The following is a 115,343-nucleotide window of genomic DNA, read 5'->3' on the forward strand; positions in this document are numbered from 1 at the left end:
CGGTGGCCGCTACCGCGTTGAGGTAAGGGCGCCGCATGTAGGGCCCAACGGATCGGTGACAGCAGCGACTGTGCACCTCACGGCCTTCGCCTATCGACGTTCTCCGGTCAGCCTTATCATTCTGGGCAAGTATCCGGACAACGTCGCCCTCGCGGCTCGGAACAGAATGATCCGCAAGGTCAAGGGTCATGCGCGCCGCGCGGCGAAGCAACGCACCCAGGGAAGGGGGTGAGGACATCTCGGTGAAGTCGTACCGCCGCGGCGCGGACGTCGAGCGCGGAAGTCACGCGGCTGCGCGTAGGCCGGCGTACTGTGCAGCGCAAGATCAGGACGGCCCACCATGGATGGGTAAACGATTTTCAATACACCGCTTTATCACTCCCTCATCACGAGGAGTTCACGTGCCCGACATCCCACCGCCCACCCACTCTGAGGTGCGGCGTGCTGAAGAGAATGCCAACGCCGGGCAGTATGCCGACGAGCAGGCAAAGCGTCGCAAAAAGGAGGAGGAGGAACGGCAGAAAGCATTGATCGTCGAATCGCGTCGCATCGCCTCCGAGACCAGACAGGGGCGCTAGCTGTTGCCCGTGCCGAAAGGGCAACTCGTCCGAGCGCTCCGGTGCCGCCTGAGTGCGACACCCGTGGCACCCATTCACTTCAACTCCTCAACACACCTGTTGGTCCGCGGCCGATGCCAGGGGTCTGCGGCACGAGTAGGTGACATCTGGCCTGGGTGCCGGAGATGTCGCTGAAGGGATGTTGACCACCCTCCGAAGGTCTGCTGCGCCGGGCCGCGACCCGTCTCGACCTGGCCCTGGACGACGGCTCCGACCCGGCGGTGACGGTGCGCTGGCTCGTCGAAAGTCACAGCCACCCCGTGCCGGCGGGCGGCCTCGGTAGTGGCCGCCAGCTCCTCGGTCATCACGTTGCGTGCCACCAGACCCTCCCGCAGCCGGTGGACCAGCAGCGTTGTGCCTCCCGTGACCGTGGTCTCCTCCAGAGGAGCAGCGTCCATGGTCATTGCCCGATGATGCCCGAGGTCCGGGCGGTCGTTGCGGCGGACCTGTCACCCGGCCGGGTGACATGCGGCACCGATGCCGTACGCACCGCGGCCGGTACCGACGACCACTAGCTGAGAAACTGTCACCCTCAGGGACGACAACCAGGTCGCTCACCCTCGTTGAACCACGACACCCGGAATGAGCAAGCGGACCGGACCTCGTCTGGCCAGTCGCCGTTCGGCCTGTCCACTGTTCAGGTAAACCGGATGCCCGCCCGTAGGACGTAGGAGCGGGACCTCATCGAGCCTAAGGACCCTCAACAGCACGGACTCGGTCGATCCCCGGGATTCGAGGCGGTCGTCACCGAGGGAGGGGTGACAGGCCACTGCTGACCCGTACCAGCAGCGACGTCGCCGTTGCTTCCCTGAAGACGCGGAACTGGCTACGGCGATCGGGTGCAGTGTCAGCCGTTCGTGGGACACTGCTCGGCATGGTTGGCACGACGAAGATCGCGCGCACGGGTCAGGACATCTCCGCGGCGTTACGTGAGCTGTCGCCCGAGGAAGCTCCGGAGTTCGAGCGGGAGTACCGCGAGGCCCTCGTCCGCGCCGCGGACACCCTGGACCTGACCGAGTCCGAGTCGGTGCTGACTCGCTGGTGGGGGATCGCCGCCCTCCGCGCGAACCCGCTCACCGAGGAAGAGGTCGACCTGGTCCGGAGGTTCCGCGCCGGTGAGGACGTCGGACGGCCCTTCACCACCGTTCGAGCGGCAGCCGAGTCGACCGCGCTCTAGGTGACCCGCTATGCCGTGGCTTGGGTCGACATCGCCGAGGACCAGTACCAGGCGCTGTCCGGCCAGCAGCAACGACTGATTGACGCCCGCGTCGCCCAGATGCTCGAGGACCCCGAAACCAACTCCTCCTATGATCGGCGTACGGATCAGTGGACCACGACCGACAGCGCCAGCGTCGGCCTGATCACCTTCGTCTTCCGCCCGGACCGGCCCCGCCTCGTCATCCTCCGACTCATCTACTGAGGCCTCACGTCACGGAAAACCTTGAAGCCGGCCCGTCGAGTCGGCGCGTGCAACATGAGCGCCCCCTCGTGGTCTCTAGAGATCGGCGGGAAGGTTGTCGAGGTGGATGGCGCCGATCCCTGCCTTGCGGGGCCGCTCGACAGCAAGCAGCAGCCAGTCGCAGGTCCTCATCGATTGCTCGGCTCAAGGCCTACGACGACTGTAAGCAGACCCTCAAGCTCAGCCGGCTGGCCTCCTGAGGCGCGTCCTCGGCCCCGCGCAGGAGTGTGGGGATCCTCCGCGAGGTTGACAAGATCATGCCGCCCGAGGGGCCTTCCCCGTGGCCCGGATCGACGAGCAGGCCATCGGCTGCTCGGGCTCGTCGCCACGCAGCGCCTCGTCGCGGAGCACGTCGCTCACCACGGCTAAGCCTTGAGCCGGGCGGCCAGCCGGTGCACCACGGCCATCCGTTCCTCCCGGGTGACCAGCAGCTCGGCAACGTCGGCGACCCAGCCGGGCAGCCGGATCTAGTCCGATCTAGTCACACCGAAGGTGAGATCCGCCTGAGATCAGTAGAGGTCGGGGCGCCGGTCGGTCATGGCGTCGTTGTACGGGCCGACCGACTTGTCCAGGGCCCGGTCGAGGTCGAGGTCGGCCAGCAGCAGCGCCTCGCCACCCGTGGCCGGTCCGGCTACGGCGTACCCCTCGACGTCGCAGATCACGCTGCCGCCGACCCACTCGACCCCACGCTCGGCGCCGCAGCGGTCGGTGACGAGCACGAAGACCCGGTTCACCGAAGCGGCCGCTTGGGCCTTGACCACCTCCGGCGGCCGCTCCCCCGGCGGCGGGGAGTTGCTGGGCCAGTTGGACGGAGCGACCACGAGCTGGGCGCCACGGAGCGCGACGTCGCGGACCATCTCCGGGAACTCCAGGTCGTAGCAGATCATCGCCGCCACCCGGCCGACGCTGGTCGTCAGCACCGGGGCGGGCGCGTCGCCGGCGGTGAAGACGTTCTTCTCGGTCCCCCACAGGTGGGTCTTGCGGTAGACGGCGAGCACCTCGCCGCGGTCGACGACCACCAGACTGTTGAACGGCCGCTCACCCTCCGAACGTTCGCAGAAGCCGCCGACCAGCACGATCTGGTGCCGGGCGGACAGGTCGGTGAGCAGCCGTACGGTCGGTCCGTCAACCGGCTCGGCCCGCTGCCACGCCTCGGCGAGATCGGCGAACACGTAGCCCGACGTCACCAGCTCGGGGACGACCACGAGCTGGGCCCCCGCGGCAACGGCAGCGTCCACGGCCGTCACCACCCGGGCCAGGTTGCCGTCCGGGTCGTCGATGTCGATCCGCAGCTGGCAAGCCGCGACGGTCACAGGGGTGGCGAGACTCATACCGGTCATCGTGCCCGCCTGCCCCGAGGCGCGCGCTCAGCCAGCTTTCTCGGCCCACCCAGTCCGAGCGTCGTCACCTCGGTGGAGGGGACAGTCACGTCGGTCATGAGCGGTCCCTTTCGGGCACGTCAGTAGATGTTGGTGCTGTCGTAGGGAGTGTCGCCGCGCTGGACAGCGATCTGGGTGCGGACGGCGATCTCGTCGTAGAGCCGCACCTCGCGGACGATCCGACCGCCCTGGACCAGGAACTGCGAGATGCCCAGGATCTCCACCGGCGTTCCGGTCAGCGGGCCGAAGTCGGCCACACCGTTGTAGCGGCCCTTGAAGACCCAGGTGACAGCGATCCGGAGGCCGGCGTAGCGGGGGTCGTCGTTCGTCGCCAGGTCCCGGACCTCGAACCGACCGGTGGGGAACGGCCGCAGCAGCTGCAGCAGGGCCCGTCGGTAGTTCTCCGGCCGGAGGAAGGTGCGATAGCCGATGGTGTGCAGCGTCAGGTCGCGAGCGAAGTAGCGCTCGACCGCGTTCAGGTCGCGGCCGTTCCACACCTGGTCGATCATCTCCAGCACCATCGCGGTCTCGGCGCGGAAGTCATCAGGTCTGGGCCCGGAGTCGCCGACGGCCAGCACGTCGGTCGGCGGCGCCTCGGTCATGCTGCCCGAGTAGCCGAGATAGCCCTTCTCGCGCGCCACGGCGTCGGGGTCCTCGCCCACCTGCAGGGCGATGGCGAGGGAGTCCCGCACCACCCACTCCTCCACCATCCGACCCCGCCGGTACAGGCAGTTGGCGATGGTGCGGTGGATGAACCCGACGGCTGGGTCGGCTGAGAGGACCAGGTGCGAGCTGAGGAACGCGTCGTCGCCGCGGGCTTCCCAGATCACGTCCTCGGCCTGGCCGACCCGATCCGGGGTCGTCGCGACGCGCATCAGGGTGCCAGCCACGACCTCGTCCACCCCGACCGAGGTGCCGTACGCGCCGTGGACGATCGAGTCCGGCTCGTAGTTCTCCCAGATGTGACCGATGGACCGGTTCACCCAGATCAGGTCGGTCACCTCACGGATGAAGTCGTCCGGGTCGGCGTACGGCTCGAACGCCACGGGGTCGAGCGGCATCGGGTCTCCTCCAGGTCGACGGTACCGATGAGGTCGAGTGTATGCGTATGCACTTATCTGGCTCAAGGGGGGTTGGGCAGGCTTCACACGGCGTGGCCGTCGAGGGTGCCCCGCCGCCCCATTCGGCTCGGGAACGACTCGTGCCGGTAGGACTCGCGCCGCCCCCTCGATCCGCTCCACCAGAAGCTGGCCGCCCGCCGCGCCATCGCGTCCAGGTCGAAAGCCACCGTGACCGACTCGGAGGTGCGGTTGACAGAGACGAACGGCACTCCCGGTCGCAGCCGGACTGGTCGTACCGACTCGACGGTCGTGGCGACGTCGTGGTTGGTCATCAGCAGTGGTCCCCCTCGCGTCGGTGTCTGCAGCCGATCGAGGCGTGCGCGGGCCCTGACCGTCCCGCCGCCGTCGGTCTTGAAGAAGTCATACGTATGTAGTCATCGGCCGCGACAGGTTGTCACGATGCCTACCTCGCTCGCGCCTGCCCGAGGACCCTGCCGCAGCAGCTGATAGACGGTGTCGACACGAAGATCGACTCGAGCGAGCACAGAGTCCAGCAACGGTTCAGCCCGCACACGTCTTCGGCTTCCAGCACGCGACGCCGGCGCCCCCTTGCTCAGGGCGGGTCGTGAGGATCAGGCCGCGGTCAGCCAGCGGCGGAGATGACCGCTGACCGCGGCGGGCTGCTCGAAGGGTGACAGGTGGGCGCACTCCTCGACCACCGCCAGCTCGGCGCCGGGCACCAGGCGGGCGATCTCCTGATGGCGTTCGAGCGGGCAGAGCCGGTCGTCCCGGGCGGCCAGCACCAGGGTCGGCACCCGCACCTGAGCCAATCCGGGACGTTCGTCCACCCGGGTGTCCTGCAACCGTAGCTGTGCGTCGTAGGTCGCCGAGCCGAGCTCTTCGGCCATGGCCAGCGTGCGCGTCACCAGGTCCGGGCGGTCTCCCAGCAGCACGGGCAGCAACGTCGCCTGCAGCTCCCATGCGGAACCGGACCCCAACCGCTCTCGCTGCTCAGCCCAGACCGCGCGCTGCGCCGGGGTCGGCGGGTACGGGTTGGTGGACAGCAGGGCCAGCCGGCTCACCCGTTCCGGCGCACGCCGGACGAGCGCCATCGCCACGATCGCACCGAGGGACAAACCCGCCAACGCAAACCTCTTCGGCAACAAGCCAAGGAGGCGGTCGACCTCGGCGTCCAGATCTGGCTCCTCGAGCACCGGCATCATCGACTCCACCTCGAGGTCCAGCAGCGACCAGAGATCGGGCGTGCACCCCATCCCCGGCAGCAGCACCAGCGGCTCGGCGACCGGCTCCGGAACGGGAGTCACCCCTGGACCGCGCCGGAGGCAAGCCCGGCCAACAGGTACTTCTGGGCGATGACGGCGACGCCGAGGGCGGGGAGGGTCCAGAGCCCCGTCGCCGACGACGCCTGTTGCCGCAGCGACAGGTTCTGACCGAGCGGGGTGAAGGTCGGGGTATCGGCGAAGGCGGGCGGGGGGGCGAGGCCGGGCGGGTTGGCCAAGGCTACGTCGGTCGGCTTGGTGCTCGACAGCGCCGCCCACAGGAACGGGAGCACCATCGGCACGCAGGTGATCCTCGGCAGGATCCCCCAGACCAGAGCCGCGCTCGGCCGGTGCACCCGTGGGCGAGGGCGGATGATGCGGTCGGCGACGCCCGGGGCAGTACGCGACGACCGACCGCTGGCCGCCGACAGCTCGCTCGTCACGCCCGGGCCCCCTTCACGGAGCTGGGTGTGGAGGGGCTGAGCAGGATCAGGATGAGGACGATCGTGAGCACGCTGACCGCGCTGCCCAGACCCAGGTACCGCGAGGACCCGTTGAAGGCGGCGCGATAGAGATGGACCTTCGACGGCTCGTTGCCGTTGGTCAGCAACGGTGGCGCCAGCGGTATCGGCGAGTCGAAGACGCGGACGACGGTCACCATCAGGACCGTGAGTCCCGGCACCCCGCGCCGGCTGCGGATGATGCTGAACAGGTGCCGTTGCCGGGGCGACGCGCCGTCGATCTGCGCGGCCTCGCGCATCTCCTCGAGCTCCGCCAGGTTCATCACCATGGCGGAGGGCAGCTGAACCCGACGACGTTCAGCGCGATGGACAGCCCGGAGCGAGCGGGAGATGCGCATCGAACCTCTCCTTCGACGTGTCGGACCCGGGGATGAACGGGCGGGCGGTCGTGCGGCTCGAGCGACTCCGCGCTGATCTGCTATACGTATGTCTCGGTGAGATGAGCCTCAGCCGGGACGGAGCTGCGGGATCTACTCGGAGGCGATCAGGTCGAGCCGCAGCTGGGCGCTGTCGCGGTGCCCCGGCATGCCCTCGAAGTCGGCGATGGTGACCACCGGACCGGCCTGGGCCGTGGTCGCCGCGCGGGTGGCTTTCTGGTACGTCAGCTGCTTGAGGTAGCCGGTGACCGACAACCCCGCGGTGTAGCGCGCGCCTCGGGCGGTCGGCAGCACGTGGTTGGTGCCGGACATGCCCTTGTCGGCGTAGGCGACCGTGCTCCACTCACCAAGGAAGAGCGAGCCGTAGTTGTGCAGGTTGTCGAGGTAGAAGTCGGGGTCGATCGCCAGGATCTCCAGGTGCTCGGGCGCCAGCAGGTCCATGATCTCGATGGCCGTCTTGGCCGAGTCGGCTACGTAGATGGAGCCCCAGTCGCGCCAGGCGGCACCGGCGATGTCGCGAGTGGCCAGGCCCTCGAGAAGACGGGCGATCTCGATCTCGACCGCCGCAGCCAGACTGGCCGAGGTGGTCACCAGGCAGGCCGGCGAGCTGGGCCCGTGCTCGGCCTGGGCGAGCAGGTCGGCGGCGACCATGGTGGCGGAAGCGGTCTCGTCGGCGATCACGGCGACCTCCGACGGTCCGGCGAGCACGTCGATGCCCACGAGCCCGTACAGCTGACGCTTGGCTTCGGCCACGTACGCGTTTCCGGCACCGACGATCATGTCGGCGGCCACACCGTCGAGCAGCCCGAACGCCATTGCGGCGAGCGCCTGGACCCCGCCGAGGGCGAAGATGCGTTCAGCACCAGAGGCCCGGGCGGCGTAGAGCACGGCTGGGTGCGCGGTGCCCTGGTGGGACGGCGGCGTGGCCGAGACGACGTTGGGCACGCCCGCCGCGCGGGCGACGCCGATCGTCATGAAGGCGCTGGCCAGCAGCGGGAAGCGACCCGCCGGCAAGTAGGCGCCGACGTTGCTGACCGGCACGTACTTCTGGCCGCAGACGACGCCGGGGATGACCTCGTCCTCGAAGTCGGTCAGGTGCGCACGCTGCAGGCTGGCGAAGCGGCGGGTGCGCTCAGCCCCGGCGTCGAGGGCGTCACGGAGGTCCTGGGGCAGTCCGGACGTGAGCGTCTCGACCTGGTCGGCGGGGATCTCGAAGTCGTCGCCACCGCTCCAGCCGTCGAGCTTCTCGGCGTAGCGGCGGACCGCAGGCAGACCCTGCTGCTCGATCTCGCTCAGCATCGTCGACACCTTCGCGATCACGGCCGGGTCCGACTGGGCGGCAACGTCTGGTCGGTCGGGCTCACGGACCACTGAGAAGGTGCCGGAAACCCGGTTCTTGTCGGCGAGCGTGAGATGCATACGTATAATGTAAGGAGTCCGGACCGGGTTGGCAAGCCTCACGTCCCTCCTCGGAGGGCGGTCATCTCCTGATGTTCGCGAGACGACAGCTAGCGCGACCTGCAGCTGACCCGACTTGTCAGACGTGAGTTGACCCAGAGGTCAACTCACGTCTGACAGCTCGGTATCCACAGGTATGGACGCGTCACGGCGCCATCCACAGATCTTCATTGGACCTCGCGGACGCCGACGACGACGCCCACAGTGGTGCCCATGCGTCGCACTCCCAAGCTCCCAGATGGGTTCCACCTCCTCGCATCGCGACAGGAGCGAGTGGTGACCAGGGCGCAGCTGCAGGCGCTCGGACTGAACCAGTTCGAGATCCGCGCTCAGCTCGCTGCCCGACGGTGGACCACGTGGGGTCGGCACGTGATCCTGCTGCACAACGCCGACCTGTCCCGCCGACAGCTGATGTGGGCGAGCACCCTCGACGTCGGAATGCCTGCGGCCCTCGTCAGCCACACTGCTCTTGAGTTGGCCGGCTTCCGCGACTTTGCGCGCGCTGCGGCGTTGGTGCACCTGATGGTGCCCAGGGGGGCCAAGGTGGTGCCCCATACCGGGCTCGTCGTGCACGAATCTCGCCGTGTCGATGCAGACTGGCACGTGGAACGCCAGGGCCTGCGGTGCACCAGCGTCGCGCGATCCACGCTCGACGCTGCGGCCTGGCAACCCTGGCCGCGCTTTGCTTGCGCCATCGCTGCAGCGGTCGTCCAACAACGCCTCTGTACTGCGCTGCAGTTGGAGGCAGAGATGCTGACTATCGGCCAGATCCGTCACAAGGCGTATCTGCGGGAGACCATCGTGGACATCGCCGGCGGCTCCGAGGCCATCAGCGAGCTGGACCTGATCCGAGTCTGCCGTCGTTACGGCTTGGCCGAGCCAGACCGGCAGGTGCGACGTAGGGACGCAACCGGAAGATGGCGCTACCTCGACGCCGAATGGGTGCTACCCAGCGGCGAAAAGGTCGTTCTCGAGATCGACGGGGCGCACCACTTCGAGGTCGAGCACTGGCAGGCCGACATGCGCAGGGAGCGGAGCCTTGTGGTTGACGGCTCCCGCGTGCTGAGGGCAACGTCGCTCGAGGTCCGACTCGAGCCCGCGTCCATGATGAGCGACCTCGCCCGCATCGGCGTACCCCGACTTGTCAGACGTCAGTTGACCCATGGGTCAACTGGTGTCTGACAACTCAGGTCCAGGCGGGCAGGATGACGTCGTTGATCAGGGCCTGGCGCTGGTCGAAGGGCAGGAAAGCGCTCTTGGCGGCGTTCAAGGTGATCCGGCGCAGGCCGGGGAGGTCGTAGCCGAAGTGCTCGACCAGGACGCCGTACTCGCCGGTCAGGGTGGTGCTGCTCATCAGCTGGTTGTCGCTGTTGACCGTCACCCGGAAGCCGAGCTCGTCCAGGACCCGGAACGGGTGCTCGGCCAGCGAGGCGACCGCGCCGGTCTGCACGTTCGAGGAGGGGCAGAGCTCGAGGGTGATCCGGGCGTCGCGGACGTACGCGGCCACCGGCCCGAGCACCACCTCGCCGTCGGCGTCGTGGCTGATGTCGCCGATGATCCGGACGCCGTGCCCGATCCGCCGGGTACCGCAGCCGAGCGCGCCCCGGATCGACTCGACCCCGGCGGCCTCGCCCGCGTGGATCGTGAACGGCAGCAGCTGCTCGCGCAACACGGCGAAGGCGTCGGCCCACTGCTCGGCGGGGAAGCCGTCCTCGGGGCCGGCGATGTCGAAGCCGGCGACGCCCTGATCGCGGTACGCCAGGGCCAGCTCGGCGATCCGGGTGCTCGGCGGCTCGTGCCGCATCGCGTCGAGCAGCTGGTGCACCACGATGGTCCGGCCCTGCTCGGCGGCAGCCGCGACGCCCTCGGCGATGCCGTCCCGGACGGCCTCCACCGCCTGCGCCTCGCTCAGCCCGCCCTCGGTAAGCCGCTCCGGCGCGTAGCGGGTCTCGCCGTAGACCACGCCGTCGGCGGCGAGGTCCTCGACGAACTCCCGCGCCACCCGGCGGATGTCCTGCGGGCGCTGCATGACCGCGACGGTGTGGTCGAACGTCTCCAGGTAGCGCACCAGCGAGCCGGAGTCGGCCGACTCGGCGAACCAGCGGCCGAGCGCGACCGGCGAGTCGGCGGGCAGCGGGTGCCCGATCTCGGCGGCGATCTCGAAGACGGTCGCCGGTCGGACCCCGCCGTCCAGGTGGTCGTGCAGCGAGACCTTCGGCAGCGAGCGCAGCAGGTCGAGGTCGAGCGTCATGGGAGTTCCTCTGGGTTCGGGGTGATCGGGGTTCAGCCGGGTGCGTGCGGGTGGCGCTCGACGGAGTCCAGCTCGGCGGCGCCGAAGGCCTGCGGCAGCACCTCGGTCATCGGCACCACCCCGCGGGGCGTGTCGACCAGCAGGTCGGGGCCGCCGTTCTCCCAGAGCAGCTGGCGGCAGCGGCCGCACGGCATCAGCGCGGCGCCAGTCTTGTCGACGCAGGCGAAGGCCACCAGCCGGCCGCCCCCGCTGGCGTGCAGGGCCGACACCAGCCCGCACTCGGCGCAGAGCGCTACCCCGTACGCGGCGTTCTCGACGTTGCAGCCGGTCACCACCCGCCCGTCGTCGACCAGCGCGGCGGCGCCGACCTGATAGTCGGAGTAGGGCGCGTACGCGAGGGCGGTCATCGCGCGGGCCTGCTCGCGGAGCCCCGCCCAGTCGACGTCCACCTACTTCTCGTACGGGATGCCGTCGGCGGCGGGCGGGCGGACCCGCCCGACCAGTCCAGCGACGGCGATGATGGTGGCCACGTACGGCAGGATCAGCAGGAACTGGCTGGGCATCGGCGTGCTGAGGGTCTGCAGCTGCGAGGCCATCTGGGTGACGAAGCCGAAGAACAGGCACATCAGGGTGGCCAGTACCGGACGCCAGCGGCCCATGATCACCGCGGCGAGGGCGATGAAGCCGTTGCCCACGGTGAACTCCTTCGAGAACGACCCGGTGGAGGCCAAGGTGAAGAACGACCCGCCGAGCCCGGCGAAGAGCCCGCCCGCCAGCACGGCCGACCACCGGATGGCCAGCACGTTGATGCCGATGGTGTCGACCGCTTCCGGGTGCTCACCGGTGGCGCGGACCCGGAGCCCCCAGGTGGTGCGGTAGAGCAACAGCCAGACCACCACCACCGAGATGGCCGCCAGGTAGGCCAGCACCGACTGCGAGAACAGCACGGCGCCGAAGAACGGGATCCGCTCCAGGCCGGGGATCGGTAACGCCTCCAGCACCGGGGCGGCGTTGTAGGTGTCGGAGGCGGGCTGCACCAGCTGGTCGAAGAGGAAGCCGGTGATGCCGACGGCGAGCAGGTTGAGCACGACGCCGAGCACGACCTGGTTGACCAGGTAGTTGATCGAGAACAGGGCCAGCAGTGCGGCCATGGCCAGCCCGGCGACCACGGCAGCGACCATGGCGGCCGGCACCGAGTGGGTCAGGCTGCCGACGACCGCGGCAGCGAAGGCCGCGGCCAGGAACTGGCCCTCGATCGAGACGTTGACCACCCCGGCCCGTTCGCAGAGCACGCCGCAGAGCGCCCCGAAGACCAGCGGCGTGGCCAGCGACAGCGTGCCGGCGAACTGGTTGCTGACCGGGAACGGCAGGTCGCGACCGGCGGCGGCCCAGGTGAGGAAGCCGACGATGACGGCGACCCCAGCCACGACCCCGGCCAGTGCCGGCAGCCGCCCCCGCATCCGGCCCGAGAGGAAGCCGGCTGCGGCCAGCAGGCAGACGACGGCGCAGACCGCGACGGTCCCCAGACCGGGCACCGACACGGTCGGCAGCTGCACCTCGTCGAACGCGTTGGACAGGGCGAACCGGGCCGCCCCGGACGTGGAGGCCAGGCTGACCAGCAGCAGGACGCCGACCACCCCGATCAGCGCACCGGTGGACAGCCGCTGCCGGCGCTTCTCGCGGGACTCGACCCGGCCCGACTCCTCCGGTGCGGGCTCACCGGTGCCGGCGGTCGGGCGGACAGCCGTGCTCACGCCAGACCTCCCTCAGCCGCCGGACCGACGGGACGCAGCTTGCGCCCCCGCAGGAACGGCAGCAGCTTGGCGATCAGCGCGGGCGCGGCCACGAAGAGCACGATCAGCGCCTGCAGGGCGGTGGTCAGGGTGAGCGGGGTCTGGGCGACGCTCTGCATCGCGAGGCCGCCCGCGTGCAGCGCCCCGAAGAGCAGTCCGGCCAGCACGATGCCGAGCGGCTTGGAGCGGCCGAGCAGGGCAACGGTGATGGCGTCGAAACCGACCGAGCCGACGATCCCGGCTGACAGCGGCACCGGCACCCCGGAGGCGCTCGGTCCGAGCGCGGCCTGCACGCCGGCCAGTCCAGCCAGCGCGCCGGCGACCGACATGGTGATGATCGTGGTCCGGGCGACGCTCATTCCCGCGGTCGCGGCGGCGTGCGGGTTGGCTCCGACGGCGCGGATGGCGAAGCCGGTGGTGGAGCGGTCGAGCAGCCACCAGACCCCGACCGCGGCCAGCAACGCGACGAGGAAGCCGAGGTGCAGCTGGCCACCCTCGAGCCGCGGGAAGGTGGCGTTCCAGTCGACGACGGGCGAGATCGGGTCGGTCCGGCCGGGCCGCCGGAACGCCGCCGTGGTGAGCAGGTAGCCCAGCACGCCGGCGGCGACGTAGTTCATCATGATGGTCACGATCACCTCGTGCGCGCCGGCCCGGGCCTTGAGCCAGCCCACCACACCACCCCAGACGCCACCGCCGAGCAGGCCGCCGAGCAGGGCGACGAGCAGGTGCAGACCAGGCGGGAGGTGCCAGCTGAAGCCGATGTACGCGGCCACGATCGCGCCCAGGATCGCCTGGCCCTGAGCCCCGATGTTGAACAGGCCGGCGCGGAACGCGAGACCGACTCCGAGGCCGGCGCAGATCAGGGGCGCGGCCTGGGCCGTGGTCAGGGTGAGCGGGCCGTAGCCGCCGATGGCGCCCTTGACCAGCGCGGCGTACGCACCGCCGACCTTGTCCGCCGACGCGTTCAGCGCGTCGGACGGGCGGGCGAAGAAGTAGGTGAACGTTCGCCGCACCTCGGTGTCGGAGACGATCATCAGCACGGCCCCGACGGCGAAGGCGAGCACGAACGCGGCGAGCGTCGTGACGACCTCGGTCCAGGGGATCCGACTGGAGGGGCGTTGCGTCCCGGTGCTGCTCACCGCTGCTCCCCATACGTGGAAGATGCCGTCGTGGGCCTGTCGCCCGCCGGCGAAGCGGCTCCGGCCAGCGCCTCCTCGGTCGGCACCCCGGCCATCATCAGCCCGAGCACCTCGCGTGAGGTGTCCGGCGGGACGATGCCGACGATACGGCCGCGGTACATCACGGCCACCCGGTCGGCGAGCGCCGCCACCTCGTCCAGCTCGGTGGAGACGATCAGCACGGCCGTGCCGCGGTCGCGCTCGGTGACCAGCCGGCGGTGCAGGAACTCGATGGCGCCGACGTCGACGCCACGGGTCGGCTGGCTGGCGACCAGCACGGACAGCGGCCGGGAGAGCTCGCGGGCCAGCACCACCTTCTGCTGGTTGCCACCGGACAGCGACCCGACGGGCGAGTCCACCGACTGGGTCCGGATGTCGAACTCCGCGACCCGCTCCTCGGCGTTCTGCCTGATCCGGGGCAGGTCCAGCGCGATGCCCTTGGCGAACGGGGCCTCGTCGGCGTGGTTGAGCACGAGGTTCTCGGCGACGCTGAAGCTGCCGACGAAGCCGTCGGTCTGCCGGTCCTCGGGCACGAAGCCGACGCCCGCGCGGATCGTGTCGTGCGGTGAGCCCAGCGGCATCGGACGGCCGTCGAGCAGCACCCGGCCGGCGGTGACCGGGGCGGTGCCGAGCAGGGCCTCGGCCAGCTCGGTCTGCCCGTTGCCCTGGACGCCGGCGACGCAGACGATCTCGCCGCCCGCGACGGACAGGTCGAGCTCGCGTACGGCCAGCGCGCCGTTCGGGCTGGCGACGGAGACCCTTTCGAGCACCAGCCGGGGCTCGGCGCTGCGCCGCGCCGGCTCCTTCGCCACGACCAGGTTGACCGCACGACCGACCATCAGCTCGGCCAACGAGGTCTCGGAGTCGGTCGGTCGGGCGGTGCCGACGACCTGGCCGCGTCGGAGAACGGTGATCCGGTCGGCGATCGCCCGTACCTCGCGCAGCTTGTGGGTGATGAACACGATGGCCTTGCCCTCGTCGCGCAGCGACCGCATCACCGCGATCAGCTCGTCGATCTCCTGCGGGGTGAGGACGGCGGTCGGCTCGTCGAAGATCAGGTACTTCGCGTCGTTGGCGAGCGCCTTGAGGATCTCGACCCGCTGCTGGACTCCCACCGGCAGGTCCTCGACCAGGGCGTCCGGGTCGACGTCGAGGCGGTAGCGGGCCGACAGCTCGCGGACGGTACGCCGGGCGGCGCGCATGTTGAGCAGCCCGCCGCCGTCCCGGCCCAGGGCAAGGTTCTCGGCGACGGTGAAGACGTCGACGAGCATGAAGTGCTGGTGCACCATCCCGATCCCGGCGGCGATCGCCTCCTTGGGACTGCGGTAGGTCTGCGGCCGGCCGTCGACGCTGATCTCGCCCTCGTCGGGCTGCAGCAGCCCGTAGAGGACGTTCATCAGCGTGGACTTGCCCGCGCCGTTCTCCCCCAGCAGGCAGTGGATCTCCCCCGGCACGACGTCGAGGTCGATGCTGTCGTTCGCCACCAGGGACCCGAAGCGCTTGGTGATGCCCCGCAGGCGCAGGCCCGAAACGGCGTCGGTCACCGGGGGTCCTTCCGAATCGTCGTGGGCGGGCGGAAGACCGGGTAGACCTGAGCCGCGACTACCCGGCTCAGGTCTACCCGATATCAGCTGAGGAGGGGTCAGCTGAGGATCTCAGCTCAGGAGCTCGGCTGGGACTTGGACTCGATGGTGATCTTGCCCGAGATGATGTCGGCCTTGATCGTGTCGATCTCGGTCTTCAGCTCAGCCGGGACCTTGGAGTCGAAGTCGTGGTACGGCGCCAGGCCCGTTCCGTCGTTGTCCAGGGTGCCCACGAACGGGTCGTTGGAGAAGCTGTCGTCCTTGGCCGCCTTGATCACGTCGGCCACGGCCACGTCCATGCCCTTGTAGACGCTGGAGATGAGCTGCGGGCAGTAGGTCTCGGCGCTGACGCAGCCGTCGGTGTCCACCCAGATCGAGTTGACCTTGCCGCTGCTGGCCTTCGCCGACTGCAGTGCGCCGATACCGGCAGGACCGGCCACCGGAAAGATGATGTCGGCGCCCTGGCTGATCAGGTTCTGAGCGGTGCGCTGGCCACCCTTCTGGTCCTCGAAGTCACCGACGAACTGACCGTCCTGCTTGGCGGTGTCCCAGCCGAGCACCTGGACGTCCGCCCCCTTCTGCTTGTTGTAGTACTGCACGCCCTGGGCAAAGCCGTCCATGAAGACCGTCACCGTGGGAATCTTCAGGCCGCCAAAGGTTCCGACCTTCTTGGTCTGGGTGGTGCCAGCGGCAAGGTAGCCCGCGAGAAAGCTCGACTGAGCCGTGTTGAAGACCAGCGGCTTGATGTTCTTGACCTTGGCGTACGCCGGGTCGTTGTTGTCCACGATCGCGAACTTGACGTTGGGGTTGGCCTTCGCAGCAGCAAGGGTGGTGTCGCCCAGCTTGAAGCCGACGGTCACGATGATGTTGCACTTCGCATCGAGCATCGACTTGACGTTGTTCGCGTAGTCGGCGTCGTCCTTGGACTCCACCTCACCGGTCTGGATGCCGAGCTCGGACGCCGCGTCGGTCATGCCCTTGTACGAGGTCTGGTTGAACGACTTGTCGTCGAAGCCACCCGAGTCCGAGACCATGCAGGCCTTGAAGTCGGAGGTGGCGGCGCTGGCGCTGCCGCTGGTGCTGCCGCTCGGGGCGGCCGAGGGGCTCTCGGTGCCGGGTGCCTGGGCACAGCTGGCCAGGGTCAGCAGCAGCGCAGCGCTGAGCGCTGGGCCGACGAACAACGACTTCTTCACCGATAGCCTCCAAAGTAGGTTGTTGCCTTACAGGCATGCTGAGGCCACCGACTCGTGCGGCCTGCCGGCGAACCTCGCTTGGCACACACTAGCCGCCAAGGATGGGGGACTGACCCACTCCGCCCCGCGCTCGGATCTTTGTGTCGCACCGCCGTTCTGCCTCACTGGCTGTCAGCAGCTGCGCCACACTTACGAGCCGCGCCGACCTAGCGCCGCCACAGCGGATGTGGTCCACTTGGCGTCCGACACCGGAGAGTCCGAAGTCACAGTAAGAAACGGAGCTTCATGAACCGTCTCCTCTTCGCTCTCGCCACACCGCTGGCCACAGGAGTGATCATGGCCGGAACGCTCGGAGCCACTCCGGCCGAGGCTGCCACCAAGTGCGAGGGCGGGACGGGCTCCGGCCGGTGTATCACGGTCACTAAGGTGAAAAAGCACACCAAGGTCGTGGAATCGGTGCCCCTGGAAAACCGCTCCAGCAAGAAAGCCACGCTGTACTGCTCTTTCACCAAGACAATCTCACAGTCGATCACGGCCTCGCAGAGCGTGAGCGGGTCAGTCAAGATTAGTGTCTTCAAGGTCGTCGACCTGTCGACGTCTATCGAAGTTTCGAGGTCGCTCACCCAGACGGCGACCCAGGCCACGTCAGCGGGCGGCTCGGTGGAGCTTGACCCGCACGAGAGTGTCACGTGCCAGCGCACCTACGGCTACGTCAGCGCCAACGTCAAGCAGGTTGACTACACGAGCAAGAAGAGCGAGACGAAGAAGTACACCGTCAAGGTCCCCGTCTCCTTGGGAGTGCGGATCGTCGACTGATCCTGCTTCGACCAACACCTAGATCCCGGGCCGCTCCGCCGAGGAAGCCACGTCGGCGAGGACCTTCAGCCCGACCGGGATGCACGCCTCGTCGGCCACGAACCCCGGCTGGTGGATGTCGGGGCACGACGCCGCCCCGACCGGCCGGACGCCGAGCCGCGCGAGCGCACCCGGCACCTGCTGCAGCATCCAGGAGAAGTCCTCACCACCGAGCGACTGCTCCGTGGCGGTCACCCCGTGCGGACCGAGCATCTCCTCGGCGGCGCGGGTCAGCCGGCGGACGCCACGGACGTGGTTGACCGCGGGCGGTACGCCGTCCTGGACCTCCACCTCGACCTCGACCCCGAACGGGCGGACCACCTGGGCGACGAGCTCGGGCACGAGCTGCTTGGCCGCGGTCCAGCCGGGCACGTCGAGGGCGCGCAGGGTGCCCTCGATCTCTCCCGAGCTGGGGATGGCGTTGGCGACCGAGCCGGCCGAGATCCGGCCCCACATCAGCGACACCCCGCTGCGCGGGTCGACCCGGCGCGACAGCAGCAGCTGCATCTCGGTGGCCAGCGCGCCGAGCGCGCCGACGACGTCCTGGGTGAGGTGCGGCCGGGAGGTGTGGCCGCCGGTACCGGTCAAGGTGACCTTCACCTGGTCGACTGCGGAGGTGATGGGGCCGGACTTGAGCGCGATCCGGCCCACGTCGGTCCGCGGGTCGCAGTGCAGCGCGTAGACCTCCGTCAGGTCGCTCAGCACCCCACCCTCGATCGCGTCGACCGCTCCGCCGGGGTTGGTCTCCTCGGCCGGCTGGAAGATCAGCCGGACGCCACGGGTCAACAGCTCGGCGTCCCGGAGCCGGCTGAGGGTGAGCCCGACCCCGAGCAGGATGGCGGTGTGCACGTCGTGGCCGCACGCGTGCGCGACGCCGGCGTTGACGGAGGCGAAGTCGAGGCTGGTGCGCTCGGCGATCGGCAGCGCGTCAATATCGGCGCGCAGCCCGACCAGGCCGTCGGCGTAGTCAAAGCCCTTGGGTAGCACGTCGCACCACGCTCCGGTGCCGACCGGCAGCACCTTGGCCACCAGGCCGGCGCGCTCCAGGGTGTCCACGATCAGGTCGGTCGTCCGGTGCTCGCGGTGGCCGATCTCGGGATGGGCGTGGATGTCGCGGCGGAGCACCACGAGCCGGTCGTGGAACTCGTCGGCGGCCCGGTCGATCAGGGCGCGTCGGAGACCGTCGCTCGGGGTGGAAGACATCCGAGACAGTCTCGCACGGCACTGTGGGCGAGCCGGTGCGTTCGCGCGTTCGTTAACGCAACCTTCACGGCTCCGAAGCGAGTCGCTCGGTCCGGCAGGATGGCCCGGTGAGCGGTTGCCCCGGCTCGCCCTGAAAATCGACCCCGAAAGCCCGCAATCGGCATCCGAGCCGCGATTTAGGCGTTCTCGGGGTTGATTTCCAGGGCGGAGCATCCTAGAAGAACTCGGTCGGGTGGTAGACGCCCCAGACCTCCCGCAGCGCGTCGCAGACCTCGCCGACCGTGGCCCGCGCGGCGAGGGCTTCCTTCATCGGCCAGAGCACGTTGTCGCTGCCCCGCGCGGCCGCCTGCAGCCGGGCCAGGGCGCGGGCGACCGCCTCACCGTCGCGTTCGGCCCGCAGCCGGACAAGCCGGGCCGACTGCTCGGCCTCGATCGCCGGGTCGACCCGCAGCGGCTCGTACGGCTCCTCGGTGGCGGACGCAAAACGGTTCAGTCCCACGATCACCCGGTCGCCGGCGTCGATGGAGCGGGTGACCTCGTACGCCGAGCGTTCGATCTCGGACTTCTGGAAGCCCTCCTCGATCGCGGTCACCGCGCCGCCGAGCTCGGCCACGGCGTCCATCAGCCGGACGATCTCGGCCTCCAGGTCGTCGGTCAGCGACTCGACCACGAACGAGCCGGCGAAGGGGTCGACGGTCGCGGTCACGTCCGTCTCGTACGCGAGCACCTGCTGGGTCCGCAGCGCGAGCCGGGCGGCCTTGGCGCTGGGCAGGGCGAGCGCCTCGTCGTAGGAGTTGGTGTGCAGCGACTGCGTGCCGCCCAAGATGGCGGCGAGCGCCTGGACGGTGACCCGGACCAGGTTGACCTCGGGCTGCTGGGCGGTCAGCTGCACGCCGGCGGTCTGGGTGTGAAAGCGCAGCATCGCCGACTTGGGGTCCTGGGCGCCGTACGTGTCGCGGACCAGCCGGGCCCAGATCCGGCGGGCGGCCCGGAACTTGGCCACCTCCTCCAGCAGGGTCGTCCTGGCCACGAAAAAGAAGGAGAGCCGCGGCGCGACCTGGTCGACGGTCAGCCCGGCGGCCAGCGCCGCGTCGAGGTAGGCGATCCCGTCGGTGAGGGTGAATGCGACCTCCTGCGCGGGCGTCGCCCCGGCCTCGGCCATGTGGTAGCCCGAGATCGAGATGGTGTTCCACCGGGGCAGCTCGGTGGCGCAATAGGCGAAGGTGTCGCTGACCAGGCGTAACGACGGCGCGGGCGGATAGATGTAGGTCCCGCGGGCGATGTACTCCTTGAGCACGTCGTTCTGGATCGTGCCGGTCAGCGCCGTCGGATCGGCCCCCTGCTCCTCGGCCACCAGCTGGTAGAGCAGCAGCAGCACCGCGGCGGGGGCGTTGATGGTCATCGACGTCGACACCTCGGCCAACGGGATGTCGGCGAACAGCAGCCGCATGTCCTCGATCGAGTCGATCGCCACCCCGACCTTGCCCACCTCGCCGGCGGCCAGCGGCGCGTCGGAGTCCATCCCCATCTGGGTCGGCAGGTCGAACGCGACGCTCAGTCCCGTGGTGCCGTGGCTGATCAGCTCAAGGTAGCGCGCGTTCGACTCCCGCGCCGTGCCGAAGCCGGCGTACTGGCGCATCGTCCACGGCCGGGTCGTGTACATCGAGGCATAGATGCCGCGCGTGTACGGGAACCGCCCGGGCTCACCGAGCGCCGCCGCTGGGTCGAAGCCGGCCAGCGCCTCGGGGCCGTAGACGGGCTCGAACGGCGTCCCGGACTCGGTTGACCTCGCCATGGCGACCATCCTCCCCTGCCGTCGGTGAACCGGCTCAGCGGCGGGTGGCGCCGAGGACGACAGCTGACATCTCGAGCCGCAGGTCCGCCGGGCCGATCGCCATGGTCGCGATCCTGCCCACGGACAGCGCCGGCGGTGAGCCCTGGGCGAACGAGGTCGTCACATCGGGGCGCAGGGTGGAAGGGTGACCGAGTGCACATCGCCCTGACCCTGCTCGCGATCGTCGCCTCGGTGCTCGTGATCACCGCGGTCGCGGAGCGGATCCGGTTCTCCGCGCCGCTGCTGCTGATGCTCGTGGGGATCGGGGCCGGCTTCGTCCCGTTCATCCACGAACCCCGGCTGACGCCCGAGCTGGTGCTGGTCGGCTTCCTGCCGCCGCTGCTCTACGCGGCCGCCATCCGCTCGTCGGTGATCGAGTTCCGGGCCAACCTGGCCTCGATCGGCTTCCTCTCGGTGCTGCTCGTGGTCATCACCGCGCTCGGCATCGGGCTGATCACCTGGTTGGTGCTGCCCGTCAGCTTTCCGGTCGCCTTCGCCCTCGGCGCGGTGGTGGCGCCGCCCGACGCGGTGGCGGCGACCTCCATCGCCCGCCGGATCGGGCTGCCGCGCCGGGTGGTGACGCTGCTGGAGGGCGAGTCGCTGCTCAACGACGCGACCGCCATCACCTGTCTCCGGGTGGCGATCGCCGCCATCGGCGGTGCGTTCAGCGTCGGTGACGTCGCCATCAGCTTTGCGGTGGCCGCGATCGGTGGGGCGGCGGTCGGCGTCGCGGTGGCGTTTGTCGGGGGCCGGATCCGGCGCCGGGTGACCAACCCGGTCTTCGACACGGCGATCTCGCTGCTGGTGCCCTTCGTGGCCTACCTGCCCGCCGAGCAGCTCGGTTTCGGCGACGCGCACGGGTCGGGCGTGATCGCCGTGGTGACCGCCGGGCTGCTGCTGGGGCACAAGTCACCGGTCATCCAGAGCGGCCAGTCGCGGCTGGCTGAGCGGGTCAACTGGGCGACGATCCAGTTCCTGCTCGAGAACACCGTCTTTCTGCTGATCGGGCTGCAGGCGCACGGGCTGATCGTCGCGCTCCGCAGCGACGACACCCTCTCGGGGCTGCGGATCGGCCTGTTCTGCGCGGCGGTGCTGGCCGGGGTGATCGTGCTGCGCCTCGTCTTCGTGGCGCTGGCGCGCGTCGTTCTCTTCCGCCGGACCGACGACGCCGACTCCCCGCCCTGGGGCGAGTCGCTGGCCCTGGGCTGGGCGGGGCTGCGCGGCGTGGTCACCCTGGCCGCCGCGTTCTTGATCCCCGAAGGCGTCGAGCACCGCGACGTGCTGGTCTTCTCCGCGCTGGTGGTCACTGCCGGCACACTGCTCATCCAGGGGCTGACGCTGCCCGCGCTGGTCCGGGTGCTGCAGCTGCGCGGACCGGACGCGCGGTCGGACGCACTGCAGGCCGCCACCGTGCTGCAGACCGCCAGCAACGCCGGACTTGCCTCGCTCGACCAGTTGACCGGCCCTGACGACGCCCCCGAGACGGTCAAGCTGGTCCGGGACCGGATCGCCGGCCGGCCCGACGCGCTGTGGGAACAGCTCGGCGCCGGACGGGGCAATGACGAGACTCCGGCCGAGCAGTACCGGCGGCTCCGACTGGCCACCATGCGGGCCGAACGCAACGAGGTGCTCAAGATCCGGTCCAGCGGCACCGTGGACCACGACGTGATCGAGCAGGTACTGGCGGCGTTCGACATCGAGGAGTCGATGCTGACCATCGCCACCGAACGGGCCGACCGGCTCAGCAGCGACCAGAGCGTCGCCACCCCGATCGACCCGAGCGGCAGCTGCCGCCACCTCGAGGCAGCCCCCACGGACGTCACACCGCTCTCCCCCAGCTGTGAGGACTGCGTCCGCGAAGGCACCCGGCCGGTGCACCTGCGGCGCTGCCTCAGCTGCGGCAACGTCGGCTGCTGCGACTCCTCGGTCGGCCGGCACGCCGAGCGGCACCATCACCAGACCCACCACCCGGTGATGCGCAGCCACGAGCCCGGTGAGTCCTGGCGCTGGTGCTACGTCGATGAACGCCTGGGCTGAGCTTTCGCCGACTTGTCAGCGTCAGTGGTCGCCAGAGCAGCCACTCACGCTGACAAGTCGGGTTCAGATCCGGGGCTGGACCAGGCCGATCTTGCGGTAGACCTCGGCCACCGTGGCGCTGGCGACCGCGCGGGCGCGGTCGGCGCCGTCAGCGAGGATGGCCTGCAGCTCGGTCCGCTCCCCCATCAGCTCCAGCGTCCGCTCCCGGTACGGGGTCGCGAACGCGGTGACCGCGTCGGCGACGGCCCCCTTGAGGTCGCCGTAGCCGCGTCCGGCCAGCTCCTTGACGAGCACCTCGACGCTCGTGCCGGTGAGGGCGGAGAGGATGGTCAGCAGGTTCGCCACGCCCGGCTTGCGCTCCTCGTCGAACTCGATCTCGCGCTCGGAGTCGGTGACGGCGGACCTGATCTTCTTGATGTTGACCTTCGGCTCGTCGAGCAGCTCGACGATGCCGCTCGGGGAGGACGAGGTCTTGCTCATCTTCGCGCTCGGGTCGGCCAGGTCGGCGATCCGACCGACCGAGGGCAGGATGTGCGGCTCGGGCACCACGAACGTCGTGCCGTGCCGGCCGTTGAAGCGAACGGCCAGGTCGCGGGTGAGCTCGAGGTGCTGGCGCTGGTCCTCCCCGACCGGGACCCGGTCGGCCTGGTAGAGCAGGATGTCGGCCGCCATCAGCACGGGATAGGTGAACAGGCCGACGTTGGTGGCGTCGGCGCCGAAGCGGGCCGACTTGTCCTTGAACTGGGTCATCCGGGACGCCTGGCCAAAGCCGGTCATCGTCGCCAGCACCCACATCAGCTGGGTGTGCTCGGGTACGTGGGACTGCAGGAAGACCGTCGAACGCTGCGGGTCGACGCCGGCGGCCAGCATCTGGGCGGCACTGCGCAGGCTGCGGTCGACCCGTACCGCCGGCTCGGCCTCGACGGTCAGCGCGTGCAGGTCGGCGACGCCGTAGAACGCGTCGTGGTCGTCCTGCAGCGGCACCCACTGGCGCAGCGCCCCGAGGAAGTTGCCGAGGTGCAACGAGTCGGCGGTGGGCTGGGCCAGGGAGAGGACCCGCGGCAGGCCGGCCCGGTCGGAGACAGACATGGCGACCATCCTGTCACGCGGCGGCGCCGGGTCCCCGCCGCTTGTGAACGGACACCACCCTCCTACACGGGCATCGGGTGCAGCTCGCCGCCGTCGACCCGGTGCACGACGAACGTGGCCGCCCGACGTCCGTCCAGCTCGGCGACCTTCATCTCGAGCGCCGTCATCTCGTCCTCGCCAGCGTCCACCCGCTGCACCTCGGCCTGGATCACCGCGCCGACCTGCGGCAGCTGGCCCAGCTGGGCCATGAAGTACCCGGCCACGGTGTCGTAGGGGCCCTCCGGCAGCTCAAAACCGGTCCGTTCGCCAAACTCGTCCAGGGTGAGCAAACCGTCGATGGTCAGGTCGCCGAGGACTCCCGGCGGCGGCTCCGTGGCCACCACGTCGTACTCGTCGGTGATGTCGCCGACCAGCTCCTCGACGAGGTCCTCCATGGTCACGATCCCGGCCGTGCCGCCGTACTCGTCGAGCACGATCGCGAGGTGGGAGGTCGTCCGCCGCATCTCGCTCAAGGCGCGCAGCACCCGGACCGTGTCCGGCATCGACAGCACCGGCCGGGTGACCTCCGAGATCGGGGTGGTGCGGGTGCTCACGTCGGGGTCGAGCAGGTCGCGGACGTGCACGAAGCCGAGGATGTCATCGGCCGACTCCCCCGTGACCGGATAACGCGAGTGGGGCGACTTGTGCAGCTCGCGGACGGCCCGGTGCGCCGGCATCGCGCCGGGCAGGAAGTCGACCTCGGTGCGGGGCACCATCACTTCACGCAGGCCCCGCTCGCCGGCGGCGAAGACGTCGTCCACGATCCGCCGTTCCTCATCGCCCAGGGTGCTCGAGCCCGAGACCATGGCCCGGATCTCCTCATCGCTCACCTCCTCGCGGCCGGCCTTCGGGTCACCGCCGAGAATGCGCACGACGACGTTGGTGGACGCGCCGAGGAACCAAATGACAGGCCGGGCACACCAGGCGATCCGGTCGACCAGGGGAGCCAGCAGCAGGGCCACGCTCTCGGCCCGCTGCAGCGCCAGCCGTTTGGCGGCGAGCTCGCCGAGCACGATCGAGGCGTAGGAGATCACGACGGTGATCAGCACCAGCGCGATCGTGTCTGCCGCCGTGGGCACCAGACCCAGCCGCTGCAGCACCGGTGAGAGGTCGTCGGCCAGCGTTGCGGCCCCGAAGGCCGCCGAGAGGAAGCCCGACAGGGTCACCCCGACCTGGACGGCACTGAGAAACCGGTTGGGGTTGGCCGTGAGCCGGGCGATGGTCTGACCACGCTTGCCGCGGTGGGAGAGCTGACGGATCTGGCTGTCGCGCAGCGAGACCAACGACATCTCAGCGGCCGCGAAGACGCCGCCGACCATGATGAAGACGAGGATCAGGACGACGTTGAGGATGACGCCGTTCACGCCAGCCCTCCGTCCGCTCCGGGGTTCGCGGGCGACGGGTCGGCGTACGTGGGGGAAGGGACACCGAGGGAGCCCCGGCGTCTATGCACGGCGCAATCCTAAGTGGCGGCGGGGACGGGTGCCACTTGGTGGCCGAACTCGGTTGCCGGACGGCGGGAGCCCGCATTGGATGAGGCCATGGCTGCCGACCCGGACCCCGCTCGCGATGCCCCTGAGGCCGTCGGCGCCGTCGGCCGGTTCCCCGAGGACGTACCTGTGCTGGTGGACGCGGCGGCCGGGGTGATCCTGCGGGCGCTGAGCCGCAGCGACCTGCCGCGGGTCGTCGAACAGTGCCGCGACCCGGAGATGATCCGCCGGACGACCGTCCCGACCCCGGAAGGCGGGTACGCGATGGCTGACGCCGAGCGGTTCCTCGCGGCGGTGGCCGACGGCTGGCGTAGTGGCGAACGGCTCAGCTGGGCCGTCGAGGACCAGACCAGCCCGGGCACGTTCTGCGGCTCCATCGCCCTGATCGACCGCGGTAGCGGGCTGGGCGAGGTGGGCTTCGGCCTGCACCCCGACGCTCGCGGGCGGCACCTGATGAGCCCGGCCGTCCGGCTGGTCCGCGACCACGCGTTCGACGTCCTCGGACTGACGGCGCTGCGCTGGCGGGCGGTGGTCGGCAACTGGGGTTCTCGTCGGGTCGCCGCGGCGGCGGGCTTCCGGTACGAGGGGACGGTCCGGCGGCTGCTGGACCACCGGGGCGAGTGGCACGACGGCTGGATCGCCACCTTGACCGCCGACGACCCGCGGACGGCGGTGCCGTGGCTCGACGTCCCCCGGCTGACCAGCGCCCGGCTGCGGCTGCGGCCGTTCGTCGAGACCGACGCGCCGCGGGTCGCCGAGGCGTGCGCCGACCCGCGGACCCAGCACTGGCTGGTCTCGCTGCCCCGCACCTACGGACTTCCCGAGGCCCTCGCGTACGTCGAGGCGACGCGGGAGGCGGCCGCTCGCGGCACGGGGATCCTCTGGTGCGTCGCGGACGCGACGGACGACCGGTGCGTCGGCTCGCTCGGGCTGGAAGGGTTGGGCGGCTACCACCGGCGGGCCGAGCTCGGCTACTGGAGCCACCCGGACGCGCGCGGCCGCGGTCTGACCACCGAAGCGGTCCGGATGGTGACGGAGTGGGCCGAGGGGGCCGGAGTGGTCGACTCGCTGATGATCCGCGCGGCTGCGGACAACCTGGCGTCTCGCCAGGTCGCGGAGGCGAACGGCTATCACGAGGCCGGCGTCCTGAGGCGGTCCGAGCCGTTGGCCGACGGCACGCTCGTCGACCTCGTCTCGTACGCGCGTCCCTGACGTCACCGGTGGTGGGCCCGGCAGTGCGATGATGCTCGGATGAGGCTGAGGGGATGACGCAGCGGGGCACGACGATGACGACGGGGGTCGGCCAGTGACGCTGCGGATCAGCGTCATCGGCACCAACTACCTGGGCGCCACCCACGCGGCCGGGATGGCGGAGTTCGGCCACCACGTGATCGGCGTCGACATCGACGACGACCGGGTCAAGATTCTCAACGCCGGCCAGTCCCACATCTACGAGGTGGGTCTGGAGCCGCTGCTCGAGCAGCACACGGCGTCCGGCCGGCTGCGCTTCACCACCGACTACACCGCGGTCGCCGACTGGGCCGACGTGCACTTCCTCGCCTTGGGCACGCCCTCCGGGCCGGACGGGGCCGCCGACCTCAGCCAGCTGCACGCCGCCGTGGACGCGCTCGGGCCGCTGCTCACCCGGCCGACGCTGGTGGTCGGCAAGTCGACCGTGCCGGTCGGGACGGCGGTCGCGCTGGAACAGCGGCTGCGCCGGCTCGCCCCGGCCGGCGACGGCGTCGAGATCGCCTGGAACCCGGAGTTCCTGCGCGAGGCGTCCGCGGTGGAGGACACGCTGCGTCCCGACCGGCTCGTCTTCGGCACCCACTCCGCGCCCGCGCTGCACCTCCTGGAGGAGGTGTACGCGATCCCGCTGACCGACCGCACCCCGGTGGTTCGCTGCGACCTGGCGACCGCGGAGCTGATCAAGGTCGCCGCGAACGCCTTCCTGGCCACCAAGATCAGCTTCATCAACGCCATGGCCCAGATGTGCCAGGCCGCCGGCGGTGACGTGACCCTGCTGGCGGACGCGATCGGTTACGACAAACGGATCGGCCGGGACTTTCTCAACGCCGGCCTCGGCTTCGGCGGCGGCTGCCTGCCCAAGGACATCGCCGCGCTGGCCGTCCGCGCCGACGAGCTGGGGGTCCACGTCCTCGGCAACCTGATCCACGCGGTCGAGGCGATCAACGACGGCCAGCGCGCCGAGGTCGCCGAGCTGGCGATCGCCCAGGCCGGCGGCGACGTGCACGGGCTCACCGTCGCCGTGCTGGGCGCGTCCTACAAGCCGGGGACCGACGACACCCGAAACTCCCCCGCGCTGACCGTCGCCGAGCTGTTGCACGCGCGCGGCGCTCAGGTCCGGGTCTTCGACCCCCAGGCCCGGCTGCCCACCCGCGACGGCTTCACCCAGGTCGCCAGCGTCGAGGAGGCCCTCCGCGACGCCGACATCACCCTGCACCTGACCGAGTGGCCGGAGTTCCGCCAGCTCGACCCGGTCGAGCTCGGCACCCTGGTCCGGCACAAGGTGATCATCGACGGCCGGCTCAAGCTGCACGTCCCCTCCTGGACCGACGCCGGCTGGAAGCTCGTCCAGATCGGCCGCGCCGCCACCCTCTAGCTCCGACTTGTCAGCGTCAGTGGCTGCCATAGCGACCACCTACGCTGACAAGTCGGATCTGTTGGACGCCGAGAGCCAGCAGGTCGGACGCAATCGGCCCCGGATCAAGCCTCAGCTCCAGGTTGGTGGCACGGAGGACCTTGCGACCGGACACCACGACGGACCGTTCGCGTCGCATGTCGGCCTGCCACTGGCTCACGTCGAGGTGGTGACGCCCATCCACCTCGAGCACCACGATGCCGCCGTCGGGCAGGTCCCACTCGCAGTCCAGGTACCGGGGACGGCCAGTGGAGTCGTAGCGCAGGACCTGCCGTCGAGGCGGTACCAGCCCGAATCGTCGACACATCCGGGCCACGTCGAGCTCGCCCGAAGCTCCCGCACCCGCCGCGATGTCCTCGAGAGCCAGCCGTAGGTAAGCCTTGTGCCTGATCCGGCCTACGCGGGCCATCTCCTCCTGCAGCTGGGTGACCGTGCACAGTCGTTGCTGGACGACCGAGGCGGCAAGGGCGCAGGCGAAACGCGGGAAAGGCTGCCAAGCGGCCGCATCGAGGGTTGACTGCGCGGTCGGCGTCCTGGGGAGTCCTTCGCGCCACGTCCACCCTGCGGGATCGACTCGCCGCGACTCGTGAACCTGGACTCCCGGCAGCGGCGCCGACCGAGCGCCGCGGGGGATCACCACATGGATCTGCGGCCTCCCGGGCAAAGCCGGCGTGCCCCGCAAGCTCCAGGGCGGTATGGCTCGCGAGTGCCGCCAGTGGCCCAGCGTCCAGCACCGCCAACCACATCAGCTGTTGCCGCGTCGGCAGCCCGTTGCTCATCAACACCGCGTGGTCGCCCCAGGTCGTCCACCGACCGGCCTCGACTTGGCTGCGCACGAAGCTCCGAGTCATCCGGTGGTGTTCCGACCAGTCACGCCGCAGCACCCGGTGACCCAGTGCAGCCCGCGCGAGCGCGGCAGAATCGTTCCCAAGATCGGTGGTCATGTCCAGATCCTGGGCATCCGGACCCCGAATTTGCGCCAAACGGAAGACCTGTGGACGGCCACTCCGACGCCCCAGACCTGTGGATACCGACCTGTCAGCCCTGGTGGTCGCTCTAGCGGCCACTGACGCTGACAAGTCGGTGAAACCTTGGGCGCGATAACGTTCGCGTCGTGACCGACCACGAGAACAGCACTGCTTCCGGCACCATCATCTACACCCGGACCGACGAGGCCCCGGCGCTGGCGACCTATTCGCTGCTGCCCATCATCGCGGCGTTCGCCTCGACCGCGGGGGTACGGGTCGAGACCCGCGACATCTCCCTCGCCGGCCGGATCCTGGCCCTGTTCCCCGAGCGGCTGACCCCCGAGCAGCGGGTCAGCGACGCGCTGGCCGAGCTGGGCGCGCTGGCCAAGACGCCCGAGGCGAACATCATCAAGCTGCCGAACGTCTCCGCCTCGGTCCCCCAGCTCAAGGCGGCCGTGAGCGAGCTGCAGTCCCAGGGCTACGACCTGCCGGACTATCCCGAGAACCCGACCAGCGACGCCGACCGCGACATCCGCGCCCGCTACGACAAGGTCAAGGGCAGCGCGGTCAACCCGGTCCTGCGCGAGGGCAACTCCGACCGTCGCGCCCCCGCCTCGGTCAAGTCCTACGCCCGCAGCCACCCGCACTCGATGGGCGCCTGGTCGCCGGACTCGAAGACCAACGTGGCCCACATGAGCGCCGGTGACTTTCGTTCCAACGAGACCTCCACGGTGACCGACCACGACGGCACGCTGCGGATCGAGCTGGTGGCCGCCGACGGTACGACCACGATCCTGCGGCCCGAGGTCAAGGTCCTGGCCGGCGAGGTCGTCGACGCCACCGCGCTCGACGTCGCGGCGCTGCACGAGTTCCTGGCCGCCCAGATCGCCCGCGCCGAGGCCGAGGGTGTGCTCTTCTCGGTCCACCTCAAGGCCACCATGATGAAGGTCTCGGACCCGATCATCTTCGGCCACGTGGTGCGCGCGTTCCTGCCCGAGGTGTTCGCCCAGTACGGCGACGCGCTCGCGAGCGCCGGCCTCAGCCCGAACGACGGGCTGGGCGCGATCCTCGCCGGCCTCGACAAGCTCGACCAGGGGCCCGAGATCAAGGCCGCCATCGAGCAGGGGCTGACGGCCGGACCCGAGCTGGCCATGGTCGACTCCAACCGCGGCATCACCAACCTGCACGTACCCAGCGACGTGATCGTGGACGCTTCGATGCCCGCCATGATCCGCACCTCGGGCCACATGTGGGGGCCCGACGGTGAGGAGCAGGACACGCTTGCGGTGATCCCCGACTCTTCCTACGCCGGCATCTACCAGGTCGTGATCGACGACTGCCGGGCCCACGGCGCGTACGACCCGACCACGATGGGCTCGGTCCCGAACGTCGGGCTGATGGCCCAGGCGGCCGAGGAGTACGGCTCCCACGACAAGACCTTTGAGATCCCCAGCACCGGGACGGTCCGGGTCGTCGACGAGTCCGGGACGACCGTGCTCGAGACGTTGGTCAACCAGGGCGACATCTGGCGGATGTGCCAGACCAAGGACCTGCCGATCCAGGACTGGGTCAAGCTCGCCGTCACCCGAGCCCGCGCCTCGGGTGCGCCGGCGGTCTTCTGGCTCGACGAGGGTCGGGCGCACGACGCCAACCTGATCGCCAAGGTCAAGGCCTACCTGCCCGAGCACGACACCGACGGTCTGGACATCCAGATCCTCGCCCCGGCCGAGGCGATCGCCTTCTCCCTCGAGCGGATCCGTAAAGGTGAGGACACCATCTCGGTCACCGGCAACGTGCTGCGCGACTACCTCACCGACCTGTTCCCGATCCTCGAGCTCGGCACCTCGGCCAAGATGCTGTCGGTCGTCCCGTTGATCGCGGGCGGCGGTCTGTTCGAGACCGGCGCCGGCGGCTCAGCGCCCAAGCACGTCCAGCAGCTGCTCAAGGAGAACTACCTGCGCTGGGACAGCCTCGGGGAGTTCCTCGCGCTCGCGGTCAGCCTCGAGCACCTGGCCACCTCCACCGGCAACGCCCGCGCGCAGGTGCTGGCCGACACGCTCGACCGGGCCACCGGCACCCTGCTGGACGAGAACAAGTCCCCCAGCCGCCGGCTCGGCGGGATCGACAACCGGGGCAGCCACTTCTACCTCGCCCTCTACTGGGCGCAGGAGCTGGCCGCGCAGACGGTCGACCCCGCGCTGGCCGACGCGTTCCGTAGCGTCGCCGAACGGCTCACAACCGAAGAGCAGGCCATCGCCGGTGAGCTGCTCGCCGTCCAGGGTTCGCCGACCGACATCGGCGGCTACTATCACCCCGACGACGCCCTGGCCACCAAGGTGATGACCCCCAGCCCCACCCTCAACAAGACGCTTGACGACCTGTCAGCCGCCGCGGGTGCCCTGGCCCCGTGAGCGTCTGACACCTCGGGTTTACGCGCGGACAATCAGGTCCGCGCGCTCGGACGGGCGCTGGGCTGCGACGTAGGCCTCCTCCTGGGGCCACCAGTCGGTCCGCCAGCGCTCGACCAGCTCCGGTGAGTCGCGCTGGGCGATCCGCCGCCGCCGTACGGGCTCGGGCACATCCAGCCACAGGGTCAGGTCCCAGGGCACGCCGAGCCGGACGTCGGTCGCCGACACGCCTTCCACCACGACCGGGACACCGACCGGGATCTCGACGGCCGCACCCAGCGCGCCGGTGACCAGGTCCGCCGGCCGGTACCGGGCGTGGCGGCCGGCCAGCAGGGGATCAAGCACGTCCGCGACGAAGCGCTCCCGCTGCCAGGTCGGGACGTCGGGGTGGGCGAAGTCGTCCACCGGCACCACAACCGTTCCCGGCAGCACCGCGGCGATCCGGCCGGCCAGCGTGCTCTTGCCGGAGGCGCCCAACCCGTCCAGACCGATCCACAGCGTGCCGGTACGGCCGGCGAGCCGCGACCGCACGAGCGCGGGCACCTCGTCGACGGACGTGGCCGGCATCACCGGACCTCCCGTACCCGGGCAAGCCGGGGTGTTGCTAGCGTCAGCAAGACAGACACCACTGCCTCCACAGGTCTGATCGAGGGTCGACGGGGGCCAGCCGAGGAGCGTACGTGAGCACACCCGTCAAGGTCGCCGTCACCGGGGCCGCTGGCCAGATCTGCTACAGCCTGCTGTTCCGGATCGCCAGCGGCGCCATGCTTGGCCCGGACACGCCGGTCGAGCTGCGGCTGCTCGAGATCACCCCGGCGCTCAAGGCCCTCGAGGGGGTCGTGATGGAGCTGGACGACTGCGCCTTCCCGCTGCTCAGCAAGGTCGAGATCGGGGACGACCCGAACGTCGTCTTCGACGGGGTGAACATCGCCTGTCTCGTCGGCGCCCGCCCCCGGAGCAAGGGGATGGAGCGCGGGGACCTGCTCGAGGCGAACGGCGCGATCTTCAAGCCCCAGGGTCGTGCGCTGAACGACCATGCGGCCGACGACGTCAAGGTGCTGATCACCGGCAACCCGGCCAACACGAACGCGCTGATCGCCTTGAGCAACGCCCCGGACATCCCCGTCGGCCGCTTCAACGCCCTCACCCGGCTCGACCACAACCGCGCCATCGGCCAGCTCGCGAACAAGACCGGCAGCGCCGTCACCGACATCGCCCGGATGACCGTCTGGGGCAACCACTCCGCCACCCAGTACCCCGACATCAGCTACGCCACCGTGGCTGGCCGACCGGCGCCCGAGCTGGTCGACCAGGCCTGGCTCGAGTCGGACTTCCTGCCGACGGTGCAAAAGCGTGGCGCCGCCATCATCGAGGCCCGCGGCGCCAGCTCGGCCGCCAGCGCCGCCAGCGCCACGGCGGACCACGTCCGCGACTGGGTCCACGGCACGCCCGAGGGCGACTGGGTCTCGATGTCGGTCCCCTCTGACGGCTCGTACGGGGTGCCCGAGGGTCTGGTCTCGTCCTTCCCGTGCACCGTCACCGACGGCGCCTACACGATCGTCCCCGGGCTCGCGGTCAGCGACTTCTCCCGCGGCAAGATCGACGCCAGCGTGGCTGAGCTCGTCGAGGAGCGCGAAGCCGTACGGTCCCTCGGCCTGATCGGCTGACGCCAGCAGCCGGTACCGGAGGCCAGATCCGCCCGCTCCCGGCATGGAGGACACTGGTCGGCATGACCGATCACACCTCCGGCCCGGCCGGACAGGGCGCTGACCCCAACCCGTTCAGCCGCGAAGGTGCGGCCCCCGCCGAGACCCCGGGCACCCCGGACCAGCCGTCGGCCCAGCACGGGTCCGAGCAGCACGGGGCCGAGCAGCACGGGGCCGAGCAGTATGGGACTGAGCAGTACGGGGCGGGCCAGTATGGGACCGAGCAGTACGGGGCCGGCCAGGGCCAGGGCCCGTCTGCTGAGTCGGTGCAGGGCCACCAGGGCTCGACCGCCCTGCCGCCCGCGGGCGCAGACCCGAGCGGCAGCAGCGACCCCTACGGCTACCCGCCCGCCGACCAGCCCCCGTACGGTCAGCCCTACAGCCAGCCCAGCGCCAACCCCTACGGCCAGCCCTACAGCCAGCCCGCCAACCCGCCGTACGACCAGCCGCCCGCAACCCCCTACGGCCAGCCGAGTGCGGCTCCCTACGGTCAGCCCGACCCGACGCCGTACGGCCAGCCCAGCGCCAACCCGCCGTACGAGCAGCCCCCGGCCTACGGCGCGCCCGGGTACGACCAGTCCGGATACGGCGTGAACCCGTACCAGGGCGGCTACGGCTACCCGGCCTACGGGGCTGCGGCCCCGGAGCACCCCTCGGCCACGCCGGCCCTGATCACCGGCATCATCGGTCTGGTTCTCAGCTTCTTCTGCGGCGTCGGAGCCATCGTCGGCATCGCCGGCATCGCGCTGGGCCGCCGGGCGACGTCGGAGATCGACGCCGACCCCGCCCGCTACACCGGCCGGTCCAAGGCCAACGCAGGTTTCATCATGGGCATCGTCGGCCTGGGCATCCTGGTCCTCTGGGTCATCGGCTACGGCGCGATCTTCGCCTCCCGGTAGCGGTCGCAGAAAATTGTCAGCGCCCGCTCGTAGGGTCCTCCTATGTCCGAGGACCCACCAGCACAGCCGACCGAGACCGCGCCACCGACCGACGACCTGGTCACCACCAACCACACGATCGGTACCGGTCGCAGCCGGCTGAGCTATACCGCGACCACCGGCCGGGTCGTGCTCCGCGAGGAGGTCGTCGAGGAGGGCAGCTATCTCGGCGCCGAGCCGCGAGCGCAGATCTTCTCGACCGCGTACGTCCTCGACGACGCTGACCCGGCGACCCGGCCGGTCACGTTCGCCTTCAACGGGGGTCCCGGCTCGTCCTCGGTGTGGCTGCACCTGGGGCTGCTCGGTCCGCGCCGGGTGGTGATGGGCGATGTGGGCGCGCTGGCCCCGCCGCCGTACGGGCTGACCGACAACCTCGAGTCGCTGCTGCGGGTCTCTGACCTGGTCTTCGTCGACCCGGTCACCACGGGCTACTCGCGCGGCAGCAAGGGCCGCCAGGCCCACGACTACCACGGCTACGGGCGGGACCTGGAGTCGGTCGGGGAGTTCATCCGGCTCTGGACCAGCCGGCACGACCGCTGGCGGTCACCGAAGTTCCTGGCCGGTGAGTCCTACGGCACGACCCGGGCCGCGGCGCTGGCGTCGCACCTGGCCGAGCGGTTCGGTCTCTACCTCAACGGCCTGATGCTGATCTCCTCCGTCCTCGACATCGGCTCCGTGGACTTCGTCGACGGCCTCGACAGCGCGTACGCGCTCTACCTGCCGACCTACACCGCCGCCGCGCACTTCCACGGCCGGATCGACGGCGAGCTGCGGGCCCGGATCGCCGAGGCGGAGGAGTTCGCCTCCCGGGAGCTGCCGTGGGCGCTGGCCCGCGGCCACCGGCTGCACGGCGCCGAACGCGCCGCCGTCGTCCGCCGCTACGCCGAGCTGACCGGCCTCGCCGAGGACTACGTGGACCGGGCCAACCTGCGGGTCGAGCTGGGTGCCTTCACCGTCGAGCTGCTGCGCGACCGCGGGCTGCAGCTCGGCCGGCTGGACATGCGCTTCACGGGCTGGCCCGAGGACCGCCTGGCCGCCGTCGCTGCGACCGACCCGAGCTATGCGGCGATCCTCGGCCCGTACGCCGCCGCGATCAACGGCTATCTTCGCGCTGAGCTCGGCTACGTCACCGACACGACGTACAACATCTTGACCGACGCGGTCCAGCCCTGGTCCTACGCCGAGTTCGAGGGTCGTCCGGTCGAGGTCGCCACCGCCCTCGCCAGCGCGATGCGCGCCAACCCGCACCTGCGGGTGCACGTCTCCTGCGGCTACTACGACGGGTCGACGCCGCATTTTGCGGCCGAGCACGTGTTCGCCCACCTCAAGGTGCCGCCGGCCGAGCTGAGCCGGATCAGCTGGGCCTACTACGAGGCCGGGCACATGATGTACGTGCACGAGCCGAGCCGTCGACAGCAGTCGGCCGACCTCGCCGCCTTCGTCACCGGGGCCGCGCCCTAGGAGGGTGGTGTGAGGAACGTGGGCTCGGGGATCAGCGACCGGGTGGGACGACGACGGCCAGCACGAGCACGGAGGCTCCGGCCAGCGCGAGGACGCAGACGTCGAAGACCTTGCCGCGTACCTGCAGCAGTCCTGCGCCTCGGCTGGGCAGCAGGAGCCGCTCCGCCCCACCGACCAGCAGGGACGCGCCTATCACGATGCTGCCGAGCCGCCAGCTGGAGTCACCGACCAGCGCGATCACGAGCCCCAGGAGCACCCCGGCCGCGACGACGAGCAACGGCCACTGGCGCAGGGAGAGCGCCGCCGCCGGCTCGGGCCGGGTCACCGTCGGCTCATCCGCGCTGCGCCGCCAGGGCCTCAGCCCGGTCGACGACGTTGCTGAGCAGCATGGCCCGGGTCATCGGGCCGACGCCGCCCGGGGTGGGCGCCACCCAGGAGGCGACCTCGTGCACGCTCGGGTCGAGGTCGCCGACCAGGCCAGCGTCGGTGCGGGTGATGCCGACGTCCACGCAGACGGCGCCGGGCTTGATCATGTCCGCGGTGACCAGACCCGGCCGGCCGGCCGCCGCGATCACGATGTCGGCGGTCCGGGTGTGCGCGGCCACGTCAACGGTGCCGGTGTGGCAGAGCGTGACGGTCGCGTTCTCGCTCTTGCGGGTGAGCAGCAGCCCGAGCGGGCGTCCGACCGTGGTACCGCGGCCGATCACGCAGATCTCGGCCCCCGCGAGCGGGACGCCGTAGCGCCGCAGCAGCTCGACGATGCCGCGGGGCGTGCACGGCAGCGGCGCGGGTTCGGACAGCACCAGCCGACCCAGGTTGATCGGGTGCAGCCCGTCCGCGTCCTTGCCAGGGTCCACCAGCTCGAGCGCCCAGTTGTCGTCGAGGCTGCCCGGCAGCGGCAGCTGCACGATGAAGCCGGTGCAGGCCGGGTCGGCGTTCAGTCGTTCGATCTCACCCTGCAGCTCGGCGGCGCTGGTCGAGGCCGGCAGCTGCACCTGGATCGAGGCGATGCCCACCTGCTGGCAGTCGCGGTGCTTGCCGGCGACATAGGAGTGGCTGCCCGGGTCGTCGCCGACGAGCACCGTGCCCAGGCCCGGGACGATGCCCCGCTCGGCCAGCGCCGCGACGCGCACCCTCAGCTCTGCCTTGATGGTGGCGGCCAACGCTTTGCCGTCGAGGATCTGGGCCTTGCCGTCGAAGATCTGCGCCGTCATGGCTGCTCCGGTTCTGTACGCGAGGGTTCGTCGATCAGGGGTGGGTCAGTGGTAGAAGTGGCGGGCACCGGTGAAGTACATGGTCGCCCCAGCCGCGCTGACGGCCTCGATCACCGAGTCGTCGCGCATTGACCCGCCCGGCTGCACGATGGCGCGGACGCCAGCCTCCAGCAGGATCTTGGGCCCGTCGTCGAAGGGGAAGAAGGCGTCGGATGCCGCCACCGCGGCGCGCACCCGGTCACCGGCCCGCTCGACGGCCAGCCGGCACGAGTCGACCCGGTTGACCTGCCCCATGCCGACCCCGACCGAGGCGCCGCCGGCGGCGAGCAGGATGGCGTTGGACTTCACCCCACGGATCGCCTGCCACGCGAACTCGAGGTCAGCGAGGGTGGCCGCGTCCGCGGGCTCCCCCGCGGCGAGCTGCCAGTGCGCCGCCAGGTCGTGGTCGAGGCCGACGACGTCACGCTGCTGCAGCAGCAGACCGCCGTCGATGGCCCGCAGCTCCACCCCGCCGGTCGTGGCCGGTTCGACGACGAGGATGCGGATGTTCTTCTTGGCGGTCAGCACCTCGACGGCGCCGTCCTCGTACGCCGGGGCCAGGATCACCTCGGTGAACACCTCGGCGACCTGGCGGGCCATCGCCACGCTGACCGGCCGGTTCGCCGCGATCACGCCACCGAAGGCCGAGACCGGATCACAGGCCTGGGCGAGCCGGTGCGCCTCGGCGACGTCGGCGCCGACGGCGATCCCGCACGGGTTGGCGTGCTTGATGATCGCGACCGCCGGGACGGCGAAGTCGTAGGCCGAACGGCGGGCCGCGTCAGCGTCGACGTAGTTGTTGTACGACATCTCCTTGCCGTGCAGCTGCTGCGCGCCGGCGAGTCCGGACGCCCCGGGCCGGCGGTAGAGCGCTGCGGCCTGGTGCGGGTTCTCGCCGTAGCGCAGCTCGGCGCTCTTGGTCCACGTCGCCCCGACCCACCCGGGGAACCCGCTCTCGGCTGAGGGCGCCAGCACGCTGCCCATCCAGCTGGCCACGGCCACGTCGTAGGTGGCGGTGTGCACGAAAGCCGCGGCCGCCAAGGCCTTTCGCTGACTCAGCGTGGTGCCGCCCGCGGCGAGGGCGGCGAGCAGCTCGGCGTACTGGTCCGGGGAGGTGACCACGGCGACCGACGGGTGGTTCTTGGCCGAGCTGCGCACCATGGCCGGGCCACCGATGTCGATCTGCTCGACGCACTCGTCGGGGGTGGCGCCGGAGGCAACCGTGTCGGCAAAGGGATAGAGGTTGCTGACCAGCAGGTCGAACGGTGCGATGCCCAGCTCGTCGATCTGGTCCCGGTGGGCCGGCAGCCGCAGGTCAGCCAGCAGACCGGCGTGCACCGTGGGGTGCAGCGTCTTGACCCGGCCGTCGAGGCACTCGGGAAAGCCGGTGACCGCCTCGACCGGCGTCACCGGATAGCCGGCGTCAGCGATGGTGCGGGCCGTGGACCCGGTGGAGACGATCTCGGCCCCGGCGTCCACCAGCGCGGCCACCACGGTCAACAGCTCGGTCTTGTCGTACACCGACACCAGCGCGCGACGGATCGGACGCCGTTCCTCGGTGGTCGGGCTGACGTCGACGGCGTTCTCGACGGGGGTCTGCGGCTCGCTCATGCGTCCCAGTGCACCTTTCGGTCGGCGACCTGCCACCGGCGGGTGGCGAGCGCGTGCGTGATGGCGACCAGCAGGTCGCGTTCGGCGGTCTTGATCCGTTCGTGCAGGGTCTCGACCGTGTCGTCGTCGGCGACCCGGACGGCGACCTGGTCCAGGATCGTGCCGGTGTCCACGCCGGCGTCGACGAGGAACACGGTCGCGCCGGTGATCTTGACCCCGTACGCGAGGGCGTCCCGCGGCCCGTGGATGCCGGGAAAGGAAGGCAGCAGGGCGGGGTGGCTGTTGATCATCCGGCCGCCGAAACGGCCGAGGAAGTGCGCACCGACCAGCTTGAGGAAGCCGGCACTGACCACCAGGTCCGGCTCGTACGCGGCGACCACCTCGGTCAGCCCCGCGTCCCACACCGCCCGCTCGGTGCCCGGCACCAGCGCGTGCACGAAGGTCGGGATCCCGGCCCGAGTCGCGCGGTCCAGTCCGGCCACTCCGGGCCGGTCCGAGCCGACGGCCACGATCTGCGCCCCGTACGCGGGGTCGGCCGACGCGTCGATCAGCGCCTGCAGCAGCGTACCGGTCCCCGACACGAGCACCACCAGCCTCGCCGGGCCGCTGGCCTGACGCCCGCCGGGCGGGGAGGAAGCAGCGGCGACGGGCACGGGGGCCAGCCTATCGGGACTGCTCCGGGCGGCCGGGGGTCGCGGGGGGTCGCAGGATCTCGGTGGGCTCGTCCGTGCTGGGGACGGCGGCGCCCGGCTCCGCGGCGTCGGGCTTGAGGGCGGTGGCGCCGGCACGGCGGTGCAGCACCTCGGTGGCTTCGGTCTCGGGGACGGTCGCGGTCTCGAGGACGGTCGCGGTCTCGGGGACGGTCGCGGTCCGACGTGACCGCCGGCGCCCGAGGCCGAGCGCGAGCCCGGTCACCATCCCGGACAGGCCGAGCGTGGTCACGGCCATCACCAGCAGCGGCAGCAGCAACGGCCCCAGACCCGAGAGCCGCAGGATGCCGAGGTCGCCGCTGGCCGCCCAGGCGAGACCGACGAAGACGAGGCCGCCCGTCAGCCCGGCCAGGCCGCCGACCAGAGACGTCTCGTCAAAGCGGGCCTGCGGCCGGGCCCGGACGACCAGCCAGGCCGCGACCGTCCCGGCGAGCACGCCCGCCGCCAGCCACCACAGGGCCACGACCGGTCCGGGGCCCTCGCCGGGCAGGGCGCCGAGCAGAGGCAGCCCGGGCAGTACGCCGAGGTCGGTGCCGCCCGGCGCGACGATCGAGCCGTTGCCGAGGGTGAAGCCGCCGCCGAGCGCGTACGAGGTGGCCCAGACGAAGGCGTTGGGGGCGAGCGCGAGCTGGGCACCGAGCAGCGCGATGGCACCGGTGACGCCCGGGTGCAGCTGCTCCTGCAGCGCGGTCACCCGGTCCAGGTGGCGTACGACCGCCGTGATCAGGACCGCAGCGCCGGACGCGACCAGTACGACCTGAGCCCCGACCACCGCCCGCGGCACCGGTCGCAGCCAGGCCGGCCAGCGGCGGGTGAGCGAGACGCCGAGGGCCCGCGCGGCGCCGTGCAGAGCCGCGAGCGCCAGCACGGCGACGACGACCGCGAGGTGACCCGGCGCCAGCGAGGGACGTCCCTCGGCGGCCGCGACGACCAGGACCGGTAGCAGATAGCAGCCCACGACGAACAGGGCGAGGGGCAACGGCCGTGGCTCGGTGTCCGGGCGGGCGGAGCGGGCCGCGAAGGCGGCGGCCCGGGAGAGCAGGACGGCCGTCAGGGCGGTGAGGCCCCACGGCACGAGCGTGACGTCGACCCTGCCGAGCTGGACCCCGACCCCGGAGCCGGCCAGCCACAGCCGGGTGCCGACCCGCAGGGCCCCGTTCAGGCTGCCCGGATCGCCCGCCACCCAGCCGACGACGGCCAGTCCGGCCACCAGCAGCCAGGTGGCCGCAACGCTGAGCAGGACGCCGACCAGGGCGGCCAACGGCCAGCCGATCCGCAGCCGCTGCGGCTCCGGGCTGGTCCGGCCGCGATCGGGGTCGGCCGGAACGCTCGCGTGCAGGGCGAGGTCGACGTCGGTACGGCGCGGGGACAACAAGGAAGCCATGGCCCGTCCATGCTCGCCCAGCCGGGCAGGACGAGCGGGCCGGACACGCCCGACCCGGGGTAAAGTCTTGGGGTCCCGCGTCCGGCGGCGACCCATCCACACCGCGAGGAGCTCGTACGCATGGTCGATCCCGATCCCGGGTACCGACCCCGGCGCGCCTTTGTCGAACCCGCCGACGCCGACGCGACCGACAGCAGGACCTCCGCAGCACCCGCAGCTTCCGCGACGCCCCCGCCCGCAGTGCCCGCCGACAAGGAACAGCCGCCGCCGCTCTTCCGTGACGAGGTGCCCGGCTCGACCCGGCAGCCGTCGGTGGCCGAGGAGTCCCTCGGCGAGCAGACCCGGATCGTCCGACCGTTGACCTTCCGGCAGCGCCGCCCGGCCCCGGTGGACGAGGACGCCACCACCCTGTTGCCCCGGACCGTGACCGGTGGGCGGCGGACCTCGGTGGAGGACGACGACGACGAGGACGAGCCCAGGCGCAGCCTGCTCGGACCGCGGGTCCGGCTGGCCCTGCTGGCCGGTACCCTCGCGGCGGTCATCGTCGTCGGCGCGGCCATCATCTACGCCGTCAGCTCGGTCGGCACCCCCGCGGTCCAGCCGAGCACCAGCACGTCGGTCGGCCCGACCAGCTCAGACTCGGGCACCCCGACCGCCGACCCCAACGCCCTGCTGGCCGACAGCCAGCTGCTGACGACGACCGAGGCGGGGCAGATCGACGGGGACCGCACCTGGAAGGTCGCGCTGACCCAGCGCGGCGCCGGCAACGCCCCCGCCGCGCCCGCCTGCCTGACCGACGACCCGGTCGACGGTGAGCCCGCCGCCAAGCAGGAGGTGCTGCAGCTGCTCAGCAGTACCGGCAAGGACGCGCCGAGCGCCCTGCACCAGGCGACGGCGTACGCCTCGCCCGAGGACGCAGCCCAGGCTTACGCGCTCGCGGCCAAGGCGTTCGGCAGCTGCGTGGCGGCCGGCTCCTACATCGCCGGCGGCGCGACCGTCACCGGCGTCGGCGACCAGTCGGCGGGGCTCGTGGTCAACGTGGTGACCGGAGGCAAGGTGCAGTGGCACAGCATCGTCCTCAGCCGGACGGGCCGGGTGCTCAACGTCCTGGACGCCGCCCGGCCGAAGAAGTCGCTGCCCGTCCGCGACGTGGCCGCGGCGCTCGCCGCTGTGACCACCACCCAGTGCGAGGCGGCGGGCGGCACCTGCGCCACCTCGCCCGAGGTCACGCCCGGCCCACCGCCCCTCGGCGGCGACGTGCCCGGCTTCCTGGCCACCGGCGACCTGCCGCCGGCGGGCGATGCCGACGAGTCCTGGGTGGCGACCCCGGCCGAGGAGCCGAGCGACAGCTTCCTCGGCTCCCAGTGCGAGACCGTCAACTGGGCCCGTACGGGTGCCACCGCCGCCAGCTCGCGGATCTACCTGATCCAGAGCAGCGTCAAGTTCGGCCTGAACGACATCGTGCTGACCATGAAGGACGACAAGGCCGCCACCGCCTTTGCGGAGAAGATCCGCGACGACCTGTTGAGCTGCAGCAAGCGCCAGCTCACCGCCTCGGTCACCGACCCGGCCGAGGTCAGCGGCGTGGGCGCCTCGGGCACCACCGTCACCGGCTGGACCTCGACCGTCTCGCAGAAGACCCCGAAGGAGACCCTGCGCTACCGCGTCGGCGTCGTCGCCTCGGGCACCAAGGTGGCCTACACCTTCCTCAGCCCCCAGACCGGCGGCTACGACCTCACCGACGACGAGTGGGACGTCGTCGCCGTCCGCGCCGGCCAACGGATGACCCAGGTCCCCTGACCCTCGCCGCCGGGGTCTCACGCCGGAGCGACGACGGCTGGGCGGCGGCTCGGCAGCTCGCCCGCCCCGTCCGTCTGGGCGACAGCGACCGGGCAGAGCCCGGACGGTCACTTCACAGGCCCAAGGCGTCTCGTGCGCCCTCGGCAAGGGGCGCAACGCAGCCCGTGAGGGTGTGAAGTGACCGTCCGGGCTCTGCCGCGATCAGCAGGTGTCCTCCCCGTCCGCGCCGACTGCCGGCACCTCCGTCCGAACCGACGGCCGGCACCTACGGCGTCGCCCGTCTGGTGGTGTCCCGGTCCACGGTCACCAGCGCGTACCCCAGACCTCGACGAGAGGCTCCGGGGCACGTGCGGGTCGTCCAGCTATCAGCCGGCGAGGCCCTGCATGATCTCGCGCATCAGGTCGGCAGTCTCGCTCGGCGTCTTGCCGACCTTGACCCCGGCGGCCTCGAGGGCTTCCTTCTTGGCCGCGGCGGTGCCCGAGGAGCCCGAGACGATGGCGCCGGCATGACCCATGGTCTTGCCCTCGGGAGCGGTGAACCCGGCGACGTAGCCGACGACCGGCTTGGTCACATGGGCGAGGATGTACTCGGCCGCCCGCTCCTCGGCGTCGCCGCCGATCTCGCCGATCATCACGATCGCGTCGGTGTCGGGGTCGTCCTGGAAGGCCTGCAGGGCGTCGATGTGGGTGGTCCCGATGACCGGGTCGCCGCCGATGCCCACCGCGGAGGAAAAGCCGAAGTCCCGCAGCTCGTACATCATCTGGTAGGTCAGGGTGCCCGACTTGGAGACCAGGCCCACCCGGCCCGCCTTGGTGATGTCGGCCGGGATGATGCCAGCGTTGGCCTGTCCGGGCGAGATCAGCCCCGGACAGTTCGGGCCGATCAGTCGGGTCTTCGAACCCTGGGAGAGCGCGAAGAACTCTGCGCTGTCCTTGACCGGTACGCCCTCGGTGATCACGACGGCGAGCGGGATCTCGGCCTCGATCGCCTCGACCACCGCCGCCTTGGTGAACTTGGCCGGGACGAAGATCACGGTGACGTTCGCACCGGTGGCCGCGACGGCGTCGCCGACGGAGTTGAACACCGGCACCGACGTGCCCTTGCTGGCGGAGCCGGCAGCCTCGGCCGGGGGAAAGTCGACGCTCTGGCCGCCCTTGCCCGGGGTGACGCCGCCGACGATCGCGGTGCCGGAGGCCAGCATCCGGCCGGTGTGCTTGCGGCCCTCGGAGCCGGTCATCCCCTGCACGATGACCTTGGACGCGGAGTTCAGGAAGATTGCCATGTCAGGTCCTCAGTTCGCAGCCAGCTCGGCGGCCCGCTCAGCCGCTCCGTCCATCGTGTCCACCTGCTCGAGGCCGGGCAGCGCCGCCTCGCTGAGGATGCGCCGGCCCTCCTCGGCGTTGTTGCCGTCCAGCCGGACGACCAGCGGCTTGGTGACCGCTTCGCCGCGGCTCGCGAGCAGCTCGAACGCCTGCACGACCCCGTTCGCCACCGCGTCGCAGGCGGTGATCCCGCCGAAGACGTTGACGAAGACACTCTTGACCTGCGTGTCGCCAAGGATGATCTCGAGGCCGTTCGCCATCACCTCGGCGCTCGCGCCGCCGCCGATGTCGAGGAAGTTCGCGGGCCGTGGGCTGCCGGGAAACTGTTCCCCCGCGTACGCGACGACGTCGAGGGTGCTCATCACCAGGCCGGCGCCGTTGCCGATGATCCCGACGGAGCCGTCCAGCTTGACGTAGTTGAGGCCCTTCTCCTTGGCCGCGTTCTCCAACGGGTCGCTGGCGGAGTCATCGACCAGCCCGGTGTGCTCGGCGTGCCGGAAGTCGGCGTTCTCGTCGAGGGAGACCTTGCCGTCCAGGGCCACGATGGCGCCCTCGGCGGTCTTCACCAGCGGGTTGACCTCGACCAGGGTCGCGTCCTCCCCCTCGTACACCTGGCCCAGCAGCTGGAACACGCGGGCGAGCTCAGCCGCGTCCGCGGCGTCGAAGCCGGCGGCTGCCACGATCTCCTCGGCCTTGGCCTGGTCGATACCGACGATCGGGTCGACCGCGACCCGGGCCAGGGCGTCCGGTCGCTCGACGGCGAGCTGCTCGATCTCCATGCCGCCCTCCTTCGAGCACATGGCGAGGTAGCGGCGGTTGGCCCGGTCGAGCAGCAGGGAGAAGTAGTACTCCTCGGCGATGTTGGCGCCCTCGGTCACCATCACGGTCTTGACGGTGTGGCCCTTGATGTCCAGCCCGAGGATCTCACTCGCCCTGGCCTTGGCCTCGGCGGGACTGCGGGCGATCTTGACACCGCCCGCCTTGCCGCGTCCGCCGACCTTGACCTGGGCCTTCACCACGACGACCGGCGTCCCCAGCTCGGCCGCCGCAGCCTCGGCCTCCTCCGGTGTCGTCGCGGTGATCCCGCGCAACACCGGGACGCCGTGCGCCTCGAAGATGTCGCGGGCCTGGTACTCGTACAGATCCACCGTGCCTCCTGCTCGTCGGCCTCCTGCGTCGAAGGCGTAGTCGAGACTAGTGCCAGGAGCAGTCGGCACACCCAACGGGGGCGGCCGGTCCGTGACCCGCTAGAGCTCGCGGGACAGCCCCACGTGAGCGCGCACCCAGGTCACGATGTCGGCCATCGAGGCGCCTGGGGTGAAGACCTCGCCCACCCCCAGCGCGGTCAGCGCCTCCCGGTCCGCCGACGGGATGATGCCGCCGCCGAAGACGACGATGTCACTCGCGTCGTGCGCCGCCAACAGGTCCAGCACCCGGGCGAACAGGGTGAGGTGAGCCCCCGACAGCACCGACAGCCCGATCGCGTCGGCGTCTTCGGCCAGCGCGGTGGCCACGATCTGTTCCGGCGTCTGGTGCAGTCCGGTGTAGATGACCTCCATGCCAGCGTCCCGCAGCGCCCGGGCCACCACCTTCGCTCCGCGGTCGTGCCCGTCGAGCCCCGGTTTGGCCACCACGACACGCAGCCGCGCCAGGGGCTCGTTCGCGGTGGCGGGCACGACCGCCAGGTTAGTCGGCCGACCCGTCCGGTCCGATCCGGCGTCGCTCCCGCTCCGAATAGAGGTCAGCGCGTCCGTCCGAACTCCGGTGCCGTGCGCGATTCGGGACTAGTTTCAGGACTAAAGCCCCTGATTGAAGGGTTGGGAGCACACCAGAGTGGCGCCTACCATGAGTAAGCCGATCCGGGCAGCCTTCCCCCTCCTGGACGAACACCGAGGGAGAACTCACGTGCCAGCCGAGCCGACGACGCGTCGCGGTTCCCGCGCGGCCGTGAGTGGCGGTTCCCGCGCGGCCGTGAGTCGCGGTTCCCGCGCGGCCGTGAGTGGCGGTTCCCGCGCGGCTGTGACTCACCGGTCGGCGTCGCGCAGCTGGCTCTCCAACGCCGTCGTCGCCCTCGGCATCTCGACCGTCGGGCTCGCTCTGGCGGGTACGGGAGCCTTGAGCACCAGCGCGGCTCCCCGTACCCCGGTGAGCAGCCCCACCGCCTCCTCGGCCGCCGCGCCCGTCCGTACGGTGCCCAGCGCGACGCCCGCCCCGGCGGTCGACCCCGAGATCCTGAGCGCCTACCCGGGTGCGGACGAGGTGGAGCCGTCCCGGCTCCGCGAGGCCATCGTCGGCGAGCGGGCGGCGCAGCGGGCCGAAGAGCTCGCCAAGAGCGCCGACGAGGTCAGCCGGACCGCCCGGACCGCCACCAGCAAGGCCCGGCAGGAACAGCTGACCGCCGACGAGCTCGCCACTCAGTCGAAGGGGGCCGAGCTCTCCAAGGCCGCCCTCGAGCGCGCCGTGGCCGCCCGGCTCGCCGCGGCCGCCGCTCGTGCCGCCGCCGAAGCCGGGCAGCCCGCCGTGACCACGCCCCCCACCGACCCGACGACGACGGTGGTCGCCGGTAGCGGTGCGGGAGTCGCTCCCGTCCCGGGCGCCGTGGTCGGCGCCGGGTTCGGTGAGGTCGGCCTCTGGTCCCGCTACCACACCGGGCTCGACTTCCGGGCGGCGTACGGCATCCCGATCCGCGCCGTCAAGTCGGGTGTCGTCCTCTACGCCGGCAACTCGGGCAACTGGGCCGGCAACCACGTCGCGATCCAGCACGCCGACGGCATGACGACCATGTCCTCGCACATGTCGTCGATGGCCGTGACCGCCGGCCAGACCGTGACCGCCGGCCAGGTGATCGGCTACGTCGGGGAGACCGGCCGAGCGTTCGGGGCCCACCTCCACTTCGAGCTCTACCCCGCCGGCGTCAAGTACGGCGACGTCTACAAGGCGGTCAACCCGCTGCCCTGGCTGCGCGCCGCCGGGGTCATCACCCGCTGATCGGGGCTGGCCGGCGAGAGTTGCCTCACATCGGGAGCCTCGCTGAGCGGGACCTCGTGTGGTCGCACTTTGGCTGGGCGTTACCCATCCGTTATGGTCTCTAGGTCTGATGCAGTCTGCAGGTCCTCGGGGGAAGCGGTGTACCACCGCGCGATGGGGGCTACTGCACGAGAACGTCCGAGCAGTCCACGCCCCGCCGTCCGAGGAGATCCTGAGTGCCCACGATTCTGTTGCCCGACGCGCCTGCGCGCCGTGCGCTGATCGAGGACCTCAAGACCGACCGTCGCGGCTGGTTCCGGCACGGGATCACTGCCCTCGCCGTCTCGCTGCTCGGCCTCGGCGTCGCGGGCTCCGTCGTCCTCACCGGTCATGCCGAGAGCACCCAGCTGGCCGCCCCCCGCGTACAGGTCGTCAAGAACTCCTCCGTTGCGCTGCCGTCCGCGTTCGACCGCGGCGAGCAGAGCACCAGCCGTAGCAGCGGCCGGCCCGCCCTCGGCGCCGCGCAGCTGAAGAGCCTCGCCGACCAGCGCGCCGAAGAGCTCAGCAAGACCGACGACCAGATCACCCAGGCCGCCAAGGTGAAGGCGGCTGACGCGCGGGAGAAGTCGCTCGAGTCCGCCTCGAAGTCGACCGAGGAGCAGGGCTCCCAGCTGGTCAAGGACAAAGCCGCCGGTGCTAGCTCGGCCAGCAGCAGCCCGGCAGCCGAAGCCCCCGCCACGCCCGCGAGCGGCGGCAAGAGCTGCATGCCGGTGACCGGCCACTACAGCATCGCGGCCCGCTTCGGCCAGGTCGGCATGTGGGCGCGCTACCACACCGGCTTCGACTTCTCCGCACCCGTCGGCACCCCCCTGCACGCTCCGGCGAACGGCGTCGTGACCAACGCCGGCTCCGGTCCCGCCAGCGGCTGGGCCGGCAACTACGTCGCCATCCGCTACCCGGACGGGACCTCGTCGCTGATGGCGCACATGTCGACCGTCTCGGTCAGCGTCGGCCAGAACGTCACCGCCTGCCAGGTGGTCGGCGCGATCGGCATGACCGGCCGCACCTTCGGCCCTCACGTCCACTTCGAGATCTACCCCGCCGGTGTCACCCCGGGCGACGTCTACAAGGCCGTCAACCCGGTCGCCTGGCTGAACGCCCACGGCCTCAAGCCGTAGCGCTCCCCGGCGCCAGCCCGGCTTTCGGCGGACCCTCCCGGCTGGCGCCCTCCCCCGGGCAGAGCCCGGACGGTCACTTCACAGGCTCAAGGCCGACTTTGCGTCTGCGCGCGCGCCTGTGATGTCGCCCGCGAACCTGTGAAGTGGGGGTCAGGCCAGGGCCCGGGAGGCAGAGGCGGCCGTGGAGGGGCTGGGCTGGGCTGGGCCCGGGAGGAAGCGCGCGACGAGCGGGCGGTCAGAGCTTTTCGAGCGGGGCGTGGCGGAGCGAGAGGCGTTTGAGGCCGGCGGAGCCGAAGTCGACGTCGGCTTTCGTGTCGTCGCCGGCGCCGGAGGTGGCGACGACCGAGCCGAGACCGAAGGTCGAGTGCAGGACGCGGTCGCCGGCGGTCAGCACCGGGACGACGCGGGCCTGGGGCTTGGGCGCCCCGTAGCCGACTGTCGTACGCCAGCTCGTGTTCGACCGTGAGGTCGCCGAGGTGTTGCGCCAGGAGGTGACGGCCCGTTCGGTGCGGCGCCAGTCCATCAGCCGGTCGGGGATCTCGGTTAGGAACCGGCTCGGCGGGTTGTGCTGCGGCGTCCCCCACGCAGCCCGGACGACCGCCCGCGACACGTACAGCCGCTTCCGCGCCCGGGTGATCCCGACGTACGCGAGCCGGCGCTCCTCGGCCAGCTCGGCCGGGTCGGACAGGGCCCGCTGGTGCGGGAAGACGCCGTCCTCGCAGCCGGTGAGAAAGACGGCGTCGAACTCGAGCCCCTTCGCGGTGTGCAGGGTCATCAGCGTGACCACGCCCGCGCTCTCGGCGTCGGGTGAGGGGATCTGGTCGGAGTCGGCGACCAGGGCGACCCGTTCGAGGAAGGCGCCGAGCGAGGCGTCGACCTCGGCCGCGCCGGCTGCGAGGTCCTGCTCGGGGTCCAGCGCCACGGTCAGCGGGTCGACGCTCCGTCCCTCGGCGACCCGCAAGCTCCCGCCGCGCAGCACACCGAACTCATCGACGCCGTCAGGCGCCTGGCCGTCCTCGGGACCGTCGACGTCGCCGTAGTCCGCGGCCGCCAGCACCGCCACGCCGCTGACGAACTCCCGCGACACCGTGACGAGCTCGATCAGGTTCTCGAGCCGGGTCTGGTCCTGCGGGTCGGCGGAGCCCTGCAGCTCGCTGAGGTATCCCGACCGCTCGAGCACGCTGGTCAAGATCGCGTCCGCCGGCGCACCCTCGGCCACCATCGCCTCGTGCGCGTCCATCAGCTCGACGAAGCTCCGCAGCTGCGAGGCCGACCGGGTCGCAAGGCCGTGGATGTCGTCGACCCGACGCAACGCCTCGCCGAAGCTGATCCGTTCCCGCGCCGCGAGGTCGGCCACCGCGCCCTCGGCCCGGTCCCCGATCCCCCGCTTGGGCACGTTCAGGATCCGCCGTACCGACACGTCGTCGGCCCGGTTGCTGATCGCCCGGAGGTAGGCGATGGCGTCGCGGACCTCGCGCCGCTCGTAGAAGCGGACCCCGCCGACCACCTTGTACGGCAGGCCCACCCGGATGAAGACCTCCTCGAACGCTCGGGACTGGGCGTTCGTGCGGTAGAACACCGCCGTGTCGCCGTAGCGGGCCTCGCCGGCGTCGCTCAGCCGGTCGACCTCGCCCGCGACGAACTGGGCCTCGTCGTGCTCGGTGTCGGCGACGTAGCCGACCACGAGATCCCCGTCGCCGGCGTCGGACCACAGGTTCTTGGGCTTACGGCCGGCGTTCTGGACGATGACCGCGTTGGCGGCGCTGAGGATGGTCTGGGTGGAGCGGTAGTTCTGCTCCAGCATGATCGTCCGCGCCCCGGGGAAGTCGGACTCGAAGTCGTTGATGTTGCGGATCGTCGCGCCGCGGAACGCGTAGATCGACTGGTCGGAGTCGCCGACCACCATCAGCTCCGGTGGTTCCGCGTGCACCTGAGGGGGGGACGACCCCCCCTGACCCCCTCGAGAAAGACTGACCACTTCGGGCGGCGTGTCGATCTCGGCCGAGCACAGCTCGCGGATCAGCGCGTACTGGGCGTGGTTGGTGTCTTGGTACTCATCCACCAGCACGTGCCGGAAGCGGCGCCGGTACTGCTCGCGCAGGTCGGGGAACGCCTGCAGCAGGTGCACGGCGGTCATGATCAGGTCGTCGAAGTCGAGTGCGTCGGCTGCGGCGAGCCGGCGCTGGTACTCCCCGTACGCCTCGGCGTAGGACTGCTCGAGGCTGCCCTCGCTCACCCGGGCCCGCGCGGTCTCGTGGTCGACCAGCTCGTTCTTGCAGTTGGAGACCCAGTTCATGATCACCCGGACCGGGAACCGCTTCGGGTCGAGCTCGAGGTCGTTGGCCACGAGCTGCATCAGCCGCTTGGCGTCGGCGTCGTCGTAGATCGAGAAGTTACGGGCCATGCCAAAGCGGCCGATGTCGGAGCGCAGGATCCGGACGCAGGCCGAGTGGAAGGTCGAGACCCACATCAGCTTGGCCCGGTTGCCGACCAGCTCGATCACCCGGCTGCGCATCTCCGCGGCGGCCTTGTTGGTGAACGTGATCGCGAGGACCGAGCCGGGGTGCACCTTGCGCTCGCCGACCAGGTACGCGATCCGGCGGGTCAGCACCCGCGTCTTGCCCGAGCCGGCACCGGCGACCACCAGGACCGGCGCCCCCTCGTGCAACACGGCCTCCCGCTGCGGCGGGTTGAGCCCGTCGAGCAGCGCCTCCGCGCTCAGCCGAGAGGCCTTGCGGGGCCGAGGCGACGGCCGCTCGCCGAAGATGTCGGGCACCACGTCTCCGAACTGGTCGACGCCGAACGAGGGCTGGGGCAGGCTGGTCATGTCGGGTCCAACCCTAGACGCCGGGACTGACACTGCTCCCCTGCCTCGCCGACGCCCCCGGCCCCGGATGAGGGACCTCGACGCAGGGCTGACCCGAAGCGGGCCGCCGGGTTACGTTAGAGCCATGTGGAGGAGGAGCCGGCTTCGTCGGATGCTGCGACAGATCGTGCTGGCGGTGGCCGCCGTCCAGGGCGGCACGCTGCTGGCGCTGGCCATCGTCGACCACCGTCGCAAGAAGGTCCGCAAGCCGGTCGTCTTCCCGCGGGTGGCGCCCAGGTCGGTCACGGCCGGCAGCTCGGAGGTGACGGTCTACACCTACGGCGAGGACCTCTACCGCGACATGCTCGGGGCCATCCGCCAGGCCCGGGACAAGATCTTCTTCGAGACCTTCATCTGGAAGAGCGACGCCGTCGGGCAGGAGTTCAAGGACGCCCTGGTCGAGGCCTCCGAGCGCGGCGTCAAGGTGTACATCATCTTCGACGAGTTCGCGAACCTCGTCGTGCCGCGCAGCTTCTACCGTTTCCCGCGCAGCATCTCGGTCCGCCGGCACCCGATCGCCCGGCTCTGGCCCGGCCTGCGCAACTCCGGCCGCGACCACCGCAAGCTGATGGTGGTGGACGAGTCGGTGGCCTTCCTCGGCGGCTACAACATCGGCAGCCTCTACGCCACCGACTGGCGCGACACCCATGCCCGGCTGACCGGCGACATCGTCTGGGACGCCGAGAACGCCTTCGTCGACTTCTGGAACCTGTCCCGCGGCCGCCACCGACCCGCCCTGCCCGACGTCGGCGGCCTGAGCTGGCAGTCCGACATCCGGCTCCACCGCAACATCCCGCGCAACCTCGTCTACCCCATCCGCAGCGTCTACCTCGACGCATTCGAGCGGGCCTCGCACCACATCTACCTGACCCACGCCTACCTGATCCCCGACTCCGACATCCTCGACTCCCTCATCCGAGCGGCGCGGCGCGGCGTGGACGTGCGAATCATCGTGCCGGCCGAGTCCAACCACATCGTGGCCGACTGGCTGTCCCGCGGTTTCTACGGCCAGCTGCTCCGCGCCGGCGTCCGGCTCTTCCTCTACCAGGGCGCGATGGTGCACGCGAAGACGGCGACCATCGACGGCCAGTGGTCGACCATCGGCACGGCCAACCTGGACCGGCTCAGCCTCTCGGGCAACTACGAGATCAACATGGAGGTCGTCAACGTCGACGTCGCCCGCCAGATGGAGGAGATCTTCAGTCTCGACTCCTCCAACACCGTCGAGCTGACGCTGCCCGCCTGGTCGCGCCGGCACGCGATGGTCAAGTTCTCCGAGACCGTGCTGACCCCGTTCCGGCCCCTGTTGTAACTGGCTCGCTCCGCTCGCCTGCGGATCCTGCTCTGACCCCTTCGGTCGGGTTGCAGGCGGGGCGGTTGCGTTCTCCTACTTCCAGGCGGCGGGGTTGGCCACCAGATCGACCACCGGTGCAGGTAGCTGGCCAGCGGCGACGTGGGCCAGGCTGACGCCTTCAAGAATCAGTCGCTCGGACGCCCGGAGCGCGATCCAGACCTTCTGCAGCGAAGCGGCGGCACCGACGTACTCCAGGTGTTCGGGCCGGCTGCCCCGGACGTTCGCCAGCTCACCGTCCAGAGCACGGATGACGTCGGCGATGCTGACCTCCGCAGCAGGCCGGGCCAGCCGGTAGCCGCCGTCCGGGCCGCGCTGACTGCGCAGCAGGCCGCCGCGGCGGAGCTCACCGAGGATGCTCTCGAGGTACTTGTTGGGGATCTGCTGGGCGACCGAGAGCTGGTCGACCGTCCGGGGTGCGTCGGCCGCGGCCAGCTCGGACATGGCCCGCAACGCGTAGTCGACGCGTGCCGAGAGCCTCACTCGCGACCCCTGGTCATCCCGTACGCTCCTCGGCTCGGCTGTCGATCTGAGGTCGACCCTACTGCCCCGGCGGAGCGGGCCAGAGCACCGACAGGGCGGCGCCAGCCAACGCCAGGACGCTGATCAGTACACCGAGCCCGCGAGGGATGGACAGAAACCGCCGGTTCCGGACCAGCAGCAGCAACACGAAGAGCGTCAGCACCAGCTTGAGGCTCACCGGCCACCACGCGACGTCCCCGCCGCCGACCACCTCGAGGACGACGAGCGCCACCCCGGTCACCAGCTCGACCACGCCGCCCCAGAGCATCGTTCCCGTCACCTCCGGCTCGTGGGTCCAGACCTGCGCGAGCGTCCCGCCCAGCAGAGCCGCAAAGCCGACCAGGTGGGCCAGCACGAGAAGCTGCTGGGCCAGGTGCACGGGAGGAGCGTAGTGGAGAGCCGCGGCACACGAGGAGGACAGGGCGCGTACGGCATGGCTCGGCAACCCGGACGAAGCTCGCGCTGCGTTAAGATCGAAGGGCAAAGTCACCGAAAAGAAGGGCTCACCATGCTCGGCCTCATCATCACCATCATCATTGTCGGAGCGATTGCCGGGTTCCTCGCCCGCGCCATCGTCCCCGGACGCCAAGCCATGTCGATCCCCATGACCATCCTGCTGGGTATCGTCGGTTCCTTCGTGGGCGGTCTCCTCGGGTACCTCATCTTCCACAGCGGCAACGGCTTCCTTCAGCCCGCCGGCATCATCGGCTCGGTGATCGGTGCGATCATCGTGCTCTTGATCTACACCCGCGTGGGCGCCCGCAGCCGCGCCTGACTCTCCCGACACAGCCCGGCCGATCCTGGTGATCGGTCGGGCTTTGTCGTTCCCGGAGCCAGCGCCGACCGGCTCAGACGAGCCGGCGGTCCGTGGCCCAGCGGGTGAGCTGGTGGCGGTTGGAGAGCTGGAGCTTGCGCAGCACGCTGCTGACGTGGGTCTCCACGGTCTTGATCGAGATGAACAGCTCGCGAGCGACCTCCTTGTACGCGTAGCCGCGGGCGATCAGCCGCAGCACCTCGCGTTCGCGGGTGGAGAGCCGGTCGAGGTCCTCGTCCACGGTCGCGAGGTCGATGGCGCCGGAGAAGGCGTCGAGCACGAAGCCGGCCAGCCGCGGCGAGAACACCGCGTCGCCCTCAGCCACCCGACGGATGGCGTCGATCAGCTCGGGACCGCTGATCGACTTGGTCACGTAGCCGCGGGCGCCGCCCCGGATCACCCCGATCACGTCCTCGGCGGCGTCGGAGACGCTCAGCGCGAGGAACTTCTGGTCCGGTGCGGTCTCGTGCACCCGGCGCAGCACCTCCACGCCGCCGCCGCCGGGCAGGTGCACGTCCAGCAGCACCACGTCGGGACGGGTCGCGGTGACGGCGGCCACGGCGGAGTCCACGTCCGCGGCCTCGCCGACCACCCGGACCGCCCGGCCGATCTCGGCCTTGACGCCCGTCCGGAACATGGCGTGGTCATCGACCACCACCACCCGGTACGGGCCACGCTCGGCGGTGGCCGGGGTCGGGCCTGATGGAGTCGGCGCGGACTCGCCGGTGGGAGGAGCGGGAGTGGTCATGGTCGGATCTCCAGTCGTACCTCGGTGCCGTCCCCTGGTCGGGAACGGACGGTCGCCGTGCCTTTGTGCCGCGCCATCCGGGCGATGATGCTGCCCCTGACGCCCATCCGGTCCTCGCCGATCGCGTCCAGGTCGAAGCCTCGGCCGCGGTCGCGGACGAACACCTCGATCACGTCGTCGGTGACCTCGGCGTAGACGTCGATCTTGTCCGCGCCCGAGTGCTTGGCCGCGTTGACCATCGCCTCGCGCGCCGCCTGCACCAGGGCCTGCACCGCGTCGGAGGGCTCGGCGTCGCCGACGACCACGAGCTCGACGGGGACGGCACGTTCGTCCTCGACCTCGGCCGCGGCCGCCGCGAGCGCCGCCTTGAGCGTCGTCCCGGCCAGCTCCTCGCCGTACAGCCAGGTGCGCAGCTCGCGCTCCTGCCGACGGGCGAGCTGGGAGACCGCCTTCGGGTCGTCGGACTGACGTTGGATCAGGGCCAAGGTCTGCAGGACCGAGTCGTGCAGGTGGGCGGCCATGTCGGCGCGGGCGTCGGCCCGGACCTTCTCCGCCCGCGCGGTCCGCAGCGCGGTCTGCGAGCGGTGCAGCCAGGGCGCCACCACGATCGCCACGCCGGCAAGAGCGAGGGTGGTCATGGCCAGCACCTCGGGTAGCTGGTTGAGCTGACCCTGCTGCGCGACGACCAGGCCGAACGCCCCGCCGACGAGGCCGAGGCCGATGACCACCCGGACCAGCGCGGGCCAGCCACCGCGGGCTACGAAGGGGGCGAGCCAGACGCGGCCGCCGGCGTCGGCCTGCCACCGCTTCTGCTGGACGCTGTCGGCCTGGCGCCAGACCAGCGCGGCACCGGCGCAAGCGAAGGCCACCGGCCAGAAGAGCTGGGCGCTGACCCCGAGACCGCTGCTCTGGACGAGCCAGAGGAGCCCGGCCCCCAGTGCGGTCAGGGCGGCCAGCATCCCCCAGTCGAGGCGACGGTGCGGGGTCGACGGAGCACGCATCCCCGCCCGGCTGGCCGACTCCAGGCCCGGCGCGGCGACGGTCGACTGCGCCGGCATCAGCAGCCACAGGGCGCCGTAGGCCAGGACGCCGATGAACTGGAAGATCAACAGGGCGACGAACCCGATCCGGATCGCCATCACCGGCCAGCCCAGGTGCCGGGCCAGGCCCGTACAGACCCCACCGAGGACGGCGCCCTCGGCCACCCGGGTCGCTCGCGGCCGGCCCGCGGACGCGTCAGGCGTGGCGTCGGCCGGGACGGCCGGCAGAGCGAGGGGCGGCACGGCTGGCGGGATGAGGGGCGGCGGGATGAGGGGCGGGGCTACGGCCGGCCGTGTCCCCGGAACGGCTGGCGGCGCGACCGGGCCGGGCGGCGGAGGCGCCTGCACGCGGCTGCGGTCGGTGGTGGACATCGTGAGTCAAGGGTTCCACGCGCAGGCGGTTCTGACCACCAGGGCCGACCCGGGCCCGACCCCCAGGGGCAGGGCCGAGTGGGGGTCGTCCCCGATGGTGCGCGCACGGCCCGCCGCACACGATGGGTGCATGAGCTCGATCTGGACCGTGCGTCGCAGCACGACCGACACCAAGGTGGCCGGCCTCTGCGGCGGAGTCGCCGAACACTGGGGCATCGACCCGGTGCTCGTCCGCGTCGGCTGGGCGTTGCTGGCCCTGAGCGGCGGGGTGGGCGCGGTCCTCTACCTGGCGGGCTGGCTGCTCATCCCGCTGGCGGGCCGGACGTCGGCTCCCCTCGACGACCTCCTCGGCGTCGGCACCCGCCGCTGGCCGAGGGAGGTCTGGGTGACCCTGGTGGTGGTGGCCTGCGTGGCCGCGTTCGCCACCTTCGGCACGGTCGCCCCCTTCGGCGTCGGGCCGGCCGTGGTGCTGGCCTGCATCTGGTACTTCGGTTTCTACCGCTCCCGCCCGCCCCGGACCCCGGGGACTCCACCACCCCCCAGCGCCCCAGCGCAGGTCACGCCCTTCACCGAGGCGGCCGACAGCTGGCGTCGCCGCATCCAGGAGCACGCCCAGCAGCACACCCCTCAGCAGCCCGCGTCCCCGTACGGGACCACCGGCTACGCACCGACCCCGGCCGCCGCACCGCCTCGGACCGTCTGGCCCACCATGCCCACCACGGCCACCCCCACGTCGTCGACGATCGCCGACCCCGACCCCGAGCTGGCCGCCCAGACCGCGTTCCTGGCCGAACCCGACCCGGTCGGTCTGTACGCCGAGGTCGCGGAGCCGGACACCGGGTCTACCGCCTTGCCCCGTCGGCGTGGGGACCGGCTCGCCGCCCGCCGGCTGCGGCTGACTTCCCTGGTCGTCCTCGGTCTCGCGCTGGCCGGTCTCGGCTTCGCCGACCAGGCGGGCGTGGCGATCACCCCGGCGATCTACGCCGCGACCGCCCTGCTGGTGGTCGGTCTCACCCTCGTCGCCGCGACCTGGCTGGGCCGGGCGCGCGGGCTGCTGCCGCTTGGGCTGCTGCTGGTGCCGGTGGTCGTCGCAACCTCAATCTTTGGTCCCGTCACCCACCTCGACCACTGGTCCACCGCCACCCACAGCTACCCCCAGGTCAGCGACCTGCCGGCGGCCGGGGACACCCAGCAGGCCGGCGAGCTCGTGGTCGACCTGAGCAAGCTGCCGACCACCTCCGACGTCGACTACACGGCCCACCTGGGCACAGGTCGGCTCGAGGTGCTGGTCCCGCCCGACGCGAACGTCGTCGTCGACTACCAGGTCGGCGTCGGCGAGGTCCGGGTCGACGGCCAGCAGGTCGCCGCCGGCGGGCACCTCGCCAACCGCACGGCCCCGTCGAGCGCCACCCCGAACGACGACGTGCTGACCCTTCACCTGTCGGTGGACCGTGGCCAGCTGGAGGTACGCCGATGAGCACCCGGACCCCGCCCAGCCGGCCCCGGTTCGACGTGGTGGCGCTGGTCTTCGGCGTCGTGCTCACCGGGGTCGCCGCAGCAGCCCTCCGGCTGTCCCTCGCCGGGTCGCTGAACTGGTCGCTGCTGAAGACCGCAGCCCCACTCGGACTCGTCGCCGTCGGAGTGGTCGGGCTGATCCTCAGCCGCCGAGCCCCCTGACCCTCCCCTCGTCCCGCCCCGTTCACCGAAGGACCCACCCATGAACCTCCCCGACCCCACCCCATCGAGAGGACCCCAGCAGATGAGCAGCTATCCCCCACCCCCGCGCCCGCGCCGACTCGAGCGCAGCAGCAGCGACCGGGTGATCGGCGGCGTCTGCGCCGGTGTCGCCAACTACGCCAACCTCGACCCGACGCTCGTCCGGGTGCTGACCGCCGTGCTCACCGTGGTCACCGGCGGAACGCCGGTCCTGCTCTACCTCGTGGCGCTGTTCTTGATGCCCGAGGACCGCCGGGTCGGACCGCCGCCCGCCCCGACCGGTTACCCGACCCCGCCGCCGGCTCCGGGCTCGTGGCCGCACCCACCGGCCGGCACCGACCCCATCTGGGGTCGCGAGGGCGCCCCCTGGGAGCAGCCCCACGCCCCCGAGCCGCCCGCCCCGCCGGCCGCGCCCTTCAGCCCGCCCGCTCCCGCCGAGCCGGAGGCACCCGTCGCCCCCGTAACGTCCGTCGAGCCGGCCGAGCCGGCCGATCCGGCAGACCCCGCCGATCCGGCCGACCGGCGCTGATCCGTACGCTCGTCCGCCCGCACCTGCACCAGACCGATCCCAGGTCGCCCAAGCTCACGCCCGGCTCCACCGGGGGCGGAGCCGGCTTCCCCACCGACCTCGAGGATCCGCTGCGGGCGACCGCGACGGATCCAAAGAAGGTGATCCCAACGCGGCCCTGACAATCGACCCCGAGACGACTGAAATGACAAGATCCGGCCCACATTGGGCCGTCTCGGGGTCGATTGTCAGGGCCTACTCGTCCTGTGGACAACGGCTCTCTGTCCACAGGAGGCGGCCTGAGCAGCACAAACCGGGGCAGCGTCCGGAGAGTCCCTGCATGACACTCTCACTGATCACCGAACTCGACGGCTTGGTCGTGCGCCGCGAGCACCCGGAGCAGGCCGCCACCGTCGACTGGCTCGTCCGCACCGGCCGACTGGCACCGGTCCTTCCGGGCGTCTATGCCGCTCCCGAACGTGCACCTCTCACCGATGTGCGGATGCGCGCAGCCTGCCGGGCCTATCCCGACGCTGTGCTGACGGGCGCTGCTGCGGCTCGCTGCTCGTTCTGGCCGGATGCTCCGCTGACGACGGTCGACGTTGCCGTCGGTCACAAGGTGGCTGCCCGCAGCGGCTATGACCTCAGCCGACGGGTCGTCCCGGCCGATCTGGTGGTCGAGAGCGCAGGGCTGCGCTTCACATCACCGGCGTTGACGGCCATTGACATGGCGAGCTTCGACTGGGCGGAGCCCATCGACCGCGCCCTCCGCAGCCGTACGGCGACGCTGGCGGGGATGCACGAGGCCCTGCTCGCCACTGGATCCCGGACAGGCAATGCAGCGCGGCGGCGGCTGCTGCTCGACTCGCGGGACGAGCCGTGGTCCGAGGCGGAACGGCGCGCTCACCGAGTGTTGCGGGCCGCCGGTCTGCGGGGCTGGCGCAGCAACCGCCCAGTCGTGGTGGGCGGCCAGCTGTACTTCATCGACATCGCCTTCGGCCGATCCAAGCTGGCGATCGAGATTGACGGACGACTGCACGAGCTCGATGAGGACGTCTTCGAGTCGGACCGGTGGCGACAGAACGCACTGGTCCGTGCTGGCTGGCGCGTCCTCCGATTCACCTGGACGATGATCGTCGACCACCCCGAGATCGTGGTTCAGGAGATCAGGTTCGCCCTGAGAAACGACCGCTAGATCGAGCAAATGGCGCCGAGGAGCGGCATCAGGGCTGTCTCGGGGTCGATTCTCAGGGCGGTCAGCGCAAGACGTCGAGACGGTGACCGCTGCGACCGAGGTCGACCAGGTCGCAGCGGTACTCCCCGGCCACCGCCTCGGCCACCTGGGCGGGGGTGGTGAGGCGACCCGGCCACTCCAGCAGGCGGCGGGCCACGAGCCCGCGGGTGTGCTTGGCCAGGTGGGACACGACGGTCAGCCGACCGGCCACCTCGGTCAGCACCCGGACGCCGACCAACCGGCGCGCGGCCTCACCGGTCGGCAGCCAGGCTCCGCTGTACGCGGCGGAGCGGCAGTCGACCACGACGCCCGACCCCGCCAACGCGGCCATCGGCGGTCCGAGCACCCCTCGCCAGACCGCGGCCAGCGGTCCGAGCCCGGGCAGCGTCGTCGCCATCGACAGCCGGTACGGCGCGATCCGGTCGTTCGGGCCCACCGGTCCCCACAGCGCCGACTGCACGCGCAGGGAGCGGCCGGCCCGCCGCTTGGCCGCGGCGGACAGCGCCGCGAAGTCGAGGGCGTCGTAAAGCACGCCGGTGTAGACGCTGGCCGCGGCCGCACCCGGCGAAGTGGGCAGGCGCAGGTTCTGTCGCACCTCGGGCAGCAGGCTGGCACCCACGCCGAGCAGCTCGAGCGCGTCGTCGCGTCCGCTCACCTCGACCAGGGCCGCCCGTACGGCCAGCCGGGTCGCCGTCAGCTCAGGGAACGGCAACGCCTCCAGGTCGACCGGGTGCCCTCGTCGACGCGGCGCCCCCTTGCCCTCCGAGGGCGGCAGCAGGATCAGCACGAGCGGCGGGAGGTCACTCCCACTCGATCGTCCCCGGCGGCTTGCTGGTGATGTCGAGGACGACGCGGTTGATCTCGCGCACCTCGTTGGTGATCCGGGTGCTGATGCGTTCCAGCAGGTCGTACGGCAGCCGGCTCCAGTCCGCGGTCATGGCGTCCTCGCTGCTCACCGGCCGCAGCACGACGGGGTGGCCGTAGGTCCGACCGTCACCCTGGACGCCGACCGAGCGGACGTCGGCGAGCAGCACCACGGGGAACTGCCAGACGTCCCGGTCCAGCCCGGCAGCGGTCAGCTCAGCGCGGGCGACGGCGTCGGCCTGGCGCAGGATCTCGAGCCGGTCCCGGGTGACCTCACCGATGATCCGGATGCCGAGCCCGGGACCGGGGAACGGCTGCCGCCAGACGATCTCGGCGGGCAGCCCCAGCTGGGCGCCGACCGCGCGTACCTCGTCCTTGAACAGGGCGCGGAGCGGTTCGACCAACGCGAACTGCAGGTCCTCAGGTAGGCCGCCCACGTTGTGGTGGCTCTTGATGTTGGCCGCGCCCTCGCCGCCACCGGACTCGACCACGTCGGGATACAGGGTGCCCTGGACGAGGAACTCGACAGGGTGTTGGTGCGGAGCGCCGCCTGCGGCGGACAGGCCGCCCTGCACGATGTCGCGGGCCGCCGCCTCGAACGTCCGGATGAACTCGCGCCCGATGATCTTGCGCTTGGTCTCCGGATCGCTCACACCAGCGAGGGCGTCGAGGAACTGGTCGGCCGCGTCGACGACGACGAGGTCGACGCCGGTGGCGGCCACGAAGTCGCGCTTGACCTGGTCGGCCTCGCCCTGACGCAGCAGTCCGTGGTCGACGAAGACACACGTCAGCTGGTCGCCGACCGCTCGCTGCACGAGGGCGGCCGCGACCGCGGAGTCGACGCCGCCGGAGAGCCCGCAGATGACCTGGCGGTCCCCCACCTGAGCCGTGATGGCGGCGACCGAGTCCTCGACGATGTTGGCGGCGGTCCAGTCGGGCGTGCAGTGCGCGATGTCGAACAGGAAACGCTCCAGCACCTTCTGACCGGCCTGGGTGTGCAGCACCTCGGGGTGCCACTGGACGCCGGCGAAGCCGCGGCCCGCGTCCTCGAACGCCGCGATCGGGGCGCCGGCACTGCTGGCCAGTGCGGTGAAGCCGGCGGGCGCGGCGGCGACGGAGTCCCCGTGGCTCATCCAGACCCGCAGCGACTCCGGCAGGTCGGCGAGCAGCGTGCCCGGCGTGCCGATGGTCGCCTCGGTCCGGCCGAACTCGCTCAGTCCCGTCCGGGCGACGTCGCCGCCGAGCGCCGAAGCCATGGCCTGGAAGCCGTAGCAGATGCCGAACGTGGCGACGCCCGCCTCGAAGAGGGCCGGGTCGACCTGCGGCGCCCCCGGCGCGTACACCGACTGGGGTCCGCCGGACAAGATGATGGCCTTGGGCTTGCGAGCCGCGATCTCGGCGACCGAGGTGGTGTGCGGCAGCACCTCGGAATAGACGTTCGCGTCCCGCACCCGCCGGGCGATCAGCTGGGCGTACTGCGCCCCGAAGTCGAGCACGATCACCAGGTCGTGGTCCTGCGGCTGGCTCATGCCCCTGCAACCCCGTTCGTCGCCTCCCCGGCCGTCCCGGGCAGGCGAGAAGTGTAACGGCGCTGCCGCACCGCCGTCCTCAGGCGGGGACGGCGGAGAGGTGATCGTGCACGGCGACCAACCGACCGTCCTGGAGCGCGAAGATGATCGTCTCCCGCTCGTCGGTGGCGGTCTCGACGTCGCCGGTGGTGGTGACCGTCTGGACGCGGTGGGTGAAGATCGCCGTCGACCCGTAGACCTGCACCAGGCGCTCAGTGCTCGTGCAGGTCAGCACCCGCCAGCCGTCGGCCAGCCAGCCGGCCCAGGCCTGCTCGTAGGCCGCCCGGTCGGCGAAGCGTTCACCCTCGGAGTAGATGACGAAGGACGCGTCCGGGGCGAAGCAGTCGAAGTAGCGAGCCGTGTCCGTGGCGGCGAACGCGGCGACGAGCCGGTCGGCCGCCGCGAGAACCCGGGCCTCGTCCAGCGGACCAGCGGAGACGGGGCTGGGCAGCGGCGTCACGTTGCGGATCAGCTTCTTGTTGACGAACTCGTCCATGCCGAAGCGGCCGAGCTCGCGGCCGAAACCGGACCGCTTCGTACCGCCGAAGGGCAGCTCGGCGCTGTCGAGCATCACCCCGTTGACGAACACCATGCCGGCGTCGATGCCGTCGGCGACCCGGGCGGCCTGCTCGGGGTCGGTCGTGAAGACGTAGGAGCCGAGCCCGTACGGGGTGTCGTTGGCCAGCGCGACGGCGGCGTCCTCGGTGGCGGCGGGGAACACCATCGCCACCGGGCCGAAGAACTCCTCGCGGAAGGCCTCGTGCTCGGGGAGGACCCCGGTGAGGACCGCAGGCGGGAAGTAGGCCCCGGACCGTTCCCCCGCCGTCGTGATGGAGGCTCCGGCCGCCACGGCCCGGTCTACCTGGTCCTGCAGCCGGTCGGCGGCGGCGTTCGACGACAGCGGCGCGATCCCGTCGCCAGCCTGCAGGAGGGCGGCGGTGAAGCGCTCGACGAAGGGCTCGTACAGGTCGTCGGCGACGATGAAGCGTTTCGCGGCGTTGCAGGTCTGGCCGGTGTTGTCGAGGCGGGCCCCGGCCGCGGCCTCGACGGTGGCGTCGAGGTCGTCGGTGGAGAGCAGCACGAACGGGTCCGAACCGCCGAGCTCGAGGACGACCTTCTTGAGGTTGCGCCCGGCGAGCTCGGCCACGGCGGCCCCCGCACGCTCGGAGCCCGTGAGGGAGACCCCGGCGATCCGCGGGTCGGCGATGATCGTGGCGACCTGGTCGTTGGTGGCGTACACGTTCACGTACGCCCCGTCGGGGAAGCCGGCGTCGGTGAAGATCTGCTGCATCGCGGCGGCCGACTCCGGGCACTGCGGGGCGTGCTTCAAGACGATGGTGTTGCCGATGGCGAGGTTCGGTCCGGCGAACCGGGCGACCTGGTAGTAGGGGAAGTTCCACGGCATGATCCCGAGCAGCGCACCGTACGGGCTGCGGCGGATCAGGGCGGACCCCTCGCCGTCGAGGAGGTCGATGGGCTCGTCGGCCGAGAACTCCTCGGCATGGTCGGCGTAGTAGCCGTAGATGGCCGCGGCGAAGTCGATCTCGCCCAGCGCGTCCTCGGTCGGCTTGCCCATCTCGCGGACAATGATCGCCGCGAGCTCGTCGCGTCGCTCGGTGTGCAGCTCGCCGACGCGACGGACCAGGGCGGCCCGGTCGGGGACCGTGGAGGTGCGACCCCACGTACGGGCGGCCAACGAGGCGGCGCTCAGGGCGGCCTCGATCTCGGCCTCGGTGGCGGTGGGGTACTCGCGGACGGTCTCGCCGGTCGCGGGGTTGGTGACGGCGTAGTCAGCCATGGTCTGCTCCGTTGCGCTGGGTGGGGAGATGGTCACGGGTGGGCGGTTCGATGGGGCGGTCGGCCTGCAGGGCGAGCAGTCCGAGCATCCCCTACACGACGTTAGCGGCGGCGAGCGCGGTGGGCTCGGCGTGGTCCGTACGGCGGCGCCACCTCCACGACGTCCGCGCCGACCGCTGGTCGGTCGCGCCGAGCCGCGCCCCGAGTCACGCGCCGAACGGCATCAGCCAGATCGGCGAGGCGGACGCACCGAGTAACACCGAGGCCACGATGGCGCTCCACGGCGTGTTCTTGGGGAGATAGCGGGATTATTCGGAAAACTAGACCGTCGAACTGGTGCTGCGGGTCTTCCCGATGCTCTCTTGCCGGGCGGGGGTGTTCAAGAACCACCGCCGATTCCGGCCGTCACTGGCCGCAAGTTGCGCAGGGACCAGAACAGGCCCTGCACCCACACCTTGCCCTAGCGTTCGCCTTCTGGCACCCAGTAGAAGAATCCAGCGGGTGAAGGGATCGCTGAGGTACACACCCGCCAACACTCCGATCGCCGCCCACACAGCGATCAGGGGCCAGCGCAAGTTTCAAGGCATGACCCAGGTTCGCGCCGCATCGTCCTTTCTGGCAAGGGCAAAGGGCTGATCATCAAGTACGGAACGTGCGGTGCGTCGGGTGGGACGCAGTTCGACGGGGCGGTCAGTCGGCTGTCATTGGCTCGAGAGCGATGCGCGCGTGAACTATCCCGCTGCGGTCGGCCGGACCGACGCTGAACCCTGCGTGCTTGACCGCGGCCAGAGCTTGCACATTGGTCGACGTGGTGTTCGCGCAGACAGCCGCGTACCCAAGGCTTCTACCAGCTAAACGACCGCAACGACGGCCGCGGATCCATATCCGTTGCCTCGAGCTCGACGGGCCAGCCAGATACCGGTTTCCACGACACCGGCGATCTCCGTGCGTTTGAGGCGGACGGATCCAGCCGCCTGGCCGCCGACCACGACGGCCCAGGTCGCCTCGCCCTTCGATCCATCTAGCCCTGATCGACAGCCGCGGTGGTAGTCCCGCAACCAGGCGATGCGCTCGATGGTCCAGGAGCTGCCACTGGTCACAGACGGAGTCACCTCGTCAGCTGAGGCATCGGTCGTCGCCAACGCAACCAGCTCGTCGAGGACTGTTTCGTCGACATCGACCAACCTGATCGGAGCAGGATCACGGGCCGACACGGTTCGACACTAGCCCGCCGATTTACGAGCTCGGACCGCGACAATCTCGCCTGTTCGCCGTCAGGTTAGGGTCACTTTATGTTGCTCCCGGGTTAGTCGACGGGCCGTCCTCGTGATGCCCTGTCCGACTTCACCATTCCGCTCCTGCGGCTGACCTCCGATTCAGCCGTGGCGAGTTGTTCTACGCCCAGGAGACAACACCATGCCCCGCCGACCTGAGGCGGTGAGCTACACCGCAGTCCTTCGTCGTGACGGAGTACTGCGCGCTTTCGCCGCCGCGATCATCGGACGACTGTCCTACGCGATGATCTCCCTCGCCTTGCTCCTGACTATTCAGGACGCCACCGGTTCCTACGCCGCAGCCGGCTCCGCACTCGGCGGGTATGCGCTCGCCAGCTTCCTCATGCCGCTGAAGTCCAGGCTGATCGACCGCCTCGGCGCGGCCTCGGTCCTCCCTTGGCTCTCGGCCGGACTGGCCCTCAGCCTGACTGCTGCGGCCGGGCTAGCGACTGCGGGCCACACTGCTCCAGGGCTGTACGTCGCACTCGCGGTCGGGGCCGGCTTGTGCGCTCCGCCACTGGGCCCTTCGATGCGAGCCATCTGGGCTGCCGCCACTCCCGAACCCGAAGCACGACGCCGCGCTTACAGCCTGGACGGGGTGGTCGAGGAAGTCCTGTTCGCTGTCGGCCCCCTGGCCGTCGGGGTCATCGTGCAACTCATCTCCAGCCCCGCCGCTTTGGTGGCAACCGCGGTCCTGAACCTGTCAGGGACACTGGCCCTGGTCACCTCACCGTTGTCCCGCCGGCACGGACGACCACACCTAGCTGAAGCTGCCGCGACGCGATGGACAGGCCCGCTGTCCCAGCGAGGCTTCATCGTGATGCTGGTCGTGCTGCTCGGCGTCGGCCTAGGAGGTGGTCCGCTCGAGGTTGCCGTGCTGGCTCGGGCGGAGGCCGCCGACCGAAGCGCAGCCGTCGGTTACCTCTTGGCGAGCTTGTCGGTGGGCAGCGCCGTCGGTGGTCTGCTGTGGGGCCGACTGATTCACCGGCACCGTCCCCGCCGCCACTTCTTGGCTCTCGTCGCGGTGTCGGCCGTGCTCAGCGTGGCACTGGTGCCCACCACCAACCTCGTTGCCGTCGCGGTGCTGCTGTTCGTCGTCGGGCTAGCCGGCTCGCCGCTGATGGTCACGGCTTACCTCACCGCCGACATGCTGGTGCCGGTCGAGCAGCAACGCGAGGCCTCGACCTGGGTGAACACCACGGTCAACCTCGGTGTCGCTTTCGGCGCTGCCACCGCTGGCCTGCTCGTCGATCACGACGGTGCGGCCGTCGCGTTCGCCGCTGGCGCTGCCGTCTATGCCGTCACCCTGCTGGTCATCGCGGGCGTCGGCGGCCGGTTGCGTGGCGGTGCTGCATGATCTCGGCATGGAGGATCTGCTGCGTGCGGGCCCGGCGGGCCGGCGGCTGAGCTGGCTGCTGGATGGGCTCAACGGCGGTTGGTCCGACCAAGTCAACGCCGCCGAGGTGATGGCCCCGGAGTTCGCGGCGATGGTGTCCCCCGAGCGGTACGTCCGGGTCATGAAGGAGCGCGCGACGAGGCTGGCTCCGGTCCAGGTCGTCGGTCTCGATGTGGCGGAGGGTTCGGCCGTGGCCCGGTTTCGAGCCGCTGACGGCGATCTGTGGGTAGCGCGGACGGACGTGGAGCCCGACCGTCCGCACCGGATCGTGTCGAGCTACGTCCAACGGTGGGTGCCTGAGGACCTCGCTCCGGCGCTGCCGACCGACTTCACGGTCCCGTCCCGCCACCCCGGCGCGGTGGTCGAGCGGCCGACGGGCGCTACGGAGCCGCTCCTGATGGTGTTCACGGGCGTTCCTGGCAGCGGCAAGAGCACGCTCGCCGAGCTGCTCGGCGACCAGCTGGGCATCATGGTGTTCGCCGGCGACTGGCTGCTCGGGGCACTGAGCCCGTTCGGTCTGAGGCACCGCAGCGATCTGGGGGTCATCGGTGAGGAGCTGCTGGTGACCTTGGCCTATCGCGAGCTGAGGTCCGGGCGCAGTGCCATCGTCGACACGACCACCGAAGATCCGCGGTCCCGGCGCCGCTGGGAGGGTCTGGCCTGGACGTTCGGGGCCCGCTTCGTGGCGGTTGCGTGCACGTGTTCTGACCGGGCGCTGCACCGGGACCGGGTGGAGCACCGAGATCGGGGGATTCCTGGCTGGCACGACGCCAGCGACTGGGCCGACGTCGAAGCGCGGCTGAGCAGGCTCGTCCCGTGGGCGGGCGCCGTCGAGGTCGACACTGCCGCAGATCAGGACGACTGCGTCCGGCGGGTGTTGTCGGTCGTCTCCCCCGAGTGATGATCAGGCCTTGAGCCAGACACGCGACCACCTCCACCGCCGCGGGGTAGTAGAGCCGGGACCCGCGCGGTTAGCCGGCAGCGCCGGGAGGAAACGCGCTCCCTGATCAAATCCTCGTGCTGGCTCACGTGCGCTCTTCATCTTGGTTCCCTTACACCGTGTTGCACGCACTCACCGTCCTCGGGCGTGACGTGCAGCGACCACGATGGTCAGGATCAGCAGAGGCAGTCCAGCTGCGCCCACCGTATGCTCGGGAAACGGACCGGCCGTGGGTGAGCGGTCGACACGTTCGTGATTCCAGCAGCCCGGAAAGGGGTGAGGTGAGCTCCAGCAACGACCCGGGCAGCAGCGGCGCGGCCACCGACTCATCGGGGTCAGAAACCGCTCCGGCGGCTCCGAAGGGTGCGGCCCACCATGCCGTTTCCTTCGCGAAAGAGCTGCTTTTCGTCGTGCTGGGCGCGGTGGTGATCTCCTCGCTGCTGCGGGCCTTCGTCGGCCAGATGTTCATCATTCCGTCGGAGTCGATGGAGAACACCCTGCTGGTCAAGGACCGGGTGGTGGTTCAGAAGATCACCGACATCAAACGCGGCGAGATCGTCGTCTTCGCCGACCCAGGCGGCTGGCTGCCGGAGGCGCCGGTCACGGCCGCCAAGCCCCTCGACAACGTGCTGGAGTTCATCGGCGTACCGACCACGAGCACACCGGGTCACCTGATCAAGCGCGTGATCGGAATGCCGGGAGACACCGTGGTCTGTTGCGACGCGGACGGTCGCCTCACCGTCAACGGTGACGCCCTCGATGAGACCAGCTATCTCTACACCAACCCCGACGGCACCCAGGTGGCCCCCTCGGTCGTCCGCTTCCGGGTCGTCGTGCCGCGGGGCCGGATCTTCGTCATGGGCGACCACCGCGACGACAGCCTGGACTCCCGCTGCCACCTCTCGGACTTCTCAGCGTCGGAGCCCCAGGGATATGTGGCGTTCGTGCCCGAAGACCTGGTCGTGGGACCGGCCTTTGCCATCGCCGCTCCTTTCGACCGCAACCGACGGCTGACGGTGCCGGCGACGTTCACCAGCGTGCCCCCGCCCGCAGCTCCGGCGCCCGACACACCGACCATCTCCCCCGCCGGAGTCCGCTGCTGACGCATCGATCGAGAGGCTGCTCGCCGGTGGGCGAGCGCTCCTGCGCCCTCAAACGACTCTTGCGCCCGGTGTAGTGGGCGCACGAGTCGTTCCGGTGCGCACGCGCGTGCCGCCGTGGCCCGGGAACCGAGGACCAGGCGCGCTCAGGCAGTCTCGGAGACCCATCCGGCAGCAGCTGCTCGAGCGCGGCCTGCAGCTGGTCGGGGCTGTTGGCCCAGTAGGGATCGATCACCGTCGACGAGCCGTCCGTGAACGCGATGCCCAGCCGGGGCGCAGGATGTCCGACACGGCTCGGTCAGAGACGTCCTGCCATCAGCTACCGAAATTCCTCATCATCGCCAATCGGACAACACTCCGCCCGATCAGGGCTGACGCTACGTCACGACGAGGGCACGGCGCCCCGCCAAGCCGCTGGCCCGATACAGAGTGACGAGGCGAAGCGGAGACGGGACCACAGGCTGATGCCCTCCGGTCAGACATCCGAAAGGGTGGTGCACGTCCCTGTTCCCCGAGCAAGGAGGAGCCGTTATGACGCCAGACCAAGCCCTGGACGCCTGGGCCGATGAGATCGTGGCCGAAGTGCTGGAAGAAGTGGTGCAGAACGGCATGATCGACACCTACGCCGACGCCTCGCTCAGCTACGCCGCCAATCGCGGGATCCGCAAGCGCCTGTTGGACCGGATCGCGTCGAGGCCTGCTCCCGAGGTGATGAGAGCTGCCCGCGCGATGCTGAGCCAGGAAGAGGGCTGAGCCAAAGACATGGGATGGCAGGATCAGCTGGTTCGCGGCATCTCTGCTCGACTGCCAGCCAGGCTGAAGCTCGAGGTCGGCGGTTCTGTCACGGACCAGGCGCTGGTTGACGGCTGGAGCTTCCTGGACCTGCATCTACGGCTCCCTCGTTCGGTCGAGCTCGTCGACCTGGTCAGCGGATCCGCGGCGCGGGCGGCCGAAGCGACCGAGTCCGGTGACGGACAGTCGTCCGCGTCATCTTGGCCGACGCGCGCCGCCTCGACCTCGTGTCGAGCTCGGCTAGATCCTGCTGCCGACCCTGGCGGCCGACAACGTGGTGCGGCTCTTGGCCGCGTTCGCGGTGGGCAAGCTGGCCAGACACGACCGGTTCATCGGAGCCCACCTCGTACTCGAGCTGCTGCAGGCGTGCCTCGTCCAAGCGATGCTGCTTCGCGATCGGACGAGGGGTAACAGATTCACCGGGCCAGTACGGGCCACGACGCCCTCGCGGACGAGGTCCTGCGGCTGGCGCAGCTGCCTCTCGACGTGGCCGTGCGGCCCAACCTCGTGGAACAGGCGGTCGAGCTGTACGGGCGATGGCGCCACGAGGGGGACGCCGACCACGCGCCCGACTGGTCGGGGCTGGTGGCGGTCATCGGTCGTGGTCTTCGACAACCAGCGCTCGGGAGTGACCACCAGCAGCTGTAGCGGGTTGACCGCGGACGAGGCTCACGCGCCCAGGGTGGACCAGCCACCGTCGGAGGCGATGACCTGACCGGTCACCCAGGCGGCTTCGTCGCTGACCAACCACCCGATGAGCCGCGCGGTGTCCTGCGGTGTGCTCGCCCGGCCACCCGGGTTGCGCTCGGCCACCCGCGCCCAGGCCGCCTCGTCGGCGTAGCCGGTGTTGTTCGGCCCCGGGTTGACGCAGTTGACCGTGACCCCGCGCGAGATGAGGTGGGCGGCGAGCGTCGGCGTCAGCTCGCGCAGCGCGGCCTTCGAGGCGATGTAGGGCAGCTCGCCCGGCATCACCCCGTGGTACTGGCCCGAGGTGAAGAGCACGACCCGGCCTCCCTTCCCCGCGTCGAACTGGGTGGCGAACTCCTGGACCAACAGCAGCGTAGCGCGGGTGTTGACCGCGTAGGTGAGGTCGAGCTCGGTGGCGGTGAGCTCCTCGAGCGACTGCCGCGTGCTGCGAGCGTGGTTGGCAATCACGACGTCCAGCCGACCGAACGCCTCTCGAGCCGCCGCGACGAGTCGGGCCGGGGTGGCCGGGTCAGCGAGGTCGGCGCTGATGTGGGCGAGCTGACCTCCGGCAGCGCTCAGCTCAGCCACCAGCTTCTCGGCGCCCCCGGGATCCGACCGCTCGCCATCAGCCGGCGCCCAGGAGTGCACCAGGACCGCCGCACGGTCGGCGACCAGCCGGTGGACGACGGCAGCCCCGATGGCCGAGCGGCGGCTGGCGCCCGTGACCAGCGCGACCCGGCCAGCCAGCGGTGCAGGTGAGGTCATCCCGGAAACTCCGTCCATCCAATGCTGATCCTCGCAGTCGTGCCGTTCGTAAGTCGCCAGGGGGCGACTTTGCACCGAGAGATACTTGACGCCCACACCCGGCGGCTGCTCGAGGACCTGTTCTTGCTCGAGTGCCTCCCGCCTGGGCGAAGACCCTGACCAGCCCGACTGGCGCGGCACCCAAGGTTCACGTCATCTACTCCGGTGTCGCTGCGCGGCTGATACGGGTCAGCCCAGCCAAGCTGGCCACGGTGGACCCAGCCGCGGCTGACCGAGCTCGGCAACCTACTGGAGACGTTCGTGGTCGGCGAGCTTCCTAAGCAAGTCTCGCGGCTGGACGAACAGGTCTCTATAGGGCATTGGCGGACCCGGGACGGTGACGAGGTGGAATTCGTCATCGAGTTCGACGACAGCCGGGTACTCGCCTTCGAGGTCAGAGCGAACGAGCACGTCCGCGGTCGGTATCCGGAGGGGCTACGGAAGCCCCGCGATTTCTCGGTGAACGTTTCCTCGCCGGCGTCGGGCTCAGTACGGGCGAGCGCTCGTACAGCTACCACGGGGGAGCGTCTCCACGTCATGCCCATCGACCGGTTGTGGGCTCCAGCCTCGTGAGGTCTCAGTCCTTGAGCAAAGACATTGCTGCAGGGTGCCGTCAGTACACGGCAGTACGCGGCAACGTCTTTCGCGTGCGAGCCATGCTGCGGAGCAGCTGTCGCCGGCCAGGCCGTTTGCCCTGGGCGCGAGTGGATACCTCGGAAGTATGAGAGCAGTCACCTGGCAGGACCGCCGTAAGGTCAGCGTCGACACCGTTCCGGACCCGATCATCTCCGAACCCACCGACGCCATCATCAAGGTCACGAGCACCAACATCTGCGGCTCGGACCTGCACCTGTACGAGGTGCTCGGCGCGTTCATGGACCCGGGCGACATCCTCGGCCACGAGCCGATGGGCATCGTCGAGGAGGTGGGCAGCGCCGTCACCAACCTCAAGGTCGGCGACCGGGTCGTCATCCCGTTCCAGATCGCCTGCGGCCACTGCTACATGTGCGATCTCACCCTCTACACCCAGTGCGAGACCACCCAGGTGCGCGAGCAGGGCTCCGGCGCGGCGCTCTTCGGCTATTCCAAGCTGTACGGCCAGGTGCCGGGCGGCCAGGCCGAGTACCTGCGGGTGCCGCACGCGGACTTCACCCACATCAAAGTGCCCGAGGGCCCGGCGGACGACCGGTTCGTCTACCTTTCCGACGTGCTGCCCACCGCCTGGCAGGCCGTGACCTACGCCGACGCGCCGGCGGACGGCTCGCTGGTCGTGCTGGGCCTCGGCCCGATCGGGGACATGGCCTCCCGGATCGCCCAGTACAACTGTCCGGACCGCAAGGTCATCGCCGTCGACCTGGTGCCCGAGCGGCTGGCCCGCGCCCGGGCCCGCGGCATCGAGGTCGTCGACCTCAACGAGGTCGGTGACGACCTCGGCGACGTGATCCGCGAGAAGACCGGCGGCCGCGGCGCCGATGCGGTGGTCGACGCCGTCGGCATGGAGGCTCACGGGTCCCCCGGCGCCTCGCTGGTGCAGCGCTTCGCCGCCCACCTGCCCGACCCGGTCACCCAGGGGCTGCTCAAGACCGCCGGTGTCGACCGGCTCGCCGCGGTCTACTCGGCGATCGACATCGTCCGTCGCGGCGGCACCATCTCCCTCAGCGGCGTCTACGGCGGCATGGCCGACCCGATGCCGATGCTGGTGATGTTCGACAAGCAGGTACAGCTCCGGATGGGACAGGCCAACGTCAAGAAGTGGGTCGACGACATCCTGCCGCTGCTGACCGACGAGGACCCGCTCGGCGTGGACACCTTCGCCACCCACCGGGTCCCGCTGGAGGAGGCGCCGCACATGTATGAGATCTTCCAGAAGAAGCAGGACGGTGCCATCAAGATCATGCTCAAGCCATGAAGCAGGGGACGTGCCCCGTCACCATCGTCCGCTAGCCCTGAGGAGACCGGCGTGCTGAACAAGCTGATGGACATCGCCACGACAAGCGTGGAGAAGGCATCGTTCCTGGACGCGCCGGCCGCCAAGCTGGCCGAGCTGATCTCCCCGGTCGTCCAACGACCGGGACCGCGGCACGTGGCGAGCGGGACGCCGATCGGCCACCCGCTGCACCCGCTGCTGGTCGCGATCCCGATCGGCGCGTGGTCCTCAGCACTCGCCTTCGACGCGCTCGGCGACGACGACGGGGCCAGCACGCTGATCGCGCTCGGTGTGGTGACCGCGCTGCCCACGATGTACACCGGGCTGAGCGACTGGAGCTACACCGAGGGGGCCGAGAAGCGAGTCGGCTTCCTGCACGCCGCCTTCAACGGCTTGGCCCTGTCGGCCTTCGTGGCCAGCTGGGTGCTGCGCAGGAGTGGCCGCCGCGGGCCGGGCGTCCTCCTCTCGATCGCGGGGATGGCCGGGGTGAGCGGCGGGGGCTGGCTCGGCGGCCACCTGGCGTACGCGATGGGCGTCGGCGTGGACACCACCGCCTTCCAGCACAGTGAGTCCGAGTGGAGCGACCTCGCTGACCCGGCCGAGATCGTGGCCGGCGAGCTGACCGAGGCTGACCTGGACGGCGTCCCGGTCGTGCTGACCCGGCTGCCGGACCGGGTCGTCGCCTACGCCGACCGGTGCAGCCACCGGGGTGCGCCGCTGCACGAGGGCACGGTCGAGGACGGTTGCCTGGTCTGCCCCTGGCACAACGCCGCGTTCGACCTGCGGGACGGCTCGGTCGCCCTCGGCCCGGCCAGCCGGCCACAGACCGCGTTCGAGGTCCGCGTCAGCGAGGGACGGCTGCAGGGCCGGCGCCTCGACGAGCGCAGCCTCCGGACCAACCCCGTCGGCCGCTAGCTACCGCGGCAGCAACGACCGGCTCTCCTGCTCAGCGACCCGCCGCTGCAGCCGCCGGACGACTGCGGTGGCCGCGGCGCTGGACGTCGGAGCGGCGACCTCGGGGGGCCGCACGGCGTTCAGGCTGTGGCGGTAACCATCCACCGGGCCCTTCATCTTGTACACCTTCTTGTCCCCGGTCAGCCGCCGGGCCTGGCAGGTGGTGTCGGCGCTCGGCAACCGGCCGCCGAAGATGAAGGCGTCGCCGATCTTGTCCACGCAGGGCGAGACGCCGGTCAGGTAGAGACCGTGCTGCCCCTCGTCGTCCACCGAGACGAGCCGGGTGTGCATCGCCGTCGCGCGGTGGGCGGCCCGGGCCCCCTCGTACGCGGTCGCCGGGTCTCCCTCGGACTGCACCATCAGGATCGTCGGCGCCCCGGCCAGGTCGATGCTGCGTGTCGTTGACGGGAACGGCCAGTAGTTGCACGGGCCGACGGTGTCCCAGTAGCCGATGAACGGAAACGTCTTCGCGTCGGCGTCCGCGCGCTTGAGCACCGGCGCCACCGCCCGGGGGTACGGGCTGTCGTTGCAACGCACGATCTGGGAGTTGTCGACCTCGACCGGCGCGCTCGCGCTGTCGGTCGGGGCGGCGGCGCGGCGGTCGGTCCGGCGACCCGCCGCGGACTGGTCGGACGCGGCTAGATCGGCGTAGTCCCGCATGGTCTGGGCGGCGTCGGGGAAGTCGGCGTCGCTGTAGAGCAGGCTCAGCAGCTCCGCGTCCAGGTCCTCCGCGCTCACCGGTGACCGACCCTCGCGGAAGGCGCGCAGCACGCCGGCGCGGATGGTCTCGTACCGGCGCTTGACCGTGGCTTTGGTGGTCCCGAGGTTGTACCGCTTGTGGTGACGGGCGATCCAGGGGAACAGCATCCGGTCCCGGCGCCGCTCGAAGGAGAACGAGTCGCTGCGCTGGTTGGCGTACATCGAGCTGGTCCAGTTCATGTTCGAGTCGAGCAGGAACCGGCCGGTGTGGGTGGGATAGCTGTCGGCGTACCAGGCACCGAGCCAGGTGCCGTAGGAGTAGCCGATGTAGTTGAGCTTGTCGTAGCTGGGCGCGGAGGCGGCGCGGTGCGCGCCCAGGTAGGTACGGAGGAACTCCAGGTCGTCCACGGTCTGCTGGGTGCCGAGGTAGCGGTTGAGCTCGTTGGTCCCGCACGCCTGGGCCGCGAGCTTGGCCGACGCCACCTCGGCGCGGTGGGTGGCGAGGTTGCGCACCCGTAGGTCGGCGACCTTGGGCAGGGCCGCCAGCGCCGCCGCCGAGGTCGTGCACTCCGCGGACTGGCTCGCGCCGTAGCCACGAGGGTCGAAGCCCAGCAGGTCGTAGTCGGAGAAGAGCCGCGGTCGGGCCATCGCGAACAGGGCCGGGTTGTCGAGCGCCGCGAGGCCGGGGCCGCCGGGGTTGAGCGTCAGCAACCCTTTGGACGTGCCGGTCGCGTGGCTCAGCGCGATCGCCAGGCTGATGTCGGGGTGTGCGTCCGGGTGCCGCCAGTCCATCGGCACCACGATGGTGGCGCAGTCGGTCTCCGGCGCCGTGTCGACGACGCTCTGGACGTACGGGCTGAAGTCGCAGGGCTGCCAGTCGAGCCGTTGGGACAGGTAGGCCGACCCGATGCTGAGTGCCGGCGCCGCGTCGGGCGCCGCCGGCGGCAGGGGTGCCGCCGCGACCGGAGCGGTGGCGTCCACCGCGAGCGGGACCGCCAGGAGGAGTCCGATCAGGCCGACCAGTAGCCGACGCACAGGTGCGCCCATCGGTATCCGTCCGTCGCGCGGTCCCCGCGCCCTGGGGTGGGCGCCCGCCCGAGCACGCTAGGCCCGTCGGCCCGACCGACGCAAACGTCCGCGACGCGGGTCGGGTGCGGTCCTCGGCCGCGTGTGACCGAGATCGCAGTGTGGCCGAAGGTCAGGTCTGGTCGGCCGTACGGCTGCTGTCGGCGATGGCTTCGTGGTGCCGGACAACCTCGGCGACGACGAAGCCGAGGAACTTCTCGGCGAACTCGGGGTCGAGCCGGGCCTGTTCCGCCAGGCTGCGCAACCGGGCGATCTGCTGGCCCTCTCGAGCCGGGTCGGCCGGCGGCAGCCCGTGCTCGGCCTTGAGCACCCCGACCTGCTGGGTGATCTTGAAACGCTCCGCCAACAGGTGCACCAGCGCGGCGTCCATGTTGTCGATGCTGTCCCGCAACCGCAGCAGCTCGGCGTGCACGGCGTCAGGTCCGGCGTCAACGGACACAGCGTCGGCCAGCGCGGTGTCGAGACGAACCTCGGTCATGGCGTCAGCGTAGTGGCCCCAGGTGGTGAGACCACGGCGAGGAGGGCCGTGGTCAACGCCTCGGCAGCGCCGTCGACGAGGCGGTAGTAGGCCCACTTGCTGCGCTGTTCCCGGGTGAGGAGCCCGGCCTCGACGAGGATCTTCATGTGGTGGGAGACGGTCGGCTGGGACAGCCCGACCGGCGCGGTCAGGTCGCAGATGCACCGCTCGGCGTCGGACGCCTGCGCCAGCAGCGACAGCAGCCGCAGCCGGGTCGGGTCCGCGACCGCCTTCAGCAGCGCGGCCAGTCGCTCGGCCTCGTCGAGGGGCAGGGGCGCGGTCGTCCCCGGGACGCAGCACGAGTCGGTCGCCGCTGGCCGGGTCCACAGGCTGATCACGGTCACGGCCCGAGCATGCCACAAGATTGACGTTCGTCGATGGGTACGGGCTAGTAGTTTGGATCCATCGACAGACGTCGATCAAGGAGGCACGATGACCGAGACAGCGGACCTGCCCGCGGCGCCGACGACCACGGCAGCCGGGCCGGTGCTGAGCCGGCTCTCGCTGCTCGACCGGTGGCTGCCGGCCTGGATCCTCGGGGCGATGGCGGTCGGTCTGCTGCTCGGACGGCTCGTTCCCGGCCTGGCCGGCGTGCTGGACGCGGTGACGGTCGGTTCGGTGTCGTTGCCGATCGCCATCGGCTTGTTGATCATGATGTTTCCTGTGCTGGCGAAGGTCTGCTACACCGACACCCGGGTCGTGCTGACTGACCGCCGACTGATGATCACCTCACTGGTGATCAACTGGGTGCTGGCGCCGGCGTTCATGTTCGCCCTGGCGTGGCTGTTCCTGCCCGATCTGCCCGAGTACCGGACCGGGCTGATCATCGTGGGTCTGGCTCGCTGCATCGCGATGGTGATGATCTGGAACGACCTGGCTTGCGGTGACCGGGAGGCGGCCGCGGTGCTGGTGGCGGTCAACGCCGTCTTCCAGGTGGTGGCGTTCGGCGCACTCGGCTGGTTCTACCTGCAGGTGCTGCCGTCCTGGCTCGGCCTCCCCACCACGACGGCCGGCTTCTCCGTCGGGGCGATCAGCGCGAGCGTGCTGATCTTTCTCGGCATCCCGCTCGCGGCCGGGTTCCTCACTCGCACCATCGCCGAACGACGGCGCGGACGCGAGTGGTACGAGAACCGGCTGGTCCCCCGGCTCGGGCCGTGGGCTCTCTACGGACTGCTGTTCACCATCGTGGTGCTGTTCGCCCTGCAGGGCCACACGATCGTCGACCGGCCCCTCGACGTCGCGCGGGTCGCGGCGCCGCTGCTGGTCTACTTCGCCGTCGTGTTCAGCGCCAGCCTGCTGGCCGGCCGCGCCCTCCGGCTCGGCTACGCCCGGTCGACCACGCTGGCGTTCACCGCCGCCGGCAACAACTTCGAGCTCGCCATCGCCGTCGCGATCGCCACCTTCGGCGTCACGTCCGGGCAGGCCCTGGCCGGCGCGGTCGGACCGCTGGTCGAGGTACCGGCCCTCGTGGCGCTGGTCCACCTCTGCCTCTGGAGCCGCCGACGCCTCTTCCCCGGCTGGTCGGCTGAGGCGGACCAGCCGGGGGTCCGGTCGTGACCGGCCGTAAGCCGCAGGTGCTGTTCGTCTGCGTCCGGAACGGCGGCAAGTCCCTGATGGCCGCTGGCCTGATGGCGCAGCGGGCCGGAGATGCGTTCACTGTACGGTCGGCCGGCACCGACCCGGGCCGAAGCGTGAACGCGCTCGCCGCCGAGGCGCTGGCCGAGGTCGGCGTGGACATCAGCAGCGAGGTCCCGAAGGCGATCACCCCCGAGCTGGTGCGCGACGCCGACCTGGTCATCACCCTCGGCCGCGAAGCCCAGGTCGGTACCGTGCCCGGCACGGCGTTCGAGAGCTGGGACACCGACGAACCGTCGGCGCGCGGTATCGACGGGATCGAGCGGATGCGGCTGGTCCGCGACGACATCGCCTGGCGCGTCGACGAGCTCTACCGTCGGCTCACCTGACCACCGGCCACGAGCTGCCAGTTGACGCGGCAAGAGGCCAGACGGGGCGGTACGGGCGGTCGCGACCCGTCCCTGGACGCCGTTCGGAGACCGCGGACGGGGCGACACAACATGTCGCGAACCGGCCATCTGGCGTGACTATCATTCCGTCCGAGTCCGCCGCTACGGTGAGCACTCGTCCGTGTACTGGAGGGCCAGCGGGGGTCGCCCAGGGAGGATGTCGTGCGTACAGCAACGACCGGGCTGCTCGCCCTGACCATGACCGTCGCCTTCGTCGTCGGAGCAGGTGGCCCCGCCGCCGCCGGACCACCGGGGGTCCAGCCGACGGGAGGGATCGGTCGGGACGGACCCCTCGCCCCGACCGCATCCGCGAGCGGTTCCGCGACGATCACGACGAGCGACGACCTGACCAGCCCCCAGGAGGCCGAGCAGCGTCGGCTGCGGCAGCGGGCGCTGGACCTGGTGATGACCGGTCAGCGCAAGATCCAGCACATCAACGGCTCCGACGTGGTCCTGGTGGGCCGCAAGCCGGCGCCGTACACCCGCCGGGAGCTGTCCCGGCTGCGCTCCGGGCAGGCGGTGAAGCCGCGGACCGTCGACTCCTTCGTCCAGCTGGGCCGGCAGCAGACCGACAAGATCTTCGTGGTGCTCGCTGAGTTCGGCGACGAGCGCGACCCGAGCTTCCCTGACCGCGACACCAACCCGCGGATCCCCGGGCCGACCAGCTTTGCCGGCCCGCAGCACAACCAGATCCCTGAGCCGGACCGCAGCCGCGACAACCGGACGGTCTGGCAGCCCGACTACAGCGCCGACCACTTCCGCCAGCTCTACTTCGGCGAGGGCAAGGGCGTGCAGTCGCTGAAGACCTACTACGAGCGGCAGTCCTCAGGCCGTTACTCCGTCGAGGGTGCGGTGACCGACTGGGTCAGGGTGCGCTACAACGAGGCCGCGTACGGACGCTCCGACGACGACCCGTCCGACGCGGGCGGCAACGACCCCGCCGTCTGCGCGTCCAACGTCTGCTCGAACACCTGGAACCTGCTCCGCGACGCCCTCGACCAGTGGGTCGCCGACCAGCACACGGCCGGCCGGACCGACGCCGAGCTCAAGGCTGACGTCACCGCGTTCGACCAGCAGGACCGCTACGACTACGACGGGGACGGCAACTTCAACGAGCCCGACGGCTACATCGACCACTTCCAGATCGTGCACGCCGGCGCGGACCAGGCCGACGGCGACCCGCAGCACGGCGAGGACGCGATCTGGTCGCACCGCTGGCGGGCGTTCCAGAACCGCGAGGGCCAGGCCGGACCGACCAACAACCTGGGCGGCGGTACCCAGATCGGCAACACGGGCGTCTGGGTGGCCGACTACACGATCCACCCGGAGAACGGCGGCCTGTCGGTCTTTGCCCACGAGTTCGGCCACGACCTGGGTCTGCCCGACCACTACGACACCAGCGGCGGGGGCGACAACTCCGCGGAGTGGTGGACCCTGATGGCGCAGAGCCGGGCGCGGGGGGCGGGTGACGGGGGCATCGGCCAGCGACCGCTCGACCTCGGCGCCTGGGACAAGCTGCAGCTCGGCTGGCTCGACCACGAGGTCGCGATCGCCGGCCAGTCGCGGACGGTCACGCTCGGCCCGCACGAGTACCAGACGGCCAAGCCGCAGGCGCTCGCCGTCGTGCTGCCGCCGACCAAGGTCGTGACCGAGCTGCCCACTCCCCCGGAGGGCCGGTCGCAGTGGTGGAGCGGTAACAGCCGCAACGTGGACCGCAGCCTCACCCGGGCGATCACCCTCGGCGAAGGCCCGGCCATCCTGACCTTCCAGACCAGCTACGACATCCAAGACTGCGGGCCTGACCCCTGCGACTACGCCTACGTCCAGGTCAACGAGGGCACGGGCTGGACCACGATGGCCGGCACCATCACCAACCACGACGAGGGCGACACGATCGCCGGCAACAGCGGCGGCTGGATCCCGGCCAGCTTTGACCTGTCGGTCTTTGCCGGCAAGTCGGTCCAGCTGCGGCTGCGCTACGCCAGTGGCGCGTACGGCGGTGGCCAGGGCCTGTTCCTCGACGACCTCACGCTGACCAGTGGCCGCACCACGGTCTTCAGCGACGGGGCCGAGGACGGTGCGAACGGCTGGACGGCGGACGGCTTCACCAGGGTGGGCGCCAGCCTGACCACGGCCTATCCGCGCTACTACCTGGCGTCCTACCGTACGTACACGTCCTATGACAAGTACCTGAAGACGGGGCCGTACAACTTCGGCTTCGGCTCCGAGCGGCCCGACCGGGCCGAGTTCTTCCCGTACCAGAGCGGTCTGCTGGTCAGCTACTGGGACACCCTGTACGCCGACAACAACACCAGCGCCCATCCGGGACACGGTCTGGTGCTGCCGGTGGACGCCCATCCCGACGTGCTGCGCACCACGGAGGGCCAGATCTGGCGGGGCCGGATCCAGGTCTACGACGCGCCCTTCTCGACCAAGCGGGCCAGCTCGCTGACCCTGCACGTGGACGGCGAACCGAGCTATCTGTGGGGTCTGGATCCGCAGCCGCTCTTCGACGACACCCGCAGCTACGTCCGCTCCGCGCTGCCGAGCGTGGGCGTGCAGACCCCGGGGTTGGGGGTCCGGTTGCGGGTGACCAAGCAGCAGAGCACGTCGATGACCGTCCGGCTCGGCAGCACCCGCGCGCTCTCCCCGGCCGTCGTCCTGGCCGAAGCGCGCCGGGCCGCACAAGAGGCCGTGCCACTACGCTGAGCCGATGAACATCGTCACGGGGTACATTCCCACGCCGGAGGGCATCGCTGCCGTCGACTACGCCATCGAGCAGGCCAAGGGCGCCGGGGCCGTGCTGACCGTGGTCAACACCGGTAAGGCGGGTGACTACTCCGACCCGGTGTTCGCCTCGGGCCCCGACCTCGACGCTCTCGCCGCCCAGCTCGACGCTGCCGGGGTCACGCACACGATCGTCCAGCCGACCGACGGCAGCACGGCCGACGAGAGCATCCTCGCCGCCGCCCGCGAGGTCGGAGCCGACTTGATCGTGATCGGCATCCGGCGACGCTCAGCCGTCGGCAAGCTGATCACCGGCAGCACCGCCCAGGCCGTGCTGCTCGGCGCCGACTGCCCCGTCGTCGCGGTCAAGCCCCGGCACTAACGGCGTCCGGAGCTCGTCGACGGGCCGCGGATGGCCGCACTGGAGGGTCAGACCGCTGCGCCGCCGCCGACGACGATGTCGACGCGCTGGAACTCCTTGATGTCGGTGTAGCCCGTGGTGGCCATGGCCTTGCGGAGGGCACCGGCGAGGTTCATCGTCCCGTCGCCGACGGTGGCCGGGCCGAGCAGGATCTGTTCCAGGGTGCCGACCGTCTCGTAGTGCGCGCGTTCGCCGCGCGGCAGGGTGGAGTGCCAGGCCTCGGGTCCCCAGTGGAACCCACGACCGGGCGCCTCCTCAGCCTTGGCGAGCGGCGAGCCCACCATCACGGCGTCGGCGCCGCAGGCGATCGCCTTGGCGATGTCACCGGAACGGTTGACCGACCCGTCGGCGATGACGTGCACGTAGCGGCCGCCCGACTCGTCCAGGTAGTCCCGTCGCGCGGCGGCGACGTCGGCAACGGCCGAGGCCATCGGGACGGCGATGCCGAGTACCGAGCGGGTCGTGTCCGCCGCTCCTCCGCCGAAGCCGACCAGGACGCCGGCCGCCCCGGTCCGCATCAGGTGCAGCCCGGCCTGGTAGGTCGCGCAGCCGCCGACGATGACGGGTACGTCGAGGTCGTAGATGAACTGCTTGAGGTTGAGCGGCTCGGTCGCGCTCGAGACGTGTTCCGCCGAGACGGTGGTGCCGCGGATGACGAAGAAGTCGACCCCGGAGTCGACGACGACCTTGGCGTACGCCTGGGTGTTCTGCGGCGAGAGCGCCCCGGCCGCAGGCACCCCGGCGGCGCGGATCTCGGCCACCCGCTGGCCGATCAGCTCCGGTTGGATCGGCTCGGCGTAGATCTGCTGCATCCGCCGGGTGGCCTCGACCGGGTCCTCGATCGAGGCGATCTCTTCCAGGCAGGCGATCGGGTCCGCGTAGCGGGTCCACAGGCCCTCGAGGTTGAGCACCCCGAGCCCGCCGAGCCGCCCGACGGCGATCGCGGTGGCCGGTGACATCACCGAGTCCATCGGCGCGGCGACCATCGGGAAGGCGAACGTCTGGGCATCGATCCGCCACGACATCGACACCTCCTCCTCACCGCGCGTCCGCCGCGACGGCACGATGGTGATGTCGTCAAACGCAAACGCCTGCTGCGCCCTCTTGGACAAACCGATGTCGAACATGCACAGAACCCTAGTGGCCAAACCTGGCCACAGGCGGCTGCGCACGCGGGGCGAGTGGGCACGTCGAAGCGCTGTGAAGGCCGCGGCCGATCCGGCCTGCACGACGAAACGGATCGACATGCTTTTCCGTCGATCCGTGAGGAGGAAGGTCGGATCTTCAGGCCGCGGTCAAGCAGCGTGCAGATTACCCAGAGTAATTGGGCGCCTCTACCGTCATCTGGATGTCGTGGGGGTGGGACTCGCGCAGGCCGGCGGAGGTGATCCGGACGAAGGAGCCGCGTTCCTGCAGCTCGGGGACGGTGGCGGCGCCGGTGTAGAACATCGACTGCCGGAGTCCGCCGACCAGCTGGTAGGCGACGGCGGCGAGCGGACCGCGGAAGGGCACCTGGCCCTCGATCCCTTCGGCGATCAGCTGGGAGTCGGAGGTGACGTCGCCCTGGAAGTAGCGGTCCTTGGAGTAGGAGGTGCTGCGTCCCCTCGAGGCCATGGCGCCGAGCGAGCCCATCCCGCGGTAGGTCTTGAACTGCTTGCCGTTGAGGAAGATCAGGTCGCCCGGGCTCTCCTCGCAGCCGGCGAGCAACGAGCCGAGCATCACGGTGTCGGCGCCGGCGACGAGTGCCTTGGCGATGTCGCCGGAATACTGGAGGCCGCCGTCGCCGATCAGCGGGACACCGGCCGGTCGGCAGGCGCGCGAGGCGTTGTGGATGGCCGTCACCTGAGGCACGCCCACGCCGGCCACCACCCGGGTGGTGCAGATGGAGCCGGGTCCGACGCCGACCTTGACGCCGTCGGCGCCCGCCTCGACCAGGGCTTTGGCGCCGGCGTAGGTGGCGACGTTGCCGCCGACCACGTCGACGTGGGCGACGGCCGGGTCGCCCTTGAGCCGGCGGACCATGTCGATCACGCCCTGGGAGTGGCCGTGGGCGGTGTCGACGACCAGCAGGTCGACGCCCTCCTCGACGAGCGCCATCGCCCGCTTCCACGCGTCGCCGAAGAAGCCGACCGCCGCCCCGACCCGTAGCCGGCCCTGGTCGTCCTTGGACGCGTCGGGATACTGGTCAGACTTGACGAAGTCCTTGAGGGTGATCAGGCCCTTGAGCCGGTTCTGGGCGTCGACCAGCGGCAGCTTTTCGATCTTGTGCTGCGCGAGCAGTCGCATCGCGTCCTCACCGCTGATCCCGACCTGACCCGTGACCAGGGGCATCCGGGTCATCACGTCGCCGACCAGCCGGGCGGGGTCGCTCTCGAAGCGCATGTCGCGGTTGGTGACGATGCCGAGCAGCGTCAGGTCGCGGTCGACCACCGGGACGCCGGAGATCCGGAACCGGCCGCACATCGCGTCGGCCTCACCGATCGTGGCCTCGGGCGAGATGGTGATCGGCTCGTCGATCATCCCAGCCTCGGACCGCTTGACCACGTCGACCTGGTGGGCCTGGTCCTCGATGGAGAGGTTGCGGTGGATGATGCCGAGCCCGCCGTGCCGGGCGATGGCGACCGCCATCCGGGCCTCGGTGACGGTGTCCATCGGCGAGGAGACCAGCGGCACCTTGACGGTGATCCGCTTGGACACACGCGACTCCGTCTTCACCTGGGAAGGGATGATGTCGCTCTCCGCCGGCTGCAGCAGCACGTCGTCGAACGTCAGCCCGAGGGTGGCGAAGGGTTCAGGCACTCCAGCGCCACTGAGACCAGGAACAGAGGACACAGCCGGGGCCTTTCACGCGTACATCAAGAGGAGGCCCTCATCGTAGCCGGGCCACGCGAGGGCACCAGACGGCGACGACCGCTCAGTAGCCGACGGCGAGCTTGAGGATCGGGGGCGCCTCCACCGCGGGCCGGATCAGGCCTGCGAAGAGCTCGCGGTGCTCGTCGGAGTCCTCGATCAGCTGCCGCAGCTTGACCACGCCACGGTGCTGCGCGACCCGGACGGCGTTGGCGGTCATCCCCAGCTGAGCGCCGACCACGTCGGCGGCGAAGCCGCTGGCGCGCAGCAGCAGCACCTGACGGGTCTTGTCCGGCAGCCGGGCCAGCAGCTCGTTCGTCGCCTGAAGGCTGACGGAGGAGACGACCCGCTCTTCGGGGGTCGGGGAAGGTTCGGTCTGGTCGGGGAACTCATCGACGAGCACGGCCGAACGGCTATAGCTGCGCTGGGCGTCGGCCACCTTGTTGGCGGCGATGGCGTAGACGAACGCGGCAAACGGTGCACCCTGGCTCTCGTAGCGCGGCAGCACCTTGAGCACGGCGACGCAGGTCTCCTGCGCCACGTCGTCGGCAGCCTCGAGGCCGCCGGCGTAGGTACCCAGCCGCGAGCGGCAGTAGGCCAGCACCATCGGCCGGACGGCCGCGATGAGCGCGTGCACCGCGTCTGGATCACCGGCCTGAGCCTCGGCCACGAGCTCGGAGTCGAACTGGTTGGAATCAGCGGACATCGTGTTCTTCACCCCCTGTTGTCCCCGAGTGAAGGTCCTGCTCCCTGCCGCTACGTGCTTTCGACTCGCATTCCGGTGGCCCGGTCGTCCCCGCGATGTCGATCGCCCGCTGCAGCAGTTGCTCGCGAAGCGTATCGCCTCCAGGTGACAGCTTCAGCCGAACGGGGAACTTTCCTCCACGCCCGAGCGCGGACGCGTAGGAACGACGGAACGGGGGCCCTTCCGGGCTGGAAGGGCCCCCGTCGCGTCCAAGAAGCGAGCCGTGGTCAGTGCGAGTGACTGTGCCCGGCCGCAGCCGGCTCGTCCTCTTCCGGCTTCTCCACCACGAGAGTCTCGGTGGTGAGCAGCAGGGAGGCGATCGACGCGGCGTTGGCCAGCGCGGAACGCGTGACCTTGACCGGGTCGATGACGCCAGCGGCGATCAGGTCGCCGTACTCACCGGTGGCGGCGTTGTAGCCGCTGCCCGGCTTCAGCTCGGCGACCTTGGCGGTGACGACGTAGCCAGGCTCGCCACCGTTCTCGGCGATCCAGCGCAGCGGCTCGACGGCCGCCTTGCGGACGATCGAGACCCCGGTCTTCTCGTCACCGGTCAGTCCGAGGTCGCCCTTGAGCGCCTCGACCGCGTGGATGAGGGCAGAGCCGCCACCGGCGACGATGCCTTCTTCGATCGCGGCGCGGGTCGCGGAGACCGCGTCCTCGATCCGGTGCTTCTTCTCCTTGAGCTCGACCTCGGTGGCCGCGCCGACCTTGATCACGCAGACGCCGCCGGCGAGCTTGGCGACCCGCTCCTGCAGCTTCTCGCGGTCCCAGTCGGAGTCGGTGCGCTCGATCTCGGCCTGCAGCTGAGCCACGCGGGCCTTGACCTCGTCCGCGCTGCCGGAGCCGTCCACGATGGTGGTGTTGTCCTTCGTCACCACGATCCGACGGGCCCGACCCAGGATCTCCAGGCCGACAGCATCGAGCTTGAGCCCGACCTCGGGGGACACGACCTGACCACCGGTCAGGGTCGCGATGTCCTCCAGCATGGCCTTGCGGCGGTCACCGAACGCCGGGGCCTTGACGGCCACGGAGGTGAAGGTGCCGCGGATCTTGTTCACCACGAGGGTGGAGAGCGCCTCGCCGTCGACGTCCTCGGCCACGATGAAGAGCGTGCCGGAGGCGCCGATGACCTTCTCGAGCAGCGGCAGCAGCTCGGTCATCGAGGAGATCTTGCCTGAGTTGATGAGGATGTAGGGATCGTCCAGGACGGCCTCCATCCGCTCAGCGTCGGTCACGAAGTACGGCGAGAGGTAGCCCTTGTCGAACTGCATGCCCTCGGTGAACTCGAGCTCGGTGCCCATCGTGTTGGACTCGTCGACGGTGATGACGCCGTCCTTGCCGACCTTGTCGAACGCGTCGGCGATGAGCTCACCGATCACCTCGTCACGGGCGGAGATGGTGGCCACGCTGGCCATGTCGGAGGTGGTCTGGACCTCGCGAGCGTTCTCGCGAAGCCGCTCCACCACCGCGGCCACGGCCTTGTCGATGCCCCGCTTGAGGCTGATCGGGCTGGCCCCGGACGCGACGGCCTTGAGGCCCTCGTGCACCAGCGCCTGAGCCAGGACGGTCGCGGTCGTCGTGCCGTCACCGGCGACGTCGTTGGTCTTGGTGGCGACCTCCTTGGCGAGCTGAGCGCCGAGGTTCTCGTACGGGTCGTCCAGCTCGACGTCACGGGCGACGGTCACACCGTCGTTCGTGATCGTGGGCGCACCCCACTTCTTGTCGAGCACCACGTAGCGGCCCTTCGGGCCGAGCGTGACCTTCACGGTGTTCGCGAGGATGTCGACGCCGCGCTCGAGAGAGCGGCGGGCCTCCTCGTCGAACTGAAGGATCTTTGCCATAGGTGTGTGTCCTTTGAGGCTGAGGGAGGGTTACTTCGAGACGACGGCGAGGATGTCGCGGGCGTTGAGGAGCAGGAGCTCCTTGCCGTCGTACTTGACCTCGGTGCCGCCGTACTTGCTGAAGATGACGACGTCGCCCTCGGCGACATCGAGCGGGACACGGTTGCCGTTGTCGTCGACGCGGCCGGGTCCGGTCGCGATGACCTTGCCCTCCTGCGGCTTCTCCTTGGCGGTGTCGGGGATGACCAGGCCGGAGGCGGTGGTCTGCTCGGCTTCGAGCGGCTGAACGAGGATGCGGTCCTCGAGCGGCTTGATCGTGGTTGCCACGTTCAAACCCCTTTCACGAGTATGGGATGTGCGGTTGGCAGGCGGTCAAGATGTCGTCGCGGTGCCATCTCGGCCATTGGCACACTCCAGGGGAGAGTGCCAGTTTTGACATTAGCACTCACCCCGAACGAGTGCCAGCAGGCACCCGACCACCACCGTCCCCCGCGAGCGAGGAGGAAGACAGGGTCTCGGGGCCTGACCGAGCGCGAGCAGGATTACTTGACGAGGGTGACGCCGGTGAGGGTCTGGCTGTACTCGGTCCAGGTCTTGCCGGTGTACGGGGCGTAGATCCGGGTCTTGACCGTTCCGGCGGCGGTGTCGACGTCGAACATCCGCACCGGGTTGGTGGTGCCGTCGTGCATCGTGGTCAGGAACGAGTAGATCTTGTTGCCGTTCCTGCCCGTGTCGACGCGCGCCTTCTCGGCCAGACCCACGTGGCCGGAGAAGACCATCTTGACGTTGGGGTACTGGCTGACCAGCTGGTCGTAGAGCTGCCGACCGCTGGTGTCGCCGTAGCCCTGGTTGCTCGAGTCGATGTCCCCGTTGCCGTTGAGGTAGCTGTGGGTGGCGATGAGCACGTTGTGGTCCGGGTGGGCGGCCACGACCTGCTTGGCCCAGGTGACCGCGCCCGGCCGGGCGCAGAACTCCAGGCTGAGCACCAGCCACTGGTAACCGCCGGCGGAGTAGGTGCTGTAGACGTTGTCAATCTTGTTCTTCTCGTACGCCCCAGCCACTCCGCCGAAGTCGCTGGCCTTGAAGTAGGAGTTGAACGTCGAGGTGTCGCGCTGCAGCTGGTAGGTGTTGCTGGGGTCCCGCGCGCTGCCGCCCACACCCGTGGCCTCGGTGTCGTGATTGCCGATGGCGACGGTGTAGGGGATGCCCGCCTTGTGCAGGACGTCCATCGACTTCTTCGCGATGGCCATCTGTGAGTGGTCGGGGGTGTCCCAGTTGACCATGTCACCGGTGTGGGCGACGAAGGAGACCTTCTGCTTGACCAGCCAGTTCGCGCGGTTGACCATCCGCGTGTCGGTGCCGGAGAGCACCTCGAGCTGGGTGTCAGGCATCACGGCGAAGCTGAACGTGCTGCCGGTGCTGGGCGAGGGTGTCGGCTCGGGCTCGGGAGCCGGGGCCGGCGCCGGGCTCGAGGTGGCCGGCGCGGCGTAGAAGGCGACGTTCTCGTACGTCCAACCAGCGGCGACCAGAGCGGCCCTGTCGGCGTCGGTGGTCACCAGCCGGTGCTTGCCGTCCTTGCGGTAGCGCTGGACGGGCTGCAGGCAGTCCGCCTTCACCGCCGAGGCGTAGAAGGAGATGCCCTGGTCGACGTAGCCGTACTTCTGGGTGGCGGAGACCAGCTCGGTGGTGGACTTGGTCGCGAGGTAGTCACCGGTTGCCGGCCGGTACATCCGGTGCACCGGCACCAGTCCGGTGCCCGAGCTGGACGCGGCCAGGAACGCCGTGCCTTGGTCGGTGAAGCCGTAGCTGACCGCCTTGGTCGCCTCACCAGCCGACCGGGTGACGAGGCTGACCGCCGTGGTGGGGTTGACGACGCGGTAGACGGGCTCGCTGAACGCCGAGCAGCTGGGCGCGGTGGCCGCCGCCACGGTGGCCAGCGACAGCACGAGGCCGGCGGTCACCAGCAGGCCAGCGGTGCCGAGCACGCAACCGGAGCGCAGCCGGCGGCGCGGGCTGGACGCCACGGTCGGGTGGAGACGATGGTCGAACGACATGAAGATCGGGCTCCTCGTAGGTGCGCCCCCCCGGGCGACTCCGGCTGATCCTAGTGCTAGATCACGGAACGATAAAAGGCCCATAACAAAACGATCACGTTTCGGCCTCGAACGGGGAGTAGACGAGCGAGCTCAGCGGAGCCACTTCAGGCCGGTGACCCGGCCCGAGTAGCCCGCGCCGGTATAGGTGTGCTTGGTCCACGGCGCGTAGACCCAGGTCCGCATCGACCTGGTCGAGGTGTTGATGGTGAGGAACCGCATCGGGTTGGTGGTGGCGGAGTGCACGGCGAGCAGGTAGGAGTCGACCCGGTTGCCGTGGACCCCGCGGTCGACACGGTGCTTCGCCTGGCCGGTGTGGCCGGAGAAGACGAGCCGGATGTTGGCGTACCGCGAGATCAGGTTGTCGTAGAGGTAGGTCCCGCTGGTGTCGCCGTAGCCGCCGCGGCCGGAGTAGATCTTTCCCGAGGACGTCAGGTAGGAGTGGGTCAGCACGATCACGTTGTGCTTCGGGTGCGAGGCGACGACCTGCTGGGCCCAGCGGACGGCCGACTTGCGCGGCCAGAGCTCCAGGTTCAGGACCAGCCAGCTCGCGCCGCCGGCGGTGAAGACGTGGTAGGTGTTGTCGATCTTGCCGGCCTCGAAGGCTCCTTCCTGGTCGAGCGGACCGGGGTTGAGGTAGCGGTTGAACGTCGCCGTGGTGCGGAAGAGCTGCCGCGTCTTGGCGGCGTCGCAGGCACTGCCGCCGGGACAGGTCGCCCGGGTGTCGTGGTTGCCGATGCTCAGCGACAGCGGGATCCCGGCCGTCTCCAACGGCTTGAGCCCAGCAGCGGCCCGCCGGTACTGGGCGTGGTCGCCGGTGTCCCAGTTGACGACGTCACCGGTGTGGCTGACGTAGCGCAGGTCGAGCTTGCGGCGCTGCTGCACCAGGTAGTTCGCGCGGTTGCGCAGCCGGCCGTCGCCGTCGCTCAGCACCTCCTGCTGCGTGTCGGGCATCACGGCGATCGTGAAGGTCGGGTCGACGGGTGCCTTGGCCAGGTAGAAGCGCAGCTTCTGCTTCTTCCAGCCGGCCGCCACGAGGGCCGCCTTGTCGGCCGCACTGGTGACGTAGCGGTGCCGGGTGCCGTGGCGATAGCTCCAGACGGCCACGAGGCAGCTGCGGGGGACCACACTGGCGTGGAAGACGGTGCCCTGGTCGAGGTAGCCGAGGGTGGTGACCAGCCGTCTGATCTCGGTCGGGGAGGTGCTGTAGAAGAAGTCGCCACCGCGGCTGGGCCGCCAGAGCCGGTGCACCGCGACCAGACCGGTGCCGCCGTCCGAGGCCGCCCGTACGGACGCGTCGCGGACCGAGGTGAAGCCCAGCGACACCGTCGCGGCCGACTGGCCCCTGGACAGCGTCAGCGAGTTGGTCTGCGTGACCGGGTGGACCCGCTCGAGCACCGTCGTGTCGAACGAGGCACAGGTCGGGGTGGCCGCGCTCGCGGTCGGGGCGGGGCCCAGCAGCGCCAGCACCGGGGCCGCCAGGGATCCGGTCACGAGGGCGACGACCGCCCGTCGTCGGCGAGCAGGGGGCCGTGAAGCCTGTTGGGGCTGGGTGCACACGTCGGTCTCCGCTTCGTGGCCTCACTGGGTGGGGATGTGCTGGCAGCGTAGTGTGCGATTGAGGGCTCAACCGCTCCCGAAGACTGATCCTGGGCGGGGGGCGTGAGCGGACTCACACCCTCGAACGGCAAGTGCAACGTGTCGTTCGTCTGGTTGTTACCTGCGCTCGACGACCAGCGCCACTGCGCCGGCAGGGGTCCGCGAGAGCACCAGGGTGGCCGCGGCCGAACCGTGGCGGCCGAGCCGCCGCCGCAGCTCGGCGGGGTCGACGTCGAGCCCCCGCTTCTTGATCTCCAACGTGCCCACCTCGTGGTCGCGCAGCCACCGGCGCAGGGCCTTGCGGTCGTACGGCAGCACCTCCCGTACCGCGAAGGCGACCGCGAACGGGCTCGACACCAGCGTGTCACCGGTGAGGTAGGCGATCTGCGGGTCGAGCAACCAGGCGCCGAGACGGTCGGCGAGCATCCCGAGACCGCGCGCCCGGATCACCGCGCCGTCCGGCTCGTACAGGTACTGACCGACCGGTCCCACGGGTAGGGCCGGCTCGGGTCGCCCCGGGAGAGGCCGGGTCACGGCGAGCCGGTCGTCCGGCAGCAGCAGCGCCGCGTCCACCCCCGGCTGCGCGCCGGCGCCGGCCCAGAGCGCGACCTCGACCGTCTCCGAACCCGCCGTCACCCACTCGGCCTCGACCGCCGGAGGCACCAGGCTGTGCGGCAGGGCCGGTCCCAGCTTGACCCCGGCCACCCGGTCACCGGCCAGCAGACCGGTGACGAAGTCCCAGCCGGGGGTGAAGTCGGCCACCCGCCACAGCCGTCCCCGGTCCGTACGCCGGGCGGGGTCGCAGAAGGCCGCGACGCCAGGCTCGAGCAGGTCGGCGGCCACCTCCTCGGCGTCGGCACAGACCACCTCCGCCCTCCCGGCCAGGTTGGCCCGGGCGACGGCGGCGGTGTCGGGGTCCCGCTCGACCGCGACCACCTCCAGCCCGGCCCGGACGAAGGCGAGAGCGTCCGTCCCGATCCCGCAGCCGAGGTCGACCACCCGCCGGGCGCCGGCCCCGCGGAACCGGGCGGCGTGATGGTCGGCGACCGCCGGCCGGGTCGCCTGCTCCAGACCGGCACGGGTGAAGAACATCGTGTCGGCGTCGGCGCCGAACTTCGCCCGCGCGCGAGCCCGCAGCGACGCCTGGTGCAGAGCGGCCGCGGCCAGGTCGGGCCCGTACGCCGTCCGCAGCCGGCCCGCGGCGCCGAGGCCGTCCGGGTCGGCTTCGGCCATGGCCGCGGCCAGCGCCTCCGGGGTCAAGCCGAACGGGAGGACGGGAGCGGGCCCGGTCCCAGACGTTGGCCCCAACAGTGACACAGCGTCATTCTGCGCTGCCTCAGACGAGGATGCGGCCGACCGGCAGCGAGGAGTCGGCGCCGATGTCCAGCGCCGACGGTGGGCGGCCGGCGGTGACGACCTCCGAGCCGAGGACGGCGATCATCGCTCCGTTGTCGGTGCACAGCCCCGGCCGCGGCGTCCGCAGCTCGATGCCGTCCGCGGCGGTGCGCTCGGCCAGCAGCGACCGCAGCCGCGAGTTGGCCGCGACGCCGCCGCCGATCAGCAGCGAGCGCGTCTCGGTCGCCAGGCAGGCGTCCACGGCCTTGGCGGTGAGCACGTCACAGACGGCCTCCTGGAAGCTCGCGGCGACGTCGGCCAGCGGCACGTCCTCGCCATCGCGCTCGCGGGCCTCGACCCACCGGGCGACCGCGGTCTTGAGCCCGGAGAAGGAGAAGTCGAAGCGGTGCCGCTCGGCGTCCTTGGCCGCGGTCAGCCCGCGCGGGAAGGCGATCGCCTTCGGGTCGCCGGTCGCGGCCCGGTCGATCACCGGACCGCCGGGATAGGGCAGGCCGAGGACGCGGGCGACCTTGTCGTAGGCCTCCCCCGCGGCGTCGTCGATGGTGGAGCCGAGCTCGGTGATGGAAGTGGCGACGTCGGGGATGTGCAGCAGCGAGGTGTGCCCGCCGGAGACCAGCAGAGCCACGCAGGGTGAGGGCAGCGGACCGTGCTCCAGCAGGTCGACCGCGACGTGCCCGGCCAGGTGGTTGACCCCGTACAGGGGCTCGTTCAGCGCCAGCGCCAGGGCCTTGGCGCTGGCCAGACCCACCACCAGGGCGCCCATCAGCCCCGGTCCGGCCGTGACGGCGATGCCGTCGAGCTCGGTGAGGTCGACGTCGGCGGCGGCGCAGGCGCGCTCCAGGGTCGGCACCATCGCCTCCAGGTGGGCGCGGCTGGCCACCTCGGGCACCACCCCGCCGAACCGGACGTGCTCCTCCACGCTGGAGGCCACCTCGTTCGCCAAGAGCTCGTGGCCGCGGACGATGCCCACGCCGGTCTCGTCGCAGGACGACTCGATGCCCAGGATGAGTGGCCCGGTCACTGGTCCGCCTCGTTCCAGCGGGCGAGCTCGCGCTCGGCGGCGGCGTACCGCGCGGGCCATTCGGGGAGGTCGTAGAGCTTGAGGATCAGGGCGTGCTGACCCGGACCGTAGTAGTCGGGTCGGGCGCGCAGCTGCTCGAAGCCGATCCTTTGATAGAGGGCGATCGCCGGCTCGTTGGCGTAGCCGACCTCGAGCATCACCGCGAGCGCGCCCGCGTGCCGGACAGCCTCCAGACCGGCCCGGACGAGCGCTGACCCGATGCCGCTGCGCCGGCGACCGGAAGCGACGACGAGCCGGTGCAGGTCGGCCAGCTCGCCGGTGGTGCGCAGGGCGATGACCCCGGCCACCTGCTCAAGGCGAGCCAGCAGCACCGTACGGCCAGATCCCGCGAGCTCGCCGGCCCAGCTGCGCTCGCTCCACTGCTCGGCCTCGGCGAAGCCCGTCCGCTCCAGGGCCAGGATGGCCGGCAGGTCGTCGTGGCGGGCGACCGTGATGGTGGTCGCGGACGTCTCGCTCGTCGTCACGAACGTCCCCGGTCCGCCGGGCGGCGGGCGGCGGCCGACGCGGGCAGCAGCACCGACTTGCGCCGGGTCGGCTCGGTGGCGTCCGGCCGACGCAGGTAGAGCGGGGTACGGCCGGCGTCGAGCAGCTCAGGACCGCGGACGGCCATCACGCCCGGGTCGAGCGTGCGCGGTCCGAGCACGGCCTGCAGGTGGTCGGGGTAGAGGTCGGCACCCGGCCCGATCGTGGGCAGCGGCGGCACCTCGGCGGCGGGACTGACGTGCGGTCCGTCGACCCGAACCCCCCGACGGTCGTAGCGGGCCCAGTAGACCTCGCGTCGGCGGGCGTCGGTCGCCACGACGAAATCCGCGGGCGGTTCGGTGTGCTCGGCGACCAGCTGGGCGGCCAGCACGTCCAGCGTGCAGACGCCGCGCCACGGGAGGTGGAGCGCCGAGGCGAGCATCAGGGCGGTGGCGATGCCGACCCGCAGCCCGGTGAACGGGCCAGGGCCGAGGCCGGCCACGACGAGGTCGAGGTCGGCCGGGACAACTCCGGCGGCGTCCAGGCAGCGGTGGACCATCGGGGTCAGCTGTTCGGCGTGCGCCATCCGGTCGGCCAGGGTGGCCACCTGCAGCACGGTGCCGCCGCGGGCCAGTCCGACGGCCACGGTGGTGGCGGTGTCGACGGCGAGCACGAGCAGTCCGTCGGCCGAGGGCTCAGGCACGGGTGTCTCCCGCAAGCACGGACAGGTCGACGGCGTCCCAGCGCGGTCCGACGCCCCGCAGGGCCACCAGCCGGGTGTCGGCGCCGGTGTCGGCGTCCGGACGGGCCACGATCTCGAGCTCGAGCCGGTCGACCGCGAGACCTTCGGCGAGCCCGGCGCCCCATTCCACCAGGGTGACGGCGTCGGGCAGGGTGGCGTCGAGGTCGAGGTCGTCGAGCTCGTCCGGCCCGGACAGCCGGTAGGCGTCGACGTGCACGAGGCTCGGGCCGCCGTCCTGTGACGGGTGGATCCGAGAGATCACGAAGGTCGGCGAGATGACCGGACCCTCAGTCCCCAGGCCGCGACCCACGCCCTGAGCAAGGGTCGTCTTGCCCGCCCCGAGCTCGCCGGTGGCGATGACCAGGTCACCGGGCCGGAGCAGTCCGGCCAGCCGCTCCCCCAGCTGGTGCATGTCCTCGGCCGTGGCCACGGTGAGCACGGTGGGCAGCGGTTTGGCGAGGACGACCCCGTACGGGCCGGGCCGGTCGATGACGTAGCCGCGGTGCTGCCAGTAGGCGATCAGGTCGGCGAACTCGCCGCGGGCGAACAGCTCCACCCGGTCGTACCCGGCCCGGGCGGCGACCTCCTCGGCGGCCGCGACCATCGCCGAGGCGATGCCGTGCCGCTGGAAGTCAGGGTGCACCGAGACCCGTCGGAAGGTGGCCACGCGGGCGTCCGTACCGTCGGCGACGACGAGGATCGCGCCGGCCGGTCGTCCGTTCACCTCGGCGTAGACGCCGGCACCCGAGGCGAGCTGCGCGGCCACCGTCGCGGCCGTCTCCTCGCTGGCGGTGGACGGCGGGTCGAGCGCCGGACGGGCCCCGAAGGCGGCGTGGATGACGTCGACCATCCCGGCGGCGTCGTCCTGCGAAGCCACCGAGACGACCAGATCCACCACCGAGACGCTCACCGTCGGACGATCCTACGGGCCGAGTCGTCAGGCTCGCCGACCGAGGGCGAGTCTCGCCTGTGGACAGCGGCACGAGGAGCCGCCGCGGACCCTATCGTGACTGCCGCCGGCCTGCGGTGCGCCCACGCAGGGTCGACCTTGAGGCCGCGGCAGGTGCTCGACGATCGCTCCTGCGAACGCCGCTGACGGGTCGATCGCGACCACCTCGACCCGACGCTGGCCGCTGAGGCGATACAGCTGGCCCGAGGGTCACAGCTCGACCGCGACGAGGGTGCTGCGGGCCCGTGAGCGAGGCCGCCCGACCCCGCTGACTGGGCGTGACAGATCTACGGCCAGACCCACCCCCGCCCCAGGTTGAAACTGCTAGCGTTCGCCGCTAGGCGGGGTGGCCTCGCGTGATCGACGGGAGTGTCTCATGCGGGTTGGGATCTACGAAGTCGTGGGCCGGGTGGCCGCAGGTCCGTCCAGCTCGGTCTGGAAGGGTCGAGACCCGGGTCTGGGCATCGACGTGGCGCTCAAGCAGCTGCACGCCGCCCAGGCCGACGCGATGGATCGGCTGCGCTCCGAGGCTGCCGTGCTCGCGCGGCTGGACCACCCGAACATCGTGCGGGTCTTCGACCTCGTCACGGCTGACGACGGCCTGTGGCTGGCCGAGGAGTGGGTCGAGGGTGCCTCGCTGGCGACCATCATGTCCACGGCGGGGCGGCTCACCGTGGCCCAGACTCTCGGGGTGGTGCGGGGCGGACTGCTGGGCCTGGCCCACGCGCACCGCCAGGGGGTCGTCCACGGCGACTTCGCCCCGCAGAACATCCTGGTCGAGACCAGTGGTGAGTCCAAGCTGATCGACTTCGGCCTCGCCGGGACGCTCGGGCAGGTGGGCAGTGGCGGCACGCCGGGCTTCGCCAGCCCCGAGTCGCTGGCGAGCCAGCCGCTCTCGCTCACCTCCGACGTCTACTCCGCGGCTGCCGTGGTCACCCGGGCGTTGCGCAAGGCGAGCAGCGTGACCGCCGAGGGCGTCCCGGTTGGCACGGTCGAGCTGGGCGGATTGCCGGCGCCGGTCGTCCCGGTGCTGCAGCGCGCCCTCTCCACCGACCCTGCCCTGCGGCACCCCGACGCGCAGTCCTTCCTGGACGACTTCAGCGACGCCGCCCAGCGAGCGTTCGGGGCGGGGTGGTGGACCACCGCCGGCGTAGGTACGGCAGCGGCCGCCGCGACACCGGCCCTCCTCGCCGTCCTGGGAGCAGGCGCCGGGGCCGGAGCGGTGGCGACGGAGGTGGCCGCGGGTGGCGGCAGCCCCGTGATGTCGACAGCGGTCCGGAGCGTGAGGCACGTGGGGCGCGTGGGCCGAGCACCGGCCGCCATCGCCGCGGTCGCCGGCGTGGCGGTCCTCGCGGTGGTTGGTGCCGCCGTCGCCGTGAACCGGTCCGACTCCTCGACCACCACCGCAGTGCCAGCGGCCGCGCCGGTCAGCGCTGCGGCGGAACCGGTCTCGGTCAGGACTCCCTCGCCGACCCCGTCAGCTAGTCCCAAGCCAGCCCAAGCAGGTTTCGTCGGCCGCTACCGATACCGGGAGACAGTGACCGCGAGCAACACCTCGTACTACAAGGTGGGCAGCAAGGTCACCCAGACCTGGACGGTGACCACCCGCTGTGCCAAGAAGTGCGAGAGCACCGTCGACGACAGCAGCTCCGAGCGGACCCTGACCAGCAAGGCCGGTGGTCTGGGCGAGAACTTCACCTACGAGTCTGACTGCATCGACACCAAGACCAAGAAGAAGCAGGGCTATACGGTCACCAGCCGGTACAAGCGCACCCTGAGCGTCAGCAAGAGCGACGAGCGCGGTGTCGTGTCGATGAAGGGCTCCGCGGTCGACCTTCAGCTCGACAAGTGCAAGAACCAACAGGTGCCGCTGCAGAGGGTGACCTGGCGGATCACCGTCGAGCGGATCTGATGCCGGGCCTTGCCTTCGACCTGCCCGCGGGCTTCGAGTTCGTCCGGGTGCTCGGCTACGGCGCGAACGGCATCGTGGTCCTCGCCCGCCAGCTCGCGCTGGACCGTCTCGTCGCCGTCAAGACGATCCGGGTCATCACCGCCTCGGCTGACGTCGAGCGGCTACGGCGAGAAGCCAGGGTCCTCGCGGCTCTGCGGCACCCGAACATCCTCCCGGTCTTCCAGCTGCACGAGGGCCCGGCCTCGCTCGCGATGGTGATGAAGCACCAGCCTCGCGGGGACCTGGGCGCGGCGGCCGCCACGTTGACGGGCAGCCAGGTCGTGGACGCGCTCGGCGACCTGGCGGCGGCGCTGGCCGCCGCGCACCAGCAAGGGATCGTGCACCGCGACGTCAAACCGGCGAACGTGCTGCTCGACGAGAACGGCCGGGCGGTCCTCGCCGACTTCGGGCTGGCCCGGCTGCCCCGCGACGCGAACGCCTTTCGTACCGTCGGCTCCGTCGTGACGGGCACCCCCCTCTACCTCGCTCCCGAGCAGATCCTGCACCCCCAGCTGGAAGCGCCCAGCATTGACCACTACGCGTTCGGGGTGCTCGCCTACCAGCTGGTGACCGGTCGGTGGCCCTACGCCCCGCCGACGTGGCACTCGGTCACGGAGTCCCACCTGCACGCCGTGCCCGTCCCCGCGAACGAGGTGCTGCCCGGTCTGCCGACCAGCGTCGCCGCCGAGCTGAGCAGCCTGTTGGAGAAGGACGCCCGCCGCCGCGGCCGTCCCGACGAGCTCCTCCGTGCCCTGGACGGTCTCACCCCCGACCGCTGGGACGCGCTCATCCCCGGCCGGGCGGCCGTCCTCGACGCTGCTGCACCGGCGACCACCGACCTGGGGACCGAGCAGGGCCCGCCTGCTCTGGCGGCCGGTACGGCGGACCTCGGCCTCGAGCGGCCGCCACTGGCGGCTGGACGGTCTGAGCCGGCAACCACGCTCCAGGTCGCGGACGGGCCTCCGTCCTGGGTGGTGCCCCCGGTCTACCGACCGGCGCGCGGCCGGCTGCTGGGGTTCCGGCTGGCCATCGCCGTCCTCGGCATCAGCCTCGGCGTTCTCGGCTACTTGGCGTGGTTGCACCGGTGAGCCCGTCTCTCCCGGCCGCGACCCCGCTGAGGTACGAGGTCCTCGGCCCCCTCCGGGTGCTGCTCGGGGGTCAGCCGATCGCACTGGGCGGGGCCCACCAACGGGCGATCCTCGGGCTGTGCCTGGTGAACCGCAACCGAGTGGTGTCGATGGACACCCTGATCGAGGAGATCTGGCACGACGCCCCGCCCCGGTCGGCCGTGTCGAGCGTCCACGTCGCCGTCTCGGGGCTCCGCCGGACCCTGCCGAACGCGGACGAGCCGAGCGCGGGCGCATCCCGGGGCAGCGTGCTGCAGACCAGCCCGCCGGGCTACCGCTTGGTCGTCGACGACGCCAGCGTCGACCTCGTCGAGCTCACCGCTCGCCGCGACCGTGGCGCCGCCGACCTGCGGGCAGGACGCCCGGAGCAGGCCGCCGAGTCGCTCGCGAGCGCACTCGCTCTGTGGCGCGGCGTACCCCTGGAAGACCTGCAGCGGTTCCCCTTCGCCGTCGACTTCGCGACGGCCCTCGGTGAGGTGCGGCTGCTCACCCTCGAGCTCAGGCTGGACGCCGACCTGCAGTGCCACCGCTATGAGGCGGTGCTGCCCGAGCTGTTGGACCTCACCGTCCGCCATCCCCTGCGAGAAGAGCTCTGGGCGAAACAGGCCGTGGCGTTCTACCACCTCGGTCGCCAAGCGGAAGGTTTGGCGACGCTGCAGCGCCTCCGGGAGGTGCTCGACGCCGAGCTCGGGATCGACCCCAGCCCGGCGGTCAAGCAGCTCGAGCTCGACATCCTCCGCCAGAACCTGCGGCGTGAGGATCCCCGACCCCACCCGCCGGCCGTACTGGCAGCAACGGTCGGGGAGCCGACCAACGAGGTCGCCTCCGAGCTCGTCTCCGCCACCGGAGAGGTCTTCCGCCTGCTACCGCGGACCCGGGTCGGACGCGACCCGGACAGCGACGTCGTCATCGCCGACGACCGGGCCAGCCGGCAGCACGCCTTCATCTACCTCACCCCGGCCGGTCTCGTCCTCTCCGACCTGAAGTCGCGGAACGGGACCCTGCTCAACGGCCGACGCGTCGTCGAGGACGAACCCCTCCACGACGGCGACGTGATCGAGATCGGCCGCACCTCGCTCACACTGCGCGCTCTTGGGCGCATGACCGGGACGTAGGTCGGTCGTCAGCGGCTCCCGTGAAGGTCAGGCCATGACTACCTCACGCGCTCGCATCGCCGTTGCTCCGCTCGCGCTCCTCGCGCTGATCCTCGCTCTACAGCGACGTCGATCCGACGACCCTCGGGGACAGCATCTGCAACGTGGCCAACTGCGTCGCCAAGGCCGGTTACTTCCAGCTGTCGTACTCCGGAACTACGTCGACCTTCTATCGGAGCCACCCATTCTGCTCGATAAGAATCGCTTAAGTGCGCCGTAAGCGGGTGGCCACAGGATCGTGTTCAGGTCAACCACCCGCTACTCAAGGAGAACGACATGAACACCACCGCTACCACCCCCACCACTCGTCAGCCCCGTCGCCACGTCCGTCGGCTGCTCATCCGGTCGGCGATCGCGGTGGCGGCCTCGGCCCTCGGCGTCGTCGGACTCGCCGTGCCGGCCTCGGCCGCGACGCAGTCGGGAACCGTGTGCTTCCGGCACCCGAACGGGAGCCCCTACACGTACACGACGTACGCGCAGCAATGGAATGCGGCCGCTCAGGCGTGGCAGAACATCGGTACTGACGCCGGCAGCGTCAACGGCTGTGAGCGGTGGAACCTCCCGGCCAACCAGACGATCAAGTTCCAGGCCTTCTACCGCGTCGGCCGCGTCTGCTTCATCGGCAACAGCCCCTACGCCTACGTCACGCCGGGGTCGAGCTGGGACTTCAAGGTCAACCGGGTCGACCAGGTCAACTGCTGACCCAGCGTCGAGCGCTGACCAGTGCTCCCTGGCTGAGCGTCCGGGGCTGATGTCGGTGCCCGCCGGGGATCTGCGGAGCATCGGTCAGCGGCCGGAAACGCCACAGGCTCCCGGCAACAGCCGGGAGCCTGTGTGTTGTTCAGTGCCGAGCGGGTCTGCTCGACTGACCGGGTGAGGTCAGCGGTCGAAGCTGCGACGCGGTCCGCTGCGCTTGCCCTCGTAGCCGCCGGAGCGGGAACGCGGGCCGCGGGAGCCGCGGTCGCCACCGAAGGGCTTGCGGTTGCTGCGCGGCGGAGCGATCAGCCGCTCGTAGTCGACGGAGGAGACCGGGACACCGCTCGGCTGACGCGCACCGGTGATGGTGGCGACCGCCGCATCGCCGGGCTGGCCGGTGAGCGACTCGGGCTTGACGCCGGCCTGGGAGGTGAGCCGGGTCATCTCGCGACGCTGATGCGGCAGCGCGAGCGTGACGACGACGCCGGTGCCACCGGCGCGGGCCGTACGGCCGGCGCGGTGCAGGTACTCCTTGGGACCGGCCGGCGGGTCGACCTGGAGGACCAGGCCCACCTCGTCGACGTGGATGCCGCGGGCCGCGACGTCGGTGGCGACGAGGACGGGCAGGTCGCCCTCCTTGAAGACCGACAGGATCCGCGTCCGGGCGCCCTGGGTGAGGCCACCGTGCAGGGCCCCGGCCATCACGCCGGCGTCCCGCAGCTGCTCGGCGACACGGTCGGCGCCGCGCTGGGTGCGGACGAAGACGACCGTACGGCCGCCGCGACCGGCGATCTCGGCGGTCAGGGTCGCCTTGTCGTGCGGGGCGACGTAGACCAGGTGGTGGGCCATCGTGGTGACGCTGGCCTGGCTCGAGTCGACCTCGTGGGTGACCGGGTTGCTCAGGTAGCGCCGGACGAGCCGGTCGATCGCGCCGTCGAGCGTGGCGGAGAAGAGCATCCGCTGACCGCCGGCAGGGACGGTGTCGAGGATCTGGGTGACCGCCGGCATGAAGCCGAGATCGGCCATGTGGTCGGCCTCGTCGAGCACGACGACCTCGACGCGGGTCAGGTCGACCGCGTTCTGGTCCATCAGGTCGATCAGCCGGCCCGGGGTGGCGACGACGATGTCGACGCCACGCTGGAAGGCGCGCAGCTGCGGGGTGTAGGACATGCCGCCGGCGATCAGCACCGTCGACAGGCCGGCAGTGCGGGCCAGCGGGGTGAGCACGTCGGTGACCTGCATGGCCAGCTCGCGGGTCGGGACGAGCACGAGGCCGCGGGGCTGGGTGCTGGTGCCGCCGGAGAGGCGGGTCACCATCGGCAGACCGAAGGCGAGCGTCTTGCCCGAACCGGTCTGGCCGCGGCCGAGGACGTCACGACCCTTGAGTGCGTCCGGGATGGTCGCGGTCTGGATCGGGAAGGGGCTGGTGATGCCGCCGGCGGTGAGCGCGCTCACCAGGGCGGGCGGCAGACCGAGGCCGGCGAAGTCGCCGGAGGTCGAGGTCGGGGCGGCGACGGGAGCGGCCACGGTGGGGGCGCTCACTTCGCGCTCCGGCTGGTCGTCAGTGCGACGGTCGTCGCGAGGGCTGGTACGGACGTGCTCACTGCGGTTCTCCGAACGGGGACGGTCGTCCCGGTTGAACGTGGGGCGACGGTCGTCGCGGTTGACGGCGGGACGGTCGTCCCGGTTGAAACTGGGGCGACGGTCGTCCCGGTCGAACGACGGGCGGCGGTCGTCCCGGTCGAACGACGGGCGGCGGTCGTCGCTACGGGCCGGGCGGCGGTCGTCGGTCCGGTTCTCCCAGCGCGGTCGGCTGTCCCGGCTGAACGACGGCCGGTCGTCGCGGTTGAACGACGGACGACGCTCATCCCGATCGTTCGACGGACGACGGTCATCCCGGTTGTACGAGGGGCGGTCGTCCCGGTTGTACGAGGGGCGGTCGTCCCGCTTGTACGAGGGGCGGTCGTCCCGGTTGAACGACGGGCGACGCTCATCCCGATCGTTCGACGGACGACGGTCGTCCCGGTTGAAGGCGGGGCGGTCGTCCCGGTTGAAGGCGGGGCGGTCGTCCCGGTTGAAGGCGGGGCGACGGTCGTTGCGATCGGTCGAGGGACGACGGTCGTCGCTGCGGTTCTCCCAGCGGGGCCGGTCGTCGCGGGCCGAGGAGGGGCGACGGTCGTCGCGGGCCGGGCCGGCGCTACGGACGCTGTCGCTGCGCCGCTCGGGACGGACGTCCTCGCGACGCTCCGGACGGGACGTACCCCAGGTGGTGGCCGGCTGGCCGCCACGACGACGGGGGTCGTGGCCGCGCTCCTTGCGTTCGCTGGAGCTCCAGCGCTTCTTCTCGGTGCCGTCGGACTTGAAGGACTTCGGCCCGCGAGACTTGGCGGTGTTGGATCGAGAGGGGGGCTTGCTGGCAGGCATGGAACTCACACTTCTGTCCGGCGATGCGGACCTTGGTTCAGGCACGTCAACGCCCGAACCATCTGTGGTGAGGTGGGAAGACGAGCCTACGAGCGCATTCTCCGTCGGGAGCGCGCGGTGTCCGAACTGTGGAGCAGCCGGAAGGTCAAATATTACCAGTTGTGCCGCCGATTCGAGAATCGCCGCTCAGGTCTCCCGGAGAGAACGGTCCCGAACCCGCTGCACGAGCTGGTCGAGCACGGTGTTGAACACGTCGGGGTGCTCGATCATTCCCATGTGACCGCAGGCGGGGAGGCAGCGCGCGTCCGCCTCGGGCAGCAGCTCGCGGATCCGCTCGGTGCGCTCGATGGGGAGGATCAGGTCGTTCTCGCCGCCGACGACGGCCGCCTCGACCCGACGGAGCACCTCGAGCGCGCGGTACTCGTCCAGCTCGGCAAAGGCGGGGTAGAAGTCGGTCAGCACCTCCAGCGGCGTCCGGCTCAGCATCTCGCTCATGAACTCGACCTCGTCCACGCCGACCGCGGAGCCGTACGACATTCGCCGCGTCACCAGATAGCTGAGGTCAGAACCGGAGCCCCGGCGCTCCACCAGCCGCGGCAGCCGGTTCAGCGCCGCAAGCAACCCGGGCGCGACGCTCGAGAACATCCGTCCCGGAATGGCCGGGAGCGGCGAGTAGTCCGCCATCTCCCCCGCCGCGGTCGAGAACAGGGCCACCCCCAGCACCCGGCTGCCGAAGAGCTCAGGCCGGGTCTGGGCCAGCCGCATGATCGTCATCCCGCCCATCGAGTGCCCGACCAGGACGACCGGACCGGGTGGCACCACCTCCTCGAGCACCTGGACGAGGTCGTCGGTCAATACAGGCAGCCGGCAACGCTCGGGCGCGGACCGGGTCGACCGGCCGTGGGAGCGCTGGTCGTAGAGGACGGCGCGCGGCCGGTTCGCCCCGAGCTGGCGGAGGTGCACCCGTTGGAAGTGCCAGCACTCCAGGCTGAGCGCGTAGCCGTGCACGAACACCACCGTCAGGTCGTCCTCGGGGTCCGCCGGCGGGTCGATCTCGGTGTGCAGCACGACGCCGTCGGGGGTGGTGACGTCCGGCCCGGGTGACTGCAGGGAAAAGTAGGACACCCCGCCGCCGTCGTCCTCCGCTGCGTGCCGCGCGTGGATCCGGGCCGTGACGAGGCGGCGTTCGAGCTCGCGACCCGCGACCACGCCACCGGCGGCGAGCGCCAGCACGCCGGCGACCAGGGCGGTCTCGGCCACCGCCGCCCGCGTCAGGAGACCGACCCCTGGTCGAGGTAGCGGCGCGGCACCCGGGCGCCGATCCGGGTGACGATCTCGTAGCCGATCGTGTCGCACCAGACCGCCCACTCGGCCGCCGTCGGCTCACCGGCGTCGCCGGGACCGAAGAGGACGACCTCCGCCCCGGGTTCGGCGTCCGCGTCGGGGCCGAGCTCGACGACGAGCTGGTCCATGCAGATCCGGCCGCGCACCGGCGCGCGACCGGCGCCGAAGGCGACCTCGGCGCGGTTGCCGGCGTGTCGGGGGATGCCGTCGGCGTAGCCGAGCGGGACCAGGCCCACGGTGGTGCGCCCGGGGGCGGTCCAGACCCAGCCGTACGAGACGCCCGCGCCGGCCGGGATCGGCTTGACGTTCGCCAGGGTCGCGCGCAGCGTCATCACCGGTCGCAGCTCGACCCCGGCCAACGCAGCGAGTCCGGGCGCCGGCTCGACCCCGTACGCGGCGATGCCGACCCGGACCAGGTCGTAGCGGGCCTGAGGCAGCAGCAGGGCGCCGGCCGAGTTGGCCAGGTGCCGCAGCTGTGGTCGCAGGCCGGCCGCCCGCGCCTCGGCGCAGGCCCGCTCGAACGCCGCGACCTGGACCTCGACCGAGGGGTGGCCGGGTTCGTCGGCGGCGGCGAGATGCGACCAGACGGCGACCACCTCGAGCGCACCGACCTGCTCGGCCTCGGCGGCGGCGGCGAACAGCTCACCCCACCCGGCCGGCTCGGCGCCGTTGCGGGAGAGCCCGGTGTCGACCTTGAGGTGGACCCGCGCCCGCCGCTCGGTCACCGCCGCGGCGGCCACCGCTCGGGAGACCTGGTCCGGGGACTGCAGCGAGACGTCGACGTCGGCGGCCACGAGCGGCGTCAGGTCCTCGTTGACGCCGTAGAGCCAGGCCAACACGCGGCCATCGTCACCGGCCTCCCGCAACGCGATCGCTTCCCCGGGGGTGGCCACCCCGAGCCACTCGACGCCGGCGGCGCGGGCTGCGGCAGCGCAGCGCAGCATGCCGTGGCCGTACGCGTCCGCCTTGACCACGACCATCAGGGTCGCCTCGCCCACAACCCCGCGGAGGGCCGCAATGTTGGCCCGGAAGGCGTCGAGGTCGATGTCGGCGCGCGCGGTGCCGGGGTCGATCAGCTCCGTCACCACCTGCGGCGCACCAGCTCGTCGCGGCGACGCTGCAGGTCACCGAGCAGCGACCCGATGGCTCTGGCCAGCTCCTGCGGCGGGACGGCTCCGGGATGGGCCTCGGCGGCGGCCGCTTGAATCGACGCACCCAGCTGTCCGGCGTACTGCGGCCGATGCACGGCGGCCAGCAGAGCTGCACAGACACCGGCCAGCACGTCTCCGGAACCGGCCTGGGCGGTCCAGGCCGGGCCGGGCCGGGCGACGAAGACGGTGTCGCGGTCGGGCCGAGCGACCAGCTGGGTGGCGCCCTTGAGCAGCACGGTGGCGCCGGTCTGCTCGGCACCAGCCCGGACGGCGCGCAGCGGGTCAGCCTCGACCTTGCTCCGCGGCACGTCGAGCAGCCGCGCCAGCTCGCCGGCGTGCGGGGTCAGCAGCCACTCTTCCGGACAGCGGTCCGGCAGGTAGCGCAACCCGTCCGCGTCGACGACGGCCGGCAGGCCCTCTTCAGCGGCACGGAGCAGCACGTCGCGACCGTCCGCGCGGTCGCCCCAGCCAGACCCGAACAGGTTGGCCTGGACCCGACCGGGAGAGAAAACGACGCTGGGCAGCTGCGCGCCGATGATCTGCGCCGGCCGCTCTGAGCCGAGAAAGCGGACCATGCCGGCGCCGGCGTAGACCGCGCCGTAGGTGGACAGGACTGCTGCGCCCGGATAGGTGTCCGAACCGGTGTCAATGCCGACGACGCCCCGCGCGTACTTGTCGCCGTCGGCCGGCGGGTATGGCCAGGCCTGGGCCAGGACGTCGTCGGACAGGCCTTGAAGAACGGGCAGCTCGTTGGGGTCGGCATCGTCCAGCCCGATGTCGACCAGCTCGATCTCACCGCACCGGCTGCGCGCCGGTTCGACCAGGTGACAGGGCTTGAGCACGCCGAAGGTCACCGTCCGGGTGGCCTGGATCGCCGGTCCGGGCACCGCTCCGGTGTCGGTGTCGACCCCGGACGGGAGGTCGACAGCCAGGAGGGGGATCGACCAGCGTCCGGTCACCGCGACGAAATCCGTCAGCGGGGCGGTCAGCCCGGCCCGGCCGCCGATCCCGAGGATGCCGTCGACGAAGAGATCGATCGGCGGCCGTGGCACCGCGCCCAGGTTGACCAACCCGGCCTCCTCGGCCGAGCGCAGGACCCCGCCGGCGGCGAGCAGTGCGGCCAATCCGGCCTCGTGCGTCCGGCCGAGGCAGAGCACCGCGGTCACCCGGACGCCCCGACGGGCCAGCCGGGCCCCGGCGTACAGCGCGTCGCCGGCGTTGTTGCCGGTCCCGGCCAGGATCACGACGCGGGCGCCGTAGACCGAGCCGCGGATCTGGCGTAGCAGGTCGAGGGCACTGCGGGCCAGGCCATGGGCGGCCCGCTGCATCAGCACGTTCGGCCCTTCGACCGCCATCACGGCCTGCTCCAGGGCGCGCACCTGGTCGGCGCGGTAGGCGAAAGAGGTCACGACCAGGCCGTACGAGCGAAGCGAGTTCCAGCCCTCGCGGCGAGCGAAGTCATGACTCGCACACCACCATCGCCGAGGCGATGCCGGCGTCGTGGGACAACGAGAGGTGGATGCTGCCGATGCCCAGCTCGGCAGCGCGGGCCGCGACCGTGCCGATGATCTTGAACGACGGCCGACCAAGATCATCAGTGAGCACCTCACAATCCAACCAGGACAGGCCGGACGGGGCACCGAGCGCCTTGGCGAGCGCTTCTTTGGCCGCGAACCGGGCGGCTTGGGAGGCCACGGGCCGCTCGGCCTCGGCCGGGGTGAACAGCCGGGTGACCATCCCGGGCCGGCGGGAGACCGCCGTGGCAAAGCGGCTGACGTCGCAGACGTCGATCCCCACCCCGACGATCACTCGACCGTGACCGACTTCGCCAGGTTGCGGGGCTGGTCGACGTCGTGGCCCTTACGGCTGGCCAGCTCGCAGGCGAAGACCTGTAGCGGCACGGTGGCCACCAGCGGCTGCAGCAGGGTGGAGACCCGCGGGAGGCGGATCAGCACGTCGGCGTAGGCGGTGACGTCATGATCATCTTCTTCGGCGAGCACGACCGTACGGGCGCCACGGGCTCGTACCTCCTGCAGGTTGGACAGCACCTTGGCGTGCAGCATGTCGCGGCCCTTGGGTGGCACGACCGCGAAGACGGGCAGCCCGGCCTCGAGCAGGGCGATCGGCCCATGCTTCAGCTCACCGGCGGCGAAGCCCTCGGCGTGGATGTAAGCCAGCTCCTTGAGCTTGAGCGCCCCCTCCAACGCGACTGGATAGCCGACGTGCCGGCCGAGGAAGAGCACCGATGGCGCGTCCACGAACTCCGCCGCGAGGTCGAGGACGGGCTGGATGTCGGCGAGCACGGCCGCGATCGCGTCCGGCATCGTGGCCAGCTCGGTCATCACCGCCGCGATCTCGTCGCCGAACTTCGTGCCCCGCACCTGCGCCAGGTAGAGCCCCAGCAGGTAGCAGGCGACCAGCTGGGTCAGGAAGCCCTTCGTCGAGGCCACCCCGATCTCGGGCCCGGCGTGGGTGTAGATCACCGCGTCGGCCTCGCGCGGGATGGTCGACCCGTTGGTGTTGCAGATCGCGAGCACCCGGGCGCGCTGCTCCTGGGCGTGCCGGATCGCCATCAAGGTGTCGGCGGTCTCACCGGACTGGCTGATCGCGACGACGAGCGTGGTCGGCCCGACGATCGGGTCGCGGTAGCGGAACTCGCTCGCCAGCTCGACCTCACACGGGATCCGGGTCCAGTGCTCGATCGCGTACTTGGCGACCATCCCGGCGTAGAACGCGGTGCCGCAGGCGATGATCACGATCTTGTCCACGCTGCGCAGCTCGTTCTCGCTGATCCGGATCTCGTCCAGCGTCAGCCGGGAGCTCGCGTCGTAGCGGCCGAGCAGCGTGTCGGCCACCGCCTGCGGCTGCTCGTAGATCTCCTTGCGCATGAACCAGTCGTAGCCACCCTTCTCGGCGGCGGAGAGGTCCCAGTCGACGTGGAACGGCCGGACCGAAGCGGGCTGCCCGTCGAAGGTGGTCACCTCGAAGTCGTCGGCGGTGATCCGGACGACCTGGTCCTGGCCCAGCTCGACGGCCTCGCGGGTGTGCTCGATGAAGGCGGCGACGTCGGAGGCGAGGAAGTTCTCCCCCGTGCCGACCCCGAGGACCAGCGGGGAGTTGCGGCGGGCGGCGACGACCGCGGTCGGGTCGTGGCTGTCCACGGCGACGAGGGTGAAGGTGCCGTCCAGGCGGGTGCAGACGGCTCGCATCGCATCGTCCAGCCGGTCGCCCGCCGACACCCGCTGACCGAGCAGGTGGGCGACGACCTCGGTGTCGGTCTCGGAGACCATGGTGATCCCGGCCGCCACCAGCTCGTCGCGCAGCAGGACGTAGTTCTCGATGATGCCGTTGTGCACCACGGCCACCCGCTGGTCGGAGGACAGGTGCGGGTGGGCGTTGACGTCGTTCGGACCGCCGTGCGTGGCCCAGCGGGTGTGCCCGATCCCGAGGCCCGTGGCCGGTATCGGCCGGTCGGCCAGCTCCTTCTCGAGGTTGCCCAGCTTGCCGGCCTTCTTGGCCAGGTGCAGGGCGCCGTCCGCGACGATGGCCACCCCGGCCGAGTCGTAGCCGCGGTACTCCAAGCGTCGGAGACCGCCGACGACGACGTCGACGGCCGCCTGGGGACCGACGTAGCCGACGATTCCGCACATGCGCGGAACCTTACCTGCTGCGACGCGACCCGCCCGGCTCTGACGCAACGGGTCCGCCACCTCAGTCGCACGCACTAGATTTCTGCCCATGCCGTCCGAAGCACGGGTCTTCGGACCGTACGTGGAGCGCAGCCGCGCCGACTGGGCGGCCCTGGCGGAGCAGACGGACCTGAGCCTGGACGCGGCCGCGCTCGAGCGGGTGCGAGGGCTCGGCGACCCGACGAGCCTGCTGGACGTACGCGAGGTGTACGTGCCGCTGAGCCGACTGCTGACGAAGTACGTGCTGCACACCGGTGAGCTGCACCGGTCGACGAGTGAGTTCCTGCGGCTCTCGGTCGACCGGACCCCGTTCGTGATCGGCATCGCGGGGTCTGTGGCGGTCGGCAAGTCCACCACCGCCCGGCTGTTGCGCGAGCTGCTGGCCGCGTGGCCGGAGCACCCCCGCGTTGATCTGGTGACCACCGACGGCTTCCTCTATCCCAACGCTGAGCTGCAGCGGCGGGGGCTGATGCAGCGCAAGGGCTTCCCCGAGTCCTACGACCGGCGGGCGCTGCTGCGGTTCGTGATGGACGTGAAGTCGGGTCGCGAGGAGATCAGCGCACCCGTCTACAGCCACCTCGTCTACGACATCGTGCCGGACACCGCCGTCGTGCTGCACCGCCCCGACATCGTGATCATCGAGGGCCTGAACGTGCTGCAGCCGGCCCGGGTCCACCCCGACGGCACCACCGGCCTGGCCGTCAGCGACTTCTTCGACTTCTCCGTCTACGTCGACGCCGACCCCGACGACGTCCGCGACTGGTACGTGAACCGCTTCCTCTCGCTGCGCGAGACCGCCTTCCGCGATCCGCGCTCCTACTTCACCCGGTACGGCGAGCTGAGCGCCGACCAGGCTATTCATCAGGCGCGCGAGGTCTGGGACACGATCAACGGACCCAACCTGGTGCAGAACATCCGGCCCACCCGCGGCCGGGCCACCGCCATCCTGCGCAAGGACTCCGACCACCACGTCAAGTGGGTCCGCATCCGTAAGGTCTGAGCAATCCTCGGGTAGCACCTGCACCTCCAGACGACGAGCGCCAAAGCGGGCCACGATGTCGTTCACCGTCCCGGCAGCGACCGCCCGGCCGGCCCCGCTTGCGCATGCCGAGCGAAAAACGCCGGCACGGCCGGCGGGCGACCGCCGTCAGCCCCGTCGAGGGCCGACCCACGACGGTCGTCGCACAGCCCAGTTCCCGGTAGTGCATGCCGTCCACCGTCGCAACACCGAGGTCAGATCGGACAAGACCAAGCAGCATCTTGAGCGTGGTGGTCTTACCTGCGCAGTTGGGACCCACCAGCCCTGTCACCTGACCGGCAGGCACGTCGAAGGACAGATCGTCCACCACACTTCGGCCCTGCCAGCTCTTCGTCAGGTGCTGCGCGCGGATCATCGGGGATCTCCAGCCTCAACGAGGCTGCGGCTGGGCAGCTCGACCACGGTGGTGGGCGTCAGCCCCGGCGGCATCTGATGGGCGACCAGAACGACGTCGAGCCCCGCGGCGACCCGCTCGCCGATCTCAGCGACCAGCACCGCAGCGCCCGACTCATCCAGCCCGTTGAACGGCTCGTCCATCAGCCAGAGCGGCACCGTCGGGACGGTGCACAGCACGATCCAGGCTTTGCGCAGGTTCCCGGTAGAGAGCTGATCCGACGGTACGTCCAGCCAAGGGCCCACTCCGTAGCGCTCACACCTCATCAGCGCGTCCGCCAATTCCACGACACGGGCGTCGGCGAGTAGCTGGAGGTGCTCGCGCAGGGTGAGCGTGGGGTAGAGCGCCGGTCGGCTGCGGCACACGCGCCGGAGCGGACGGGCGGTCCGAACATCACGGCCGTAGAGACCGGCCCCGCCTGTCCAGGGGTCCAGCCGACCAGCCAACACCTCGACCAACGTCGATTTTCCGGAGCCGTTGGCTCCGCGCAGCTGACCGAGACCCGACGGCAGGTGCACGTCCAGCTTGGTCAGCACCTCACGCCCGGGTCGGTAGCCGACACTCAGCTGATCCGTCCACACGACGGCATGATCGGTCGAGGTCACCAAGGGCTCCTTGGGGTTCTGCGGTGCGCGGATGGTTAGACGACTGGTGACAGGGGCGATGCAGCATGAAGTTCGGCCGACAGCCGTCGGCGTGCGACGACAGCGACGGCGGCCGTGACCACCAGGTCCCAGCCGAGCGCGGCCGATGTCGGCAGCAGGGCGTGCGGCGCGACCAGCAGCCCGCAGACCAGCGCCGTCAGCAGGCCGGCCACGACACCGGACTCGGTGGTGCCATCGGGCTGCTGCTCGCGGGTGGGATCGATCAGGTCGGCCCAGCATGCGGCCAGCAGCAGGCAGACCGCCAGGAGCACGGCTACCGGCGCGAGCCACCAGAGCCGGCCCACCACCGCCAAGGCCAGGCTGACGGGCACCAGAGTCGGGGCGAGAAGCCACAGGGTCTCACTGAGGTGGCGAGCCACCACACGCTGCGCGGGAAGGCCCGCGTCGACCAACCACCGCAGGGTGTCAACGTGTACCAGCGGACCTTGGCTCGCGACAACCGAGACCGCCAGCAGGAGACCGACTGTGCCGGCCAGACCGATCATCACCGTTTCACTCGGCCCACTCCACCACGGGAGCGCGGCAGCGAGTCCGCCCGACAGCGCGGCCACCAGCACCAGGCCACCCGCGAGGCGACGGTGGACGCGGGTGGCAAGCCGTCGGCCGCGGCGCACCTCAGCGGCAAGCACTGAGCGCACGGGGCGCTGGGGCCTCTCCAGCGTCCCCGGCCATGGTCCGCGCAACTCTCGGATGACCGACCTGAACGTCAGACCGCAACCCAGCACACCAGCACCGAGGAACACCCAGCCGAACGCGGTCAGCACGACGCCCGATGATGCGACTCGACCTACCAGGTGGAGCACGGTCGCGTCGTCCCAGTGAGGCACGGCCGGAAGCCAGTGACCCAGCTGCCGCCCGAGCGCCAGCCCGAGCAGCGCGGCTGGCACAGCTAGAACCCAGACCGAAAGCTCACGCCCGGAGCGCGCCAGCAGCGCGCTCACCTGGCTGCTGAGGACCGATACCGGCACGGGCAGCAGGCACCAGGCAACCAGGCCGGCAGGCACCGCGGATTCGGTCTGGGCCACCACGGCCAGTGCTAGCACCGTTGTCGTCGCGGCCGCGGTCATCCCGGGCAGCAGCACCCGGGCCTGCCACACCGTCAGCCGGCTCGCCTCGCACGCGTCCAGCACGTCAACATCGGCCGGTCGAGCGATTGCGGCGCGCTGGGCGGGGAGCACCCCGAGCACCACCAGGCGAGCGCAACCAACCAGCAGTAGCCAAGGCAGCAGCCCGGCGAGGTCGCCCGGCCGACCGGTCAGCGCCGCCATCACGATCCCCAGCAATGCGGCCACACCGACGAGTGCCGCCGCACCTCCCAGCATGATCAGAGCGGCCACCGCCGCCGCGCACCGACGCAGCCCGAGCACAGAGGCGGGCACCTGGTTGCGCCGGCACCAGCGCAGCGCATCGGCCAACCAGACCTGGCGGACGCCCAAGGCCGCGGGGCGTGCGGTCACCGCGAGGCGAGGGTCCGAGGACCTCGGGAGAACCGACATCAGGACCGCCGTGGGCCTGGTCGGGCAGCCGCCCAGACGACGGCCACGCATGCCGCAGCGGACGAAGCTACCGGGAGCCAAAACAGGGGGGCCAGCAATTCACCCCGCAGCACGGCCACCGTGCAGACCGCCGTCACCAGGGCGAGCACATGCAGGCCCACGCCAGCCATGGGCACGATGGCAGGACGGAAGGCCCACGGCAGCGTCGCGAGCCCCAGGACCCCGAAGGTGATCGCGGCCAACCTCCGCAAGCTCAGCAACAGTTCGTTGGCCGCGGGCGGCGGGAACTGCGGCTGCTGGTCCCAGAGCGACCCAGCCACCGCAGCGGCGAGCAGCAGGACGACGGATCCCAGCGTGGTGGCCAGCTGGAGGCCGCGCAGGGCTGGACGGAGGCTGCTGGAGGCGGTGTTCAATGCGTCTTCTCCAGCTGGAGGGCAGCGGTTGTGACGTCCAACACCCGGCTGGCCAGCCGGGTCGGTACGGCGATCCGCCGCTCGATGGCCGCGTCCACCGCACGTCCGAGACCTCGAACCAGTACGTACACCAGGGCCGTACCCAGGACCACCACGGCCAGAGCCGCATTCACAGCCAGACCCCATTGGTCACTGTCGACCTGTAGTCCGGCGGTGTGCAGAGTCTGGTCGAACATGGGCCGCCGATGCACCAGGGCAGCAGTCACGAGTGCGAGATTGGTGACCACCGCGAAGGGGCCGAGTACACCATGGAGATGTTGCTTCATCGTGGGAGACCTCCGAAGACCTCAAGGAAGGCGCCGACAGCGACCAACACAACTGCCGCCGCGCACCATGGACAGGACAGACGCAGACCAGCGAGACAAACCCGCCCGGCTGCTGCGGGGTTGGGCATAAGTCGTCCACCGCTCCAGCTAGAACGAGGGTGTGCACGGTCGGAAGCAAGCCGGCCACCGCAGCGCACAGCAGGCCCGCCAGCCCGAAAGCGGCGAACGGCAGCAGCGCCACGCCGAGATTCGTGAGGGGTTATCGGGATCAGCTCCGACCAGGGGCGGTGCCCTGGATCCTTCGCAGCGACGGGCAAGACCGGACCCGATGGCCCAGCCGATAACGGCGATGACGCCGGCCCCGAGACCGCCGGTGAGCAAGAGCCCAACGATCGCCGCCGCGGTGGCGCCAGCCATGATGGCGTCGACGATCTTGGTGGCCAACGCGTAGCTGCCCGCCGTGCCACCGGTGAGCATCCCGCGACGATGTCACTGGCCGCTGCGCCCAGCGCCGAGCCGACGGTGGCGAGTAGGGCGACGACGGCCGCTGGGGCCGTCTGCCGCGAGATCAGAACCGGCAGAAGCAGTCCTTTCTGTTGCTTGGATCCGAGGACCCTGCGGGTTGTTCCGCAACAGAAGTTCACCGCACACGCGCCGCAGCCACCATTAGCCTTTGGCCATGCCTAGGCGGAGATGACGAAACGCCAGCCTTCGGCCGGGAGCGCTGACCCGGTCCGTGACCCCAGGCTCCGCAGGACTCACACCGGCGTAGATCCTGACCCGCGAGCGCGGACGGCAGGACCTCGGCGACTGTGCCGGGCAGCAGCCGGGCTCAGAGCGACAGGGAGGTCTTCACCACGTCGGCGAGCCGGTGGGCCACATCGTTGGCCTGGTCGAAGGTCTCTGCCTCGACCATCACCCGGACCAGCGACTCCGTACCGGAGGGGCGCAGCAGCACCCGGCCCGAGTGACCGAGCAGGGCCGACTCCTCGGCCACGGCAGCCGAGAGCACCGGGTCGCTGTCGGCGCGGGACTTGTCCACGCCTGGCACGTTGACCAGCACCTGAGGCAGCCGGGTCATCACCGACGCGAGCTGGGCGAGGGTCCTGCCGCTGGTGGCCATCCGGCTCATCAGGTGCAGACCGGTCAGCACGCCGTCGCCCGTGGTGGCGTGCTCCATCATCACCACGTGGCCCGACTGCTCGCCGCCGAGGTAGAAGCCACCCTTGCGCATCGACTCGAGCACGTAGCGGTCCCCCACCCGGGTCTGTTCGACCGTCAACCCCTGCGCCTGCATCGCATGCACGAAGCCGAGGTTGCTCATCACCGTGGCCACCACCGTGTCGTGCTTGAGCCGGCCGGACTCGCGCAGTGCGAGGGCGAGGACGGCGAGGATCTGGTCGCCGTCGACGATCCGGCCGGCGGCGTCCACCGCGAGACAGCGGTCGGCGTCCCCGTCGAGCGCGATGCCGATATCGGCGTGCCGGGCCAGCACCTCCTCGCGGAGGGAGTCCATGTGGGTGGAACCGCAGTTCTCGTTGATGTTGGTGCCGTCGGGCTCGGCGTGAATCCGGACCACCGTCGCACCCTGGGCCTCGAACGCCGCCGGGCCGGCCATGGAGGCGGCCCCGTTCGCGCAGTCGACGACGACGGTGATGCCGTCAAGGCTGACGGGCCCGACGCTGTTGACCACGTGAGCGACGTAGCTCTCGACCAGCGACAGGTCGTCGGAGACCCGGCCGACTGCTGCCCCGGTGGGCCGCGACCACGCGTCGTCGAGCCGGTCCTCGATCGCGTCCTCGAGGGTGTCGTCGAGCTTGCTGCCACCGCGGGCGAAGAACTTGATGCCGTTGTCGGGCATCGGGTTGTGGCTGGCCGACAACATGACGCCGAGGTCGGCTCCGGTGGCTCCGGTGAGGTAGGCCACCCCTGGAGTAGGCAGAACGCCGAGGCGGACGACGTCCACCCCGGCGCTCGCGAGCCCGGCGACCACAGCGGCCTCGAGGAACTCCCCCGAGGCCCGCGGGTCCCGACCGACGACGGCACACGGCTTACGACCGGCAAACTCACCGGTCTCGGCCAGCACGTGGGCCGCCGCCACCGAGAGCTGCAGGGCCAGCTCGGCGGTCAGCGCCTCGTTGGCCCGGCCCCGAACACCGTCAGTACCGAACAGCCGGCCCATGCCGCGCCTGTCGTGACGTCAGCGCTTGCTGTACTGAGGCGCCTTACGGGCCTTCTTGAGGCCAGCCTTCTTGCGCTCCTTGATCCGCGAGTCACGGGTCAGCATGCCGGCCTTCTTCAGCGAAGCGCGGCTCGCCTCCTCGTCCACGGAGTTCAGGCAGCGGGCGATGCCGAGACGGAGGGCGCCGGCCTGGCCGGTGACGCCGCCACCGTGGATGCGGGCGATCACGTCGTAGGAACCGGGCACGGCCGCGGTCGAGAACGGCTCGGCCACGATCTGCTGGTGCACCTTGTTGGGGAAGTAGTCCTCGAGCGTGCGGCCGTTGATGACCCACTGACCGTTGCCCGGGGTGATCCGGACGCGCGCGATGGCTTCCTTACGACGACCGGTCGCCCCGGCGGGGGCCACGACGGCGGGCCGACCGGACGGGCCGAACGAGGTCTGCGGGGCAGCCTCGGAACGGTAGGCGATCTCGCGGTCCTCGTCGACGAAGGGCGTGACCTCGTCGGGAGTGGTCTCGGTGGCGGTGTCAGACACTCTTGATCCTCATGCTCTGGTGGTCTTTGCTGCTGGCGTCGAACGTCACGTGCTGCGTGGTGAGGGCAGTGCCGGTCACTGTACTCACGGTCACTGGGCGACCTGGGTGATCTGGTACTCCTGCGGCTGCTGGGCCGAGTGCGGGTGGTCGGGCCCGCCGTAGACCTTCAGCTTCTTGATCAGCTGGCGGCTCAGCCGGTTCTTCGGCAGCATGCCCCAGACGGCAAGCTCGACGACCTGACGCGGGTCCTTGGCCAGCAGGTCACCCGCGGCGATCGAGGTCAGGCTGCCAGGACGGCCGGAGTGCCGGTGGTAGAACTTGTCGGTCCGCTTGGCCCCGCCGAGCGCGATCTTCGACGCGTTGACGATGACGACGAAGTCGCCGCCGTCGACGTGCGGGGCGAAGGTCGGCTTGTGCTTGCCGCGGAGCAAGGTCGCGGCGGTGACGGCGAGACGCCCCAGGACGACGTCGTTGGCATCGATGACATGCCAGTGCCTGGTGATCTCGCCAGGCTTGGGGCTGTACGTAGACACGGTCCTTGACCAGCTTCCGTTTGTTCGAGGTGATTCTGTCGGTCGTTCACGCTGTGTTGTTCGTGCGGGTCTTCGTCGTGCGGTCTAGCTGTCGTGCGATCTGGCTGTTCGCGGTCGCCGCACACGGTCAGCACACGTGGGTGAAGGCAACAGCGGACCAGACTACCGCCGCGCCGAAGATGGGTCAAAAAGCCCGAAAACCTCTGCCGTCGGCGTCGTGTCGGGGATCATAGTCCCCCCGCTGGCTCGGCCCTAGGCGCGCCGCTAGGTTGTGCGCATGACTGATTCGCTCACGGTTCGCGACAACCGTACGGGCCGCGAGTACGAGCTGGCGATCACCGACGGCACCATCCGCGCCGCCGACCTGAAGCAGATCGCGGTCGACGGCGAAGTCGGCCTGGCCACGTACGACCCGGGCTTCGTGAACACCGCTTCCTGTCGCAGCTCGGTGACCTACATCGACGGCGACGCCGGCATCCTGGAGTACCGCGGCTACCCCATCGAGCAGCTCGCCGAGCACTCGACCTTCCTCGAGGTCGCGTACCTGCTGATCAACGGCGAGCTGCCGACCAGCGCCGAGCTCGAGCACTGGACGCATGACATCACCTGGCACACGTTCCTGCACGAGAACGTCAAGCAGCTGATCGAGGGCTTCCGCTACGACGCCCACCCGATGGGCATGCTGATGG

107 protein-coding genes (2 of these 107 only partly in view) are annotated in these 115,343 nt (G+C 70.7%); 40 read left to right on the forward strand and 67 right to left on the reverse strand.

The features are described from left to right. The 4 genes from ACFE76_RS00265 to ACFE76_RS00280 form a co-directional block, all read left to right on the forward strand. Positions 1–232, forward strand: the final stretch of a protein-coding gene (locus ACFE76_RS00265; RefSeq protein WP_375429723.1) for a hypothetical protein. The gene continues 260 nt to the left of window position 1, outside the view; the window shows 232 of its 492 coding nt (coding positions 261–492); its start codon lies off the left edge, out of view; its stop codon occupies positions 230–232. Between the two features lie 169 nt (positions 233–401). Next, on the forward strand, positions 402–578 hold the full coding sequence (locus tag ACFE76_RS00270) for a hypothetical protein (RefSeq protein ID WP_375429724.1): 177 nt from the start codon (positions 402–404) through the stop codon (positions 576–578). Between the two features lie 913 nt (positions 579–1,491). Continuing rightward, positions 1,492–1,794 carry a DUF6247 family protein gene (locus tag ACFE76_RS00275; RefSeq protein ID WP_375429725.1) on the forward strand — a complete coding sequence of 101 codons (303 nt, stop codon included), beginning with the start codon at positions 1,492–1,494 and terminating at the stop codon, positions 1,792–1,794. After that, positions 1,795–2,037 carry a hypothetical protein gene (locus ACFE76_RS00280; RefSeq protein ID WP_375429726.1) on the forward strand — a complete coding sequence of 81 codons (243 nt, stop codon included), beginning with the start codon at positions 1,795–1,797 and terminating at the stop codon, positions 2,035–2,037. 548 nt (positions 2,038–2,585) lie between these two features. On the opposite strand, the gene ACFE76_RS00285 is transcribed toward ACFE76_RS00280, so the two are convergent. From ACFE76_RS00285 to hisD, 7 genes are all read right to left on the reverse strand, one after another. Further along, positions 2,586–3,416: a nitrilase-related carbon-nitrogen hydrolase gene (locus tag ACFE76_RS00285; RefSeq protein WP_375429727.1), complete on the reverse strand. Its 831-nt coding sequence runs from the start codon at positions 3,414–3,416 to the stop codon at positions 2,586–2,588. A 119-nt stretch (positions 3,417–3,535) separates the two neighbouring features. Beyond that, on the reverse strand, positions 3,536–4,516 hold the full coding sequence (locus ACFE76_RS00290; protein WP_375429728.1) for an ester cyclase: 981 nt from the start codon (positions 4,514–4,516) through the stop codon (positions 3,536–3,538). Between the two features lie 83 nt (positions 4,517–4,599). Further along, positions 4,600–4,848 (reverse strand): hypothetical protein, encoded by a 249-nt coding sequence (locus ACFE76_RS00295; RefSeq protein ID WP_375429729.1) that lies wholly within the window; start codon positions 4,846–4,848, stop codon positions 4,600–4,602. Between the two features lie 300 nt (positions 4,849–5,148). Next, complete coding sequence (locus tag ACFE76_RS00300) at positions 5,149–5,841, reverse strand: alpha/beta fold hydrolase (protein ID WP_375429730.1); 693 nt, start codon at positions 5,839–5,841, stop codon at positions 5,149–5,151. Then, a complete protein-coding gene (locus ACFE76_RS00305; RefSeq protein WP_375429731.1) occupies positions 5,838–6,239 on the reverse strand; it encodes a hypothetical protein in 402 nt (133 codons plus the stop codon). Before ACFE76_RS00305 ends, ACFE76_RS00300 begins: the two co-directional genes overlap by 4 nt. Continuing rightward, the gene (locus ACFE76_RS00310; RefSeq protein WP_375429732.1) at positions 6,236–6,655 is read right to left on the reverse strand and encodes a hypothetical protein; all 420 of its coding nucleotides are present in this window, start codon (positions 6,653–6,655) and stop codon (positions 6,236–6,238) included. Before ACFE76_RS00310 ends, ACFE76_RS00305 begins: the two co-directional genes overlap by 4 nt. Before the next feature lie 132 nt (positions 6,656–6,787). Beyond that, positions 6,788–8,113, reverse strand: a complete 1,326-nt coding sequence (gene hisD / locus ACFE76_RS00315; RefSeq protein WP_375429733.1) for a histidinol dehydrogenase — start codon at positions 8,111–8,113, stop codon at positions 6,788–6,790. A 315-nt stretch (positions 8,114–8,428) separates the two neighbouring features. On the opposite strand from hisD, the gene ACFE76_RS00320 reads away from it, so the two are divergent. Continuing rightward, complete coding sequence (locus tag ACFE76_RS00320) at positions 8,429–9,334, forward strand: hypothetical protein (RefSeq protein WP_375429734.1); 906 nt, start codon at positions 8,429–8,431, stop codon at positions 9,332–9,334. Between the two features lie 4 nt (positions 9,335–9,338). Here the strand turns inward: ACFE76_RS00320 and ACFE76_RS00325 are convergent, their stop codons facing one another. The 6 genes from ACFE76_RS00325 to ACFE76_RS00350 all read right to left on the reverse strand — a co-directional run bounded on the left by ACFE76_RS00325 (position 9,339) and on the right by ACFE76_RS00350 (position 16,150). Next, positions 9,339–10,403, reverse strand: coding sequence for an adenosine deaminase (locus tag ACFE76_RS00325; protein WP_375429735.1), 1,065 nt, complete (start codon positions 10,401–10,403; stop codon positions 9,339–9,341). Positions 10,404–10,435: 32 nt separating this feature from the next. Then, entirely contained in the window at positions 10,436–10,852 is a 417-nt protein-coding gene (locus ACFE76_RS00330) for a cytidine deaminase (RefSeq protein ID WP_375429736.1), read from the reverse strand. After that, positions 10,853–12,157, reverse strand: a complete 1,305-nt coding sequence (locus ACFE76_RS00335; RefSeq protein ID WP_375429737.1) for an ABC transporter permease — start codon at positions 12,155–12,157, stop codon at positions 10,853–10,855. Beyond that, a complete protein-coding gene (locus ACFE76_RS00340) occupies positions 12,154–13,359 on the reverse strand; it encodes an ABC transporter permease (protein ID WP_375429920.1) in 1,206 nt (401 codons plus the stop codon). Before ACFE76_RS00340 ends, ACFE76_RS00335 begins: the two co-directional genes overlap by 4 nt. Continuing rightward, entirely contained in the window at positions 13,332–14,918 is a 1,587-nt protein-coding gene (locus tag ACFE76_RS00345; RefSeq protein WP_375429738.1) for an ABC transporter ATP-binding protein, read from the reverse strand. Before ACFE76_RS00345 ends, ACFE76_RS00340 begins: the two co-directional genes overlap by 28 nt. Positions 14,919–15,034: 116 nt before the next feature. Continuing rightward, the gene (locus tag ACFE76_RS00350) at positions 15,035–16,150 is read right to left on the reverse strand and encodes a BMP family protein (RefSeq protein ID WP_375429739.1); all 1,116 of its coding nucleotides are present in this window, start codon (positions 16,148–16,150) and stop codon (positions 15,035–15,037) included. A gap of 285 nt (positions 16,151–16,435) precedes the next feature. Here ACFE76_RS00350 and ACFE76_RS00355 point away from each other — a divergent pair, with 285 nt between their 5' ends. Next, positions 16,436–16,966, forward strand: a complete 531-nt coding sequence (locus ACFE76_RS00355; RefSeq protein ID WP_375429740.1) for a hypothetical protein — start codon at positions 16,436–16,438, stop codon at positions 16,964–16,966. An 18-nt stretch (positions 16,967–16,984) separates the two neighbouring features. Here the strand turns inward: ACFE76_RS00355 and ACFE76_RS00360 are convergent, their stop codons facing one another. The 3 genes from ACFE76_RS00360 to ACFE76_RS00370 all read right to left on the reverse strand — a co-directional run bounded on the left by ACFE76_RS00360 (position 16,985) and on the right by ACFE76_RS00370 (position 20,166). Then, positions 16,985–18,208, reverse strand: coding sequence for an amidohydrolase (locus ACFE76_RS00360; protein WP_375429741.1), 1,224 nt, complete (start codon positions 18,206–18,208; stop codon positions 16,985–16,987). A 214-nt stretch (positions 18,209–18,422) separates the two neighbouring features. Continuing rightward, positions 18,423–20,003: a methylmalonyl-CoA mutase gene (locus ACFE76_RS00365; protein ID WP_375429742.1), complete on the reverse strand. Its 1,581-nt coding sequence runs from the start codon at positions 20,001–20,003 to the stop codon at positions 18,423–18,425. A gap of 34 nt (positions 20,004–20,037) precedes the next feature. Continuing rightward, positions 20,038–20,166: a hypothetical protein gene (locus ACFE76_RS00370; protein WP_375429743.1), complete on the reverse strand. Its 129-nt coding sequence runs from the start codon at positions 20,164–20,166 to the stop codon at positions 20,038–20,040. 29 nt (positions 20,167–20,195) lie between these two features. On the opposite strand from ACFE76_RS00370, the gene ACFE76_RS00375 reads away from it, so the two are divergent. After that, positions 20,196–22,079: a Na+/H+ antiporter gene (locus tag ACFE76_RS00375; RefSeq protein ID WP_375429744.1), complete on the forward strand. Its 1,884-nt coding sequence runs from the start codon at positions 20,196–20,198 to the stop codon at positions 22,077–22,079. Positions 22,080–22,142: 63 nt separating this feature from the next. On the opposite strand, the gene trpS is transcribed toward ACFE76_RS00375, so the two are convergent. After that, complete coding sequence (trpS, locus tag ACFE76_RS00380) at positions 22,143–23,177, reverse strand: tryptophan--tRNA ligase (RefSeq protein WP_375429745.1); 1,035 nt, start codon at positions 23,175–23,177, stop codon at positions 22,143–22,145. 53 nt (positions 23,178–23,230) lie between these two features. After that, entirely contained in the window at positions 23,231–24,571 is a 1,341-nt protein-coding gene (locus ACFE76_RS00385) for a hemolysin family protein (protein WP_375429746.1), read from the reverse strand. A 177-nt stretch (positions 24,572–24,748) separates the two neighbouring features. On the opposite strand from ACFE76_RS00385, the gene ACFE76_RS00390 reads away from it, so the two are divergent. Both ACFE76_RS00390 and ACFE76_RS00395 read left to right on the forward strand, forming a co-directional pair. Beyond that, positions 24,749–25,909, forward strand: a complete 1,161-nt coding sequence (locus tag ACFE76_RS00390; protein ID WP_375429747.1) for a GNAT family N-acetyltransferase — start codon at positions 24,749–24,751, stop codon at positions 25,907–25,909. A gap of 94 nt (positions 25,910–26,003) precedes the next feature. Beyond that, positions 26,004–27,320: a UDP-glucose dehydrogenase family protein gene (locus ACFE76_RS00395; protein ID WP_375429748.1), complete on the forward strand. Its 1,317-nt coding sequence runs from the start codon at positions 26,004–26,006 to the stop codon at positions 27,318–27,320. Between the two features lie 16 nt (positions 27,321–27,336). Here the strand turns inward: ACFE76_RS00395 and ACFE76_RS00400 are convergent, their stop codons facing one another. Further along, on the reverse strand, positions 27,337–27,768 hold the full coding sequence (locus ACFE76_RS00400; protein WP_375429749.1) for a hypothetical protein: 432 nt from the start codon (positions 27,766–27,768) through the stop codon (positions 27,337–27,339). Positions 27,769–28,473: 705 nt separating this feature from the next. On the opposite strand from ACFE76_RS00400, the gene ACFE76_RS00405 reads away from it, so the two are divergent. After that, positions 28,474–30,738 (forward strand): NADP-dependent isocitrate dehydrogenase, encoded by a 2,265-nt coding sequence (locus tag ACFE76_RS00405; protein ID WP_375429750.1) that lies wholly within the window; start codon positions 28,474–28,476, stop codon positions 30,736–30,738. An 18-nt stretch (positions 30,739–30,756) separates the two neighbouring features. Here ACFE76_RS00405 and ACFE76_RS00410 read toward each other — a convergent pair whose 3' ends face one another. Further along, entirely contained in the window at positions 30,757–31,302 is a 546-nt protein-coding gene (locus tag ACFE76_RS00410) for a hypothetical protein (RefSeq protein WP_375429751.1), read from the reverse strand. Positions 31,303–31,415: 113 nt separating this feature from the next. On the opposite strand from ACFE76_RS00410, the gene ACFE76_RS00415 reads away from it, so the two are divergent. The 3 genes from ACFE76_RS00415 (at position 31,416) to ACFE76_RS00425 (ending at position 34,840) form a co-directional block, all read left to right on the forward strand. Beyond that, a complete protein-coding gene (locus ACFE76_RS00415; RefSeq protein ID WP_375429752.1) occupies positions 31,416–32,402 on the forward strand; it encodes a malate dehydrogenase in 987 nt (328 codons plus the stop codon). A 62-nt stretch (positions 32,403–32,464) separates the two neighbouring features. Further along, entirely contained in the window at positions 32,465–33,340 is an 876-nt protein-coding gene (locus ACFE76_RS00420) for a hypothetical protein (protein WP_375429753.1), read from the forward strand. A gap of 42 nt (positions 33,341–33,382) precedes the next feature. Beyond that, positions 33,383–34,840 carry a S10 family peptidase gene (locus ACFE76_RS00425; protein ID WP_375429754.1) on the forward strand — a complete coding sequence of 486 codons (1,458 nt, stop codon included), beginning with the start codon at positions 33,383–33,385 and terminating at the stop codon, positions 34,838–34,840. Between the two features lie 31 nt (positions 34,841–34,871). Here the strand turns inward: ACFE76_RS00425 and ACFE76_RS00430 are convergent, their stop codons facing one another. The 5 genes from ACFE76_RS00430 to ACFE76_RS00450 are packed head-to-tail and all read right to left on the reverse strand — an operon-like array spanning position 34,872 to position 39,798. Beyond that, positions 34,872–35,165, reverse strand: a complete 294-nt coding sequence (locus ACFE76_RS00430; protein ID WP_375429755.1) for a DUF3017 domain-containing protein — start codon at positions 35,163–35,165, stop codon at positions 34,872–34,874. A gap of 7 nt (positions 35,166–35,172) precedes the next feature. Further along, a complete protein-coding gene (locus ACFE76_RS00435; RefSeq protein WP_375429756.1) occupies positions 35,173–36,054 on the reverse strand; it encodes a bifunctional methylenetetrahydrofolate dehydrogenase/methenyltetrahydrofolate cyclohydrolase in 882 nt (293 codons plus the stop codon). 45 nt (positions 36,055–36,099) lie between these two features. Next, positions 36,100–37,704, reverse strand: a complete 1,605-nt coding sequence (gene purH, locus ACFE76_RS00440) for a bifunctional phosphoribosylaminoimidazolecarboxamide formyltransferase/IMP cyclohydrolase (RefSeq protein WP_375429757.1) — start codon at positions 37,702–37,704, stop codon at positions 36,100–36,102. Further along, entirely contained in the window at positions 37,701–38,357 is a 657-nt protein-coding gene (gene purN / locus ACFE76_RS00445; RefSeq protein WP_375429758.1) for a phosphoribosylglycinamide formyltransferase, read from the reverse strand. The genes purH and purN overlap by 4 nt, the downstream gene beginning before the upstream one ends. Before the next feature lie 10 nt (positions 38,358–38,367). Then, the gene (locus ACFE76_RS00450) at positions 38,368–39,798 is read right to left on the reverse strand and encodes a DUF6350 family protein (protein WP_375429759.1); all 1,431 of its coding nucleotides are present in this window, start codon (positions 39,796–39,798) and stop codon (positions 38,368–38,370) included. Between the two features lie 120 nt (positions 39,799–39,918). Here ACFE76_RS00450 and ACFE76_RS00455 point away from each other — a divergent pair, with 120 nt between their 5' ends. Further along, on the forward strand, positions 39,919–41,598 hold the full coding sequence (locus ACFE76_RS00455; RefSeq protein WP_375429760.1) for a hypothetical protein: 1,680 nt from the start codon (positions 39,919–39,921) through the stop codon (positions 41,596–41,598). Positions 41,599–41,963: 365 nt separating this feature from the next. On the opposite strand, the gene sucD is transcribed toward ACFE76_RS00455, so the two are convergent. The 3 genes from sucD to ACFE76_RS00470 form a co-directional block, all read right to left on the reverse strand. Continuing rightward, positions 41,964–42,881 carry a succinate--CoA ligase subunit alpha gene (gene sucD / locus ACFE76_RS00460; protein WP_375429761.1) on the reverse strand — a complete coding sequence of 306 codons (918 nt, stop codon included), beginning with the start codon at positions 42,879–42,881 and terminating at the stop codon, positions 41,964–41,966. 9 nt (positions 42,882–42,890) lie between these two features. Beyond that, on the reverse strand, positions 42,891–44,069 hold the full coding sequence (gene sucC / locus ACFE76_RS00465) for an ADP-forming succinate--CoA ligase subunit beta (protein WP_375429762.1): 1,179 nt from the start codon (positions 44,067–44,069) through the stop codon (positions 42,891–42,893). A gap of 99 nt (positions 44,070–44,168) precedes the next feature. Next, entirely contained in the window at positions 44,169–44,597 is a 429-nt protein-coding gene (locus tag ACFE76_RS00470) for a cobalamin B12-binding domain-containing protein (protein WP_375429763.1), read from the reverse strand. 343 nt (positions 44,598–44,940) lie between these two features. Between ACFE76_RS00470 and ACFE76_RS00475 the strand changes: the two genes are divergently transcribed. Together ACFE76_RS00475 and ACFE76_RS00480 are read left to right on the forward strand one after the other, a co-directional pair. Next, positions 44,941–45,909: a M23 family metallopeptidase gene (locus ACFE76_RS00475; protein WP_375429764.1), complete on the forward strand. Its 969-nt coding sequence runs from the start codon at positions 44,941–44,943 to the stop codon at positions 45,907–45,909. 215 nt (positions 45,910–46,124) lie between these two features. Beyond that, positions 46,125–47,066, forward strand: a complete 942-nt coding sequence (locus ACFE76_RS00480; RefSeq protein ID WP_375429765.1) for a M23 family metallopeptidase — start codon at positions 46,125–46,127, stop codon at positions 47,064–47,066. Positions 47,067–47,301: 235 nt separating this feature from the next. On the opposite strand, the gene ACFE76_RS00485 is transcribed toward ACFE76_RS00480, so the two are convergent. Continuing rightward, the gene (locus ACFE76_RS00485; protein ID WP_375429921.1) at positions 47,302–49,884 is read right to left on the reverse strand and encodes a UvrD-helicase domain-containing protein; all 2,583 of its coding nucleotides are present in this window, start codon (positions 49,882–49,884) and stop codon (positions 47,302–47,304) included. A 160-nt stretch (positions 49,885–50,044) separates the two neighbouring features. Between ACFE76_RS00485 and ACFE76_RS00490 the strand changes: the two genes are divergently transcribed. Further along, positions 50,045–51,244, forward strand: a complete 1,200-nt coding sequence (locus ACFE76_RS00490) for a phosphatidylserine/phosphatidylglycerophosphate/cardiolipin synthase family protein (RefSeq protein ID WP_375429766.1) — start codon at positions 50,045–50,047, stop codon at positions 51,242–51,244. A gap of 75 nt (positions 51,245–51,319) precedes the next feature. Here the strand turns inward: ACFE76_RS00490 and ACFE76_RS00495 are convergent, their stop codons facing one another. Further along, positions 51,320–51,766 carry an RrF2 family transcriptional regulator gene (locus tag ACFE76_RS00495; RefSeq protein ID WP_375429767.1) on the reverse strand — a complete coding sequence of 149 codons (447 nt, stop codon included), beginning with the start codon at positions 51,764–51,766 and terminating at the stop codon, positions 51,320–51,322. A 58-nt stretch (positions 51,767–51,824) separates the two neighbouring features. Further along, on the reverse strand, positions 51,825–52,184 hold the full coding sequence (locus ACFE76_RS00500; protein WP_375429768.1) for a hypothetical protein: 360 nt from the start codon (positions 52,182–52,184) through the stop codon (positions 51,825–51,827). A 129-nt stretch (positions 52,185–52,313) separates the two neighbouring features. Between ACFE76_RS00500 and ACFE76_RS00505 the strand changes: the two genes are divergently transcribed. Continuing rightward, positions 52,314–52,580, forward strand: a complete 267-nt coding sequence (locus ACFE76_RS00505; RefSeq protein WP_375429769.1) for a GlsB/YeaQ/YmgE family stress response membrane protein — start codon at positions 52,314–52,316, stop codon at positions 52,578–52,580. Between the two features lie 73 nt (positions 52,581–52,653). On the opposite strand, the gene ACFE76_RS00510 is transcribed toward ACFE76_RS00505, so the two are convergent. Together ACFE76_RS00510 and ACFE76_RS00515 are read right to left on the reverse strand one after the other, a co-directional pair. Next, positions 52,654–53,367: a response regulator gene (locus tag ACFE76_RS00510; RefSeq protein WP_375429770.1), complete on the reverse strand. Its 714-nt coding sequence runs from the start codon at positions 53,365–53,367 to the stop codon at positions 52,654–52,656. Next, positions 53,364–54,650 (reverse strand): PspC domain-containing protein, encoded by a 1,287-nt coding sequence (locus ACFE76_RS00515; RefSeq protein WP_375429771.1) that lies wholly within the window; start codon positions 54,648–54,650, stop codon positions 53,364–53,366. Before ACFE76_RS00515 ends, ACFE76_RS00510 begins: the two co-directional genes overlap by 4 nt. Positions 54,651–54,909: 259 nt before the next feature. Here ACFE76_RS00515 and ACFE76_RS00520 point away from each other — a divergent pair, with 259 nt between their 5' ends. From ACFE76_RS00520 to ACFE76_RS00535, 4 genes are all read left to right on the forward strand, one after another. Continuing rightward, a complete protein-coding gene (locus tag ACFE76_RS00520) occupies positions 54,910–56,256 on the forward strand; it encodes a PspC domain-containing protein (RefSeq protein WP_375429772.1) in 1,347 nt (448 codons plus the stop codon). Then, positions 56,253–56,456 carry a hypothetical protein gene (locus ACFE76_RS00525; protein ID WP_375429773.1) on the forward strand — a complete coding sequence of 68 codons (204 nt, stop codon included), beginning with the start codon at positions 56,253–56,255 and terminating at the stop codon, positions 56,454–56,456. The genes ACFE76_RS00520 and ACFE76_RS00525 overlap by 4 nt, the downstream gene beginning before the upstream one ends. Positions 56,457–56,538: 82 nt before the next feature. Continuing rightward, a complete protein-coding gene (locus tag ACFE76_RS00530; protein WP_375429774.1) occupies positions 56,539–57,024 on the forward strand; it encodes a PspC domain-containing protein in 486 nt (161 codons plus the stop codon). Positions 57,025–57,343: 319 nt separating this feature from the next. After that, positions 57,344–58,198, forward strand: coding sequence for an endonuclease domain-containing protein (locus tag ACFE76_RS00535; protein WP_375429775.1), 855 nt, complete (start codon positions 57,344–57,346; stop codon positions 58,196–58,198). Positions 58,199–58,259: 61 nt separating this feature from the next. On the opposite strand, the gene ACFE76_RS00540 is transcribed toward ACFE76_RS00535, so the two are convergent. The 4 genes from ACFE76_RS00540 to ACFE76_RS00555 all read right to left on the reverse strand — a co-directional run bounded on the left by ACFE76_RS00540 (position 58,260) and on the right by ACFE76_RS00555 (position 63,680). After that, positions 58,260–59,024 carry a YaaA family protein gene (locus ACFE76_RS00540; protein ID WP_375429776.1) on the reverse strand — a complete coding sequence of 255 codons (765 nt, stop codon included), beginning with the start codon at positions 59,022–59,024 and terminating at the stop codon, positions 58,260–58,262. A gap of 13 nt (positions 59,025–59,037) precedes the next feature. After that, entirely contained in the window at positions 59,038–60,630 is a 1,593-nt protein-coding gene (gene guaA / locus ACFE76_RS00545; RefSeq protein WP_375429777.1) for a glutamine-hydrolyzing GMP synthase, read from the reverse strand. Between the two features lie 79 nt (positions 60,631–60,709). Next, positions 60,710–62,467: an aldehyde dehydrogenase family protein gene (locus ACFE76_RS00550; protein WP_375429778.1), complete on the reverse strand. Its 1,758-nt coding sequence runs from the start codon at positions 62,465–62,467 to the stop codon at positions 60,710–60,712. Between the two features lie 850 nt (positions 62,468–63,317). Then, positions 63,318–63,680, reverse strand: a complete 363-nt coding sequence (locus ACFE76_RS00555; protein ID WP_375429779.1) for a GNAT family N-acetyltransferase — start codon at positions 63,678–63,680, stop codon at positions 63,318–63,320. 202 nt (positions 63,681–63,882) lie between these two features. On the opposite strand from ACFE76_RS00555, the gene ACFE76_RS00560 reads away from it, so the two are divergent. The 5 genes from ACFE76_RS00560 to ACFE76_RS00580 all read left to right on the forward strand — a co-directional run bounded on the left by ACFE76_RS00560 (position 63,883) and on the right by ACFE76_RS00580 (position 68,616). Further along, positions 63,883–65,097: an MFS transporter gene (locus ACFE76_RS00560; protein ID WP_375429780.1), complete on the forward strand. Its 1,215-nt coding sequence runs from the start codon at positions 63,883–63,885 to the stop codon at positions 65,095–65,097. Between the two features lie 7 nt (positions 65,098–65,104). Then, positions 65,105–66,037 carry an AAA family ATPase gene (locus tag ACFE76_RS00565; RefSeq protein WP_375429781.1) on the forward strand — a complete coding sequence of 311 codons (933 nt, stop codon included), beginning with the start codon at positions 65,105–65,107 and terminating at the stop codon, positions 66,035–66,037. Between the two features lie 320 nt (positions 66,038–66,357). Continuing rightward, positions 66,358–67,179, forward strand: a complete 822-nt coding sequence (gene lepB / locus ACFE76_RS00570) for a signal peptidase I (RefSeq protein ID WP_375429782.1) — start codon at positions 66,358–66,360, stop codon at positions 67,177–67,179. 528 nt (positions 67,180–67,707) lie between these two features. After that, complete coding sequence (locus ACFE76_RS00575; protein ID WP_375429783.1) at positions 67,708–67,929, forward strand: hypothetical protein; 222 nt, start codon at positions 67,708–67,710, stop codon at positions 67,927–67,929. A gap of 525 nt (positions 67,930–68,454) precedes the next feature. Beyond that, complete coding sequence (locus ACFE76_RS00580) at positions 68,455–68,616, forward strand: hypothetical protein (RefSeq protein ID WP_375429784.1); 162 nt, start codon at positions 68,455–68,457, stop codon at positions 68,614–68,616. 21 nt (positions 68,617–68,637) lie between these two features. Here the strand turns inward: ACFE76_RS00580 and ACFE76_RS00585 are convergent, their stop codons facing one another. Next, positions 68,638–69,420 (reverse strand): SDR family oxidoreductase, encoded by a 783-nt coding sequence (locus ACFE76_RS00585; protein ID WP_375429785.1) that lies wholly within the window; start codon positions 69,418–69,420, stop codon positions 68,638–68,640. A gap of 267 nt (positions 69,421–69,687) precedes the next feature. On the opposite strand from ACFE76_RS00585, the gene ACFE76_RS00590 reads away from it, so the two are divergent. The 3 genes from ACFE76_RS00590 (at position 69,688) to ACFE76_RS00600 (ending at position 72,301) form a co-directional block, all read left to right on the forward strand. Further along, positions 69,688–70,032, forward strand: coding sequence for a DUF4143 domain-containing protein (locus ACFE76_RS00590; RefSeq protein ID WP_375429922.1), 345 nt, complete (start codon positions 69,688–69,690; stop codon positions 70,030–70,032). A gap of 148 nt (positions 70,033–70,180) precedes the next feature. Beyond that, positions 70,181–71,368 (forward strand): zinc-dependent alcohol dehydrogenase, encoded by a 1,188-nt coding sequence (locus ACFE76_RS00595; protein ID WP_375429786.1) that lies wholly within the window; start codon positions 70,181–70,183, stop codon positions 71,366–71,368. 51 nt (positions 71,369–71,419) lie between these two features. After that, positions 71,420–72,301, forward strand: coding sequence for a Rieske 2Fe-2S domain-containing protein (locus ACFE76_RS00600; protein WP_375429787.1), 882 nt, complete (start codon positions 71,420–71,422; stop codon positions 72,299–72,301). On the opposite strand, the gene ACFE76_RS00605 is transcribed toward ACFE76_RS00600, so the two are convergent. The 3 genes from ACFE76_RS00605 to ACFE76_RS00615 form a co-directional block, all read right to left on the reverse strand. After that, positions 72,302–74,086 (reverse strand): alpha/beta hydrolase, encoded by a 1,785-nt coding sequence (locus tag ACFE76_RS00605; protein ID WP_375429788.1) that lies wholly within the window; start codon positions 74,084–74,086, stop codon positions 72,302–72,304. A 151-nt stretch (positions 74,087–74,237) separates the two neighbouring features. Continuing rightward, positions 74,238–74,603: a chorismate mutase gene (locus tag ACFE76_RS00610; protein ID WP_375429789.1), complete on the reverse strand. Its 366-nt coding sequence runs from the start codon at positions 74,601–74,603 to the stop codon at positions 74,238–74,240. Continuing rightward, positions 74,600–74,986, reverse strand: a complete 387-nt coding sequence (locus ACFE76_RS00615; RefSeq protein ID WP_375429790.1) for an ArsR/SmtB family transcription factor — start codon at positions 74,984–74,986, stop codon at positions 74,600–74,602. The genes ACFE76_RS00610 and ACFE76_RS00615 overlap by 4 nt, the downstream gene beginning before the upstream one ends. 88 nt (positions 74,987–75,074) lie before the next feature. Between ACFE76_RS00615 and arsB the strand changes: the two genes are divergently transcribed. The 4 genes from arsB to ACFE76_RS00635 all read left to right on the forward strand — a co-directional run bounded on the left by arsB (position 75,075) and on the right by ACFE76_RS00635 (position 79,775). Next, positions 75,075–76,199 carry an ACR3 family arsenite efflux transporter gene (gene arsB / locus ACFE76_RS00620; RefSeq protein ID WP_375429791.1) on the forward strand — a complete coding sequence of 375 codons (1,125 nt, stop codon included), beginning with the start codon at positions 75,075–75,077 and terminating at the stop codon, positions 76,197–76,199. Further along, a complete protein-coding gene (locus tag ACFE76_RS00625) occupies positions 76,196–76,606 on the forward strand; it encodes a low molecular weight phosphatase family protein (RefSeq protein ID WP_375429792.1) in 411 nt (136 codons plus the stop codon). The genes arsB and ACFE76_RS00625 overlap by 4 nt, the downstream gene beginning before the upstream one ends. Before the next feature lie 222 nt (positions 76,607–76,828). Beyond that, complete coding sequence (locus ACFE76_RS00630) at positions 76,829–79,375, forward strand: immune inhibitor A domain-containing protein (protein ID WP_375429793.1); 2,547 nt, start codon at positions 76,829–76,831, stop codon at positions 79,373–79,375. A gap of 4 nt (positions 79,376–79,379) precedes the next feature. Beyond that, entirely contained in the window at positions 79,380–79,775 is a 396-nt protein-coding gene (locus ACFE76_RS00635; RefSeq protein ID WP_375429794.1) for a universal stress protein, read from the forward strand. Between the two features lie 47 nt (positions 79,776–79,822). Here the strand turns inward: ACFE76_RS00635 and ACFE76_RS00640 are convergent, their stop codons facing one another. The 12 genes from ACFE76_RS00640 to tsaE all read right to left on the reverse strand — a co-directional run bounded on the left by ACFE76_RS00640 (position 79,823) and on the right by tsaE (position 93,493). Beyond that, positions 79,823–80,941 carry a GuaB3 family IMP dehydrogenase-related protein gene (locus ACFE76_RS00640; RefSeq protein WP_375429795.1) on the reverse strand — a complete coding sequence of 373 codons (1,119 nt, stop codon included), beginning with the start codon at positions 80,939–80,941 and terminating at the stop codon, positions 79,823–79,825. 184 nt (positions 80,942–81,125) lie between these two features. After that, entirely contained in the window at positions 81,126–82,613 is a 1,488-nt protein-coding gene (gene guaB, locus ACFE76_RS00645; RefSeq protein ID WP_375429796.1) for an IMP dehydrogenase, read from the reverse strand. 115 nt (positions 82,614–82,728) lie between these two features. After that, complete coding sequence (locus ACFE76_RS00650) at positions 82,729–83,370, reverse strand: sigma-70 family RNA polymerase sigma factor (protein WP_375429797.1); 642 nt, start codon at positions 83,368–83,370, stop codon at positions 82,729–82,731. Positions 83,371–83,636: 266 nt separating this feature from the next. Continuing rightward, the gene (groL, locus tag ACFE76_RS00655; protein ID WP_375429798.1) at positions 83,637–85,250 is read right to left on the reverse strand and encodes a chaperonin GroEL; all 1,614 of its coding nucleotides are present in this window, start codon (positions 85,248–85,250) and stop codon (positions 83,637–83,639) included. Between the two features lie 30 nt (positions 85,251–85,280). Further along, positions 85,281–85,577, reverse strand: coding sequence for a co-chaperone GroES (gene groES, locus ACFE76_RS00660; RefSeq protein ID WP_091414381.1), 297 nt, complete (start codon positions 85,575–85,577; stop codon positions 85,281–85,283). 215 nt (positions 85,578–85,792) lie between these two features. Next, positions 85,793–87,304, reverse strand: coding sequence for a metallophosphoesterase (locus ACFE76_RS00665; RefSeq protein ID WP_375429799.1), 1,512 nt, complete (start codon positions 87,302–87,304; stop codon positions 85,793–85,795). Positions 87,305–87,436: 132 nt separating this feature from the next. Further along, positions 87,437–88,837 (reverse strand): metallophosphoesterase, encoded by a 1,401-nt coding sequence (locus ACFE76_RS00670; protein WP_375429800.1) that lies wholly within the window; start codon positions 88,835–88,837, stop codon positions 87,437–87,439. A 222-nt stretch (positions 88,838–89,059) separates the two neighbouring features. Continuing rightward, on the reverse strand, positions 89,060–90,259 hold the full coding sequence (locus ACFE76_RS00675; protein WP_375429801.1) for a methyltransferase domain-containing protein: 1,200 nt from the start codon (positions 90,257–90,259) through the stop codon (positions 89,060–89,062). Between the two features lie 19 nt (positions 90,260–90,278). After that, a complete protein-coding gene (tsaD, locus tag ACFE76_RS00680; protein ID WP_375429802.1) occupies positions 90,279–91,319 on the reverse strand; it encodes a tRNA (adenosine(37)-N6)-threonylcarbamoyltransferase complex transferase subunit TsaD in 1,041 nt (346 codons plus the stop codon). Continuing rightward, positions 91,316–91,843 carry a GNAT family N-acetyltransferase gene (locus ACFE76_RS00685; protein WP_375429803.1) on the reverse strand — a complete coding sequence of 176 codons (528 nt, stop codon included), beginning with the start codon at positions 91,841–91,843 and terminating at the stop codon, positions 91,316–91,318. The genes tsaD and ACFE76_RS00685 overlap by 4 nt, the downstream gene beginning before the upstream one ends. Continuing rightward, entirely contained in the window at positions 91,840–92,544 is a 705-nt protein-coding gene (gene tsaB, locus ACFE76_RS00690; RefSeq protein WP_375429804.1) for a tRNA (adenosine(37)-N6)-threonylcarbamoyltransferase complex dimerization subunit type 1 TsaB, read from the reverse strand. Before tsaB ends, ACFE76_RS00685 begins: the two co-directional genes overlap by 4 nt. Further along, a complete protein-coding gene (gene tsaE, locus ACFE76_RS00695; protein ID WP_375429805.1) occupies positions 92,537–93,493 on the reverse strand; it encodes a tRNA (adenosine(37)-N6)-threonylcarbamoyltransferase complex ATPase subunit type 1 TsaE in 957 nt (318 codons plus the stop codon). The genes tsaB and tsaE overlap by 8 nt, the downstream gene beginning before the upstream one ends. A 415-nt stretch (positions 93,494–93,908) precedes the next feature. Here tsaE and ACFE76_RS00700 point away from each other — a divergent pair, with 415 nt between their 5' ends. The 4 genes from ACFE76_RS00700 (at position 93,909) to ACFE76_RS00715 (ending at position 98,466) form a co-directional block, all read left to right on the forward strand. Then, positions 93,909–95,444 carry a serine/threonine-protein kinase gene (locus tag ACFE76_RS00700; protein WP_375429806.1) on the forward strand — a complete coding sequence of 512 codons (1,536 nt, stop codon included), beginning with the start codon at positions 93,909–93,911 and terminating at the stop codon, positions 95,442–95,444. After that, positions 95,444–96,571 carry a serine/threonine-protein kinase gene (locus ACFE76_RS00705; RefSeq protein ID WP_375429807.1) on the forward strand — a complete coding sequence of 376 codons (1,128 nt, stop codon included), beginning with the start codon at positions 95,444–95,446 and terminating at the stop codon, positions 96,569–96,571. Before ACFE76_RS00700 ends, ACFE76_RS00705 begins: the two co-directional genes overlap by 1 nt. Beyond that, on the forward strand, positions 96,568–97,725 hold the full coding sequence (locus tag ACFE76_RS00710; RefSeq protein ID WP_375429808.1) for a BTAD domain-containing putative transcriptional regulator: 1,158 nt from the start codon (positions 96,568–96,570) through the stop codon (positions 97,723–97,725). The genes ACFE76_RS00705 and ACFE76_RS00710 overlap by 4 nt, the downstream gene beginning before the upstream one ends. Positions 97,726–98,040: 315 nt before the next feature. Further along, complete coding sequence (locus ACFE76_RS00715) at positions 98,041–98,466, forward strand: hypothetical protein (RefSeq protein WP_375429809.1); 426 nt, start codon at positions 98,041–98,043, stop codon at positions 98,464–98,466. Positions 98,467–98,643: 177 nt separating this feature from the next. Here ACFE76_RS00715 and ACFE76_RS00720 read toward each other — a convergent pair whose 3' ends face one another. The 6 genes from ACFE76_RS00720 to glmS form a co-directional block, all read right to left on the reverse strand. Continuing rightward, a complete protein-coding gene (locus ACFE76_RS00720; RefSeq protein WP_375429810.1) occupies positions 98,644–100,884 on the reverse strand; it encodes a DEAD/DEAH box helicase in 2,241 nt (746 codons plus the stop codon). 186 nt (positions 100,885–101,070) lie between these two features. After that, entirely contained in the window at positions 101,071–102,144 is a 1,074-nt protein-coding gene (locus ACFE76_RS00725) for an alpha/beta fold hydrolase (RefSeq protein ID WP_375429811.1), read from the reverse strand. A gap of 11 nt (positions 102,145–102,155) precedes the next feature. Next, the gene (gene alr, locus ACFE76_RS00730) at positions 102,156–103,316 is read right to left on the reverse strand and encodes an alanine racemase (RefSeq protein WP_375429812.1); all 1,161 of its coding nucleotides are present in this window, start codon (positions 103,314–103,316) and stop codon (positions 102,156–102,158) included. After that, entirely contained in the window at positions 103,310–104,788 is a 1,479-nt protein-coding gene (locus ACFE76_RS00735; RefSeq protein ID WP_375429813.1) for an NAD(P)H-hydrate epimerase, read from the reverse strand. Before ACFE76_RS00735 ends, alr begins: the two co-directional genes overlap by 7 nt. Positions 104,789–104,837: 49 nt before the next feature. Beyond that, positions 104,838–105,188 (reverse strand): holo-ACP synthase, encoded by a 351-nt coding sequence (locus ACFE76_RS00740; RefSeq protein WP_375429814.1) that lies wholly within the window; start codon positions 105,186–105,188, stop codon positions 104,838–104,840. Beyond that, positions 105,185–107,029, reverse strand: coding sequence for a glutamine--fructose-6-phosphate transaminase (isomerizing) (gene glmS, locus ACFE76_RS00745; protein ID WP_375429815.1), 1,845 nt, complete (start codon positions 107,027–107,029; stop codon positions 105,185–105,187). The genes ACFE76_RS00740 and glmS overlap by 4 nt, the downstream gene beginning before the upstream one ends. 88 nt (positions 107,030–107,117) lie before the next feature. Here glmS and coaA point away from each other — a divergent pair, with 88 nt between their 5' ends. Next, positions 107,118–108,068: a type I pantothenate kinase gene (gene coaA / locus ACFE76_RS00750; RefSeq protein ID WP_375429816.1), complete on the forward strand. Its 951-nt coding sequence runs from the start codon at positions 107,118–107,120 to the stop codon at positions 108,066–108,068. Here the strand turns inward: coaA and ACFE76_RS00755 are convergent. The 8 genes from ACFE76_RS00755 to rplM form a co-directional block, all read right to left on the reverse strand. Further along, on the reverse strand, positions 108,040–108,462 hold the full coding sequence (locus tag ACFE76_RS00755) for an ATP-binding cassette domain-containing protein (RefSeq protein ID WP_375429817.1): 423 nt from the start codon (positions 108,460–108,462) through the stop codon (positions 108,040–108,042). The two genes, coaA and ACFE76_RS00755, sit on opposite strands and share 29 nt — an antisense overlap. Then, the gene (locus ACFE76_RS00760; RefSeq protein ID WP_375429818.1) at positions 108,459–109,106 is read right to left on the reverse strand and encodes an ATP-binding cassette domain-containing protein; all 648 of its coding nucleotides are present in this window, start codon (positions 109,104–109,106) and stop codon (positions 108,459–108,461) included. Before ACFE76_RS00760 ends, ACFE76_RS00755 begins: the two co-directional genes overlap by 4 nt. Before the next feature lie 35 nt (positions 109,107–109,141). Further along, a complete protein-coding gene (locus ACFE76_RS00765; RefSeq protein WP_375429819.1) occupies positions 109,142–110,623 on the reverse strand; it encodes a hypothetical protein in 1,482 nt (493 codons plus the stop codon). Positions 110,624–110,661: 38 nt separating this feature from the next. Then, a complete protein-coding gene (locus ACFE76_RS00770; protein WP_375429820.1) occupies positions 110,662–111,075 on the reverse strand; it encodes a hypothetical protein in 414 nt (137 codons plus the stop codon). Beyond that, complete coding sequence (locus tag ACFE76_RS00775) at positions 111,072–111,311, reverse strand: hypothetical protein (RefSeq protein ID WP_375429821.1); 240 nt, start codon at positions 111,309–111,311, stop codon at positions 111,072–111,074. The genes ACFE76_RS00770 and ACFE76_RS00775 overlap by 4 nt, the downstream gene beginning before the upstream one ends. A gap of 922 nt (positions 111,312–112,233) precedes the next feature. Beyond that, the gene (glmM, locus tag ACFE76_RS00780) at positions 112,234–113,583 is read right to left on the reverse strand and encodes a phosphoglucosamine mutase (protein WP_375429822.1); all 1,350 of its coding nucleotides are present in this window, start codon (positions 113,581–113,583) and stop codon (positions 112,234–112,236) included. Positions 113,584–113,601: 18 nt separating this feature from the next. After that, the gene (gene rpsI / locus ACFE76_RS00785; protein ID WP_375429823.1) at positions 113,602–114,120 is read right to left on the reverse strand and encodes a 30S ribosomal protein S9; all 519 of its coding nucleotides are present in this window, start codon (positions 114,118–114,120) and stop codon (positions 113,602–113,604) included. A 90-nt stretch (positions 114,121–114,210) separates the two neighbouring features. Continuing rightward, entirely contained in the window at positions 114,211–114,654 is a 444-nt protein-coding gene (gene rplM, locus ACFE76_RS00790; protein WP_375429824.1) for a 50S ribosomal protein L13, read from the reverse strand. A 277-nt stretch (positions 114,655–114,931) separates the two neighbouring features. Between rplM and ACFE76_RS00795 the strand changes: the two genes are divergently transcribed. Continuing rightward, positions 114,932–115,343 carry the start of a citrate synthase gene (locus ACFE76_RS00795; RefSeq protein WP_375429825.1) on the forward strand. Its footprint extends 869 nt past the window's final position, so only the first 412 of its 1,281 coding nucleotides appear in the window; it begins with the start codon at positions 114,932–114,934; its stop codon lies off the right edge, out of view.

Origin of the sequence: uncultured Friedmanniella sp., from assembly GCF_964244005.1 — a bacterium.
Lineage (GTDB): Bacteria > Actinomycetota > Actinomycetes > Propionibacteriales > Propionibacteriaceae > Microlunatus.

Bases quoted from the DNA above. Each gene is read 5' to 3' on its own strand.
- ACFE76_RS00665 (WP_375429799.1), bottom strand. From the start codon at position 87,304: ATGTCGTTCGACCATCGTCTCCACCCGACCGTGGCGTCCAGCCCGCGC.
- ACFE76_RS00640 (WP_375429795.1), bottom strand. From the start codon at position 80,941: ATGTTCGACATCGGTTTGTCCAAGAGGGCGCAGCAGGCGTTTGCGTTT.
- ACFE76_RS00510 (WP_375429770.1), bottom strand. From the start codon at position 53,367: ATGACCACTCCCGCTCCTCCCACCGGCGAGTCCGCGCCGACTCCATCA.
- ACFE76_RS00550 (WP_375429778.1), bottom strand. From the start codon at position 62,467: ATGGCTGACTACGCCGTCACCAACCCCGCGACCGGCGAGACCGTCCGC.
- ACFE76_RS00700 (WP_375429806.1), top strand. From the start codon at position 93,909: ATGCGGGTTGGGATCTACGAAGTCGTGGGCCGGGTGGCCGCAGGTCCG.
- ACFE76_RS00285 (WP_375429727.1), bottom strand. From the start codon at position 3,416: ATGACCGGTATGAGTCTCGCCACCCCTGTGACCGTCGCGGCTTGCCAG.
- ACFE76_RS00435 (WP_375429756.1), bottom strand. From the start codon at position 36,054: ATGACGGCGCAGATCTTCGACGGCAAGGCCCAGATCCTCGACGGCAAA.
- hisD (WP_375429733.1), bottom strand. From the start codon at position 8,113: ATGCATCTCACGCTCGCCGACAAGAACCGGGTTTCCGGCACCTTCTCA.
- ACFE76_RS00520 (WP_375429772.1), top strand. From the start codon at position 54,910: ATGAGCTCGATCTGGACCGTGCGTCGCAGCACGACCGACACCAAGGTG.
- glmM (WP_375429822.1), bottom strand. From the start codon at position 113,583: ATGGGCCGGCTGTTCGGTACTGACGGTGTTCGGGGCCGGGCCAACGAG.
- ACFE76_RS00530 (WP_375429774.1), top strand. From the start codon at position 56,539: ATGAGCAGCTATCCCCCACCCCCGCGCCCGCGCCGACTCGAGCGCAGC.
- ACFE76_RS00755 (WP_375429817.1), bottom strand. From the start codon at position 108,462: ATGATCCGCGCGCAGCACCTGACGAAGAGCTGGCAGGGCCGAAGTGTG.
- ACFE76_RS00355 (WP_375429740.1), top strand. From the start codon at position 16,436: ATGAACCGTCTCCTCTTCGCTCTCGCCACACCGCTGGCCACAGGAGTG.
- ACFE76_RS00610 (WP_375429789.1), bottom strand. From the start codon at position 74,603: ATGACCGAGGTTCGTCTCGACACCGCGCTGGCCGACGCTGTGTCCGTT.
- ACFE76_RS00295 (WP_375429729.1), bottom strand. From the start codon at position 4,848: ATGACCAACCACGACGTCGCCACGACCGTCGAGTCGGTACGACCAGTC.
- groL (WP_375429798.1), bottom strand. From the start codon at position 85,250: ATGGCAAAGATCCTTCAGTTCGACGAGGAGGCCCGCCGCTCTCTCGAG.
- ACFE76_RS00450 (WP_375429759.1), bottom strand. From the start codon at position 39,798: ATGGCTTCCTTGTTGTCCCCGCGCCGTACCGACGTCGACCTCGCCCTG.
- ACFE76_RS00410 (WP_375429751.1), bottom strand. From the start codon at position 31,302: ATGCCGGCCACGTCCGTCGACGAGGTGCCCGCGCTCGTGCGGTCGCGG.
- ACFE76_RS00560 (WP_375429780.1), top strand. From the start codon at position 63,883: ATGCCCCGCCGACCTGAGGCGGTGAGCTACACCGCAGTCCTTCGTCGT.
- ACFE76_RS00490 (WP_375429766.1), top strand. From the start codon at position 50,045: ATGCTGCGACAGATCGTGCTGGCGGTGGCCGCCGTCCAGGGCGGCACG.
- ACFE76_RS00585 (WP_375429785.1), bottom strand. From the start codon at position 69,420: ATGACCTCACCTGCACCGCTGGCTGGCCGGGTCGCGCTGGTCACGGGC.
- ACFE76_RS00565 (WP_375429781.1), top strand. From the start codon at position 65,105: ATGGAGGATCTGCTGCGTGCGGGCCCGGCGGGCCGGCGGCTGAGCTGG.
- ACFE76_RS00420 (WP_375429753.1), top strand. From the start codon at position 32,465: ATGACCGATCACACCTCCGGCCCGGCCGGACAGGGCGCTGACCCCAAC.
- ACFE76_RS00275 (WP_375429725.1), top strand. From the start codon at position 1,492: ATGGTTGGCACGACGAAGATCGCGCGCACGGGTCAGGACATCTCCGCG.
- ACFE76_RS00400 (WP_375429749.1), bottom strand. From the start codon at position 27,768: ATGGCCCGCGTAGGCCGGATCAGGCACAAGGCTTACCTACGGCTGGCT.
- ACFE76_RS00505 (WP_375429769.1), top strand. From the start codon at position 52,314: ATGCTCGGCCTCATCATCACCATCATCATTGTCGGAGCGATTGCCGGG.
- guaA (WP_375429777.1), bottom strand. From the start codon at position 60,630: ATGAGCCAGCCGCAGGACCACGACCTGGTGATCGTGCTCGACTTCGGG.
- ACFE76_RS00775 (WP_375429821.1), bottom strand. From the start codon at position 111,311: ATGTTCGACCAGACTCTGCACACCGCCGGACTACAGGTCGACAGTGAC.
- ACFE76_RS00605 (WP_375429788.1), bottom strand. From the start codon at position 74,086: ATGGGCGCACCTGTGCGTCGGCTACTGGTCGGCCTGATCGGACTCCTC.
- ACFE76_RS00365 (WP_375429742.1), bottom strand. From the start codon at position 20,003: ATGGCGAGGTCAACCGAGTCCGGGACGCCGTTCGAGCCCGTCTACGGC.
- arsB (WP_375429791.1), top strand. From the start codon at position 75,075: ATGACCGAGACAGCGGACCTGCCCGCGGCGCCGACGACCACGGCAGCC.
- sucD (WP_375429761.1), bottom strand. From the start codon at position 42,881: ATGGCAATCTTCCTGAACTCCGCGTCCAAGGTCATCGTGCAGGGGATG.
- ACFE76_RS00705 (WP_375429807.1), top strand. From the start codon at position 95,444: ATGCCGGGCCTTGCCTTCGACCTGCCCGCGGGCTTCGAGTTCGTCCGG.
- purH (WP_375429757.1), bottom strand. From the start codon at position 37,704: ATGAGCGAGCCGCAGACCCCCGTCGAGAACGCCGTCGACGTCAGCCCG.
- ACFE76_RS00425 (WP_375429754.1), top strand. From the start codon at position 33,383: ATGTCCGAGGACCCACCAGCACAGCCGACCGAGACCGCGCCACCGACC.
- ACFE76_RS00310 (WP_375429732.1), bottom strand. From the start codon at position 6,655: ATGCGCATCTCCCGCTCGCTCCGGGCTGTCCATCGCGCTGAACGTCGT.
- ACFE76_RS00360 (WP_375429741.1), bottom strand. From the start codon at position 18,208: ATGTCTTCCACCCCGAGCGACGGTCTCCGACGCGCCCTGATCGACCGG.
- ACFE76_RS00390 (WP_375429747.1), top strand. From the start codon at position 24,749: ATGGCTGCCGACCCGGACCCCGCTCGCGATGCCCCTGAGGCCGTCGGC.
- glmS (WP_375429815.1), bottom strand. From the start codon at position 107,029: ATGTGCGGAATCGTCGGCTACGTCGGTCCCCAGGCGGCCGTCGACGTC.
- ACFE76_RS00525 (WP_375429773.1), top strand. From the start codon at position 56,253: ATGAGCACCCGGACCCCGCCCAGCCGGCCCCGGTTCGACGTGGTGGCG.
- ACFE76_RS00650 (WP_375429797.1), bottom strand. From the start codon at position 83,370: ATGTCCGCTGATTCCAACCAGTTCGACTCCGAGCTCGTGGCCGAGGCT.
- ACFE76_RS00595 (WP_375429786.1), top strand. From the start codon at position 70,181: ATGAGAGCAGTCACCTGGCAGGACCGCCGTAAGGTCAGCGTCGACACC.
- ACFE76_RS00635 (WP_375429794.1), top strand. From the start codon at position 79,380: ATGAACATCGTCACGGGGTACATTCCCACGCCGGAGGGCATCGCTGCC.
- ACFE76_RS00325 (WP_375429735.1), bottom strand. From the start codon at position 10,403: ATGACGCTCGACCTCGACCTGCTGCGCTCGCTGCCGAAGGTCTCGCTG.
- ACFE76_RS00455 (WP_375429760.1), top strand. From the start codon at position 39,919: ATGGTCGATCCCGATCCCGGGTACCGACCCCGGCGCGCCTTTGTCGAA.
- trpS (WP_375429745.1), bottom strand. From the start codon at position 23,177: ATGGTCGCCATGTCTGTCTCCGACCGGGCCGGCCTGCCGCGGGTCCTC.
- ACFE76_RS00290 (WP_375429728.1), bottom strand. From the start codon at position 4,516: ATGCCGCTCGACCCCGTGGCGTTCGAGCCGTACGCCGACCCGGACGAC.
- ACFE76_RS00720 (WP_375429810.1), bottom strand. From the start codon at position 100,884: ATGCCTGCCAGCAAGCCCCCCTCTCGATCCAACACCGCCAAGTCTCGC.
- coaA (WP_375429816.1), top strand. From the start codon at position 107,118: ATGCCGTCCGAAGCACGGGTCTTCGGACCGTACGTGGAGCGCAGCCGC.
- ACFE76_RS00715 (WP_375429809.1), top strand. From the start codon at position 98,041: ATGAACACCACCGCTACCACCCCCACCACTCGTCAGCCCCGTCGCCAC.
- ACFE76_RS00575 (WP_375429783.1), top strand. From the start codon at position 67,708: ATGACGCCAGACCAAGCCCTGGACGCCTGGGCCGATGAGATCGTGGCC.
- ACFE76_RS00535 (WP_375429775.1), top strand. From the start codon at position 57,344: ATGACACTCTCACTGATCACCGAACTCGACGGCTTGGTCGTGCGCCGC.